General features: G+C 68.1%; 100 protein-coding genes, 1 tRNA gene, 1 other RNA gene, 1 pseudogene and 2 riboswitches (1 of these 105 cut by a window edge). Of the genes and pseudogenes, 52 read left to right on the plus strand and 51 right to left on the minus strand.

Features of this window, described 5'->3' with window-relative positions; genetic code table 11:
• Both ACFXKA_RS14145 and rnpB read right to left on the minus strand, forming a co-directional pair.
• A protein-coding gene (locus tag ACFXKA_RS14145) for an SPFH domain-containing protein (protein ID WP_379427517.1) crosses the window boundary here: on the minus strand, nt 1–163 show its beginning. Its footprint begins 806 nt before the window's first position; 163 of the gene's 969 nt are visible here — the first part of the coding sequence; it begins with the start codon at nt 161–163; the stop codon falls past the left edge of the window.
• Between the two features lie 184 nt (nt 164–347).
• An RNA gene (rnpB, locus tag ACFXKA_RS14150) (RNase P RNA component class A) lies at nt 348–778 on the minus strand.
• Nucleotides 779–808: 30 nt separating this feature from the next.
• Here rnpB and ACFXKA_RS14155 point away from each other — a divergent pair.
• On the plus strand, nt 809–1696 hold the full coding sequence (locus ACFXKA_RS14155; RefSeq protein WP_354838321.1) for an alpha/beta fold hydrolase: 888 nt from the start codon (nt 809–811) through the stop codon (nt 1694–1696).
• Nucleotides 1697–1717: 21 nt separating this feature from the next.
• Here ACFXKA_RS14155 and ACFXKA_RS14160 read toward each other — a convergent pair whose 3' ends face one another.
• The 4 genes from ACFXKA_RS14160 to cobC form a co-directional block, all read right to left on the minus strand.
• Entirely contained in the window at nt 1718–2905 is a 1188-nt protein-coding gene (locus tag ACFXKA_RS14160) for a bifunctional RNase H/acid phosphatase (RefSeq protein ID WP_379427641.1), read from the minus strand.
• 147 nt (nt 2906–3052) lie between these two features.
• Entirely contained in the window at nt 3053–3790 is a 738-nt protein-coding gene (locus ACFXKA_RS14165) for a zinc ribbon domain-containing protein (protein WP_379427642.1), read from the minus strand.
• Nucleotides 3791–3976: 186 nt separating this feature from the next.
• On the minus strand, nt 3977–5107 hold the full coding sequence (locus tag ACFXKA_RS14170) for a Nif3-like dinuclear metal center hexameric protein (RefSeq protein ID WP_379427643.1): 1131 nt from the start codon (nt 5105–5107) through the stop codon (nt 3977–3979).
• 63 nt (nt 5108–5170) lie between these two features.
• On the minus strand, nt 5171–6220 hold the full coding sequence (gene cobC, locus ACFXKA_RS14175) for an Rv2231c family pyridoxal phosphate-dependent protein CobC (protein ID WP_379427518.1): 1050 nt from the start codon (nt 6218–6220) through the stop codon (nt 5171–5173).
• A 44-nt stretch (nt 6221–6264) separates the two neighbouring features.
• Between cobC and ACFXKA_RS14180 the strand changes: the two genes are divergently transcribed.
• The 4 genes from ACFXKA_RS14180 to sigJ all read left to right on the plus strand — a co-directional run bounded on the left by ACFXKA_RS14180 (nt 6265) and on the right by sigJ (nt 9979).
• Nucleotides 6265–6750, plus strand: coding sequence for a low molecular weight protein-tyrosine-phosphatase (locus ACFXKA_RS14180; RefSeq protein ID WP_379427519.1), 486 nt, complete (start codon nt 6265–6267; stop codon nt 6748–6750).
• Between the two features lie 17 nt (nt 6751–6767).
• Nucleotides 6768–7727 carry an SURF1 family protein gene (locus ACFXKA_RS14185; RefSeq protein WP_379427644.1) on the plus strand — a complete coding sequence of 320 codons (960 nt, stop codon included), beginning with the start codon at nt 6768–6770 and terminating at the stop codon, nt 7725–7727.
• Between the two features lie 203 nt (nt 7728–7930).
• Entirely contained in the window at nt 7931–8872 is a 942-nt protein-coding gene (locus ACFXKA_RS14190; protein WP_379427520.1) for a cobalamin biosynthesis protein, read from the plus strand.
• Nucleotides 8873–9013: 141 nt separating this feature from the next.
• Nucleotides 9014–9979: an RNA polymerase sigma factor SigJ gene (sigJ, locus tag ACFXKA_RS14195; protein ID WP_379427521.1), complete on the plus strand. Its 966-nt coding sequence runs from the start codon at nt 9014–9016 to the stop codon at nt 9977–9979.
• Between the two features lie 59 nt (nt 9980–10038).
• Here the strand turns inward: sigJ and ald are convergent, their stop codons facing one another.
• Nucleotides 10039–11148: an alanine dehydrogenase gene (gene ald / locus ACFXKA_RS14200; protein WP_354838304.1), complete on the minus strand. Its 1110-nt coding sequence runs from the start codon at nt 11146–11148 to the stop codon at nt 10039–10041.
• Nucleotides 11149–11219: 71 nt separating this feature from the next.
• A complete protein-coding gene (locus ACFXKA_RS14205; RefSeq protein ID WP_379427522.1) occupies nt 11220–12005 on the minus strand; it encodes an MBL fold metallo-hydrolase in 786 nt (261 codons plus the stop codon).
• Between the two features lie 71 nt (nt 12006–12076).
• Between ACFXKA_RS14205 and ACFXKA_RS14210 the strand changes: the two genes are divergently transcribed.
• The 6 genes from ACFXKA_RS14210 (at nt 12077) to ACFXKA_RS14235 (ending at nt 18043) form a co-directional block, all read left to right on the plus strand.
• Entirely contained in the window at nt 12077–13066 is a 990-nt protein-coding gene (locus tag ACFXKA_RS14210) for a GlxA family transcriptional regulator (protein WP_379427523.1), read from the plus strand.
• A gap of 68 nt (nt 13067–13134) precedes the next feature.
• Entirely contained in the window at nt 13135–13650 is a 516-nt protein-coding gene (locus tag ACFXKA_RS14215) for a gamma carbonic anhydrase family protein (RefSeq protein WP_379427524.1), read from the plus strand.
• A 141-nt stretch (nt 13651–13791) separates the two neighbouring features.
• Nucleotides 13792–13965: a hypothetical protein gene (locus tag ACFXKA_RS14220; RefSeq protein ID WP_354838293.1), complete on the plus strand. Its 174-nt coding sequence runs from the start codon at nt 13792–13794 to the stop codon at nt 13963–13965.
• 142 nt (nt 13966–14107) lie between these two features.
• Nucleotides 14108–14740 carry a TetR/AcrR family transcriptional regulator gene (locus tag ACFXKA_RS14225; RefSeq protein ID WP_379427525.1) on the plus strand — a complete coding sequence of 211 codons (633 nt, stop codon included), beginning with the start codon at nt 14108–14110 and terminating at the stop codon, nt 14738–14740.
• 688 nt (nt 14741–15428) lie between these two features.
• A complete protein-coding gene (locus tag ACFXKA_RS14230) occupies nt 15429–17063 on the plus strand; it encodes a CocE/NonD family hydrolase (protein WP_379427526.1) in 1635 nt (544 codons plus the stop codon).
• Between the two features lie 242 nt (nt 17064–17305).
• Nucleotides 17306–18043 (plus strand): helix-turn-helix domain-containing protein, encoded by a 738-nt coding sequence (locus ACFXKA_RS14235; protein WP_379427527.1) that lies wholly within the window; start codon nt 17306–17308, stop codon nt 18041–18043.
• 83 nt (nt 18044–18126) lie between these two features.
• Here the strand turns inward: ACFXKA_RS14235 and gndA are convergent, their stop codons facing one another.
• Nucleotides 18127–19569 carry an NADP-dependent phosphogluconate dehydrogenase gene (gene gndA / locus ACFXKA_RS14240; RefSeq protein ID WP_354838282.1) on the minus strand — a complete coding sequence of 481 codons (1443 nt, stop codon included), beginning with the start codon at nt 19567–19569 and terminating at the stop codon, nt 18127–18129.
• Nucleotides 19570–19713: 144 nt separating this feature from the next.
• Nucleotides 19714–20658: a LysR family transcriptional regulator gene (locus ACFXKA_RS14245; RefSeq protein WP_379427528.1), complete on the minus strand. Its 945-nt coding sequence runs from the start codon at nt 20656–20658 to the stop codon at nt 19714–19716.
• Between the two features lie 272 nt (nt 20659–20930).
• Between ACFXKA_RS14245 and ACFXKA_RS14250 the strand changes: the two genes are divergently transcribed.
• Nucleotides 20931–21707, plus strand: coding sequence for a C1 family peptidase (locus ACFXKA_RS14250; protein ID WP_354838276.1), 777 nt, complete (start codon nt 20931–20933; stop codon nt 21705–21707).
• Between the two features lie 106 nt (nt 21708–21813).
• Nucleotides 21814–22545, plus strand: a complete 732-nt coding sequence (locus ACFXKA_RS14255) for a hypothetical protein (protein WP_354838273.1) — start codon at nt 21814–21816, stop codon at nt 22543–22545.
• Between the two features lie 24 nt (nt 22546–22569).
• On the opposite strand, the gene ACFXKA_RS14260 is transcribed toward ACFXKA_RS14255, so the two are convergent.
• The 3 genes from ACFXKA_RS14260 to ACFXKA_RS14270 all read right to left on the minus strand — a co-directional run bounded on the left by ACFXKA_RS14260 (nt 22570) and on the right by ACFXKA_RS14270 (nt 26027).
• Nucleotides 22570–24255, minus strand: a complete 1686-nt coding sequence (locus ACFXKA_RS14260) for an alpha/beta fold hydrolase (RefSeq protein ID WP_379427529.1) — start codon at nt 24253–24255, stop codon at nt 22570–22572.
• Between the two features lie 71 nt (nt 24256–24326).
• Nucleotides 24327–24884, minus strand: coding sequence for a TetR/AcrR family transcriptional regulator (locus ACFXKA_RS14265; protein WP_379427530.1), 558 nt, complete (start codon nt 24882–24884; stop codon nt 24327–24329).
• 537 nt (nt 24885–25421) lie between these two features.
• Nucleotides 25422–26027: a TetR/AcrR family transcriptional regulator gene (locus ACFXKA_RS14270; protein WP_354838518.1), complete on the minus strand. Its 606-nt coding sequence runs from the start codon at nt 26025–26027 to the stop codon at nt 25422–25424.
• 106 nt (nt 26028–26133) lie between these two features.
• Here ACFXKA_RS14270 and ACFXKA_RS14275 point away from each other — a divergent pair, with 106 nt between their 5' ends.
• Nucleotides 26134–26619, plus strand: a complete 486-nt coding sequence (locus tag ACFXKA_RS14275; RefSeq protein WP_379427531.1) for a nitroreductase family deazaflavin-dependent oxidoreductase — start codon at nt 26134–26136, stop codon at nt 26617–26619.
• A 13-nt stretch (nt 26620–26632) separates the two neighbouring features.
• Here ACFXKA_RS14275 and ACFXKA_RS14280 read toward each other — a convergent pair whose 3' ends face one another.
• On the minus strand, nt 26633–27415 hold the full coding sequence (locus ACFXKA_RS14280) for a helix-turn-helix domain-containing protein (protein WP_379427532.1): 783 nt from the start codon (nt 27413–27415) through the stop codon (nt 26633–26635).
• Between the two features lie 453 nt (nt 27416–27868).
• On the opposite strand from ACFXKA_RS14280, the gene ACFXKA_RS14285 reads away from it, so the two are divergent.
• Both ACFXKA_RS14285 and ACFXKA_RS14290 read left to right on the plus strand, forming a co-directional pair.
• Nucleotides 27869–28807 (plus strand): cutinase family protein, encoded by a 939-nt coding sequence (locus ACFXKA_RS14285; RefSeq protein WP_379427533.1) that lies wholly within the window; start codon nt 27869–27871, stop codon nt 28805–28807.
• A gap of 238 nt (nt 28808–29045) precedes the next feature.
• Nucleotides 29046–29756 (plus strand): hypothetical protein, encoded by a 711-nt coding sequence (locus ACFXKA_RS14290; RefSeq protein WP_379427534.1) that lies wholly within the window; start codon nt 29046–29048, stop codon nt 29754–29756.
• A 65-nt stretch (nt 29757–29821) separates the two neighbouring features.
• On the opposite strand, the gene ACFXKA_RS14295 is transcribed toward ACFXKA_RS14290, so the two are convergent.
• The 3 genes from ACFXKA_RS14295 to ACFXKA_RS14305 form a co-directional block, all read right to left on the minus strand.
• A complete protein-coding gene (locus tag ACFXKA_RS14295; RefSeq protein WP_379427535.1) occupies nt 29822–31303 on the minus strand; it encodes a glyceraldehyde-3-phosphate dehydrogenase in 1482 nt (493 codons plus the stop codon).
• Nucleotides 31304–31419: 116 nt separating this feature from the next.
• On the minus strand, nt 31420–32232 hold the full coding sequence (locus ACFXKA_RS14300) for a DUF4253 domain-containing protein (protein ID WP_379427536.1): 813 nt from the start codon (nt 32230–32232) through the stop codon (nt 31420–31422).
• A 111-nt stretch (nt 32233–32343) separates the two neighbouring features.
• Complete coding sequence (locus ACFXKA_RS14305; protein WP_354838247.1) at nt 32344–32586, minus strand: hypothetical protein; 243 nt, start codon at nt 32584–32586, stop codon at nt 32344–32346.
• 366 nt (nt 32587–32952) lie between these two features.
• Here ACFXKA_RS14305 and ACFXKA_RS14310 point away from each other — a divergent pair, with 366 nt between their 5' ends.
• Entirely contained in the window at nt 32953–33564 is a 612-nt protein-coding gene (locus ACFXKA_RS14310; protein WP_379427537.1) for a hypothetical protein, read from the plus strand.
• Between the two features lie 39 nt (nt 33565–33603).
• On the opposite strand, the gene ACFXKA_RS14315 is transcribed toward ACFXKA_RS14310, so the two are convergent.
• Both ACFXKA_RS14315 and ACFXKA_RS14320 read right to left on the minus strand, forming a co-directional pair.
• Complete coding sequence (locus ACFXKA_RS14315; RefSeq protein ID WP_354838241.1) at nt 33604–34020, minus strand: VOC family protein; 417 nt, start codon at nt 34018–34020, stop codon at nt 33604–33606.
• A 75-nt stretch (nt 34021–34095) separates the two neighbouring features.
• On the minus strand, nt 34096–35175 hold the full coding sequence (locus ACFXKA_RS14320) for a Gfo/Idh/MocA family protein (protein ID WP_379427538.1): 1080 nt from the start codon (nt 35173–35175) through the stop codon (nt 34096–34098).
• Nucleotides 35176–35288: 113 nt separating this feature from the next.
• Between ACFXKA_RS14320 and ACFXKA_RS14325 the strand changes: the two genes are divergently transcribed.
• On the plus strand, nt 35289–35876 hold the full coding sequence (locus ACFXKA_RS14325) for a TetR/AcrR family transcriptional regulator (protein ID WP_379427539.1): 588 nt from the start codon (nt 35289–35291) through the stop codon (nt 35874–35876).
• Nucleotides 35877–36621: 745 nt separating this feature from the next.
• On the opposite strand, the gene ACFXKA_RS14330 is transcribed toward ACFXKA_RS14325, so the two are convergent.
• Nucleotides 36622–37824: a lipid-transfer protein gene (locus tag ACFXKA_RS14330; RefSeq protein WP_364615718.1), complete on the minus strand. Its 1203-nt coding sequence runs from the start codon at nt 37822–37824 to the stop codon at nt 36622–36624.
• A complete protein-coding gene (locus ACFXKA_RS14335; RefSeq protein ID WP_354838229.1) occupies nt 37817–38263 on the minus strand; it encodes an OB-fold domain-containing protein in 447 nt (148 codons plus the stop codon). Before ACFXKA_RS14335 ends, ACFXKA_RS14330 begins: the two co-directional genes overlap by 8 nt.
• A gap of 132 nt (nt 38264–38395) precedes the next feature.
• On the opposite strand from ACFXKA_RS14335, the gene ACFXKA_RS14340 reads away from it, so the two are divergent.
• Nucleotides 38396–39172 (plus strand): GTP-binding protein, encoded by a 777-nt coding sequence (locus ACFXKA_RS14340; RefSeq protein WP_379427540.1) that lies wholly within the window; start codon nt 38396–38398, stop codon nt 39170–39172.
• A 92-nt stretch (nt 39173–39264) separates the two neighbouring features.
• On the opposite strand, the pseudogene ACFXKA_RS14345 reads toward ACFXKA_RS14340, so the two are convergent.
• Nucleotides 39265–40127, minus strand: a pseudogene (locus tag ACFXKA_RS14345) (SDR family NAD(P)-dependent oxidoreductase).
• The gene (locus ACFXKA_RS14350; RefSeq protein WP_379427541.1) at nt 40124–40582 is read right to left on the minus strand and encodes a hypothetical protein; all 459 of its coding nucleotides are present in this window, start codon (nt 40580–40582) and stop codon (nt 40124–40126) included. The pseudogene ACFXKA_RS14345 and the gene ACFXKA_RS14350 overlap by 4 nt, the downstream one beginning before the upstream one ends.
• A gap of 122 nt (nt 40583–40704) precedes the next feature.
• On the opposite strand from ACFXKA_RS14350, the gene ACFXKA_RS14355 reads away from it, so the two are divergent.
• Nucleotides 40705–40830 carry a hypothetical protein gene (locus ACFXKA_RS14355; protein WP_379427645.1) on the plus strand — a complete coding sequence of 42 codons (126 nt, stop codon included), beginning with the start codon at nt 40705–40707 and terminating at the stop codon, nt 40828–40830.
• A gap of 407 nt (nt 40831–41237) precedes the next feature.
• On the plus strand, nt 41238–41846 hold the full coding sequence (locus tag ACFXKA_RS14360) for a hypothetical protein (RefSeq protein WP_379427542.1): 609 nt from the start codon (nt 41238–41240) through the stop codon (nt 41844–41846).
• Between the two features lie 796 nt (nt 41847–42642).
• Here the strand turns inward: ACFXKA_RS14360 and ACFXKA_RS14365 are convergent.
• On the minus strand, nt 42643–42906 hold the full coding sequence (locus ACFXKA_RS14365; protein WP_379427543.1) for a hypothetical protein: 264 nt from the start codon (nt 42904–42906) through the stop codon (nt 42643–42645).
• A 291-nt stretch (nt 42907–43197) separates the two neighbouring features.
• Complete coding sequence (locus ACFXKA_RS14370) at nt 43198–44418, minus strand: PucR family transcriptional regulator (RefSeq protein ID WP_379427544.1); 1221 nt, start codon at nt 44416–44418, stop codon at nt 43198–43200.
• Between the two features lie 519 nt (nt 44419–44937).
• On the opposite strand from ACFXKA_RS14370, the gene ACFXKA_RS14375 reads away from it, so the two are divergent.
• Entirely contained in the window at nt 44938–45477 is a 540-nt protein-coding gene (locus ACFXKA_RS14375; protein WP_379427545.1) for a hypothetical protein, read from the plus strand.
• Between the two features lie 547 nt (nt 45478–46024).
• Entirely contained in the window at nt 46025–46297 is a 273-nt protein-coding gene (locus ACFXKA_RS14380) for a tyrosine-type recombinase/integrase (RefSeq protein ID WP_379427646.1), read from the plus strand.
• Here the strand turns inward: ACFXKA_RS14380 and ACFXKA_RS14385 are convergent.
• From ACFXKA_RS14385 to ACFXKA_RS14400, 4 genes are all read right to left on the minus strand, one after another.
• Nucleotides 46257–46328, minus strand: a tRNA-Val gene (locus tag ACFXKA_RS14385). The two genes, ACFXKA_RS14380 and ACFXKA_RS14385, sit on opposite strands and share 41 nt — an antisense overlap.
• Before the next feature lie 63 nt (nt 46329–46391).
• The gene (locus ACFXKA_RS14390) at nt 46392–46856 is read right to left on the minus strand and encodes a peroxiredoxin (RefSeq protein ID WP_354838203.1); all 465 of its coding nucleotides are present in this window, start codon (nt 46854–46856) and stop codon (nt 46392–46394) included.
• A gap of 108 nt (nt 46857–46964) precedes the next feature.
• Entirely contained in the window at nt 46965–47387 is a 423-nt protein-coding gene (locus ACFXKA_RS14395; protein ID WP_354838512.1) for a DUF3052 domain-containing protein, read from the minus strand.
• A 160-nt stretch (nt 47388–47547) separates the two neighbouring features.
• Entirely contained in the window at nt 47548–48105 is a 558-nt protein-coding gene (locus ACFXKA_RS14400) for a hypothetical protein (RefSeq protein ID WP_354838201.1), read from the minus strand.
• A gap of 243 nt (nt 48106–48348) precedes the next feature.
• Here ACFXKA_RS14400 and aceE point away from each other — a divergent pair, with 243 nt between their 5' ends.
• From aceE to ACFXKA_RS14430, 6 genes are all read left to right on the plus strand, one after another.
• Nucleotides 48349–51216 carry a pyruvate dehydrogenase (acetyl-transferring), homodimeric type gene (gene aceE, locus ACFXKA_RS14405; protein WP_379427647.1) on the plus strand — a complete coding sequence of 956 codons (2868 nt, stop codon included), beginning with the start codon at nt 48349–48351 and terminating at the stop codon, nt 51214–51216.
• A 45-nt stretch (nt 51217–51261) separates the two neighbouring features.
• Nucleotides 51262–52563, plus strand: a complete 1302-nt coding sequence (locus tag ACFXKA_RS14410; RefSeq protein WP_379427648.1) for a PucR family transcriptional regulator — start codon at nt 51262–51264, stop codon at nt 52561–52563.
• Between the two features lie 127 nt (nt 52564–52690).
• Entirely contained in the window at nt 52691–53605 is a 915-nt protein-coding gene (locus tag ACFXKA_RS14415) for an ACP S-malonyltransferase (protein WP_354838197.1), read from the plus strand.
• 100 nt (nt 53606–53705) lie between these two features.
• Nucleotides 53706–54011, plus strand: coding sequence for a meromycolate extension acyl carrier protein AcpM (gene acpM, locus ACFXKA_RS14420; protein ID WP_033086997.1), 306 nt, complete (start codon nt 53706–53708; stop codon nt 54009–54011).
• Between the two features lie 11 nt (nt 54012–54022).
• Nucleotides 54023–55273, plus strand: a complete 1251-nt coding sequence (locus ACFXKA_RS14425) for a KasA/KasB family beta-ketoacyl-ACP synthase (protein WP_354838194.1) — start codon at nt 54023–54025, stop codon at nt 55271–55273.
• A gap of 172 nt (nt 55274–55445) precedes the next feature.
• Nucleotides 55446–56876 carry an acyl-CoA carboxylase subunit beta gene (locus tag ACFXKA_RS14430; RefSeq protein ID WP_379427546.1) on the plus strand — a complete coding sequence of 477 codons (1431 nt, stop codon included), beginning with the start codon at nt 55446–55448 and terminating at the stop codon, nt 56874–56876.
• A 79-nt stretch (nt 56877–56955) separates the two neighbouring features.
• On the opposite strand, the gene ACFXKA_RS14435 is transcribed toward ACFXKA_RS14430, so the two are convergent.
• The 5 genes from ACFXKA_RS14435 to ACFXKA_RS14455 form a co-directional block, all read right to left on the minus strand.
• Nucleotides 56956–58347, minus strand: coding sequence for an FAD-binding oxidoreductase (locus ACFXKA_RS14435; RefSeq protein WP_379427547.1), 1392 nt, complete (start codon nt 58345–58347; stop codon nt 56956–56958).
• Between the two features lie 163 nt (nt 58348–58510).
• Complete coding sequence (locus tag ACFXKA_RS14440; RefSeq protein WP_379427548.1) at nt 58511–58915, minus strand: hypothetical protein; 405 nt, start codon at nt 58913–58915, stop codon at nt 58511–58513.
• A 14-nt stretch (nt 58916–58929) separates the two neighbouring features.
• Nucleotides 58930–59463, minus strand: coding sequence for a DUF3145 domain-containing protein (locus tag ACFXKA_RS14445; protein ID WP_354838186.1), 534 nt, complete (start codon nt 59461–59463; stop codon nt 58930–58932).
• Between the two features lie 120 nt (nt 59464–59583).
• Nucleotides 59584–60396, minus strand: a complete 813-nt coding sequence (locus ACFXKA_RS14450) for a serine hydrolase domain-containing protein (RefSeq protein ID WP_379427549.1) — start codon at nt 60394–60396, stop codon at nt 59584–59586.
• A gap of 74 nt (nt 60397–60470) precedes the next feature.
• Complete coding sequence (locus ACFXKA_RS14455; protein ID WP_379427550.1) at nt 60471–61898, minus strand: amino acid permease; 1428 nt, start codon at nt 61896–61898, stop codon at nt 60471–60473.
• A 163-nt stretch (nt 61899–62061) separates the two neighbouring features.
• On the opposite strand from ACFXKA_RS14455, the gene ACFXKA_RS14460 reads away from it, so the two are divergent.
• Nucleotides 62062–63252 (plus strand): serine hydrolase domain-containing protein, encoded by a 1191-nt coding sequence (locus tag ACFXKA_RS14460; protein ID WP_379427551.1) that lies wholly within the window; start codon nt 62062–62064, stop codon nt 63250–63252.
• Nucleotides 63243–63464, plus strand: a complete 222-nt coding sequence (locus tag ACFXKA_RS14465) for an agmatine deiminase family protein (protein ID WP_379427649.1) — start codon at nt 63243–63245, stop codon at nt 63462–63464. The genes ACFXKA_RS14460 and ACFXKA_RS14465 overlap by 10 nt, the downstream gene beginning before the upstream one ends.
• Nucleotides 63465–63467: 3 nt before the next feature.
• Here the strand turns inward: ACFXKA_RS14465 and ACFXKA_RS14470 are convergent, their stop codons facing one another.
• Nucleotides 63468–64049: a DinB family protein gene (locus ACFXKA_RS14470; protein WP_379427552.1), complete on the minus strand. Its 582-nt coding sequence runs from the start codon at nt 64047–64049 to the stop codon at nt 63468–63470.
• Nucleotides 64050–64070: 21 nt separating this feature from the next.
• A complete protein-coding gene (locus ACFXKA_RS14475; protein ID WP_364615571.1) occupies nt 64071–65126 on the minus strand; it encodes a phosphotransferase family protein in 1056 nt (351 codons plus the stop codon).
• A gap of 88 nt (nt 65127–65214) precedes the next feature.
• Between ACFXKA_RS14475 and pabB the strand changes: the two genes are divergently transcribed.
• On the plus strand, nt 65215–67347 hold the full coding sequence (gene pabB / locus ACFXKA_RS14480; RefSeq protein WP_379427553.1) for an aminodeoxychorismate synthase: 2133 nt from the start codon (nt 65215–65217) through the stop codon (nt 67345–67347).
• A gap of 26 nt (nt 67348–67373) precedes the next feature.
• Here the strand turns inward: pabB and ACFXKA_RS14485 are convergent, their stop codons facing one another.
• Nucleotides 67374–67862 (minus strand): hypothetical protein, encoded by a 489-nt coding sequence (locus ACFXKA_RS14485; protein ID WP_379427554.1) that lies wholly within the window; start codon nt 67860–67862, stop codon nt 67374–67376.
• Nucleotides 67863–67949: 87 nt separating this feature from the next.
• Between ACFXKA_RS14485 and ACFXKA_RS14490 the strand changes: the two genes are divergently transcribed.
• Complete coding sequence (locus ACFXKA_RS14490) at nt 67950–69560, plus strand: HNH endonuclease (protein WP_379427555.1); 1611 nt, start codon at nt 67950–67952, stop codon at nt 69558–69560.
• A gap of 212 nt (nt 69561–69772) precedes the next feature.
• Nucleotides 69773–70555 (plus strand): SDR family oxidoreductase, encoded by a 783-nt coding sequence (locus ACFXKA_RS14495; RefSeq protein WP_379427556.1) that lies wholly within the window; start codon nt 69773–69775, stop codon nt 70553–70555.
• Nucleotides 70556–70561: 6 nt separating this feature from the next.
• Here ACFXKA_RS14495 and ACFXKA_RS14500 read toward each other — a convergent pair whose 3' ends face one another.
• Nucleotides 70562–71320 carry a hypothetical protein gene (locus ACFXKA_RS14500; RefSeq protein WP_379427557.1) on the minus strand — a complete coding sequence of 253 codons (759 nt, stop codon included), beginning with the start codon at nt 71318–71320 and terminating at the stop codon, nt 70562–70564.
• A 109-nt stretch (nt 71321–71429) separates the two neighbouring features.
• Between ACFXKA_RS14500 and ACFXKA_RS14505 the strand changes: the two genes are divergently transcribed.
• The 3 genes from ACFXKA_RS14505 to ACFXKA_RS14515 all read left to right on the plus strand — a co-directional run bounded on the left by ACFXKA_RS14505 (nt 71430) and on the right by ACFXKA_RS14515 (nt 74767).
• On the plus strand, nt 71430–72671 hold the full coding sequence (locus ACFXKA_RS14505) for an MFS transporter (protein ID WP_379427558.1): 1242 nt from the start codon (nt 71430–71432) through the stop codon (nt 72669–72671).
• A 4-nt stretch (nt 72672–72675) separates the two neighbouring features.
• Nucleotides 72676–73041: an ArsR/SmtB family transcription factor gene (locus tag ACFXKA_RS14510; protein WP_379378476.1), complete on the plus strand. Its 366-nt coding sequence runs from the start codon at nt 72676–72678 to the stop codon at nt 73039–73041.
• Between the two features lie 118 nt (nt 73042–73159).
• Entirely contained in the window at nt 73160–74767 is a 1608-nt protein-coding gene (locus ACFXKA_RS14515; protein ID WP_379427559.1) for a flavin-containing monooxygenase, read from the plus strand.
• A gap of 65 nt (nt 74768–74832) precedes the next feature.
• Here the strand turns inward: ACFXKA_RS14515 and ACFXKA_RS14520 are convergent, their stop codons facing one another.
• Together ACFXKA_RS14520 and ACFXKA_RS14525 are read right to left on the minus strand one after the other, a co-directional pair.
• Nucleotides 74833–75855 carry an alpha/beta hydrolase gene (locus ACFXKA_RS14520; RefSeq protein ID WP_379427650.1) on the minus strand — a complete coding sequence of 341 codons (1023 nt, stop codon included), beginning with the start codon at nt 75853–75855 and terminating at the stop codon, nt 74833–74835.
• A 227-nt stretch (nt 75856–76082) separates the two neighbouring features.
• Nucleotides 76083–77120, minus strand: a complete 1038-nt coding sequence (locus ACFXKA_RS14525) for an alpha/beta hydrolase (protein WP_379427560.1) — start codon at nt 77118–77120, stop codon at nt 76083–76085.
• Nucleotides 77121–77451: 331 nt separating this feature from the next.
• Here ACFXKA_RS14525 and ACFXKA_RS14530 point away from each other — a divergent pair, with 331 nt between their 5' ends.
• A complete protein-coding gene (locus ACFXKA_RS14530; RefSeq protein ID WP_379427561.1) occupies nt 77452–78837 on the plus strand; it encodes a serine hydrolase domain-containing protein in 1386 nt (461 codons plus the stop codon).
• Nucleotides 78838–78934: 97 nt separating this feature from the next.
• Here the strand turns inward: ACFXKA_RS14530 and ACFXKA_RS14535 are convergent, their stop codons facing one another.
• The 4 genes from ACFXKA_RS14535 to ACFXKA_RS14550 form a co-directional block, all read right to left on the minus strand.
• The gene (locus ACFXKA_RS14535) at nt 78935–81499 is read right to left on the minus strand and encodes an FHA domain-containing protein (RefSeq protein WP_379427562.1); all 2565 of its coding nucleotides are present in this window, start codon (nt 81497–81499) and stop codon (nt 78935–78937) included.
• A 42-nt stretch (nt 81500–81541) separates the two neighbouring features.
• A complete protein-coding gene (locus tag ACFXKA_RS14540) occupies nt 81542–82438 on the minus strand; it encodes a class I SAM-dependent methyltransferase (protein WP_379427651.1) in 897 nt (298 codons plus the stop codon).
• 148 nt (nt 82439–82586) lie between these two features.
• Nucleotides 82587–83204, minus strand: a complete 618-nt coding sequence (locus tag ACFXKA_RS14545; RefSeq protein ID WP_379427563.1) for an NADPH-dependent F420 reductase — start codon at nt 83202–83204, stop codon at nt 82587–82589.
• Between the two features lie 458 nt (nt 83205–83662).
• Nucleotides 83663–86800: an ATP-binding protein gene (locus tag ACFXKA_RS14550; RefSeq protein ID WP_379427564.1), complete on the minus strand. Its 3138-nt coding sequence runs from the start codon at nt 86798–86800 to the stop codon at nt 83663–83665.
• A gap of 218 nt (nt 86801–87018) precedes the next feature.
• On the opposite strand from ACFXKA_RS14550, the gene ACFXKA_RS14555 reads away from it, so the two are divergent.
• Nucleotides 87019–87435: a PaaI family thioesterase gene (locus ACFXKA_RS14555; protein ID WP_379427565.1), complete on the plus strand. Its 417-nt coding sequence runs from the start codon at nt 87019–87021 to the stop codon at nt 87433–87435.
• Between the two features lie 12 nt (nt 87436–87447).
• Here ACFXKA_RS14555 and ACFXKA_RS14560 read toward each other — a convergent pair whose 3' ends face one another.
• A complete protein-coding gene (locus tag ACFXKA_RS14560; protein ID WP_354838144.1) occupies nt 87448–88062 on the minus strand; it encodes a helix-turn-helix domain-containing protein in 615 nt (204 codons plus the stop codon).
• Nucleotides 88063–88160: 98 nt separating this feature from the next.
• On the opposite strand from ACFXKA_RS14560, the gene ACFXKA_RS14565 reads away from it, so the two are divergent.
• The 6 genes from ACFXKA_RS14565 to ACFXKA_RS14590 all read left to right on the plus strand — a co-directional run bounded on the left by ACFXKA_RS14565 (nt 88161) and on the right by ACFXKA_RS14590 (nt 93782).
• Nucleotides 88161–89054 (plus strand): metal-dependent hydrolase, encoded by an 894-nt coding sequence (locus ACFXKA_RS14565; protein ID WP_354838142.1) that lies wholly within the window; start codon nt 88161–88163, stop codon nt 89052–89054.
• Nucleotides 89055–89209: 155 nt separating this feature from the next.
• On the plus strand, nt 89210–90229 hold the full coding sequence (locus ACFXKA_RS14570) for a PDR/VanB family oxidoreductase (RefSeq protein WP_379427652.1): 1020 nt from the start codon (nt 89210–89212) through the stop codon (nt 90227–90229).
• 38 nt (nt 90230–90267) lie between these two features.
• Nucleotides 90268–91743 carry a flavin-containing monooxygenase gene (locus tag ACFXKA_RS14575; RefSeq protein ID WP_379427566.1) on the plus strand — a complete coding sequence of 492 codons (1476 nt, stop codon included), beginning with the start codon at nt 90268–90270 and terminating at the stop codon, nt 91741–91743.
• Nucleotides 91743–92711 carry a short-chain dehydrogenase/reductase gene (locus ACFXKA_RS14580; RefSeq protein ID WP_379427567.1) on the plus strand — a complete coding sequence of 323 codons (969 nt, stop codon included), beginning with the start codon at nt 91743–91745 and terminating at the stop codon, nt 92709–92711. Before ACFXKA_RS14575 ends, ACFXKA_RS14580 begins: the two co-directional genes overlap by 1 nt.
• Nucleotides 92712–92794: 83 nt before the next feature.
• Nucleotides 92795–93184 (plus strand): peptidase inhibitor family I36 protein, encoded by a 390-nt coding sequence (locus tag ACFXKA_RS14585; RefSeq protein WP_379427568.1) that lies wholly within the window; start codon nt 92795–92797, stop codon nt 93182–93184.
• 154 nt (nt 93185–93338) lie between these two features.
• Nucleotides 93339–93782 carry a hypothetical protein gene (locus tag ACFXKA_RS14590; RefSeq protein ID WP_379427569.1) on the plus strand — a complete coding sequence of 148 codons (444 nt, stop codon included), beginning with the start codon at nt 93339–93341 and terminating at the stop codon, nt 93780–93782.
• A 274-nt stretch (nt 93783–94056) separates the two neighbouring features.
• Here ACFXKA_RS14590 and ACFXKA_RS14595 read toward each other — a convergent pair whose 3' ends face one another.
• Together ACFXKA_RS14595 and ACFXKA_RS14600 are read right to left on the minus strand one after the other, a co-directional pair.
• Complete coding sequence (locus ACFXKA_RS14595; RefSeq protein ID WP_379427570.1) at nt 94057–94269, minus strand: DUF397 domain-containing protein; 213 nt, start codon at nt 94267–94269, stop codon at nt 94057–94059.
• Nucleotides 94256–95173, minus strand: coding sequence for a helix-turn-helix domain-containing protein (locus tag ACFXKA_RS14600; protein ID WP_379427571.1), 918 nt, complete (start codon nt 95171–95173; stop codon nt 94256–94258). Before ACFXKA_RS14600 ends, ACFXKA_RS14595 begins: the two co-directional genes overlap by 14 nt.
• 182 nt (nt 95174–95355) lie before the next feature.
• Here ACFXKA_RS14600 and ACFXKA_RS14605 point away from each other — a divergent pair, with 182 nt between their 5' ends.
• Nucleotides 95356–95739 (plus strand): hypothetical protein, encoded by a 384-nt coding sequence (locus ACFXKA_RS14605; RefSeq protein WP_379427572.1) that lies wholly within the window; start codon nt 95356–95358, stop codon nt 95737–95739.
• Between the two features lie 258 nt (nt 95740–95997).
• Here ACFXKA_RS14605 and ACFXKA_RS14610 read toward each other — a convergent pair whose 3' ends face one another.
• Nucleotides 95998–96564, minus strand: a complete 567-nt coding sequence (locus tag ACFXKA_RS14610; protein ID WP_379427573.1) for a Fur family transcriptional regulator — start codon at nt 96562–96564, stop codon at nt 95998–96000.
• Nucleotides 96565–96686: 122 nt separating this feature from the next.
• Here ACFXKA_RS14610 and ACFXKA_RS14615 point away from each other — a divergent pair, with 122 nt between their 5' ends.
• Nucleotides 96687–97808: a HoxN/HupN/NixA family nickel/cobalt transporter gene (locus ACFXKA_RS14615; RefSeq protein WP_379427574.1), complete on the plus strand. Its 1122-nt coding sequence runs from the start codon at nt 96687–96689 to the stop codon at nt 97806–97808.
• A gap of 772 nt (nt 97809–98580) precedes the next feature.
• Here ACFXKA_RS14615 and ACFXKA_RS14620 read toward each other — a convergent pair.
• The 3 genes from ACFXKA_RS14620 to ACFXKA_RS14630 are packed head-to-tail and all read right to left on the minus strand — an operon-like array spanning nt 98581 to nt 100227.
• Nucleotides 98581–99153, minus strand: a complete 573-nt coding sequence (locus ACFXKA_RS14620) for a histidine phosphatase family protein (RefSeq protein ID WP_379427575.1) — start codon at nt 99151–99153, stop codon at nt 98581–98583.
• Complete coding sequence (locus ACFXKA_RS14625; RefSeq protein ID WP_379427576.1) at nt 99150–99989, minus strand: CbtA family protein; 840 nt, start codon at nt 99987–99989, stop codon at nt 99150–99152. Before ACFXKA_RS14625 ends, ACFXKA_RS14620 begins: the two co-directional genes overlap by 4 nt.
• Before the next feature lie 22 nt (nt 99990–100011).
• Entirely contained in the window at nt 100012–100227 is a 216-nt protein-coding gene (locus ACFXKA_RS14630; RefSeq protein WP_354838114.1) for a CbtB-domain containing protein, read from the minus strand.
• Nucleotides 100228–100265: 38 nt separating this feature from the next.
• A riboswitch (cobalamin riboswitch) is annotated at nt 100266–100382 on the minus strand.
• Between the two features lie 173 nt (nt 100383–100555).
• Nucleotides 100556–100773, plus strand: a riboswitch (cobalamin riboswitch).
• Nucleotides 100774–100910: 137 nt separating this feature from the next.
• Between ACFXKA_RS14630 and metE the strand changes: the two genes are divergently transcribed.
• The 5 genes from metE to ACFXKA_RS14655 all read left to right on the plus strand — a co-directional run bounded on the left by metE (nt 100911) and on the right by ACFXKA_RS14655 (nt 107876).
• On the plus strand, nt 100911–103169 hold the full coding sequence (gene metE / locus ACFXKA_RS14635) for a 5-methyltetrahydropteroyltriglutamate--homocysteine S-methyltransferase (RefSeq protein ID WP_379427577.1): 2259 nt from the start codon (nt 100911–100913) through the stop codon (nt 103167–103169).
• Nucleotides 103170–103381: 212 nt separating this feature from the next.
• Nucleotides 103382–104884 carry a 2-methylcitrate dehydratase PrpD gene (gene prpD, locus ACFXKA_RS14640; RefSeq protein ID WP_379427578.1) on the plus strand — a complete coding sequence of 501 codons (1503 nt, stop codon included), beginning with the start codon at nt 103382–103384 and terminating at the stop codon, nt 104882–104884.
• Nucleotides 104884–105798, plus strand: a complete 915-nt coding sequence (gene prpB, locus ACFXKA_RS14645; protein WP_379427579.1) for a methylisocitrate lyase — start codon at nt 104884–104886, stop codon at nt 105796–105798. The genes prpD and prpB overlap by 1 nt, the downstream gene beginning before the upstream one ends.
• The gene (locus ACFXKA_RS14650) at nt 105798–106922 is read left to right on the plus strand and encodes a bifunctional 2-methylcitrate synthase/citrate synthase (protein ID WP_379427580.1); all 1125 of its coding nucleotides are present in this window, start codon (nt 105798–105800) and stop codon (nt 106920–106922) included. The genes prpB and ACFXKA_RS14650 overlap by 1 nt, the downstream gene beginning before the upstream one ends.
• A gap of 81 nt (nt 106923–107003) precedes the next feature.
• Nucleotides 107004–107876 (plus strand): alpha/beta hydrolase, encoded by an 873-nt coding sequence (locus tag ACFXKA_RS14655; protein ID WP_354838104.1) that lies wholly within the window; start codon nt 107004–107006, stop codon nt 107874–107876.
• The last annotated feature ends 96 nt before the right edge of the window (nt 107877–107972 follow it).

A 107972-nucleotide genomic window follows, 5' to 3' on the forward strand; every position in this document is an offset into this window, starting at 1 on the left:
TCAGCAGCCGCATGCCCGGCTCCCGCACCGCTCGCACGCGCCCCAGCCGGAATACCACCCCTTTTTCGTACTGCGTGACCACCCGGACCCCGGCCGCGAGTCCGATACCGGCGATCACCGCAAAGGCGGCGAGCCAACCCACCAACAGATACAGAACATCCATTGTTCGCTCCGCGAAACTATTTCCGCTCCACCGGAAATCCGATGGCGTGCCTCCATCATTGCACCGGAAGATCGCCCCTGCGACGAGATAACAACCCCGCAACATCGGGACATCCGCCATCACGTTCGCGCGTCGATTTTCGAGGGATGCCCACCCCCGGCCCTGGGCACGGGGGTTTCGGAGGCGGACGAGTCGGTCTGTAAGCCGGATCCTGTCCCCGGTGGTTACCCACCGGGTGGCGACCATCCATCTGGACACACCGTTGCCGGGTGCCTCGAGCGGTCCACCCGCAGGCTCGGGCGAGCAGCCCTCGAACACCTGCGCAGCCGCACTCTCGCGAGTGCGGCCTTCGACCTTGCTCCGGGCGGGGTTTACCTAGCCGCGCCGGTCACCCGGCGCGCTGGTGCGCTCTTACCGCACCGTTTCACCCTTACCGGCGGTGCACTTCTCGCGAAGTGCGGCCCACCGGCGGTTTGTTTTCTGTGGCACTGTCCCGCGGGTTGCCCCGGGTTGCCGTTAACAACCGCCCTGCTCTCCGGAGTCCGGACTTTCCTCGGCGAAGGGCGGCGGCACATGCGTGCCCGTTCCCTTCGCCGCGGCCGCCCGACCGACTCGTCCGCGGCCACCAGGGTACGGTAGGGCCCCATGGAGCGTGTGGAGGTGGGGTTCCCTTCGGGTGGCGAGCAGTGCGCCGCATGGCTGTATCTCCCGGATGGACCGCCCAAGCCGCGCCCGCTGGTGGTCATGGGTCACGGGCTGGGGGCGGACCGGGAAATGGGGTTGGACCGATATGCCCGACGGTTCGCGTCGGCGGGAATCGCGGCCCTGGCCTTCGATTATCGGCATTTCGGGGCCAGCGGCGGTGAGCCCCGGCAGGTGATCAATATCGCCCGGCAGCGCGCGGACTGGCATGCGGCAATCGCCTTCGCGCGCACCGTCCGGGGGATCGACGCCACGCGAATCGCACTGTGGGGCAGTTCATTCGGTGGCGGTCACGTGCTGGCGGTCGCGCCCGACGATCACTACATCGCGGCCGTGGTGGCGCAGTGCCCGTTCACCAGCGGCCGGTCGTCGGCACTGGCGAAGGGGCCGATCAGCCTGATCAAGACCGGCACGCTGGCGGTCACGGATCAGGTTGTGGGACCGATCATCCGGCGCCCGATCAATGCCCGGCTGGCGGGCAAGAAGCATTCCGCGGCGCTGATGAGCGCCGCCGACGTGCCGGCCGGTTTCGGCCGCCTGGCCGAGGAGAGCGGGCAGTACCGGCCGAAGGTGGCGGCCCGCGTCGCCCTGTCGACGCTGTTCGACAATCCCACCCGGCACGTCAAGGACATCAAAGCGCCGGTACTGTACGCGGTCTGCGACAACGACTCGGTGGCCCCGGCCGGCCCGACACTCAAGGCCGCGGAGCGCACCAAGCACGCCACCGTGAAGCGTTACCCCATCGGGCATTTCGAGATCTACTTCGACGACTGGTTCGAGAAGGCCGTCTACGATCAGACCGAGTTCCTGATGGCCACACTGCGTCCCTGAACCCCGGTGGGGCGCAGGGGTTCAGAGGTACGAGGTGTCGTTGGCCAGGCGCACCGACGAACCGCCGTCCGGATAGAACTCGGCGATGGACAGCGACGCCAGATCCAGGTGCAGCCGGTACAGCAGCGAGGGCCCCACCCCGAGCGCCAGCTGCAGCAGCGTCTTGATCGGCGTGACATGGCTGACCACAAGCACATTCGCGCCCGGATACAACGCCACCAGATCCCGTCGCACCGCCTCGACCCGTTCCCGCACTTGGTCGAAGCTCTCGCCGCCGGGCGCCGGAACCGACGGATCCCCCAGCCAGCGGCCATGCAGCTCCGGATCCCGCTCGCGGGCCTCCCGGAAGGTCATCCCTTCCCACGCACCGAAATCCGTCTCGGTCAACCCGTCCAGCACCCGCACCGGCAGTCCGAGCGCCCGGCCCGCCGCCTCGGCGGTCTCCTTGGCCCGCCCCAGCGGGGAGCACACGATCGCCTCGATCCCGCCCTTGCGCGCCAGCATGGCCGCCGCGTTCGCCGCCTGCTCCTGGCCGAGCTCGGTCAGTGGCGGATTCCCCCGCCCCGAATACCGCCGCTGCACAGAGAGTTCCGTCTGCCCATGCCGGAGCAGCAACAGCCGCGTCGGCCGTCCCACGGCACCGGTCCATCCGGGCGAGTGCGCGGTGCTCCCGGCGGTTTCGGGTACTTCGACGACACCGCCCGCGACCGCTGCGGCGATTTCCCCTACCGCCGAAACACTTTCGACCGCCGCGCTCCCGGCGGCCCGATCGTTCGCCAGCGCGGTGCGGACTTCGGCGACCGTATCGGCGCCGTCCATCGCCGCATTGGCCAGGCGGTCGGCGTGCGAGTTCTCCTTGCGCGGAATCCAGGCGAAGCTCACCCGATCGAACCCGGCGACCAGCCGCCGCGCCCGATCGGCCAGCGGAATCATGGCCTCGTGCTTGACCTTCCACCGCCCGGACATCTGCTCCACGACCAGCTTGGAGTCCATCCGCACGGAAACCTCACGCGCACCGAGTTCGGCCGCCGCCTCCAAACCCGCGATGAGCCCACGGTATTCGGCGACATTATTGGTGGTGACGCCGAGGAACTCCATGCGCTCGGCCAGCACGCGCGCGCGATCGGCATCCCACACCACCGCGCCGTAACCGGCAGGCCCGGGATTCCCGCGCGAACCGCCGTCGGCCTCGACGATCACCAAGTCCACCAACGCTTCTCACCCTTCATGTCGTCCGTCATCGCGCTTGCGGCGTGCTCGCGGTCGCCGACCAAGCTCATCACATCAGGCCGGCGGAACGCCCTCGAGGCATTCCGGCACTGCCGCGCGCGGCGATCACCGGCGCGCGGCGGATTGTCACAGACCGGACTGCTTGGTGCGCACCAGGATCGCGCCGCATTCGGGGCAGCGGACCACCACGTCGGGGGCGGTCTGGGAGATGCGGGAGATCTCGCCGCGGTCGAGTTCGATGCGGCAGGCGCCACAGCGGCGGGCCTGGAGCAGGGCGGCGCCGACGCCGTAGGCGGTGCGCTGCTTGTCGTAGGCGGTGAGCAGCTCGGCGGGGAAGGAGTTGGCGAGGGCGGCGCGGTCGGAGTCGCAGCGCTGCTGGGCGACGTCCAGGTCGGCGACCGCGTCGTCGCGACGGCGCTCGGCATCGACCAGGTCGGCCTCGGCCTGGTCCAGGTTGGCGCCGGCGTGGTCGTGGTCGGCGGCGGCGGCCTCGCGGCGCTCCATCACCTCGATGAGGTCGTCCTCGAGGACCGTGCGGCGGCGTTCCAAGCTGCCCAGTTCGTGTTGCAGTTCGGAGAGCTGCTTGGCCCCGACCGACCCGGCGGTGAGCATGCCGCGGTCACGGTCCTCGCGCTTGCGGACGGCCTCGATCTCGCCCTCCAGCTTGCGGATGTCGCGGTCCAGGTCGTCGATGAGAATCTCGACCTTCACCGCCGCGTCCTTGCGGGTGGTGCGCTCCCCTTCCAGCCGCGCCACCTCCTGCTGCTCGGGCAGCACCTTGCGGCGATGCTCGATCCGTGTCAGCTCGGCATCGACAGCGGCGAGGTCGAGCAGCTTGGCCTGGATCGATGGTTCGGCATTCAACGCGAAGGTCTCCTGGACGCTATGGACGAGTAAGACTCCCACCGTACCGTGTCCAATTTGCCCTACGCTTCGCTCCGGGCTGGTTCGCGGCCCCGAAGTCTCGATTCTTCCCTCCTCCGCTCCTCCGCTGCGCTCCCCCGCTACGTCAGTCCAGAATCGAGACGGCCGCGAACCCAAAATGCCTGGTCAGCAGTCGGCCGCGCCGAGGGTCCACGGGTCGGTGCGCAGCGTCGAGACGCGGGTCTCGAGGGCGGGCAGTGCGGCGCGCACCACACCTTCCGCCTGCGCGCACCAGGGGAACTCGGTGGCCCAGTGGGCGGCGTCGATCAGGGCCGGGCCGCCCGCGCGCAGGTGCTCGTCGGCCGGGTGGTGGCGCAGGTCGGAGGTCACATAGGCGTCGACGCCGAGGCGAGAAACCTTGCCCAGGAACGAATCTCCCGCGCCGCCGCACACCGCGACGGTGCGGATGACGCGGTCCGGGTCCCCCGCGGCCCGCACACCCCAGGTGGTGGCGGGCAGGCCGGCGCGGACGCGAGCGGTGAACTCGCGCAGGGTTTCGGGGGCGGGCAGCTCGCCGACGCGGCCGATGCCCAGGCCGGAGGGCAGCGCGGCGCGTTCGGTCACGTGATAGAAGGGTTCCTCGTACGGATGCGCGGCCCGGAGAGCGGCCAGCATGGCGGCGCGACGGGACGGCGGGGCGACCACCTCGAGGCGGTCCTCGGTGACCTCGTGCAGCTCACCGACGGCGCCCAGGGCCGGATTCGCGCCGTCGAGGGGCCGGAACTGTCCGGTGCCCGAGACCGTCCACGCCGCGTCGGAGTAGGTTCCGCTGCTGCCCGCGCCCGCGGCGAACAGGGCGTCGAGCACTTCGTCGCGATGCGTGACGGGCACCGCCACCACCCATTTGTCCAGGGCGGTCCAGGGTTTCGGATCCAACGGCCCGGTCACGGTCAGCCCGATGGCGTGCGCCAGCGCGTCCGAGACCCCGGGGTCGGCGGAGTCGGCATTGGTGTGGGCGGTGAACAGCGCGCATCCGGAGCGGATGAGCCGGTGCAGCAGCGCGCCTTTCGGCGTACTGGCCGCGACGGTGTCCACGCCGCGCAGCAGCAGCGGATGGTGCACGACCAGCGCCTGCGCACCCCACTCGATCGCCTCGTCCACGACCGCGCCGGTGGCGTCGACCGCGAACAGCACGCGCGACACCGGCTCGTCCGGATCACCGGCCACCAGCCCCACCGAATCCCAGGATTCGGCCAGCCCGGGCGGGTACGCCGCATCCAGCGCCGCCATGAGATCCGCCAGCCGCACCGTCGTCACCACAACCGAACCTCCTCGTCGCTCACCAACCTGCGCCTCACTCACAAACCCACTGCGTCCTGCTCACAGACCCACGTCACGAATGGCCGCGACCAGCCGATCCACCTCGGCGGCGGGCCGCACCGCGACGCGCAGGAAAGCTGTTTCCAGCCCCGGGAACGTATCACCACGGCGCACCGCGATTCCCTTGTCCGCGAGCTTCTTTCGCAACAGTTCCGCATCCGGCACCCGGAGCAGCAGGAACGGCCCGTGCGCGGGCTCGTGCACCTCGACGCCGAGTTCCCGCAACCGCGGAATCATGGCGGCCCGATCGGCCGCGACGATCCCGGCCCGGCGCTGCGCCTCGGCCACCGCGGCCGGTTCGCTCACCGCCGCAATGGCTTCCAGCTGCAGGGTGCCCAGCGGCCAGTGCGGGCGCCCGTGATTCAGCCGCGCCAGCACCGGCGGCGCACCGAGCACATAGCCGCAGCGCAGCCCGGCCAGCGCCCAGGTCTTGGTGAGGCTCCGGAATACGAGCACATCCGGATGGCTCTCGCCGGCAAGCGATTCCGGCTCCCCCGGCACCGCGTCGGCGAATGCCTCGTCCACCACCACGATGCGGCCCGGACGCCGCAGCGCGCGGATACTGTCCGCCGGATGCAGCACCGAGGTCGGATTGGTGGGGTTGCCCACCACCACCAGATCCGCGTCCTCCGGCACCGCGGCGCCGTCGAGGGTGTACGGCGGCGCGAGCATCACCCGTGCGACCGATACCCCCGCCTCCCGCAGCGCCAGCTCCGGTTCGGTGAACGACGGATGGATCACCGCCGCCAGCCGCGGCCCCAGCCGCGGCAGCATGGTGAACCCTTCGGCCACCCCCGCCAGCAGCAGCACCTCGTCGATCGCCCGCCCGTGCCGGGCGGCCACCGCGGCGCGCGCCGCCCGCTCGTCCGCCTCGCCCGGATACCGCCCGAGCTCTCCCAGCCGTCCCACCAGCCGCTCACGCAACCATTCCGGCGGCGCGCTCCCCTGGACGTTCACCGCGAAATCGACCATGCCCGGCCGCGCATCCACGTCCCCGTGGTGCCGCAGCCTGGCATGGTCGAAATCGGGAAACTCCGTGTCGTCCGGCACAGCCGTCCACCCTACGTGGCCGCCTCCCACGCCCACCGGACAGAATGGCTGTCGTGGGCGAGCTGCATGTGACCTTCATCTGCACCGGCAATATCTGCCGGTCCCCGATGGCCGAGAAGATTTTCGCCGCGCACCTGGAACGTGCGGGGTTGGCGGATCGGGTGCGGGTGAGCAGTGCCGGGACCGGCAGCTGGCATGTGGGGGACGAAGCCGATTACCGGACGAATCGGGAGCTGGAGACGCACGGGTATCCGATCGGGCATCGGGCCGCGCTGATCGGGCCGGATCATCGGGCGGCCGATCTGCTGGTGGCGCTCGATACCGGGCATGAGCGGGAGCTGGCCCGGTTGGGGGTGCCGTCGGATCAGCGGCGGCTGCTGCGGAGTTTCGATCCGCACGCGGACGGGCGATCGGTGCCGGATCCGTACTATGGCGATCAGGCCGATTTCGCGCTGGTCCGCGAACAGATCGAGGCGGCGGTGCCGGGCCTGCTGGACTGGGTACGCGAACAGTTGGGTGAGGTCGCATGAGCTCGGTAACCTCGCTGCTGCGGCGCTTCACCTTCCTGCTGCGGCCCAGCTGGCTGATTCTCGCCGTGGTGGTCGCCGGTTTCGCCTACCTGTGCTTCACCGTGCTGGCCCCCTGGCAGCTGGGCAAGAACACCCGCACCTCCGAACGCAACGACCGCATCGCGAATTCGGTGCACGCCGACCCGGTCGACATCACCGGCATGCTGTCGGGCAGCGGCAAGGACACCGAGTGGCGGCGGGTCACCGCGAACGGCGTCTACGTTCCGGATTCGACCGTGCTGGTGCGGCTGCGCCATCTCGACGGCCAGCCCGCCTACACGGTCCTGGCCGCCTTCCGCCTCGACGACGGCCGCACCCTGCTGGTCGACCGCGGCCAGGTGGCGGCGGCCCAGGGCGGCACCCATCCGCCGGTCGTCGCCGCCCCGCCCGCCGGCACCCAGCAGCTGGCGGCCCGCATCCGCGCCTCCGAGGGCGTGATCGAGAAGAAGCCCCCGACCACCGAGGACGGCTACCGCCAGGTCTATACGACCGACACCCAGCAGGAAGCTACGGTCCTCGGCATCCCCCTGACCCCCATTCCCACCGACGGCCTGGGCGGCTACCTCCAGCTCGAGTCCGGCCAGCCCGGCGCCTTCACCCCCGACCCGCTCCCCCAGCTGGACTCGGGCCCCTACCTCTCCTACGGCCTGCAGTGGCTGGCCTTCGGCGTCATGGCTCCCCTCGGCCTCGGCTACTTCGTCTGGGCCGAGATCCGCGCCCGCCGCCGCGAAAAGTTCGAACTCGCAGCCCAACCGACCACCACCGGCGAGCCCGCCACCCCTGCCATGCCGACCGACACCCCTGAGCCGACCGGTGCGGCCGCACCCGAATCGACCACTGCCGCACGCGCGGCGAAACCCAACGACCCGGCCCTCGAGCCGAAACCCACGACCAACGAAGCTCGCCTCGCCGACCGCTACGGCGGCACGCGCCGGTAGACCCTGACTACACCGTCGCGGCGCATTCCGCATGCGCACAGCCTCGCTCCGCGCCGGGGCGATGAAGGCCGACAGGCACGCGGGTGTGCACTTCTCATCATCGGGATACGCGACCTGGCCGCGCAGCATCGGACAGCAGCTCGGCCGTTCTCCGCGCCGCGGCTGAAGTCGGCCGAGCCTGTCGCCTCCGCTAACCTCGCCGGGTGCGAACGGGAATTGCCACTGCGGCGGGACTGCTGCTCGGGTTCGGGTTGGACCGGGCGCTGGGGGATCCGCGGCGCGGGCATCCGGTGGCCGGATTCGGTTCGGCCGCAATGAAGGTGGAACGGCTCACCTATCGGGACAGCCGTGTGGCGGGGGTTGTGCACGAGATCGTGCTGGTCGGTGCGGTTTCGGGGCTGGGGATCGGATTGCGGCGGGCCGTGGCCGGACGGGCGCTCGGTGAGGCGGTGCTGACGGCTGCCGCGACCTGGACGGTGCTGGGCGGGACGAGCTTGGCACGGACCGGGCGGGAGATGGCGGATCGGCTCGAATCCGGCGATATCGACGGGGCGCGAGCACTGCTGCCGTCGCTGTGCGGGCGGGATCCCGAGGTGCTCGACGCGGACGGGCTGGCCCGGGCGGCGCTCGAATCCATCGCCGAGAACACCTCCGATGCGACTGTGGCGCCGCTGTTCTGGGGTGCGGTGGCGGGTGTTCCCGGCTTGCTGGCGTATCGGGCCATCAACACTCTCGACGCCATGGTCGGCTACCGCAATGACCGCTACCGCAACTTCGGCTGGGCTGGCGCCCGCGCGGACGATGTCGCGAATCTCGCGCCCGCTCGCGTCAGCGGTCTCATCACCACCGCGCTGGCCCCGGTCGTCGGCGGTCGCCCGGCCGATGCGTGGCGGGCATGGCGACGCGATGCGGCCAAGCATCCGAGCCCGAATGCCGGTGTGGCGGAGGCGTCCATGGCGGGCGCACTGAACGTAACCCTCGGCGGCCGCACCGAATATCGGCACGGCACCGAGCTGCGGCCGACGCTCGGTGACGGTCCGATCCCCCGGGTGCGTGATCTACGCCGGGCGGTGCGGCTCTCGGAAGCGGTGCAGGTGGCCGCCGTGGTCGCCGCCGCGACGGCCGCCTACCTGTGGCGACGCTGATCCGGCCGCGCGAATTCACGAACCGTTCGGTCGTCTTCGCTAGATTTTCCGGAAGGAATGTCACAGTCCGCCGACCTGTTTCGTCGATGCTGTGGACGGTTCGCCCCACCGGGGCGGACGTGAGTGAAGGGCGAGGGTGCGATGAGTGACGGACGGCCGTACGGGCCCGATCAGGTCGAGCTGGCGCGACGGTTCGAGGAGCATCGGGGCTATCTGCGGCGGGTCGCGTACAGCACGCTCGGCAGTCTCAGCGACGCCGACGATGTGGTGCAGGAGGCGTGGCTGCGGCTGGTGCGCTACTACGAGACCAGTCCCGAGGGCGCGGATATCGAAAACCTGCGCGCCTGGCTGACCACGGTCACCGGCCGCCTGGCCCTCGACCACCTGGGTTCGGCGCGGTCGCGGCGCGAACAGTATGTGGGCGAATGGCTTCCGGAGCCGGAGATCACCACCTGGGACGATCCGGCCGACCGCATCTCGCAGGACGAGCGCGTCACCACCGCCCTGCTGGTGGTGCTGGAATCCCTCTCCCCCGCCGAGCGCACCGCCTTCGTCCTGCAGGACGTCTTCGGCATGTCCGGCCCCGAGGTGGCCGAGGTGGTCGGCCGCACCCCCGCCGCCGTGCGCCAATTGGCCTCGCGCGCCCGCAAACACGTGGAGGACGGCACGCCCCGCTTCCCCGCCAGCGCGGACGAGCACGAGAAGGTGGTCTCGGCGTTCGCGGTGGCCTGGCGTTCCGGTGATCTGAGCGCCCTGCTCGGCGTGCTGGATTCCAATGTCACCTTCACCTCCGACGGCGGCGGCAAGGTGCAGGCGTTCCTGCACCCCATGCACGGTGCGGAGAAGGTCGCCAAGACGCTGCTCGGCTTCCTCGATGTCGCCTCGAAGGTCGGTGGCGCGTGGGGCCGTTCTGTGCTGGTCAACGGCCGCCCGGGCCTGGTGGTGTTCGACGGCAAGTACACCGGCGTCTTCGCGTTCACCATCGACGACGGCCGGATCACCAAGATCGATGTGGTCCGCAACCCGGACAAGCTGCGCGGCATCCCGGCCGAAGGCGCGGAGCCCGACTGGCCGCTCGGCGACACCGCCGGAGACAGCGACGCCTGAACCGCGGAAACCGCGGGCCCGCAACCGGATTCATCCGGCGGCGGGCCCGTCGTCGTCCGTCAGGACGCGACCCGCGTCACCGGCCCGAGCCCGTGCGCGGCGGCCACCTCCGGCGAGTAGAGCCGGCCGGCGTCGGCCGTGAGCCCCTGGGCCAGGCCGGGATCGGTGGCGCAGGCGCCGGACCAGCCGAGATTCGCGATGGCGCCGACATACGGCAGGGTGACATTGGTGAGCGCCACGGTGGAGGTGTGCGGAACCGCGCCCGGCATATTGGCCACGCAGTAGAACAGCGAATCCGCCACCTGGAACGTCGGTTTCGCGTGCGTGGTGGGGTGCGAGCTCTGGAAGCACCCGCCCTGGTCGATGGCGATATCGACCAGCACCGAGCCCGGGCGCATGTGGGCGACCAAGCTGTCGGGCACCAGTTCCGGAGCCCGCGCCCCCGGAACCAGGACCGAGCCGATCACCAGGTCCGCCGCCAGCACCGCCTTCTCGACCTCGGCCGCATTGGAGCCGATCGTGGTGACGCGCCCGCCGAACCGGGCGTCGAGTTCCCGCAGTCGCGCGATATTGGTGTCCAGCACGGTGACTCGCGCCCCCATCCCGACCGCGACAGCCGCCGCGTTGCTGCCGGCCACCCCGCCCCCGAGGACCGTCACGTCCGCCGGCACCACCCCGGGCACTCCGCCGAGCAGCAAGCCTGCCCCGCCCTGCGGCGACATGAGGTGATAGGCCCCGACCTGACTGGCCAGCTTGCCCGCCACCTCGCTCATGGGCGAGAGCAGCGGCAGCGACCCGTCGGCGGCCCGGACGGTCTCGTAGGCGATGGCGGTGATGCCGGAGCGCAGAATCGCGTCCGTGCAGTCGCGTGAAGCGGCGAGGTGCAGGAAGGTGAACAGCACCTGCCCCTCCCGCATGCGCGAATATTCCTCGGCGATGGGCTCTTTCACCTTGAGCACCAGTTCCGCCCCGCCCCAGACCTCGTCCGGGTCCGGCAGGACCCGCGCGCCCGCCGCGATGTAGTCGGCGTCGGCGAACCCGGACCCCACCCCCGCCCCGACCTCGACCAGCGCCTCGTGCCCGTGCCGCACCAGTTCCCCGGCGCCGGCCGGGGTGAGGGCGACACGATACTCCTGCTCCTTGACCTCCCGCGGTACCCCGATTCTCATACCGCCATCGTTCACCCGACGGGGCCGCGCCGCCATGAGCGCCACGGCCCGATTTCAGGAGGCGATCGCGTTCAGGAGGCGACGGCCAAGACCTCGCCGGGGGTCGGAATACGCAGCCGGTCCGCGCGGCCGGCGACGGTGAAGCGGTGGGTCAGGTAGTCGAGGTGTTCGGAGAAGTGCGCCCAGCCCTCGGCGTGGACCGGCACGATCACCGCGTCACCCAGCGCCTCCGAGGCGTGGACCGCGGTGCGGCCGTTGAGGGTCAGGTCGAGATCGCCGAAGCGGTCGGTATTGGCCGCGCCCACATTGAGGATGGCGATATCGATGCGTCCGAAGCGTTCCGCGATCCGCCGCACATAGTCGACCGAGGCGTTGTCCCCGGAGACGTAGACGGTCGGCAGCCCGTCGGCCTGCAGCACGAACCCGGTGACCACTCCGGTGAACGGCTCACAACCCTCGGGTCCGTGCAGCGCGGGCACCGCGGTGACGGTCACCGCCCCGATCTGCACCGACTCCCACTCTGCCAGTCCCCGAACACCTTCCATGCGCCCGCCGGCGTCCGGTGTGGACAGCACGGTCTCGACCCCCGCCAGGAATTCCCGGCCGGACCGGTCGAGATTGTCCGCGTGCTGATCGTGCGAGAGCAGCACCACATCGACCCGCCCGATCTCGGCGGCGGGCACGGCCGGCCCGCTCAGCTTGTAGAGCGTGACACCACCCGGGTACTCACCCGGCTCGTCGAAGGTGGGGTCGGTCAGCCAGACCAGGTCGCCGTAGCCGAATCGCACTGTGGGGCCGCCGATGTGGAGGAGCTCGAGGGTGGAAGTGGCCGCTGCGGTGTCGATCGTGTTCGTCATGCCGACAAGTCTCGTCGCGGACCGTGGGTCGTGACAGTGGCCCGAAGGCCGCGCCTCGATAAGATCGGGCCATGATTGCTGGATCCCGCGAAGCCGACGCCGCCGAGTCCCTGCACACCGTGGCCATCGTGGTGTACGACGGGATCAGCCCGTTCCACCTGGCGGTGCCGACCCTGGTGTTCGGCCGCATCGGCGCGGGCGGTCCCGCCGGCAGCCCCTATCGCGTGGTGGTGTGCGCCGAACGCCCCGGAACCATCACCACCCCAGCGGGTTTCGATATCGTCGTCGCCCACGGCCTGGAGGCGACCGAGGCCGCCGACACCCTGGTCATCCCCAGCTGGGAGCGCGATCTCCCACTCCCCGAACCCATCCGGGACGCCCTGCACCGTGCCCACGCCCGCGGCGCCCGCATTGTCGGCCTGTGCCTGGGCGCGTGGGCGGTGGCGGCGAGCGGCCTGGCCGACGGACGGGAGATCACCACGCACTGGTCGGCGGCGGTCGAGCTGGCCCGCGCGTATCCGGCGGTCCGGGTGCGCGCGGACACCCTGTGGTCCGACGACGGCGACCTCATCACCTCCGCCGGCACCGCCGCGGCCCTCGACTGCTGTCTGCACCTGGTGCGCACCGACCACGGCAGCCGCGTCGCCGCCGAGCTGGCCCGCCGGCTGGTGCTGGCCCCGCACCGCAGCGGCTCACAGGCCCAGTACATCCCGGTCGCCGTGCCCGAGACAGCCGACCAGGACCCGATCGAGCATGCGATGGTCTGGGCCAGAACCCATCTCGATCAGCCGGTGGATCTGGACGGCTGGGCCCGGACCGCTGTCATGTCGCGGCGCACGTTCACCCGCCGCTTCCGCGATCGCACCGGCACCAGCCCGCAGCAGTGGCTGCTGCAGCAGCGCGTGGACCACGCCCGGCTGCTGCTGGAATCCACCGACGACACCATGGACCGCGTGGCCGCCGATTCCGGGCTGGGCACCGGCGTCAATCTCCGCCATCACTTCCACCGATTGCTCGGCACCACGCCCGCCGCCCATCGGGCCCTCTTCCGCCGGGTTTGACCGAGCCGAGTCCGCCGCAGCGGCTCCCCACGGCGGCCCGGCACCCGGCGGGGGCTAAGTTCGGGGCTATGAGGATTCAGCTGGGTGAGCACGTGCCGCAGATCGACGAGAGCGCGTGGGTCGCGGCGAACGCCACCGTGGCCGGGCGGGTACGGCTGGAAGCCGAAGTGAGCGTCTGGTATTCGGCGGTGCTGCGCGGTGACATGGATCAGATCACCGTCGGTGCGCGCAGCAATATTCAGGACGGCTGTGTGCTGCACGCCGATCCGGGCTTCCCGTGCACGGTGGGCGAGGGAGTCTCGGTGGGGCACAACGCGATTCTGCACGGCTGCACGGTCGGCGACGATGTGCTGATCGGCATGGGCGCGACGGTGCTGAACGGCGCGGTCATCGGGGCGGGCAGCCTGATCGCGGCCAACGCGCTGGTTCCCGAGGGCGCCCAGATTCCGCCGGGCTCGCTGGTCGCGGGGGTGCCGGGCAAGATGCGCCGGGAGCTGAGCGAGGCCGAGCGTGATCACATTCGCCTGAATGCGACCGCCTACCTGCACAACACGGCCGTGCACCGCCAGGGTCAAGAGGCGTGACTGAAGGGGGCATGTGAGAATCCCCACACTGAACAAGTGACCATAAAGGCCGCTGTTAGCATCGTTCGAAGCGTTCCCGGCGGCCCGGGCTGTGCCGTCGCCAGCCGGGTCCGCGCTCGGGGCTAGCAGGAGGTTTCAACGGTGTCGTACGAGCACGACGGTATGCACCGACAGCGCATCAGCGTGGCCGATATCGCCGCGCAGCCAGGGGGAATCGAGGCACTCCAGCGCCGGGTGCACGAACTGCGTTCCAATGGCATCGATTTCGCCGCCAATGCGATAGAGAGCGAAATGGCCGCGCTCGACGTCCGCTGATCGGGCGCGGCGTTCGCTGATCGGACGTGGTTGCGACCGCAACCCTCCGGCGATGCGATAATGCGGCTCGACCTGTGCGCCACTGCGCGCCTTGGCCGTTCACCGCAATGTCGCGGTCGCCAACCGATCGACTGGAGACTCGATGCCGTCCGTGCCCACCATCCTGCAACGCATCCTGGAGAAGCCGCGGGCCGAAGGCGAACAGCTGCTGGAGAGCGCGCTGTCGGCATTCCTCGACTTCGGGATCAAGCGAACCAGCATGGGGGAGATCGCGCGTCGCGCCGGCATCAGCCCGGCCACCCTGTACCGGCGCTTCGAATCCAAGAACGATCTGGTCGAAGCGGTGGGCGTACGCGAGGCGCAGCTGTTCATCGCCGAGATCGACAAGCGGGTACAGGAGGCCACGGCCACCGGCGAATCCGGAGACGATCAGCTGGTCGAGGTCTTCGTCGCGTTCATCACCCAGCTGGCGAGCAACAAACTGCTGCAACGGCTGCTGCGCACCGAGCCCGACACCATCCTGCCGCGCCTGACCACCGAGGCCGGGCCCATTCTCGCACTCGGGCGCACCTACCTGGCCGAGAAACTGCGTGTACTGCAGGCGTCCGCCGATGTGGCCGCCTTCGATGCCGACCTGGTCGCGGAAGTGCTTGCCCGCCTGGGCCAGTCGCTGGTGCTGACCCCGGACGGCCTGATCCCGCTGACCGACGAGACGGCCGCACGCGAGTTCGCCCGCCGCACCGTGCTGCCCATGATCGGCGTGCAGCCGGCCTGACCCGCCCCGGAAACTCACGCCGCGCACCGTCGCCCTGTAGCCCGGATACGCCGGAACCCCCTGCCCCGTTCCCGGGGCAGGGGGTTCCGGCGGTCGTATCCGGTCGGCCGCACGCTCTCTGTGCCCGACTATCCTCGCGGGCCTAGATATTTCCGGCGAACGCGCCCGCACTACCCGCCGCGCCCGCGGCGACCGCGCTGCCCGACATGAGACCGACGGCGGCAAGGATCAGAGCAACCATTTCATGACCTTTCGACTGTGTACTTCGAAGACGCATGGAAAGTTACTGCCGCTCAATACCCCTGGACGAGACCCGAACTCGAACTCTGGGCGGACTCCATGGCGATACCCAGCACCCTCACAGTTCACTATCCGGTTGCGGTGTGATAGGCCGGGCGCGAACCCGCGGCCTGGCGACGGACCACTCGATACCGACGAGTCGTTATTCCAAATCTACTGGTACACAATGGAACTCACGATTTCCGAATCGTTCACAGCACCTCTGCGACCGGCGTAGCATCGACGGTATTCGGGATTGGCAAAGGCCTTCCAGCCCTGAATGATTCGCGAATTCCCTGGACCGTTTGCACGGCGACGACTCGCAGCCGGCCGAATTTCCACTCCGGGAGGTCTATCGCACGCTGCCCTCGAAAGTTGTTCGGAATACCGAGGATCGAAGGGATTTGTCATGTCGCAAGCTCACCCGGGTCAACTGCGCCTCTTGGCCCCGAACCAGGAATCCGATGTTCTCGCGGTCGTCGACGACCTGCTCACCGGCAATGCCACCGGAGTGCCCGAATACCTCGCCGAGGACATCGCGGCCGTGCGCAACCGGTGCGGCATCCGCCAGGTGCAGATTCCCGGTGCGGGCGGCGTCGAGCTCGACGCGCTCATCGCCTGGCCGCGCGCGGAGGGGCCGCACCCGCTCATCGTCCTGCCGGCGGGCCTCGACAAGGCCGGCTGGAAGATGTACTCCGGCGCGGTCGTCCGGCTGCTCTTGCGCGGTTACGCCGTGGTCGCCTACACCGAGCGCGGGCTGCCCGGATCCGGGGGCGAGCTGACCGTCGCCGGTCCCGAGGACGTGGCCGACGGATGCGCGGTGATCGAGTGGGCGTTGAACCACGCTGAGCTGCACGCCGATCGGGAGAAGGTCGGGATGGCGGGCATCTCCTACGGCTCGGGCATCAGCCAGCTGGTCGCCAATGCCCACCCGGCGGTCAAGGCCGTGGTCGCGCTGAGCACCTGGGCGGATCTGGGTAAGGCCCTCTACGACAACGGAACCCGGCACATCATGGCCGCCGAAGCCCTCGCCGGTATCAGCGACCGTCCCAGCGAGGACCTGCAGAAAGTGCTCGAATCCTTCCGGGCCAATACGGATATCGACAAGGTGCTCGACTACGCGCGACCCCGCTCCCCCGCCGCGGCCGACCAGATTCGCCCGGTGCCAACGTTCTTCACCAGCTTCTGGCACGAGACCATCTTCCCGCAGAATCAGCTGATCGATTACTTCGACCGCTTCCCCGGGCCGAAGCGACTGGATCTGGCGATCGGCGACCATGGCGCGGTGGAGATTCCCGGCTTGTTGCTGGGCGTGTACACCCGGACCACCGAGGCGGCCTACGACTGGTTCGACCACTATCTGCTCGGTGTCGACAACGGCATCGACAGCGACGGGGTCGTACACACCGAGACCATGTACAGCTTCACGATGGCCTCGTCGAACGACTTGTCCGCGTGGTCGAATCCCGTGCGCCGCTACCATCTCGCCGCGCCCTCCGGCGCGTCCCCCGACGGCACCCTGGTCACCGATCAGCCGGCGAACATGAGCCAGAGCTTCCAGGCCGGAACCGAACAGGTCCGGGTGGCCACCGAACTGGTGATGGACGGCTTCCGCGAACGCCTCCTGATGCCCAACCGCCAGCCGCTGGCCGAGGTGGACCGCACGCGGGCGGCGGTCTGGCACACGCGGGTCTTCCTCCGGCCCCGCCACATCGCGGGCATTCCCGAGATCGCGCTGACCGTCACCCCGTCCAGCACGACGGCCACGCTGATCACGTATCTGTTCGACCACAACCCGGTGACCGGGGCGCTGCGGATCATCACCCATGCCGCGGCGACCATCGCCAACCGCGGCCCGGAGCAGACCACGACCATACGAGTTCCCCTGCAGGCCACCGACTATCGGGTCCCCGGCGGCCATCGGGTCGTACTGATCGTCGACACGAACGACCACTTCTACGGTGACGAGACCGAACCCGGGAGCGTCATCACCCTGTCCAGCGATCACGGGCCCTGCTACATCGATCTCCCGATGGCGCCCTGACCGGACCGGCTCGCGGGCGGCCGTTGCATGGCGATAGCACGGCCGCACCGCGGTCACAATGCCTGGAACCAACACAAACGGGATATTCCGACCGGTTCCTCGGCATCGCACCCATGTGGCAGCATCCGTAATCGGGTTGCTCGTCGGTGACTGCGAGCGGGAACGGCGACGAGCGGGTGTTGGGAAGGCGGTCTTCGGTGTCCGGAGACGGGGAAAGCGGTTGGTTTGCTGAGGATATCGCGGTGCCGACCTTCGGCCAGGCGCTACGGCGGCTGCGCGACGAACGCGGCTTCTCCCGCGAGCACCTGGCCTACACGGCGGGCGTGAGCGCCAGCTACATCACCGCCCTGGAGAAGGGCGAACGGGGAAACCCGACGCGATCGGTGGTCGATTCCCTGATGCGCTGCCTGAACCTGATGTCCCCGCTGACCCCCACCGACCGCCGGCATCTGAACGAACTGGCCGGGCTGCGCATACCCGAAACCGCCGACCCGGAGGAACTGCACGCCGCCATCACCCCGGACCAGCAGCGCGCCCTGGCCCTGTTGGAACCGGCCCTCGCCGCCTACCTGGACCCGTGCGGAAACATCCTCGACTCCAACGACTCCTGGAACGCGGCCCTGCCCGGGCTCCGCGAGGAGGGCAATGTCTTCCGCTGGATGTTCGGCAGCGAACAGGCGAAAGTCATCGAGGTGGACTGGGAATCCGAAGCCCGCCAATACGTCCAATGGCTGCGCATGACCGTCGGCCGCGCCCCCGGCGACCCCGTCTTCACCACCTTCGTCGCCGACCTGGCCCGCTTCCCCGACTTCCGCCGCTTCTGGTCCGAGGGCCGCGTCGACTTCACCCCACCCGTCCGCACCCAACGCCTCCGCAACCCCGGCTCCGGCGAAATCCGCGAATACAGCGTCCAGGCCGGCCCGGTCCACAACGAAACGTACCCCGACCGAATAACCCTGTTGCTGTGCCTGCCACTTTGATTCGATTCGATCCTGGAACAGCAGCGGAGTTCGTGCCGCTCCGGCACGAACTCCGCTCGTAGAACTTCTTGTCCTACCGGAAATTACGCGGGGACTTCGCTGCGGTCGCCGCTCCACAGGGTGTGGTACTTGCCTTCGGCGTCGATGCGCTCGTAGGTGTGGGCGCCGAAGAAGTCGCGCTGGCCCTGGGTGAGAGCGGCCGGGAGACGCTCGGCGCGCAGGGCGTCGTAGTAGGAGAGCGAGGAGGCGAAGGCCGGGACCGGGATGCCGAGCTGGGTGGCGGTCACGACGACCCGACGCCAGCTGTCGACGGCGTTCTCGATGGCCTCGCGGAAGTACGGGGCGAGGATCAGGCTCGGCAGGGCCGGGTCCGCTTCGTACGCCTCCTTGATGCGGTTGAGGAAGCGGGCACGGATGATGCAGCCGCCGCGCCAGATGGTGGCCAGGTCGCCGGGGTGCAGGTCCCAGTCGTATTCGGCGGAGCCCGCGGCGATCTGGTCGAAGCCCTGAGCGTAGGCGACGATCTTGGAGGCGTAGAGGGCCTGGCGGATGTCCTCGGTGAATTGGGCGACATCCGTGGGCTTTTCGCCGAGGGCGCCGGAGGCGAGGCCCTTGGCGGCGGCGCGCTGGGCGCGGGAGCCGGACAGGGCGCGGGCGAAGACGGCCTCGGCGATACCCGTCACCGGGATGCCCAGATCGAGGGCGGACTTGACCGTCCAGCGGCCGGTGCCCTTCTGCTCCGCGGCGTCCACGATCACGTCGACGAGCGGCTTGCCGGTCTTGGCATCGACCTGGTTCAGCACCTCGGCGGTGATCTCCACCAGGTAGCTCTCCAGCTCACCGGAGTTCCACTGGGTGAACACGTCCGCGATCTGCTTGGCATCGAAGCCCAGCGCGTCCCGGAACAGGTTGTAGGCCTCGCCGATGAGCTGCATGTCGGCGTATTCGATGCCGTTGTGCACCATCTTCACGAAGTGGCCGGACCCGTCGGGGCCGATGTGGGTGCAGCAGGGGGTGCCGTCGACCTGCGCCGCAATGGATTCCAGCAGCGGACCCAGCGACTCGTAGGACTCCTTCGGGCCGCCCGGCATGATGGCGGGCCCGTTCAGCGCGCCCTCCTCGCCGCCGGAGATGCCCGCGCCGACGAAGTTCAGGCCGCGCGCCTTCATGGCCGCCTCGCGGCGGATGGTGTCGGTGTAGAGGGCGTTGCCACCGTCGATGATGATGTCGCCGGGCTCCATGGCCGCGGCCAGCTCCTCGATCACGGCGTCGGTGGCGTCACCGGCCTTGACCATGATGAGCACGCGACGCGGCTTCTCCAGCGCGGCCACGAACTCCTCGACGGTCTCGGTGCGCACGAAATCACCCTCGCCGCCGTGCGCCTCGAGCAGTGCGTCGGTCTTGCCGATGCTGCGGTTGTGCAGGGCCACGGTGTACCCGTGCCGTGCGAAGTTGCGGGCGATATTGCTACCCATGACCGCCAGGCCGGTCACGCCGATCTGAGCGCGCGCTTCCGAGGTCGCCATGAAACAGCCTCTCCGTTCGAAGATTGTGATGACCGCACGAAGTCTCCTCGGCGGCGGCATCGACGGATGCGCTCCACGACGCCATACCTTTTCTACCCGGTCCGGCCTCCGCCGCACCGAGGGACCCCGGCCACGTGGCCGGGCTCAGCCCGCCAGGCGGCCGGTGACGGGTGCGATCGCGACCGCCTCGGGTTCGCGGCGGGACGTCCAGCCGAGCCGCTCGCCCAGTACCCGCGCACAGCAGCGGAGGGCGCGCACGGCCTCGGTCTCGCCGTTCGCGCGCCACAGCAGCGACCACGGATAGTAGGCGGGCTCGGCGATCGCGATCCAGCGCAGGCCCGGCAGCGGCGCACAGGACCGCGGCACGCACACCAGCGCGTGACCGTCGCGGACCAGCCGGCCCGCGCCCAGCACGCTGTGCACCGTGCCCGGGTAGGGCGTGGCCGCGAATCCCGCTGTGCGGCACAGCTCCCGGATGTACTCGTTGAATTCCGGCGCGCGGGATTCGTCGGCGAACACCAGCGTCTCCCCGGCCAGTTCGGTGAGCGGCACCGCGTGCCGGTGCGCCCAGGGATGCTCCGCGGCGACCAGCACACCCAGCCGATCCAACCGGATGACCTCCGACGCCACCCCGTCCGGCAGCTGTGACGCGCGCCCGATGCCGACATCGAGCCGCCCCTGGGCGAGCAACCGGCACTGCTCGGGCACCCCGGCCTCGACCTGATGCACCTCGACCAGTTCCGGATGATGATGCCGGACCGCGGCCAGCACCACCGGCATGGTGTCGAAACTGGCGTCCCCCTGCGCAACCCGCAGGACGGCATCGGTCCCGGTCATGGTGCGCGCCGCGGCCGCGGCCCGGTCGACGTGGCTGAGGATCAGCCGGGCCTCGCCCAGCAGCAGCGTGCCCGCGGCGGTGAGGCGCACATGGTGGGTGCTGCGCTCCACCAGCGGGACCCGTAGTTCGCGTTCCAGCCGCTGAATCTGCTGACTCAGCGCGGACTGGACGATGTGCTCGCGCGCCGCGGCGCGCCCGAAGTGCAGTTCCTCCGACAGCGTCACGAAGTAACGCAGTTGCCGCAGCTCCACGACCGACCCCCTCGCACCGTTCGGCACCGGTGGTCGATGACCGGTTGCCGTCGGCAGTTTCTCCTTCTCGTGCCCATCGAATATCGCTCGCACGGACGTCCGGGTAACGAGTGGTGGGCTACCCGATTTTCGGGGGCATACCGCGATCAGTTCGAGTGAAGATGTTTTCGGACTTCGCTGGTTTCCGATCGCGGCGGCCCGGGCTGCACTGGAGGGCATCAGAACTCGCCCCGCCGGGCGGATTCACCGTTTCCATCGAAGGACCGCCCGTCATGAAAGCAATCAGCATCAAGCAGAACAAAGGGCTCGGCTGGATTCCGGACCTGCCCGACCAGCGCGATCACCTCTACGCCGCGCCGGCCGCGACGATCGCCCAATTACCGCCGTCCGTGGATCTGACCTCGAAGTTCGCCCCCGTCTACGACCAGGGCAAGCTCGGCTCCTGCACTGGCAACGGCATTGCGGGGGCACTGCAGTTCGACGCCATGAAAGAGCAACTGGCCGACGTATCCGTGCCGTCCCGGCTGTTCATCTACTACAACGAGCGCGTCATGGAGGGCACGGTCGGTCAGGACGCGGGCGCGATGATCCGCGACGGCATCAAGAGCGTGGCCACCGTGGGCGCCTGCCCGGAATCCGAATGGCCCTATGATATTTCGGAATTCGCGACCGAACCGCCGCAGAAGTGCTTCACCGATGCGGCCGAGCATCGGGCCATCCAGTATTCCCGGGTGGCGCGCACGCTCTCCCAGATGCAGGGGTGCCTGGCCGACGGATATCCGTTCGTCTTCGGCTTCACCGTCTACGAGAGCATCTTCAGCCCGGAGGTCGACAAGACCGGCGACATCCCCCTGCCCGCCGCCAATGAACAGGTGGTGGGCGGACATTGCGTGGTCGCGGTCGGATACGACGATTCCAGGTCGGTATTCCGGATCCGCAATTCCTGGGGCACCGCCTGGGGCCGGAACGGATACGGCACCCTGCCCTACGCGTACATGCTCTCGGTCAACGCGTCCGACCTCTGGACCATCCGCACCGTCACCGGCTAACCGCCACGGACAAGCCGAAACCGCTTGTCCGCCAAGCCGGATACCCATGGCAGCGACCGCCGAAAACCGGTGGTCGCTGCCGCGTGCGCACCGATACAGTGCCGGAATGACACGTTTGAATCAGATTGTCGCCGTCGAGAAAGGGATCAAGTCCCGGACCTTCTCCGACCTCACCGAGGCTCATCACAAGCTGGCCAAGAACCCGCTGCTGAGCGGTATTTCGCGCACCTACCGTCCCAAGGACGAGGAGGGCGAGCAGCTGCCGCCCGAGTCGACGCGCGTCCAGGTGAGATCCGAGGAGGTCCTGCAGACCACGGCGGAGATCCTGACCAAACTGTTCGACGTGGTGGCCACCAAGGACTGGGCGAACTGCACCGCCACCGCCGATGTGGTGGTGGACGGCCGCACCCTGGTGCAGGGCGCGCCCATCACCTACCTGCTGTTCCTGGAGAAGCAGCTGGTGGACCTGCACACCTTCGTCCGCAAACTGCCGGTGCTGGATGCCGCGGAGTCGTGGGAATACGATGCCGCCGCGGACTGCTACGCCACCGAGCCGGTACAGACGGTGCGCACCAAGAAGATTCCGCGCAACCACGTGAAAGCCGAAGCGACGGAGAAGCATCCGGCGCAGGTCGAGGTGTATCACGAGGATGTGGTGGTCGGCTACTGGCGCACCATCAGGTTCTCCGGCGCGCTGCCCGCCAAGCGCGTCAACGAACTCACCGAGCGCGTCGAAAAGCTCCAGCACGCAGTCAAGTTCGCGCGCGAGGAGGCCAACAATGCCGAGATCACCCAGCGCAAGCTGGGCGGTGAGATCTTCGGATATCTGTTCGGCTGATCCCCGCGCCGTCCACGGCCGCAGTCACCGGCGGAGCGGGCCGGGGACCGGTTCGAGATGGCCGGCAAGCTGGGCCGGGTGGGTGAGCTGCGGATAGTGTCCGGCGCCGGGCAGTTCGGTGACCGGATGGCCGACGGGCACGACCAGCGGATCGGCCGACCCGACGATGATCTCGACCGGGACACTCACCCGGTCCAGCAGTTCGCGGGACCGCGCCCGCTCGGCGTGCACGGTCCGCAATGCCTCGACTACCCGCCGCGCGACTCCCGGTCGGCGCAAATCCGCTGCGGCACTGTCGATCTCGGGACCAGGGGGAATCCCCAACATCTCGGCGAGCCGGTCGGTGGACATGCGCCGCAGGACCGACGCCGCCAGCGGTGAGCGGGCCGATTTCGGACCGGGGGCCTGCAGGAACGGCGGGGAGATCAGAACAAGCCTGCTGATGCGGTCCGGATGCTCGACGGCATAGCGCAGTGCGGGCCCACACGCCAGCGAGTGCGCGACGAGCACCGGCCGCGTCCGGACCTGGCTCAGCACCTCCCCCAGCCACGCCTCCACCGGCTGGCCGGAGGCGGCCGAGCGGCCCAGACCCGGCAGGTCAGGCGCGAGGACCGAACCGTGCAGCCGAGCGGCGAGCGGAGCCCACAGATCGGCATTCATCGGAAGCCCGTGCAGCAGCACGTGATCGGGGGTGTGCCTGTCTCCGGCGATCCACGTCCGGCTGCCCGCCACGGTATGGAAACCGTAGGGGCGCACCCAGGGCGACGCGGCGCCGAAGCGCTCGGCGACCAGGTCGTCGGCCCACGTCCGCAGCGCATCGTCCGCGGAGGGCATCTCCAGACCCGTTGCGGCGGCGAAGGATCGAGCGGAAGCCGTCGGATAACGCTCGGTCGAGAGGAAGGACAGCGTCTCGGGATCGGCTCCGGTGATCCTGCGCGGCAGGCGCCGGAGCAGACCGACGGGAACGCTGCGCCGCGGCGCCCGCACCCCCATCTGGTCGGCGACCCTCCGCACTAGTTCGGGCAGTCGCGGCGTGGCGTCGTCGAGCACCCAATAGTGTTCGCCCGCAGGAGATTCGGGGATAGACGCCAAGAAACGAACGAAGTAGTCGATGGTGACGATCGGCACGAAAACCTCCGGACCGCCCGGGACCGCGGGCAGCCGCCCCTCCCACAGATCGCGGACCAGACCGGCCAGCCCGAGATACTGCCCCGGCCCGATCACAGTGCTCGGGTTGGCAATGGTCAGCGGCACGCCGCGCTCGCGTGCCCGGTTCCGCACCGCGAGATCGCCCTCGAATTTCGATGCCTCGTACGCCCCCAGCCGGGCGTAGTCGGGCTCGCCGTCCGGCGCGCTCACCCGGTACCCGCTCACGTGCACCACCCGCCGCAGCCCGGGCAGGGTCGCGGCCCAGTCGAGCACGTTGATCGCCCCGATCACATTGGTAGCCCGCGCCTCTCGTACGTCGAGCCCGAACGCGTACCGCGCCGCGGCGTTGTACACGTCGCGCACCTCGGGCAACCCCTCGAGCGGTGCGGTGATGTCGGCGGTGACGACCGTCAGCCCACCGATGTCGACCCCCTTCGCGACGAGCCACGGGGTGAGGGTGTCGTTCCGCACCGCCGCCGCCACCCGTTGCCCCCTGCCGAGCAACTCGGCGACCAGCGAACGGCCGATGAATCCGGTTGCGCCGAAGACGATTGCATCCATGTCCACTCCTAATAGACCGGTCTATATATTTTCGAGACAAAAAGAGAGCCGGCGATCACGCCGGCCCGCATTCACCGCAGCCAGACGGCGATCTGCCTGCCGACCCGATCCAGCGGCTCCCTGCTGCGATGCGTCCTGGCCAGCAGCAGCGCACCCTCGATCAGGGCGAGGATCGCGGTGGCGAGGTCGTCGGCCCCGGGCTGCCCGGCCAGCCGCGCACGCAGGGTCTCCTCCCACGAGGAGTAGACCTCCGAGCACGCCTGCTGCATCGAGTCATTGGCGGCGGCCGTCTCGAGCGCCACGGTGGCGACCGGACACCCCTTCCGCCACTCCGACGTTTCCAGCCTGTCGCCCAGTTGCTGTAGCACCAGGTCGACGAAGTCGGCCACCGGCAACTCGGAATCGGCAAGCGCACCAAGGGAATCGCCGATCACCGCGCCGGCCCGTCGCACGGACTCCCCCACCAGCTGGTCCTTACCGCCGGGGAAGTGGAAGTACAGCGAACCGCGCGGCGCACCACTGAGCGCGATCACCTGGTTGAGCCCCGCGCCGAAGTACCCTCCGGCCTCGACCAGCTCCTGCGTAGCGTCCAGCAGCCGGTCTCGCGTCTCGGCACCCTTCTGACCCATGCGGAAAAACTAGACCGGTCTACATATTCCTGTCAACCCCGCCCGCTCGGCGATCCGGATAATCGCTTGGCCGACCGCCGCGGCGCCGTCTACAGTCGGCGGTGCGCAAGGAGCGCAAGCTGAAACCGAAGTTCCCTGTGACGGGCACAGCGGCCCAGTGGAGGTTCGAATCCTCCTCCCGCCATCCACGGCGGGATAGCCCAATTGGCAGAGGCACCGCGCCCTCAAACTCACACTCTCGCTCCAGTTTCAGCATTCGCCGCCGAACGCCGAATCGAGGGAACGGATTGTCAGCGTGAAGGTTGCGGGTTCAACTCCCGCCGGCTCAGCCACCAATGGGCCGTAGCTCAATCGCAGAGCGTCACGTTAACTTCAGACTCAACCCGTTCTTAAACGTGTCGGCGTGCCGCAAATGGGCGGACACCGAAACCCCGGGGCAGGCTAGGCCCCGGGGTTTCCCATCCCGCATACCATTGGTCGCACAATTACGGCTTCACGCACGTCAGGAATGGTGCGCGGGGCTTCGCATGCGGCGATTCAGGTGACCTCACGTGAGACCAGCGCGGGCGCAACCCATCTCGAGAGATAGCTGCGAATCTCCTTGCCCCGCCGCGGTGGTCGGCCCGGATCGATGATGAAGGACTGCACGATCCGCAGCATGTGCTCGACGAGTTCGTCCAGATCGGCGCCGGAGATTCCGGCCGCGGCCCAATCCACCGAGAAACGTTCCAGTATCGAACGCCCGAAAGACCGTGCGGTATCGGAGGTTACGCCGGCCGAGAAAGCGCCGGCCCGCCCGGATCGCAACAGCAGGCCGAGGTATTTCTCCTCCGGCAGGCGCTCGAGCGTATAGGCGATACCCTCCACCACGGCGGTCGCCGGATCGCGGATATCCCCGAGCCGCTCCGCCAGCACATCCAGGAAATGTTCCGTCTGCGCCAGGGCGGTGGCCGTCAAAAGTGCTTCGGCACTGGGGAAGTAGCGATACACCGTCTGACGTGTGACACCGAGATCGCGGGCCACCTCGGCAATGCTGAACTCGGCACCGGAACGATCGATGGCCCGCCGCGCGGCGGTCACGATGCGCTCGACGGCCTCCGTGTCATCGGCCGGCGCCGCCCCCGACCATCCATGCGTGCGCACCGGATCGCCATCCCTTCGCTCGCGATTGTCCTGGCCGAGGTTACCGTCCGGCCTTGACCATACACATGGCCATGACTGTATGGTCAGTGGACGCGAAAGGAAGCCCATGACCACCACCCCGCCCCGGCCCCCGCAGCTCGACTCCCCCGTCCTGCCCAAGATCTTCAAGCGTGTCGGCCGGGCCCAGGTCTGGATCTACCGGCGCACCGGCGGCCGTATCGGCGGAAAGTGGCGCATCGGAGCGGGTTTCCGCAAACCGGTGCCGACCCTGCTGCTCGAACACCGCGGGCGCAAGACGGGCGCCGTCTACACCGTCCCGCTGCTCTACATCACCGACGGGCCCGACACCATCGTGGTGGCCTCGCAGGGCGGGCTCCCCGAACACCCGCAGTGGTACCGCAATCTGTGCGCCGATCCGGACACCCACATCCAGATCCGCGCCGACCGGTTCCCGGTGCACGCCGTCACCGCCGATCCGCAACGGCGCGCCCGGCTGTGGCCCCGGCTCGTCGAGGCGTACGCCGACTTCGACACCTATCAGGCCTGGACCGAACGGGAGATTCCGGTCGTGATCCTGCGGCCGGCCGGCTAGTCGCCGCGCCGCCTCAGACGGCCAGCGCGACCAAAGCGACGATGTGGCCCGGATAGAGCTCGGTGTTCAGCACGCCGATCTGCACCCGGAAGCTCCGCACCGCGCCCGTGCTCCGATCGCGCAGCCGCATGGTGTGCACGGGCGGCGCGAAACCTACATCGCCCGCGGCCCAGAATCGCCGGAAATCCGGAAAGGCGCCGAGCTCCCGCAGGATCCCGGCAAATCCGCCGGGATCCGCGGCCGACCCCGCGGTCCCGCGCAGCCAGCCGACCGACTGGCGGACATCGGATTCCCAATCGGCCATCACCTCCCGGGCCATGGGATCGGCGAACATCCACCGGTAGAGATTCCCGGCTTCGCGCAATCCGGGAAACGCCTGCGCCCACTCTTCGTTCCCGGCCAGCACATTCCCGCGGGTGTCGTAGAGCGCGGCCAGGTTCGGCCGATGCATCGCGAGCACCCGCAGGACGTCGGCATCGATCGACTTCCGCAGCTCCGCGACCGTCGGATGGCCACCGATGTCCAGTCCCGCCAGATCGTGCAGATAACGAAGCTCCGTGGCCGACAATGGATTCCACGACTCCAGGCACCGCACCAACGCGTCGACCACCGCCCGGGTCGGCTTGGCTTTCCCGCCCTTCTCCAGCTGCGTGATATAGCTGGCGCTCACTCCGGCCGCGAATGCCAGGCGTTCCCGGGAAACGCCCCGATCGTCGCGCAACCGGCGCAGCAGTTCGCCGAACGAGGGAAGCGCGAGCGCCTGCCTCTCGTCGATACTTCCTACACGGCCCGTCATAGCCGCCCGGCTTCCTTCCCGCCCCCGCCGTATCGTCGGACAACACTCCGAGATCGCGGCCGGGGCAACGCCCAGCACGGAATGCTGCCACAATTTCCACCGTCGTGTCCCGCAACAACACCGGCAATCCGCAGCGGGCAAGGCACGAATCGGCAAACCCACGGCATTTCGAGATCGACGTGTCACACCGACAGGGTTTCGATATCAGTGCGGCCGGTCTCCGCAATTCCAGGGGATTGCCGTCATCGAACTCGGTACGGCGCAATCGAATTCGGATGGAACAACGCCGAACCGCGCTTCCCCGAAGGCAAGTCCGGGATATCCGATCCGTCCGGTTACCGGCGTTTCCCGCGCGATCAGCGGCTGGGCAAACCAGTTCCTTTGGTATGTTGCACCGAGCACGACCCTGCGGTGGAAAAGTCGTCCGAACGATTCGAACAAAGGGTGTGGGCCTTGTCCTTTCGAGCACTGCGAACATTCCGGGTGGCCGGCGGCGCGCTCGCGGCCGTCGTGGCGGCCGCGACCGGAATCCTGGCGGTCACCGGCGCGCCCAGCGGGCAGGCCGCGCCCGCCGACTGCCCGGGCCTGTCTGTCATAGCCGTCCCCGGCACCTGGGAGACCTCCGTCGAGAACCCGAAGCAGGGCATGCTCTCGCAGGTCACCCGCGGGCTGCCCAGCACGGTGCACACCGACTACGTCAGTTATCCCGCCACCGCCTTCCCCTGGGACGGCGAGGTCTACGGCAGCTCCAAACGCGACGCCGTGAATGCCGCGCGGGCGCTGGTCGCCGGGACCGCGGCACGCTGCGCCGCAACGCGTTTCGCGCTCATCGGCTACAGCCAGGGCGCCGACGCCGCGGGCGACCTGGCCGCGGAGATCGGCACCGGGCTGGGAGTGGTCCCGCCCGATCGGGTGGCCGCGGTCGGGCTGATCTCCGACCCGCGCCGCTCCCCCACCGATGCGCTGATCGGCCCGCAGGTCCCCGGCACCGGCGCGGGCGGCGCGCGCGCCGGCGGGTTCGGCTGGCTCAGCCCGAAGGTCCGCACCTTCTGCGCCGCGGGCGATCTCTACTGCTCGGTCCCCAACGACGATCTGGCCGGGCGCTCGGCCGGCCTGCTCACGCAGCTGACATCGCAGGATCCGGTCCAGATCCCGAGTTACGCGATGACCCTGCAATCCATCCTGAACGAGGCCCTCTGGCAGGGCGGCGCCGCCATTCTGTCCGCCCCGGCCGACGACCCCGCGAGCGAGCAGTGGCTCCGCCAGGTCCAGGATTTCCTGGCCTCCGGCGTCCACCAGTCCTACCCGCACTATGTCGTCGACGCCGACGGCACCACGGCCACCATCTGGCTCCACAACTGGCTCGCCGACACCGCCGACCAGAAGCCCTGACGACACGAAACCCACACACGGGCCGCGTCACCCCGACCTACCGGGTGACGCGGCCCGTGTCGTCACGCCCCCATCGAGTTCGTCCGGCGGGCGGCCTACGCAAGCACGACTGCAACTCGTAGCCCGGCGCGTCCGCAAATTTCCGGAACGAGTTCATTTCAAAACAGCCCGACCGGCCCTCGACTCGGGGTACCTTCCTGCCCGTGTCCGTCAGCGGACCGGAAGGAATTGAAAGACAGTGTTCATTGGTCAAATCGGGTCGACCGCGATCCTTGCGGCCGACTCGGCCGACTCCTCCGGCGTCTCCGCCGGCACCCTGCTGATCCCGGCGGCCGGCGTGGCCCTGCTGGTGGTGGGCCTCGTCCTGCGCAATCGGTCGAAGCGGCCCGCGGCCGACGCGGCCGACGAGGCCGGGCTGCCCAAACACACCGGCACCGTCGTCGCCGTCGCGGGCGTGCTGATCCTGGCGCTCGGCATCCTCGCCACCGTCACCAAGGGCACCAGCACGACCGCCAGCCACGATCCCGAACTCGCCGTGGGCAACTGCGTGACCGCCAGCGACTACCGCGGCGCCCAGATCGGCAAGATCCACGCCACCCCGTGTGACGACCACACCGCCGTCTACGAACTGGCCGCCTCGGTCACCAATGGCGCCACCTGCCCGGACGGCAAACTCCGGGACGCGGGCTACTTCGTGCTGACCGACGGCAACCACTCGCTGTGCTTCGCCCCGAATGTCAAGGTGGGCGACTGCTATTCGATGCAGGCCGATGTCAACCAGATCACGCCGGTCGACTGTGCCGGCAAGGCCGGGCCCGGCGTCACGGTCCAGATCGGCGGCCGCTTCGACGGCACCACCGACCCCAACCAGTGCGCCATCCCCGCCGGGGCGACCGTCACGCCGCAACCCGCTCGCGTGGTGTGCTGGCAGCCGGTCAAATCCAGCTAGACCCGACATATGAACGGGGCCGGGCAGTGTGACTGCCCGGCCCCGTTCACATGGTCAACCGGGAATTACACCGCCGCGGCCACAGCGGGCACACCCTCGGCGAGGTCCTGCTCGCCCAGCCGCGGGTACGTCGGATACTCGATGCCCGAGATGTACTGCACCGTCCGCACGACCTGGCACGAATAGCCGAATTCGTTGTCGTACCAGAGGTAGAGGATCGCGGTGTCACCATCCACGATGGCGGCATTGGCGTCCACGATCGACGCCGCCCGCGACCCGATGAAGTCACTCGACACCACATCGGTGGCCGCGGTGAAATCGAGATTGCGGCTCAGCGGACCCGACAGCGACACCTGCCGCAGGTACTCGAGCACCTCGGTCTTCGTGGTCTCCCGCTTCAGCTGCAGGTTCAGGATCGCGACCGAAACATCCGGCGTGGGAACGCGAATCGAGCTGCCGGTGATCTTGGCCTGGAAGTCCGGCATGGCCTTCTTCACCGCCGACTGCGCGCCGGTCTCGGTCAGCACCAGGTTGAACGGCGCGGACCGGCCACGGCGATCCGACTTGTGGAAGTTGTCCAGCAGGTTCTGGTCGTTGGTGAACGAGTGCACCGTCTCCACATGCCCGCGCACGATGCCGAACTCGTCGTCCATCGCCTTCAGCGGCGGCACGATCGCGTTCGTGGTGCAGGAGGCGCAGGAGAAGATCTGCTGCGACACGTCCTGGTCGCGGTGGTTGACGCCGTGCACGATGTTCGGCACGTCGCCCTTGCCGGGCGCGGTCAGCACGACCTTCGCGATACCGGGACGCAGGTGCTGCTCGAGGCCCGCGCGGTCGCGCCACTTGCCGGTGTTGTCGATCAGGATCGCGTCGTTGATCCCGTACTCGGTGTAGTCGATCTGCGCCGGGGAGTCGCTGTAGATGAACCGAATCACGTTGCCGTTGGCGATGATCGTGTTGTTCTCGGCATCGACCTTGATGGTGCCGTTGAACTGCCCGTGCACCGAGTCCCGGCGCAGCAGCGACGCGCGCTTGACCAGGTCCTCCTCGCCACCCTTGCGCACCACCACGGCCCGCAGGTTCAGCCCGTTTCCGGAGCCGGCCTTCTCGATGAGCAACCGGGCCACCAGGCGGCCGATCCGGCCGAAGCCGTACAGCACCACGTCCCGCGGGCCAGGCGCCACGGCCTTGTTCCCGTCGAGCACCTCCGCCAGCACCGTCGCGGTGAACTCGGGAATCGGCAGCCCGCGATCGTCGGCGCGGTAGGCGTGGACCAGGCGGCCGAGGTCGATCTTGCTCGGTCCCAGATCCAGCTCGCTGAGCACCTCGAGGAATGGCAGCGTCTCGTCGATCGACAGTTCCTCGCCCTCGATCTGCCGCGCGAACCGGTGCGTCCGCAGGATGCTGATCACCGATTTGTTCACCAGCGACCGGCTGTGCAGGAGGATCGTCACCCCCTTGTCGCGATACAGCCTGCCGATAATCGGAATCATCGCCTCCGCCGCAGCCTCGTGAGCGTTCCAGCGGTCAAGATGGTCGGTAGTCAACACAAATCCTCGGGGTTGCCTCGATGCGTACGTGCACCGATGCTATCCAGCCCCGCGGTATCACAAACCGCGGCTACCCGCATGTGAGATCCAGGTCGCGCCGGAGGCCCGCGAGGTCAGTCCCACCAGAACCACCACAGTGGCGCGGCCGCGTGCGGCTTCAGTTCGTCCAGCGTCCCCACGCCCTGATGCACCTGATCCGAGCAGTACAGGAACCGTTCGAGCGAAACAGCAAGCGCCTCTTCATCATTCTGCGGCGGATTGCCCACCCGCAGCGCGATGGTGCCCAGCCCCATCCCCATCAGCTCCGCACCCCAGTGCCCCGCCCAGCGGCGCAGCATCGCGGCGTGATCGCTGCCGTCGAGGTCGTAGTTGCAGGCTCCCCACCAGTTCAGCAGGTGCGGCACCAGCCACGGCTGCGGCGCCGGGACGAGCGCCAGATACTCGGTGTCGTCGTCGAGAACGGCCCAGGCGTCGGCCCAGCCGAATCCGTCGTGATCCAGATCCGCGGCGGTCAGCACGCGCGGGCTCCGTGGAATCGAGTCGACGCCCTCGGTGACCACCTGCGCCCAGGCCCGCTCCAGCCAGGCCCGGCCATCCGGTTCGGCGAGCTCGATACCCCGGTCGTCCGGATCGAAATTCTCGAGCCCCTCGAGCGTGCGTTCCTCGATGAGCACCGGCCACAGCCCGGTCCGTGAATACGCGCCGCGCACCCGCTCCCACGCATCGGCCGCCGGGTACCCCGTTTCGACCTCTCCCACCCAGATCGCCCGGCCCGCAACCGTTCTACCCGCGGGAGTCAGCGGCGGGACCTGCACGCCCAGCGCGGCCAGCAACCCGGTCGGGTCCTCCTCCCCGACCAGCATGGCAACCGCGTCGGCAGCATCCCCATCCGCCCGGAACGGCGGTACACCAATCGAATTCAGCACCCCCGGATCCAATCAGCCCGGACCGACAATCCGCCGCTGCCGGGTTCCGGGCCGGAGGCGGTCGCCGCGACGACGACCGCCCGCTACCGATTCGCCGCTGCGCCGGGCGCCTCAGCGCTGTGCGGAGAGGCTGCTGAGCACCCCGCCCGCGTAGCCGCCGCCGAAGGCGCTGCCGAGCCCCGCCGCCGCACTACCGACATCGACCGACCCGGCGCCGACGGCATTGCCCAGATCGGCTGCCGAGCCCGGCGTGATGTCGACATCCGTCAGCGGAAGCCCGTCCGCCGCGGCCGTCCCGATGCCCGCTCCGAACAGAGCGCAGGCCACCGCACTCACAAGAATGGTTCGTTTCATGAAGCTGTTCCTCTTATCCACGTCGCGAAGCAGGTGCAGTCTTCCCCTGCTCCGCGCGCCAGAGCATATGAAATATTGGTAATTCAGATGAGCGTTTTGGACCGTTTGGTACGCCGACCTCGCCCGACGCTCGATCGGCTCGCGTGGATAACACTGATTTGCGAATAGATCGCCGAGGCGCGTGCCCTGCGATTCCGAAACGTGAAGACCGTGGTTCCGGCGGCACGCCCCTGACGCGGAGTCGTTGCCCTCGGCGAATACCCATAGCCGGCAGCGCATTTTGGGAAGCCGGTCACATTCGTGTTGTGCCGCGCCGGCCGCCGACGATGGGGGTGTGACAGCAGACGCGTGGAAAGGCGGATGGACATGGCAGGTCGGCATCGTGCGGTGAACAAGCCCAGCAGAGTGCTGCGCGGACTTCCGGTAGCCGTGGTCGTCCCCGCCGCGGTCGGCGTCGCCGGAATGGGGACGGCCGCGGCCGAGCCCGCCACACCTCGGGTCATCGAGCCCACCGCGATGGTCAACAACGTCGCGGACGTGGCGACCGACAGCCCGGTCGCCGAACCGATCGCGCTCGCCGCCGCCACCCAGCCGTCCACGCTGGTGGCCTTCGTCCCCGACGCCGCCGCCTCCGCGCCGGCCGCCGATACCCTCGAACCCGTTGCACCCCAGCCCATTCCGTCCGCCGCCCCGATCGCCACGGCGGCTCCGATCGCGAGCCCCATCGAGAACGGCACCTATATCGGCCAGACAGCGGGCCAGATCCTCGGCGGCATCTCCGGCGCGATCCTCGGCGGCGCCGCGGGCAGCGCCCTCGCCACCGCCCTCACCGCCGGCGCGGCCCTGCCCATCGGTGCGATCGGCGGCGGCATCATCGGCGGCGTGGCGGGCACCTACATCGGCTACTACGCAGGCTCTTTCATCGGATCCTGGGTGGCCGAGCAGGCCCCGCAGCTGATCCCGAACGTCCTCCCCTGACGCGGTCCGCCATCCCTGCGGCACCGGATAGTCACCTGCTCAGCCGCGGCCCGCGCGGTCGGGTTCGGGTGGCCCGAGCAGGTCCCACCGGTTTCCGGAGATGTCGAGGAAGACGGCAACCCGACCGTAGGGTTCGGTGCGGGGCTCGGTCACGAACTTCACACCGGCACCGACCATCCGGCGATATGTCCCCGCGAAGTCGACGACCCGGAGAAAGAACCCGACTCGCCCAGCGACCTGATCTCCGACAGCACCGCGCTGCCTGTCCCCGTCCGCTTGCGCAAGCAGGATCCCGGTAGTCGCGGCGGGCGGGCGAACGACGACCCACCGTTTGGGACGTCCATCATTGGTGAGCGACGGGGAATCCTCGATCAGATCGAAACCGAGTGTCTCAACGAAGAACTCGATGGCGGAGTCGTACTCGTCGACGATGATCGTGATCAGCTCCAGATGCACTCCGTGAGCCTAGGGCCTCCCCAGCCGGGCGTTCGCGTGAAATGCGCCAGCGGAAGTACTCGAACGGCGTGTCGGCTACGAGATGTGCCGGACGATTCCATCGGCCGCGGACTGTTCGATGGCGGCGAGGAGCCGGTGGTGGCGCAGGGCTGACTCGAAGCTGGGATGTGGTTGGCGGGCTTCGGCTATGGCTCGGGCGACTTCCTGGTAGAGGGCCGCGATGTTGGCCGGTGGGCCGGACCGGACGCTTCCGGGGACGGTGCGATAGGCGTCGGGCACGGGCAAGGCTTCGTCGTCGATCCGGATGTTCCAGTCGCCCCAGTGGATGAATGTCCCGGGCTGGGCTGGGGTGGCGGTCAACGTGGCGTCACTGCCAACGAGCTCGAGGTGGAACCCTTCTCGGGCGGGCCCGTTGCCGCCGTGCACGACGACGGAGGCGGTGGCGCCGCCGGCCAACAGTCCGTGTAGCAGGACGTGGCTGGGCGTGGCGTTGGGTACGGTCCGATCCGTCCCCGCGATGAGAACACGGTCGTGCGTGCGAGGGAGTCGTGCGTTGACCTCGGTCAGCGGGCCCGCGACCCGTTCGAGTGCGGCCAGGAAATGACCGGCCATGATGGTCAGGATGTTGGTTCCCGTCGAAGGATCAAGGCTGAAAACGAGATTCGGCCAAATTCGACTGCCGCCGAAGGGAGCCCCTTCCGCCACCAGCGCGACCGATTCGAGTGTGCCGATCCGGCCGTCTGCCAACAGGCCTGCGGCGAAGCGGGCACTCGGGGAATGGTGGCCCTGCAGCACGACCGCATGAACGACGCCCGCGGCGGTGGCGGCCTCGGTCAACTCGCGCGCTTCATCGGCGTCGACGCCCAATGGCCACTCGGACACAACGTGCTTGCCCGCGGCGAGTGCCGCCCTGATCACGGCGGCGTGGCCGGGGGTCTTCACGGAGACGACGACCAGGTCGACCTCGGGGTGCGCGGCGAGTTCACGTGCGTCGGCGAAGGCGTGCCGTGCGCCGTGGGCGGCAGCCGCCCGGTCCGCGCTGGCCTGGTTGGTGGTCGCGACCGCAGTCACATCGAACTCCTCGAGCGCTGCGAGCGCGGGTAGGTGTGAGCTGTCCGCCCACCCGCTGGCCCCCACAACTCCGACTCGGATCATGTGCCACTCCTTAGTTATGTACCTTTCGGTAAGAAACTAAGTGGCGCGGCACGCACGCGCAAGCGGTAATGTACCGATAGGTAAAAAACACGGGAGAGAGCACGGAGAACGGCATGCCCGGCGGACGCCCACGCGCATTCGACGCAGACACCGCACTCGACCGCGCGCTGGACGTGTTCTGGCGGAACGGTTACGAGGGCACCTCGCTGGCCGATCTGACCGCCGCGATGGGCATCAACAAGCCCAGCCTCTATGCCACCTTCGGCAACAAGGAAGAACTGTTCGGCAAGGTTCTCGCCCGCTACCTCGACGGCCCCGGCGCCTACGCCGCCGACGCGCTGGACGCGCCCACCGGCCGCGAGGTGGTCGAACAACTGATCCACGGGGCCGTCGACCTGACCGCAGGCAAGAACACACCCTCGGGTTGCCTGTGCGTCAAGACCGTTCAAGCCTCAGGACCCGACGCACACGCGGTACGCCAGGAAGCCACCAAAGCACGAAAGGCCGGCGAGGCCGCGCTGCGCAGGCGGCTCGAGCAGGCCACCGACCTACCGTCGAGCCACGAACCGGCCGCCCTGGCCGCACTCGTCCACACGATCTCCGACGGCATCGCCGTCCAGGCCGCAGCCGGGCGCGGCCACGACCAGCTGCGACAGATCGCCGACTCGGCACTGCGCGCACTGATGGACGAATCCACCTAGACCGTCCCGTCGAAAGTTCCGCGCCCCACAATGTTTCAGCCGAGCAACTTGCGATGTGTTGTCGGGCTCGACCAGATCCGGCGCGGCCGAGGGAATCACACACGCTGAAGGCCAGGTGCCGGCCCGAGAGTCACGGCACGCGAGCGATAGAGCTGCGGGCATCGCCCCCGGGATGGGCGCCGTCAATTGACGCCCTCCCACTCCTTCGCACGCGTGCCGCCAGGCATCCGCCTATGTCGCGACCCGCGTGGTCCGAGGCGGCCGGCGCGACGTATCTGGCGGCGAGACCCACTGCGGCCCAGGATATTCGCATTGCGGACTTCGTGTGATGTCGGATGCTCGCAGGTGGAGTCTTGCCGTTGCCGAATATCCTTCGGCAACAGCGCATCCCGGCCGCGATCGATGACACTCCGCGGGGAGGTGATCATGATTGTCTGTGGGCGGCTTGCGGAGGCGGGGGACAATGCTCAAGTCCGGCACCTCCCAGATCACCGCCCTCGCAACCGTCAGCAACGACCACCGGTTGATGCCCCCGTCCGGGAGGTGCCGGGAGATGCTGTTCCAGCTGCACCGCGAGAACCTGCACACCGTCGCGGTCCTCGACAGCGCGCTCGGCATCGGTTGCCAGCAATGGACGCACACATCACGACCCAAGCGGCGACCATCGAACGAGAAACCGGCAGATACCGTGCGGTACCTGCCGGTTCAGCGTCGGTGCGACGAGTGGACTCGGGCGCCTCCGAGGTCAGCGAGTGGCGATGATCGCCGAGCCGTGACCGAAGAGACCCTGGTTCACCGCGATACCCGCGCGCGCGTTCTCCACCTGGCGACCGTCGGCCTGGCCGCGCAACTGCCAGGTGAGCTCGCAGATCTGAGCGATGGCCTGTGCGGGGATGGCCTCACCGAAACAGGCCAGGCCGCCACTGGGGTTCACCGGGACACGTCCGCCCAATGTGGTTGCGCCGCTGCGCAACAGCGCCTCAGCGCCGCCCGTCTCGCAGAGCCCGATGTCCTCGTACCAGTCCAGCTCCAGCGCGGTGGACAGGTCGTAGACCTCCGCGAACGACAGCTCGTCCGGCCCGAGCCCGGCCTCCTCGTACGCGGCCTGCGCGATGGCGGAGCGGAACGCGTGCGGCGGGGCCTCGACGGCCACCGCGGAATCGGTGGCGAAATCCGGCAGATCGATGACGGTCTTCGGGAACGTCGGCGTGACCGTCGACAGCGCCCGGATGCGGACCGGGTCGGCGATGCCGTGCCGGCGCGCGTAGTCCATCGACGTCAGCACCAGCGCGGCGCCACCGTCACTGGTCGCGCAAATGTCGAGCAGCCGTAGGGGATCCGACACGATCGCCGAGGCCGCGACCTCCTCGGCCGCCACCTCCTTGCGATACCGGGCATACGGGTTGTTCAGGCCGTGGCGGGCGTTCTTCACCTTGACCGCGGCGAAATCCTCGAGCGTGGCACCGTGCAGCGCCATCCGGCGGCGGGCGTAGAGCGCGAAGTAGATCGGGTTGGTCGCGCCGAGCAGGTGGAAGCGCAGCCAGTCGGGATCATCGCGGCGTTCACCGCCGACCGGCTGGAAGAAGCCCTTCGGGGTGGTGTCGGCGCCGATCACCAGCGCCACATCGGTCAATCCGGCCAGGATCTGCGCACGCGCATTGGCAATGGCCTGCGCACCCGAGGCGCAGGCGGCGTAACTGCTCGAGATCCGCGCACCCGACCAGCCCAGCGCCTGAGCGAAAGTCGCGCCCGCGACGAAGCCGGGGTACCCGTTGCGGATGGTGTCCGCGCCGGCGATGTACCCGACATCGAGGTGGTCGACCCCGGCATCGGCCAGCGCCGCACGCGCCGCGACCAGCCCGTACTCGACGAAGTTCCGCCCCCACTTGCCCCACGGGTGCATGCCCGCGCCGAGGACGGCGATGTCCCGATCGTTCGTGTCAGTCATTGACCGGCCTCCACATCCACACCGTGTGCTCTGCCTCGTCGTCCTCGTACAGCGTGCCCACGGCCAATTCCACCGGCATGCCCACGGCCAGATCGTCCACGGTGAACCCGCGCACCACCTGTCCGAGAATCACCATCTGCTCGACCTCGAGCTCCACCGCCGCAACGACGTACGGCTCGAACGGATCGGCCGAGACATAGGGCGCGGGCGGCTTGTACCGGGCGTCCGCGTACGACCAGATCCGGCCACGCGTGGAAAACAGGTATTCGGCCAGCTCGGAGCCGTCCTTCGCACCGGCACAGCGCGGGTTGCGACAGGCCAGCGTGTTCCGCGGGAAATACGGTGTGCCGCAATCCTTGCACCGGCTCCCCTTGAGCCGCACCACACCGTCGTCCGCAGTGAACCAGTCAGCCACAGCGGGGCGTTGTTCTTTCTGCACAACCCCGACGGTATAGGAACACGTTCTACTTTGGGGCCGAATTCCACTCCGCGAATCCGCGCCCGGAGGTACCGTGACTCCGGATGGAGGATGCCCCGACACCCTCGAGTCGATCTGGAGTACCACAACGCGATGGGCACCAAAGCCATTGACCCGCAGTCGATCCGCAACGTCACCCTCCTCGGAGACCCCGCCGACACCGCCCGACTGGCCCACCACCTGCGCTGCGGTTCCGGCAACCGCACCTCCAGCCCCGCGACCACGCTCCACTGGGCAACAGACGGCGTCGAGCACACGATCCGCCTCGCCGAACTGTCCACCCGAGCCCCCATCGCCGCCCTGCAGCGCTCCATCCGAGTAGCCGACGGCGTGATCGCAGTGGTCGATGCGTCCACAAGCCTCGCCCCCCGCCTCGAAACCATGCTCCGCGTAGCCGACGACCACCAGGTCGCCCGTCTCTGCCTCATCATCGGCCCCGACCACCCCGACGCCGACTTCGACCGCTGCGTCCGCACCATCGCCGACACCCGCGGCGCAGCCCCCCTCCCCCTCCAGATCCCCATCACCCCCGGCCCCGACCGCGAGGGCCTCATCGACCTGATCGCCCTCTGGTCCCTCGAGCCCCTGGCCGCCGAAATCTATGCCAACCACTGGAAACTCGCCGAACCCTGGCACCGCCATCTCGCGACAACGGTGACAGCCCAACGCCCCAGTTCCGCGACCCCCATCACCCATCCAGAACTCCCCCGCGACCAGCTACATCACCGAATCCGCCACGCCACCCGCATAGGCGACACAATCCCCATCCTCTGCCACTCCGACACCCTCACCCCACTCCTGGACGCCATAGTCCGCTACCTCCCATCCCCATTGGACGTCTGCCAACCAGAACACGCCCTCGACTACTGACCGACGCCGCGCCCTCGCCGCGAATCAGCGCAGTTCATGAACAATCTTCACCGCTGCGGACTCCATCGATTCGGTGGGGATGCGGTGCGCTGTCATGCGCCGAACACGCGGCGGTCGAGGGCGGCCACGACCCTCGGATAGAGCTCCGGGAAGAGCCGGACCGCGTAGTCGAGCACCTGTGCGTCGCGGCCCACCCGGATGCGCGGCGAGCCGGCGGCGACGCCGTCGAGGATGATGTTCGCGGCATCGGAAGGCAGCATCCGCAGCAGTCTCCGGTTGTAGAAATCCACCCGCTTACGTTGGGCGGCAGTGAGATCGACCCCGCGGGCCGACGCGTCGGCGAGGTTGCCGGAGGCGATGCCGGTCTTCACGCGCACGGGGTGAACCGTGGTCACCTTGACCGGGTGGCGGGGAGCTCGATGCGCAGGGCCTCGGTGAAGCCGCGGACGCCGAACTTGCTGGCGCAGTACGCGGTCAGCGTCGGCTGCGCCAGATAGCCGTTGAGGCTGGAGATATTGATGACGTGCCCGTCGCCGGACGCGATCAGGTGGGGAAGAAATGCCTTGGTGCCGTTGATGACTCCGCAGAGATTGATCGCGATGACCCGGTCGTAGTGGTCCCAGTCGCTGTCGAGCGTGGTGCTTCCGGCGCCGGCGATACCGGCATTGTTGTAAATCTGGTGGACGGCGCCGAAGTGTCCGCTGACGTCGTCGGCGTAGGCGAGCACCGCGTCGCGGTCGGCCACATCGACTGTCGCGCAGTGCACTTCGGCTCCGACCGCGGTCACCAGGTCGCGGGTGTGAGCCAGGCCCGGCTCGTTGACGTCCGAGGCGGCGATGGCGGCGCCGCGGCGCGCGAGCTCGAGCGTCAGGGCGCGGCCGATCCCGGAACCGGCGCCGGTGACGACGGCAGCCTTGCCCCTGAACCCGTCACCTGCGGACAGCCCGGCGCTCATGCGGGCACTGACACGGCGGGCTGGGCCGGACGGGTCGCGACCGGGGTTTCGAAGTGCAGCTCGGGATCGAGGATGCTGCCTTTCCGCAGGATGTGCACGTCGTCCTGGTAGTTCATCGACGTCCGCCACGGCATCCGATCGCCCTGGGTGGGCAGCTGGTCGAGGACGCGCTGGATGTAGCCCGCGGCGAAGTCGAGGAACGGCCGGGTCGGCATGGTCTTGTCGGCGACCTCGGCGCGCGCGATCCGGTAGCCGTGCTCGTCCATGTGGGCCAGCAGGCGACAGAAGTGCTCACACAGCAGGCCGATCTTCAAGGTCCACGACGAGTTGGTGTAGCCGATGGCGTAGGCCAGATTCGGCACTCCCGACAGCATCAAACCCTTGTACGCCATGGTGTTCGGCAGCTCGATCGAGCGGCCGTCCACGGTCACCGGGATACCGCCGAACGCCTGCACGTTCAGGCCCGTGGCCGTGACGATGATGTCGGCGCGACCTGGCCGGCGCCGACCCCGAGATAGTCGAAGCGCTCACCACCTACATCGAAGAACAGTGCAGCATCGCCCGCACCGCGGACCGCCTGTACACCCACCGCAGCACCGTGGTCCGCCGCCTGGCCCGAGCCGGGGAACTCCTGCCCCGCCCCCTCGGAACCAACACCATCGCCGTCGGCGCAGCCCTCGACGTCCTCCGCTGGACGCGCTGACTGCCCCGCGAAGATCGCCTCACGAAAAACCGTGGCAGACAGGCATATTCAAGAGACACCCCAACAGAATTCGGCCCCGATCCCGCCGTCGAGATCGGGATCGCCCACGCAGCCATCGAACGCAAACATTTCGCCGACTACCGGGTAGGTGCTCGACAAATACCCAATCGGCTGAAACCCGATTTCGCGTAAGCTGAAAGCGGAACGCGCCGCACTGGTCACGCGGCGACCGGAAACTACTCGCATCGAGGTGAAAGAAACATGGCCTCCGATGTTTCGCTACAGCCCAGGTGAACCGGGCCCAGGTAATTCGTTTCGCCAGCAGACGAGAACGCCAGTAGTTTCTGGTTACATCCTGCTCGGGCCGGGCCGCACCCGGAAGTAAGAACAAAGAAGAAAGTACGATCATGCGTAGAGCAACGGCGCTCTTCGCCGCATTACTGTTGGCCATCCTCTTTTCCATCACCTACGCGACGAGCCCGACGGCTCGGGCCGTCGGCTGCGTCGGCGACTGGGCCATCGGAATCGGCGGCTCAGGCGACCCATCGGTGTTCGCTCCGTACGTCGATCAGTCCGTCGGCTACAACGCCGCCGACCCGATGTCGGCGTTGAACGAAATCGATCGGCTCTTTTGGTCCCACCGCACTGAATGTCCGCGCGATCACATCCGTTTGATCGGGCACAGCGAGGGCGCGGGCATACTCCACGCCTGGGTCACCGCCCACCAAGATGCCGGCAATGCGAACGCCATCCTGCTATCGGATCCCAAACGCGCTCCGGGACCCGGTTCAGGTGGACTGTCCTCGACTCCCGGTAATTGGCTCATCGGCTATCCACTGGCCGGCGTCGACGATTGGTTCGGCAACATCCCGGTACTCACCGTATGCAACCACGACGACGAAATCTGTGACACATCGGCTGGTTGGTTGGGCTACGTGTTCGCGGGTGCGCACGATCGCTACGATTTCAACGTCTGGGACTACGGCGATTGGAATTCCGGCATCTGGTACCGGTAATCGACGATTTGAGGTATCAGAATCGGCGTCGACGACCGAAATACCCACCGGCAGAGGGATTCCCGCGTGTTCGGACAGAACGTGGATCTTCGAGCCGGATTTGCCAGGGTCCAAGGGAGACTATGCCTGGGGCCCGTTTCGAGGCCCACGCCATTGTGGACCGTCATCGGCGTCGTTGCCGGACGGCGGGGTGTCGAGCACCCACACCTGAAACGGGCAGTCGGGAAGAACTGGATCGGCGTGCAATTCTGATCGGTCCGTCGCTTGCTCGCCGTGGCCGCGGTGGTCCGTGCATCCTGAGGTACTTTCGGTCACTGTCCGGCGAACAATCGTTCACATGGCAGGCGAGGCAGCAGCCGACGGTCATCTATGGCGTCACACATCAATTCGATTGTGCACCAATGCTGGTGCCTCCAATCGTTGATCAAGTTGCGTACCGCTGCTGCGGTGGCCATGTAGTCGAAGATCGAACCAGCCAGCCAAATCCGCACGTGGACATCACTTTTAGGTGGAAGCCATCCTTCGGCGGTCATAGCCGATCGCCTTCCTCAGGCATTACCGTGTCCACCTTTCCGGACGAGGCACAGTTCGTTGTGCCAGGCGAACGAGTCCCGGAGCGGGCCGGGCCAAAACGGACTCGGTATCTGCACTCGCGGAATCAGCGGGCGTGCTGACTAGATCCTCAGCGTCGGTTTGCTGAAAGCCCTTGGTTCTTCAGCTGCGCCGCGTCGAACCACATGGTGGTGGTTGGTTGACAGCCCGATGCGCACGCAGCAATGGGAGCGGGGTTTCAAAATCAGGTCCATCGCGACGGTCGACACTGCGGTTGCGGCGGAATGAGTTTGGTCCAGAAGTCATGGCGCACTGCGTCCCATAACTTGTTCATTTCCGGAAGGAGTTCTCGTACTTGTGCGAGATCGGGAAAGTCCTCGGGGCCGAAGGATACGATCGGCGTGGCACGGGATACCTCGTGGACGGCGACGATAGAGATCAGGTGATCCTGAAACAGCCGCCATGTCGCACGTAATCCTTCGACTTCGGTTCGCCGCATATCATCCATGTTTTGCTTCCAACTCGTCGATTTTGTTCCAGTGCGTTTTCGACCATTGCCAATGTGAACCTCCTGCTGATTCTGATTTCAGGAATACTATCGGCCGGGTCGAGTCCCGGCATAAACGAGAAAAGGCAACATTCCCTTATATTCGCAACTCATAGGCATACCGGGATCGAGCGAAGTCTGCGATTGGAACTACCCGATGGCGCTCGCCAGCGCTGGCGCCACCTGCTGCGGGCGGGAACGGCGGCCGCTGATCGTCTGGAGTAATTCCGCACGCGCTCGACCACACTCCGATCACCTGCGGTATGTGTGGGCAACCAACGCCGAACGCAGGTGCCACAGCCCGCCCGCCTGGGTGGGATCGAACCCTGTGAGCTGACCGATCCGCTTGAGCCGGTAGTCCACGGTGTTGGCGTGTACGTGCAGTAGCCGCGCGGTGCGCTGGCGGTTCAGGTCGTGCGCGATATGGACCTGCAGGGTCTCCAGCAGTTCCGGATACTCGTCCAGTGGATCGAGCAGCGACCCGAGATGTTCGCGGGCGGGGCCGGGGCGGGTGAGCTGGTATTCCAGCGCTAGATCGTCGAAGTGATACAGGCCGGGCGCCGACCCCAGCCGGGTGACCATGTCCAGCAGTTCGTGGGCTTGATCTGCCGCGGTGGGCACGGTGCCGGTAGAGGCGGTGACCTCGGTGGCGGTGATGTGCACGCGGGCCGCCCGCGACAGCTGCCCGATCAGCTCCTTCAGAGCGCCCTTGGTGATGTGATCGGCGGGTATGAGCAACGTGCCGCCGTCGATCGACAGCAGCGACAGCACGGTGTCGTCGCAGCGCGTGGCCAGTTCCGCCTGCACACGCCGGAGTTTGCGGCGGGCAACGACTTTCGCGTCCAGCATCGGGTTGGACTCGTCCGGATGAGCCGGAATGGCCAGGGCTATCACGCGATAGCGGTCGGAGATGTCGATGCCACACTCGCGGGCCATAGTAGAGGTGGGGTGCCCCCCGAGCAGCGCCGAGGTGAGCGTGTGCACCGCGGTGTGGTGCTCCGACACGACCGCGCGCAGTTCGCGCACATAGGCCGCCGAGACCGCCGTGGTCATGGTGTCGAGCATTTCGACGACAAGTTTGGCGCCGTCGAGGATGCTTTGGTAGTCGGCCGTGCTGAGGGTGAGCATCGGCTCGGTGTCAGCTGAGCCGGAGGCACGCTGCTCGGCCAATGCGGTGGATACCACCAGGTCGAAGCCGATCTTGAAGCCCTCGTGGATAGCGTGGTGAATGGTGCCGATGGGCACGCCTTCGCGAGCCCATTGTGCCGCAGCGTTCTGGAGCTGCCCGGTCTTCTCCGGAATGTTGCTACCGTCCAGCATGCTGACTGCCAGTTCCAAGCACACGCGGGTGATGACGGTGATGTCGCCATGGATCGCGTCACCAGGCAGGGTGCCGCAGGGGGCGACGGTTTCGACGAAATGCCCGACCATCTGCCGCGACAAGGCCCGCACGTCCTTCAATGGCAACGACATGGGCCGGCCGGATACAGTGAGTCCTTGCCGTCGGGCGAAGGTGACAGACATGGTCGAACTTCCTTCCATCCCCCGTTAACTGCACTATTGCACCAGCGTAACCAGCACAGGATTCGAGAGAACGGTTTACTCCGGGTAACGTGATATTTCGGTAAGAGCGGTTAGTAAGGGATAGTGATAGTTCACAATCGGCCGGCTGAACCGCGACCGAATGGCAACCGGCGAGATCGACGGCATGGATCCACATCTCTCACGTACGGCAGCAGGTACGGTGTGACCTGCACCGTGCGGAGCTGGTCGACCATGCGATCAATGTAAGGTTTGTTTCCCTAATCAACGTCCAGCTGGTCTGCCGCTTTGCATCTCGCTTACAGGTCGATTGAGGCCGCCCGAATGTCGTGCGTCAGTCCATCACGGAATGGCCCCGCACGTCGGGCTGAAGCCCCCGGAAGCGCTGCCCAAGAAACAGGGGGCGCTCAATCTCGTTTAAAGCAAATACATTTCACATATCTTCGGCCCGTGAACACCGAGAACCCCACGGTCCGGACCGGACTGACAGCCCACGCACCATTCCTGAACGTCAAGGCGCTGTCCCGCAAAGGACTCAGCACCATCGCCGTAGCGGCCGCCGCAGCAGCCGCGCTCGTTACGGGAGCAGCCCCAGCATCGGCCGACATCGTCTCCGTCCAGGCGGGTAGCCGCACCACCGAGGGCGGGTTCCAGGCGGCATACATCGGTGTGGGAGCGACGACCTCGACTCCGGTGACGATTGTGGTCAACGGAGTCACGCTGGGGGGCAGCCCATTTGCGCTGAAACCAGCCAACGGCGCCAATGGCGTCAATTACGTCGTCACCATCGAACTCAGCCTGGCAGCCGGCGACCAGCACATCGTCGCCTCGCAGAAGAATGCCGATGGCACGACCAGCCAGCAGTCCACCGACTTCAGGTCCAACGGCACCACCGGAAGCTCCGTCATCCCGAACCCGATCGAAACGATCCTGAACGGCTTTCAGACCGGCAGCACCGGCGGCCACGTCGTGGTGTTCGGCATGCAGTAGCTAGGTGATGGACTCGCGAACGACGAATCCCCGGCCATCCCGCAACCCCCGCGCCGAAGACGAGTACGAGCTGTAAGAACCGTACTGCCGAGGAGTTCGGGACACGCCGACGATCCGCAGTCCCGTTCAGCCCCAACGAGATCCGCACGTCAACACTGACCACGACTCCGAACAACGAAACCGGTGTGACGCCATGCCGTCCGAGATTTCTGGAGCGGCTGCGTTTGGCGTCGAAACCTCTACGGCGGTAGATGTCGTTTGCAAACGCACTGTCATGGCTCCCCTTTGGTCAAGACGTCGATGTGGGTGCGGAGTTACGTTGTTTGGTGAGTCCGGGATGTGGCTTGTCCGAAGGATCGGTGTGCGGGTTCGAGCCGGTCGCGCTGGAGTCAGCAGTTGTTCCCAATTGCCTTCCCGGGCCTGCTGATTCGCTTCTGTCTTGGTCAGCGACCGTGCAGGCGAAGACGGCGTTCGACAGCCGCCGCTTCAAAGCCCGCACTGCTTCCATCGAGGTCTTCCCGGCCAGACGTTTGCGGTCCCGGTGAGCATGCCCGGCATCGGGGTGCCGGGTCGCCTCGTCCGCGCAGGGGCGCCGCTACAGCAGGTTCAGAAGCTCCTCGGGCATGCGTCAATCCGCACAACACAGCGGTACGCGAGCTCGCGGACAGCGAGTGGGAAAACCTCCGGGGCATCCTCGGCTGAGCCGAGAGCCCCCACGTTTGCCCCACGCATTCGATCATGGGGGGAGTCAGCAGGTCGATTGACCTGCACAAACAGAGTGGGCGCAGAGGGGATCGAACCCCCGACCGCTGGTGTGTAAAACCAGTGCTCTACCGCTGAGCTATACGCCCCAACTGCCCGGGCGGGGCCCGGGGTCGGATCGGTGCGCCGGATGTGGATGTCCGGGCAACGGGTTATGAATCTAGTGTGGCGAGGGCTTTTTCCCAAGCGTGCTGGTCACGGGGCTCGCCGGGGCCGTTCATCTCGGCGAAGCGGACGATGCCGTCCTTGTCGACGACGAAGGTGCCGCGGTTGGGGTAGCCGGATTTTTCGTTGAAGACGCCGTAGGTCTGGGCTACGGCGCCGTGCGGCCAGAAGTCGGAGAGGAGGGGGAAGGTGTAGCCCTGTTCGGCTGCCCAGATCTTGTGGGTGGGCGGCGGGCCCACGGAGATGGCGAGGATCTCGGCGTTGTCGTTCTGGAACTTGGGGAGTTCGTCCCGGACCTTGCAGAGTTCGCCCTGGCAGATACCGGTGAAGGCCAGGGGGTAGAAGACGATCAGGACGTTCTTCTCGCCGCGGAAGCTCGACAGCGTGACTTCCTGATTGTTCTGGTCCTTCAGCGTGAAGTCCGGTGCGACCGAACCGACCTCGAGCGGCATACCTTCCCCTCCATCCTCATGTCCTGAGCGCAGCACCGAGCGACGCGGCGTGGAGACACGCGGAATCCACCGTTGTCACTCGGCTTACCTGAAACCTTAGTGGAGGCCTCAGCGCTGCTTGGAAGGTGTCTTGGGCTGGGTGAGTTTGGTGCCCGTCCAGGTGCCCAGGGAGACCGGGGTGGTCGCGGTGAGGCCGGCGGGGGTCGCCGACTCGCCGATTTCGCTCGGATCGACATGGCCGGGTTGACCGGTCTTGGGGGTGAGCACCCAGACGACGCCGTCGTCGGCGAGCGGGGTGATCACGTTGAGCAGCTCGTCCACCAGGTCACCGTCACCCTCACGCCACCACAGCAGCACGACGTCGACCACCTCGTCGGTGTCTTCGTCGAGCAGCTCGGAACCGGTGGCTTCCTCGATCTCGGCGCGAAGCGCGTCGTCGGTATCTTCGTCCCAGCCCAGTTCCTGAACCACCATGTCGTGTGAAATGCCAAGCTTCTGAGCGTAGTTCTGCGCGTCCGCCGCGGCGACCACGGTGGTGTCCTCCTCAACTCCCGACAATAGGTAGTTGCAAGCGAACATGGTAAAAGCCCCCAGCGCAAGCCGATCGGCCGAAATCGCACCCTAAATGTCGTATGTGAGACCGTTGAGATCCATTGGACAGCCCGGTTTCACACCGTGTGAACGGTCCGATTCACTTGGCCGGGCAGGCGTTCCGGACCGCGGTCAGAGCATCGTTGACCTTGCGACTCGCGTCGTTGAGCGGCGCCACCGACGAGCTGGTCGTCATCTTCCGCACCTCCGCGGCCAGCGACCGCGCCGCGCTCACATAGTCGGTGAACTTCTGCCCCAGATCCGCCTGCAGGTCGGCGCCCGACGCACCCACCTGAGTCTCGACCGTCTTCGCGGCGTCCTCGAGCGCGGACGCCGCCGTGTCGCGTTTGGCGATCTGGTCGGCCGCGCTCCCGTCGTGCGCGTCGACGAATTCGTTGTAGCGATCGACAGCGGTCCCGGTGATCTTGCGGAACGGATCGCAGTTGTCGGCGGTCGCCTTGGCGGTCGCAGCGGCCGCCTTCGAGGAGGCGGCGGCCGCCGAGGACGACGCGGCCGCGGCCTTGTACGACGTCACCTCAACCTGATTCGCGGTCGGAGTACCCTCGACCGTGTTCGCGCACCCGGCCAGTACCAATCCCCCCGCCACCGCCGCGGACGCGCACACCAGTCCGAACCCCCGAGGGTTCAGCAGCTTCACTTGGTTCCTCCCCGATCCAGCCCGGCGGTGTTGGATGGCGTCGCGAGCGGCGCGATTCCCTGCGCAACCGTACTGGATTTCCGGCTGACATGATGACCTGGGCCGCATCATCGGCAAGGATGTGAGATGCGCCCCAGACCAATCGTTACGGGTATGCCGCCCACCAGCGGATATCCGGGGTATTGACGCCACACCAGATGTCCCACCCCATGTGTACGAGGAGCAAACGTCTTGACCGACTTGATGCACCCGACTTCGTCGAATTCCACCAATGGATCGACACGCAAATCCCCGGCGGGAGGCCGGGTTCGAGTGATTCGCGAGGGGGTGGCGTCATACCTGCCGGACATCGACCCGGAGGAGACCAGTGAATGGCTCGACTCCTTCGACGAAATGCTCACCCGCGAGGGCCCCGGCCGCGCCCGCTACCTCATGCTGCGCCTGCTCGAACGCGCCGGTGAGCGCCATGTCGCCATCCCCGCGCTGACCTCCACCGACTACGTCAACACCATCCCCACCGAGAACGAGCCGTGGTTCCCCGGCGACGAGGAGGTGGAGCGCCGCTTCCGCGCCTACATCCGCTGGAACGCCGCGGTCATGGTGCACCGCGCCCAGCGGCCGGGAATCGGTGTGGGCGGCCACATTTCGACCTACGCGTCCTCGGCGGCGCTCTACGAGGTCGGTTTCAACCACTTCTTCCGCGGCAAGGACCACGCGGGCGGCGGCGACCAGGTGTTCATCCAGGGCCACGCCTCCCCCGGCATCTATGCCCGCGCCTTCCTCGAGGGCCGCCTCACCACGGACCAGATGGACGGCTTCCGCCAGGAGTACAGCCACGGCGGTCCGGGCCACGGCCTGTCGTCCTATCCGCACCCGCGCCTGATGCCGGACTTCTGGGAATTCCCCACGGTGTCAATGGGTCTGGGCCCGATGAACGCCATCTACCAGGCCCGCTTCAACCACTACCTGCACGACCGCGGCCTCAAGGACACCTCGGATCAGCACGTCTGGGCGTTCCTCGGCGACGGCGAGATGGACGAGCCGGAGTCGCGCGGCCTGATCCAGGTGGCGGCCAACGAGGGCCTGGACAACCTGACCTTCGTCATCAACTGCAACCTGCAGCGCCTCGACGGCCCGGTTCGCGGCAACGGCAAGATCATTCAGGAGCTGGAGTCGTTCTTCCGCGGCGCCGGCTGGAACGTCATCAAGGTGGTCTGGGGCCGGGAGTGGGACGCCCTGCTGCAGGCCGACCGCGACGGCGCGCTGGTGAACCTGATGAACAGCACGCCCGACGGCGACTACCAGACCTACAAGGCCAATGACGGCGCCTACGTGCGCGAGCACTTCTTCGGCCGCGACCCGCGCACCAAGGAACTGGTCAAGGGCCTGTCGGACGCCGAGGTCTGGAACCTCAAGCGCGGAGGCCACGACTACCGCAAGATCTACGCCGCCTACGCCGCGGCCATGGCGCACAAGGGTCAGCCGACGGTCATCCTGGCCAAGACCATCAAGGGCTACGGCCTGGGCAAGCACTTCGAGGCCCGCAATGCCACGCACCAGATGAAGAAGATGACCCTCGACGATCTGAAGGCGTTCCGCGACGTGCAGCGCATTCCGATCACCGACGCCGAGCTCGAGGCCAACCCGTACCTGCCGCCGTACTACCACCCCGGCCAGGACGCGCCCGAGATCCAGTACATGATGGATCGCCGCAAGCAGCTGGGCGGCTTCGTCCCCGAGCGCCGCACGCTGGCAAAGCCGCTGCAACTGCCCGGAGACGAGGCCTACCGTTCGGTCCGCAAGGGTTCGGGCAAGCAGTCGGTGGCCACCACCATGGCCTTCGTGCGCCTGATGAAAGAGCTGTTGCGCGACAAGGAGATCGGCAAGCGCATCGTCCCGATCATCCCCGACGAGGCCCGCACCTTCGGTATGGACTCGTGGTTCCCCTCGTTGAAGATCTACAACCGCAACGGCCAGTTGTACACATCGGTCGACGCGGATTTGATGCTTGCCTACAAAGAGTCGAGCATCGGCCAAATCCTGCACGAGGGCATCAACGAGGCCGGTTCCACCGCGAGCTTCACCGCGGTCGGCACCTCCTACGCCACCCACGGCGAGCCGATGATCCCGCTCTACATCTTCTATTCGATGTTCGGCTTCCAGCGCACCGGTGACGGCCTGTGGGCGGCAGCGGATCAGATGGCGCGCGGTTTCGTGCTCGGAGCTACCGCCGGGCGAACCACGCTCACCGGTGAGGGCCTGCAGCACAACGACGGTCACTCGCTGTTGCTGGCGTCCACCAATCCGGCCTGTGTCGCCTACGATCCGGCCTTCTCCTTCGAGATCGCCCACATCGTGCGCGACGGCATGCGCCGCATGTACGGCGGCGGCGCGGTCGAGGGCTATCAGGAGGCGCTGCCCGGCACCGACCCCGAATCGCGTTCGGTGCACCACGAATTCGGCGGCGAGGACATCTTCTACTACATCACCCTCTACAACGAGCCCTACGTCCAGCCGGCCGAGCCGGAGAACCTGGACGTGGCGGGCCTGCTCAAGGGCATCTACCTGTACCGGCCCGGCGGTGCCGGCGACCTGCGCGCCAACATCCTGGTCGCGGGCGTCACCATGCCCGACGGCATGCGCGCACAGGAGATGCTGGCCCAGGAGTGGGGTGTGCAGGCCGATGTCTACTCGGTGACCTCGTGGGGTGAGCTGCGCAAGGAGGCCCTCGCGAAGGAGATCGCCAAACTCCGTCACCCCGACCAGGATCCGGGCCTGCCCTACATCACCGAGGTGCTGTCCAAGGCGCAGGGCCCGGTCGTCGCCGCCTCCGACTGGATGCGCGCGGTGCCCGACCAGATCCGCCAGTGGGTGCCGACCGAATACATCACCCTCGGTACGGATGGTTTCGGATTCTCCGACACCCGCCCGGCCGCGCGCCGCGTCTTCAACGTGGATGCCGCGTCCATCGTGGTCGCCGCGCTGCAGGGTCTCGCTGCTCAGGGCCGGATTTCACCCGCCACGGTGGCCGAGGCGGCACGCCGCTACGCCATCGACGACGTGAACGCCGCGCCCAAGGCGGCACCCGGTACCGAAGGCGGCGACGCATAACCGAACATAAATACCGTGGAACGTAAACCGCCGAGGCCGCGCCGGATCAACGAAGAGGGCACCTCCTCCCACGAGGTCTATCTCCCGACCGGCGCGCTCTCCCCGAATCGGCAGACGCGCGACCCGCTTCCGGACACCCTCCTGAAACGGGTCAAGCAGTTCTCCGGTCGCCTGTCCACCGAGGCCGTGGCCTCGATGCAGGATCGGTTGCCGTTCTTCGCCAATCTGGACGCCGCCCAGCGGGCCGGCGTCCAGATGCTGGTGCAGACGGCGGTGGTGAACTTCCTGGAGTGGCTGCAGGACCCGGAGTCGGATATCCGCTTCAGTCTCGATGCCTTCCAAGTGATTCCGGACGATCTGGCGCGGCGGCTGACGCTGCGCCAGACCGTCGACATGGTCCGGGTGGCCATGGAGTTCTTCGAGCAGTGGCTGCCGGCCCTGGCGCGCAACGACCGTCAGCTGGTGGCGCTCACCGAGGCGGTGCTGCGGTACGGGCGGGAGCTCGGCTTCGCCGCCGCCTCGGTGTACGCCTCGGCCGCGGAGTCGCGCGGCGCATGGGACACCCGATTGGAGGCCCTGGTCGTCGATGCCGTGGTGCGCGGCGACACCGGCCCCGAGATGCTCTCCCGTGCGGCCACTCTCAATTGGGACGCGACCGCCCCCGCGACGGTCCTTGTGGGCACACCGCCCAAGGATCAGGTGGCTGTTGTCAGTTCCGTACATAGTGTGGCCGGCCGGCACGGCCGCAACGCGCTCGCCGTGGTGCAGGGTTCGCGGCTGGTGATGGTAGTCAGTGGACATCTCGGCGACCCGATGTATCCGTCGCAGTTCCTGGCGGATCTGCTCGCCGAGGCCTTCTCCGAGGGCCCGGTGGTGATCGGCCCGACCATGCGGGCGCTGTCCGCCGCGCACGTCAGCTCGGTGGAGGCGATGGCCGGCATGGAGGCCGTGGTGGGCTGGCGGGGTGCACCACGCCCGGTGCACGCCTCCGAACTCCTGCCCGAACGCGCCCTGCTCGGCGACCGCGCGGCCATAGACGCCCTGAACGAGCACCTCGTGCTACCGTTGGCCGCCGCCAGCGCCGATCTATCGGACACGCTGGACGCCTATCTGGATTGCGGTGGAGCCGTCGAGACCTGCGCCCGCCAGCTGTTCGTTCATCCAAATACGGTGCGCTATCGACTCAAGCGAATCGCCGACATCACGGGCCGGGATCCGATGAACCCGCGTGATGCCTATGTGTTACGTATCGCGGCCACAGTAGGTCGGCTGACACGAACCCGTAACGAATCACCCACTCCTGCCACCGATATGACTCCCGTCACAGATCCTAAGGATGGGGTGTAACGAGATTCGGGCATCGGGCGATCCGGACAGCCCACGTGGTCTTTTGTGGACTCCTCACAAAACTGCCAAGCAAGCTTCATTCGCGCCGACATCTCGTGAGAGCGGCCTCACAGTGTTTTCTTGAGTCGTGATCGCATTGCTCGCCCCTGGACAGGGCTCTCAGACTCCCGGCATGCTCACCCCTTGGCTCGAACTTCCCGGCGCTGCGGACCGCATCGCGCTGTGGTCGAAGGCCTCGGGGCTGGACCTGCTGCGGCTGGGCACGACTGCGACCGCCGATGAAATCGTCGACACGGCCGTCACCCAGCCGCTCGTCGTCGCGGCTGCCCTCATGGCTTTCGCGGAAATCCCGCAGGATTCGCTTCCCGCGGATACAGTCGTCGCCGGACACTCGGTCGGCGAATTCGCCGCCGCTGCCGTCGCCGGAGTCATCTCCGCCGATGACGCGGTGGTCCTGGCCGCCATCCGCGGAGCGGAAATGGCCAAAGCTTGCGCACTCGAGCCGACCGGTATGTCCGCGGTGCTCGGTGGTGACGAAGCGGAGGTACTCGCTCGTCTCGATGATCTCGGTCTGATTCCGGCCAATCGCAATGCGGTGGGTCAGATCGTGGCCGCGGGTAAGCTCGAGGCGCTCGAAGCCCTTGCCGCGAACCCGCCCGAAAAGGCCCGCGTCCGTGCACTTCCGGTCGCCGGCGCCTTCCACACCGCGTTCATGGCTCCCGCCCAGGACGCGGTCGCGGAGGCCATCGCCAAGATCGCGCCCAGCGCGCCGGTCCGGACCCTGCTGTCGAACTTCGACGGGCAGCCGGTCAGCTCCGGCCAGGACGCGGTCGACAAGCTCGCTGCCCAGGTCACACGCCCCGTGCGCTGGGATCTGTGCACTGAAACGATCCGTGCGGCAGGGGTTTCCGCGGTGGCAGAGTTGCCGCCGGCGGGCACCCTGGTCGGCATCGCCAAGCGGGAGCTCAAGGGCACCCCGAATCTGGCGCTGAAGACACCCGCGGACCTCCCCGCGCTCGCCGAACTCACCGCGGCAAGCTAGCTTGGCTCGCGGCCCGCTCCTATCAACGGCGATGGAGCAACCGGGTCGCAAACAATTGAAGAATCCACCCTCTACAGGAAATAAGAAGGGAGCCACCACAGTGGCCGCTCTGACCCAGGAACAGATCGTCGAAGAGCTCGGGAAGATCATCGAAGAGGTGACCGGTATCGAGCCCTCCGAGGTGACCATCGAGAAGTCCTTCGTCGACGACCTGGACATCGACTCGCTGTCGATGGTCGAGATCGCCGTCCAGACCGAGGACAAGTACGGCGTCAAGATCCCCGACGAGGACCTGGCGAGCCTGAAGACCGTTGGCGACGCGGTGGCGTACATCCAGAAGCTCGAGGCCGAGAACTCCGACGCGGCCGCTGAGCTGAAGGCCAAGTTCGGCGCCGAGGGCGAGTAGGAACCGACACCGTGACCACTCCTTCCACCTTGAACGGGAACTTTCCCAACGTCGTCGTAACGAGCATGGCGGCGACCACGTCGATCGCCGGTGACGTCGATGCGACGTGGAAGGGCCTCCTCAATGGCGAGAGCGGCATCGACACTCTCGAGGACGACTTCATTGCGGAGTACGACCTTCCAGTTCGAATCGGCGGCCACCTGAAGGTGTCGCCGGACACGCTGCTCGATCGGGTCGAGATCCGTCGCATGGCGTACGTCGAGCGACTGGCGACCGTGCTCGGTCGCGAGGTGTGGAAGAACGCCGGCTCTCCCGAGGTCGACCCGCTGCGGCTCGCCGTGGCCATCGGCACCGGTCTCGGCGGCGGCGACGCGCTGATCGATTCGGTGGACAAGCTGAAGAACGGCGGCTATCGCAAGATCTCGCCGCTCGCTGTTCAGATGGTCATGCCGAACGGCCCGTCCGCCGTGGTCGGACTCGAGCTCAAGGCCCGGGCGGGAGTGGTCACTCCGGTCTCGGCATGCTCGTCGGGTTCGGAGGCCATCGCCAACGCGTGGCGAATGATCGTCATGGGTGACGCCGACATGGTCGTCACCGGCGGTGTCGAGGGCTTCATCGACTCGGTGCCGATCGCCGCGTTCTCCATGATGCGGGCCATGTCGACCCGCAACGACGATCCGAAGGCGGCCTCGCGCCCCTTCGACAAGGATCGCGACGGCTTCGTCTTCGGCGAAGCGGGCGCGCTCATGGTCATCGAGACCGAGGAGCACGCCAAGGCTCGTGGCGCCACCATCCACGCCCGGCTCATGGGCGCGGGTATCACCTCCGACGGGTTCCACCTGGTGGCCCCCGATCCGGAGGGCAGTGGTGCGGCTCGCGCCATGCAGCGCGCGATGCAGACTGCCGGGTTGTCCCCCCAGGACATCACCCACATCAACGCCCACGCGACTGCCACCCCCGTCGGTGACACCGCGGAGGCCAACGCGATTCACAAGGCCGGCGTCAAGCATGCCTCGGTCTACGCACCCAAGTCGGCCCTGGGCCACTCGATCGGTGCCGTCGGCGCCCTCGAGTCGGTACTCACGGTGCTCAGCATCCGGGACGGCATCGTCCCCCCGACGCTGAACCTCGAGAACCAGGATCCGGCGATCGACCTGGATGTCGTGCATGGCGCGGCGCGCCAGCAGGACATCCAGTACGCGATCAACAACTCCTTCGGTTTCGGTGGGCACAATGTCGCGCTCGCCTTCGGCCGGTACTGACACGGATTCATCCCGGTAAACCGGAAATCCGGCTCAGCTTTACCGGTCAGTAAGACAAGCGGTCCCGGCGGGGGTTTTCGGATGGACGATCCCGCACCCGAAAATCCCCCCGGGACTTAGACATTCGCAGCCGCTCTCAGCGACCGCCTTTCCCCCATGAGGAGAGTTTGCGATGACCATAATGGCCCCCGCTCACGCCGACACCGCTACCGATCCCCGTGACCCGCTGGGTCGGTTGCAGCGCTTCTTCGATCCCGGAACCGTTCTCCCGCTCCACCCGCGCGACAAATCCGGTGTGCTCGCCGCCATCGGTGAGGTCGACGGCGTCCGCACCGTCGCCTACTGCTCCGACGCCACCGTGATGGGCGGCGCCATGGGCGTGGAGGGGTGCAAGCACATCGTCGACGCGATCGACACCGCCATCGATTCCAAGGTTCCCGTTGTGGGCCTGTGGCATTCGGGTGGCGCCCGGCTGGCGGAGGGCGTCGAGGCCCTGCACGCCGTCGGCCTGGTCTTCGAGGCCATGGTCCGCGCGTCCGGCCAGGTCCCCCAGATTTCCGTGGTGCTCGGCTTCGCCGCCGGCGGCGCCGCCTACGGCCCCGCGCTGACCGACATCGTCATCATGGCTCCGGAAGGCCGCGTCTTCGTGACCGGCCCGGACATCGTGAAGACGGTGACCGGTGAGAGCGTGGACATGGCGACCCTCGGTGGCCCGATCACCCACGGCAAGAAGTCCGGCGTCTGCCACATCGTCGCCGACGACGAGTCCGATGCCATGCACCGCGCCCGCCGCCTGGTCTCGATGTTCGCCGAGCAGGGCGAGTTCGACCTGGCCGCGGCCGCACACGGCGACGTCGACCTCAAGGCCATGATGCCGGAGTCGGCCAAGCGCGCCTACGACGTCAAGCCGATCATCCACGAGCTGCTCGACAACGTCGACGGCGAGAGCACCTTCGAGGAGCTGCAGGGCGGCTACGCCCGCTCCATGGTGGTCGGTCTGGGCCGGCTCGGCGGCCGCACCGTCGGTGTGCTGGCCAACAACCCGATCCGCCTGGGTGGCTGCCTCAACTCCGAAAGTGCCGAGAAGGCTTCGCGTTTCGTCCGCCTGTGCAACGCCTTCGGTATCCCGCTGATCGTCGTCACCGACGTGCCGGGCTACCTGCCGGGCGTCTCGCAGGAGTTCGAGGGCGTGGTGCGCCGCGGCGCCAAGCTGCTGCACGCCTTCGCCGAGGCCCGTGTCCCCCGCGTCACCCTGGTCACCCGCAAGATCTACGGCGGCGCCTACATCGCGATGAACGCCCGCTCGCTGGGCGCCACCGCCGTGTACGCCTGGCCGGGTTCCGAGGTCGCCGTCATGGGCGCCAAGGCCGCGGTCGGCATCCTGCACAAGAAGGCTCTCGCGGCCGCCCCGGAGGACGAGCGCGAGGCCCTGCTGGAGCGTCTGACCGAGGAGCACGAGCGCATCGCCGGTGGCGTCCAGCGCGCCATCTCGATCGGTGTCGTGGACGAGGTCATCGAGCCCGCCAAGACCCGCTCCACCATCGCCGCCGCCCTGGCCGCCGCCCCGGCGCGGCCGCAGCACAACAAGAACATTCCGCTGTAATCGGTTACACGGCAACGCGATAGCGGGCGGTCTCCTCGGAGACCGCCCGCTTTTCGTTGGCCGGGAACAGGTTTCGCTGTCAGGCGGGGGGAATGTTGGCGTTGTGGTGGAAGACGTTGTCGGGGTCCCAGGCGGACTTGAGGGCGACCAGGCGAGAGTACTTGTCGCCGTAGGATTCCCGGATACGGTGCTCGTCGTGGTCGACGAGGAAGTTGACGTATCCGGCGCTGGAGCGCGCGTGGGGGCGCAGGGCGGCCCAGAAGTCACGGGCCCACTCACGTTCGGCCGGGAAGTCGTCGGGCTCGGTGCTGAGGGCGTTGATGTTGATCGCCCAGCACGGTTGGCGGGAGCCGCCGAATGCGGTGTTGGCGTTGGGGATCCCGCAGTAGGCACCGCGGAGCGGGAAGATCGGGACCAGGGAGTCGACGAGGCTGCGCCGCGGGAAATGGTCGACGAGGGTGGCGAGCACCTCGTCGGTGAGTTCGTCCACGTAGAGCGACTTCTCGTAGGCGAACAGGCCCGGCGGGGAGGATTCGTCGAACATCTGCTGCAGGGCGGTGTACGGGATCGGTGTGACGAGTTCCCAGGCCGGAGTGGGAGCCACGGCTCGCAGGGGTGCGACAACGGCCTCCAATTCCTGTGGCTCCCCGAATCCGATCACGACAACCACGAATCCGGGGCGGCCCTGGTGCTCTTCGGGCACGAAGGGCTCGGGCGGGCCGCTGACCGCCAGGATCGCGGCGCAGTAGCCGGTGGGGAGGGACGCGATCAGATCGCGTCCGGTGGCGAGCCCGGCGACGGCGTCGGCGGGCGTCCAGCAGAGCATGGCCAGTTGCCCGATCGGCGGCAGGTCGTGCAGTGCGAAGGTGAAGGCGGTGACGATGCCGAAGTTTCCGCCGCCGCCGCGCAGCGCCCAGTACAGATCGGGATTCTCGTCCGGAGCGGCGGTCACGACACAGCCGTCGGCGGTGACCACCTCGGCGGAAGCCACACTGTCGCAGGTCAATCCGGCGCGCATGGTGAGCCAGCCCATGCCACCGCCGAGGGTCAGCCCGCCGATGCCGGTGCTGCTGATGAACCCGCCCGTGACCGCGAGCGCGTGCTCGGTGGTGGCGGCGTCGACCTGCGCCCAGGTGCAGCCGCCGCCGCAGCGGGCGAGCTTGGTGACCGGGTCCACCGCGACCGAATCCAGTGCGCGCAGGTCGATCATCATGGCGCCGTCGGCCACCGCGTGCCCCGCGTAATTGTGGCCGCCGCCGCGCACCGTCAGATCCAGGTTGCCCGTGCGCGCGGCCAGCACCGCGGCCGCCGCTCCGGCCGGACTGGCCGGCCGGACGATCACCGCCGGCCTGCGATCGAAGCATCCGTTCCAAACCTGCCGCGCCACATCGTATTCCGGCTCTCCCGGGGCGATGACCTCGCCGTCGACGCTCGTCCGCAAGCCTTCGATATCGATCCCGACAATGGTCATGGTCCCGCTCCTCCGATGGTTTCCGCCGCCACGGCGAACCTTGGGCCATGTCCCGTGACGGCACCGGACCATCGGCGCCGCACCGTATCGACAGCCATCGGTGTCCTGCCGCTACCCCGGCGTTACGCACGGGAGACGCCGGGGGTTCATCGCGGATCCCGCGTCAGGACTGGAGGCGGATCTTCTCGGCGGACTCGTTCTGGCTGGCGCATTCCTGATAGGGATTGGGGTTGGCGGGGCGTTCGCCGCAGACCCAGCGGACGGTGCCGACGGTGACGGCGATGTCGCCGGTGGATTGTTTCGCGCGCTGGTCGGCGTAGGCGGTGACGACGGAGAGCGCGGTGGGGCAGAAGCCGGCGCCCTTGGCGGTGGAGACCACGACCGCCAGGCCCCAGGGGCCGGCGCCGCACTGCACGGCCTCGTGGCCCGCGGCCGGGAAGGCGGCGGCGGAGCTGGCGGGCTGGGACGAGGGGCCGGAGGCGACGGTGGGGCTGTTGTCGTTGCAGGCGGTGAGGGCGAAGGCCGCCGCCATGGCCAGGGCAGTACCCGCGGTCGCTGTGGTCCGCACGAATCCTCCTCGTATCAGCCGACGTCGCGGCGCAGCCAGGTGACTTCCGCGCCCTCGCCGCCGAGGCGGTAGGGCTCGAGGATATCGTCCCAGGCGGTGCCGAGGGCGCGGTCGATCTCCGCGGCGATCTCGGCGGCGGAGCCGCGGCCATGGGCGCGGACCTCGGCGACGATGGCGCGCAGGCGCATCTCACCGACCATGACGTCGCCGCAGGCGCCGGTGGCGCCGCTCCAGAGGCCGAGGCCGGGGACGAAGCTGAAGCGGGCGCCGTCGACGCCCTCGCTGGGATCCTCGGTGACTTCGAAATACAGCACGGGCCAATCTCGCAACGCTCTGGCTAATTTCGCTCCGGTACCGACCGGGCCGCACCAATCGGTGGTGGCGCGCAGCTGTCCGGGATCGGCCGGCTGCGCGGTCCAGCGCAGTTTCGCGGGGGCCTTGAGAGTGGAGGTGAGAGCCCATTCGACATGCGGGCACAGCGCCGCCGGCGACGAATGGATATAGACGACTCCAGACGTCGCCTCCGCGAACTGACTAGACGCGTGCACCACTGACACCTCCGGCTCGACGAGGGACGTCTTCCCCAACGGCCCCTTCTGAGCTCGGCGTTGCCCGAGTTTACTGGAGTGCCCGGTGTTGCGTGTGTTACTTGAAGCCTGTGTCGGCCGCTACGCGAACTCCGCGATGACGGCGTCGCTGAGAGGCGGCCACGCCGCTCGGGCCCAGTCCCCGAAATTTTCGTCCGCCAGCGCGAGACACGCCATGCCGACTTCCGGATCCACCCAGAGAAATGTGCCGGACTGCCCGAAGTGCCCGAAGGTCCGCGGCGAGTTCGCACCACCGGTCCAGTGCGGCGATTTGTGGTCGCGGATTTCGAAACCCAATCCCCAGTCGTTGGGGCGCTGCGACCCGTAACCGGGAAGGACACCATTGCATCCCGGGAATTGCACTGTGCTTGCTTCGGAAACCAATTCGGCACTCACGACAGCAGGTTCCAGCAATTCCTCGGCGAATCGCAAGAGATCTGCGACCGAGGAGCGGCCGGCATGTCCGGCCGAACCGACCAGCGCCGAGGAGTTCATGCCCAGCGGCTCGAAGACGGCCTCGCGCAGGTACTGGTCGAACGGGATACCGGTCTGCGCCGCAACGAAATCCGCGAGCACCTCGAACCCGGCGCTGGAGTAGATCCGCTTCACGCCGGGCCGGGCCAGCACCACGGTGGTGTCGAAGGCCAGGCCGGAGGTATGGGCGAGCAGGTGCCGCACCGTCGATCCCGGCGGCCCGGCCGGCTGGTCCAGCTCGATCGCACCCTCCTCGACGGCCACCAGAACCCCGTATGCCACAAGGGGTTTGGTCACCGAGGCGAGCGGGAAGACGTGCGCGGTGTCACCCTCGGCGTCCGCCACACCCTTGCCGCGGACGACGACGCCCGCCGCCGCGTTCCGGACCGGCCACTGTCGAATCTGCTCCAGCGCTCGCACACATCGAGGGTACGAGCCCGTGCCGGACGCGTCCGATCGGGGCTACATCACCAACCGGTTGGTTCGAAAAATGGCTAGGGCGAGACGGTTTCGACCGCCGCCGCCCGGTTCAACGCCGAACGCCGCCGCCCGTAGCCGAAGTACACCACCAGCCCGACCGCCGACCACAGTGTGAACGCCAGCCAGGTCACGCCTGGCAGGTGGATCAGCAGCCATACGCACATGGCCACGCCGATGACCGGTACCAGCGGCACCAGGGTCCGGAACGACCGCGGCAGCTCGGGTTTGGTGCGGCGCAGCACCAGCACGCCGATGTTCACCAGCCCGAAGGACACCAGCGTGCCGATATTGGTGGCGTTCACCAGTTCGCCCAGCGGCACCAGCGCCGACAGCACCGCCACCACGCCGCCCACGATGAGCGTGTTGACCGTCGGCACGCGCTTCTCCCCGACCCGCGACAGCACGGCGGGCATGAGCCCGTCACGGGACATGGAGACCAGGATGCGGGTCTGCCCGTAGAGCACGGTCAGCACCACCGAGGCGATGGCGATGACCGCGCCGCCCGCGAGGATGGTGGCGGGCCAGCCGCGCCCGGTGACCTGTTCCAGCACGGTGGCCAGCGACGCGCCCGAGCTGCTGACGGCGTCCACGCCGACCGCGCCGACGGCGGTCAGCGCCACCAGCACGTAGACCAGCGTCACGATGCCGAGCGAAATGATGATGGCGCGCGGCAGATCTCGCTGCGGATTCCTGGCCTCCTCGCCGGCGGTGGAGGCGGCGTCGAAGCCGATGAAGGAGAAGAACACCATCGAGGCCGCCGCCCCGATGCCCGAGACGCCGGCCGGCGCGAAGGGGTGCAGGTTCGAGGAGTGGAAGGCGGTGACCGCCACGGCCACGAAGAACACCAGCACCGCGATCTTGATCATGGTGGTGACGGTGGTGACCCGCGCGCTCTCCCGGATGCCGCCGAGCAGCACCACGGTGGCCAGCACCACCACGATGGCGGCGGGCAGGTTGATCACCCCGCCGTCGCCCGGCGGCTGTGCCAGCGCGTCCGGAATCCGCCAGCCGATGGTCGATCCCAGGAACTCGTTGAGGTACGCGCCCCAGCCGACCGCGACCGCCGCCACCGACACGCCGTACTCCAGCAGCAGGCACCACCCGCAGATCCAGGCGATGATCTCGCCCAGCGTCGCATAGGTGTACGAGTAGGCCGATCCGGACACCGGCACCGCGCCGGCCAGTTCCGCGTAGGACAGGGCCGAGAACAGCGCGGCCAGCGCGGCGATGACGAAGGAGACGACGACGGCGGGCCCGGCCAGCGGCGCGGCCTCGCCCAGCACCACGAAGATGCCGGTGCCGAGGGTGGCGCCGACCGACAGTGCGATCAGCGAGATCAGGCCCATGCTGCGCCGCAGCGTGGTGTGTTCTCCATCGGAGGTGAGCTGTTCGACGGGCTTGGTCCGCAGCAATGATGCGGTAATCCGAGGGAGTCCGGGCATGTGCGGCCACGCTACCGGGTCGGACCGGTCGAAATGGCATCAGGGTGGCGCGCCCGCCGGGGGATCCGCACTGCTCACAGCTATGTACTGGCGTCGCAGTGGTGTTCACCATCGTCACTGCGACCCAGCGCAGACCGTATGCCCGGTTACGATCGGACCCATCATGAGTGAGCAGGTCACGATCCATGGCGAGGTGGACGCGGGTTTCGGCCCGGTCGCCGACGCGTTCCGCCGCAACTTCGACCGGCACGGGGAGATCGGTGCGGCGGTGGCGGTCTACGACGGGGATCGGCCGGTGGTGGATCTGTGGGCGGGGCATCGCGATCGCAAGCGCCGGGTGAGATGGGAGCGCGACACCATGGCCCCGGTGTGGTCCTCGACCAAGGGCATGACCGCGTTCGCGGTGGCGTCGGTGGTGTCGCGGGGACTGCTGGACTACGAGGATCCGGTGGCGCTGCACTGGCCGGAGTTCGCCGCGCACGGCAAGGAGTCCATCACCGTGCGGCAGCTGCTGGACCATCAGGCCGGGCTGGCGGCGCTGGATCGGCCGTTCCGGCTCGCGGATATGGCCGATCTGGATCGGATGGCGATGGTGCTGGCCGAGCAGAAACCACTGTGGCGGCCGGGAACCCGGCACGGCTATCACCCGATCACGGCCGGGCTGTATCAGGGCGAGCTGCTGCGGCGGGTCGATCCGGAGCATCGCACGCTGGGCCGCATCTTCGCCGAGGACATTGCCGGCCCGCTGGGCGCGGAGTTCTATATCGGCCTGCCGGACGAGGTTTCGCTGGATCGGGTGGCCGCGCTGTCGGCGACCGCGGGCCTCGACATTCTGCGCTATGAGCGAGATCTGCCGGTGCGCATCGGCATTCAGCTCTACAGCAAGCGCGGCCTGTCCTTCCGCGCGCTGAACAGCCCGCAGGTCGGTGCGCCCGCCCGGGCCGCCCGGCGCGAATTCCTCGCGGTGGAGAGCCCGGCCGCCGGTGGTGTCGGCACCGCGCGGGCACTCGCGCGGGTGTACGGCGCGGCGGCGGGGCGGACCGGTGAGCTGCCCATCGAGCCGAGCCTGCTGGACCGCCTGGGCTCCCCCGACACCGCCGACGACGTCCCGGCCGAGGACCTGGTGCTGCTCACGCCGAGCCGCTACCACCTGGGCTTCCGCCGGTCGCGCGGCGGTTTCCGGTTCGGCTCCGACAAGCGCGCCTACGGCACCACCGGCTATGGCGGCTCGTTCGGATTCGCCGATCCGGCAACGGGTCTGGGGTTCGGCTATGTGATGAACCGCCTGGGTATGGCGGTGCTCGACGATGTCCGTTCGCGCAATCTCCGTGAGGCCCTGCTCCGCTGTCGCTGACCGAAAGGAATAGGTCCGAGTTCGCGGCCGGTTACATGAACTTCTCTGTCGGCAACGGCGCGGTCATGGCCCCCGAGTTCGGGGATCCGGAGGCCGACGCCTTGGCCGAAGCCACGCTGGCGCGGCTGTTTCCGGGCCGCCGGGTGGCGCAGATCGATATCGACGCGGGCTGTGGCGGCATCCACTGCACGACCCAGCAGGAGCCGGCGTAGACCTCAGCCGTGTTCCACGTCGTGCACGTGGTGCACGAGGTCGTGCAGGAAGTACCGCGCCATGGCGTCGATGGTGAAGGCGGAACCGTTGCTGCGCAGTGCGGCCCGGTCGAGTTCGGTGACCGGCACGGCTTCGAAGGCGCGGGCGGCGGTCTCGGCGGCGGCCGTGAGTTCGACTGCGACGGTGGCCGTTTCGGCGGCGGTGTAGTCCGCGGCGATGGCGGTGGCATCCTGGTCCCAGTTGGCGAACATGGGAATGCCGTTGTCCCCCACGGTGACCGCGGTGTCGTAGGCGGGGATCACCGGGCCCGGGCGGGGCCCGCCGGTGCGGGCGATGTCGAGGCGGTGGGTGAAGATGAGGCACACGTCGCGGACGTGGGCCGCGTACTCGAGCGGCGACCAGGTCGATTCATCGGGCCGTTGCCGGGCGCCGGGTCGCTCCAGGGCGGCGGCGAGGCGGGCGGCACTGGCGCGGGCCGACCCCGGCACCGCCGCGAAGGCGGTGGCGGCGGGGTCGAACCCGCACTCGGCGCAGGCGCGTTCGAGCACCCACGTCCAGTCCTTGGCATCGGGAACGATCGGCATGACGACCAACTTATGGTGCCGTCACTCCATCAGCTGGTGTGCCTTCTCGAACAGTTCGAGGGTGATGGCGTGCAGGAAGTCGCCGACCTGCTTGGGGGCCTTGCCGGCACAGGCCCGGGCGTGCGTGCCCTCGAGCACGATGCCGAGCTTGAAGCAGGCCAGCACCGTGTACCAGGTGACGTGGGTCAGGTCGCGGTCGGAGAACTTCGCGTAGTGGGCGATCATCTCCTCGGGTGTGGGCAGGCCGCCGACCGCGCCGAGGGAACCGACCAGCGCCGCGCCGGTGGTGCCGGGGACCGGGCGGGTGGCGATCTGCCAGCCCAGGTCCAGCAGCGGGTCGCCGATGGTGGACATCTCCCAGTCGACCATGGCCACCACCTCGGGGCCGTCGTAGGAGAACATCATGTTGGCGAGGTGGCAGTCGCCGTGCAGGATGCCGGCTTTCGGCTGGGCGGGGCGGTTGCGGTCGAGCCAGTCGCCGACCTGGGCGACGCCGGGGATCTCCGGGCCGGGGTAGCCGTCGTTGACGCTGTAGGAGTCGAGTTCCTTGAGCCAGCGCGGCACCTGGCGTTCCAGGAAGCCCTCCGGCTTGCCGTAGTCGGCCAGGCCGAGCGCCTCGTGGTCGAGCGAGCCGAGGCGGGCGATGGCCTCGACCGCGGACAGGCCCATCTGCCGGCGCACCTCGGGGTCGGAGGCGTGCGGTTCGGGCAGTTCGTTCTGCGGGTTGAAGCCGACGATCGGTTCCATCAGGTAGAAGGACGCACCGAGCACGGATTCGTCGGGGCAGGCGGCGATCACCTTGGGGGCGCGGATCTCGGTGTCACCGAGGGCGCCGAGGATGCGGGATTCGCGCTGGATGACGGTATTGCTGGCGGACCGCAGATGCTTGGGCCCGCGGCGCAGCACGTACTCGCGGCCGCCGCGGCGGAAGCGGAGCATGATGTTCTGGGTGCCGCCGCCGAGCGGCTTCACCTCCTCGAACTCCCCGCCGGGCAGGCCCTGCTCTTCCATCCACTTTCCGACGATGGCGAAATCGACGACGTCACGATCCACTTCGACCGGCTGCGCAACAGACATGCCGCCTATTCTGCCGTAGCGGTCCACACGAACTGAAGGCAGTCGCCAGCAGTAACCGTGATGGGCAGAGCGTAATGTGCGTGGTCAAATGCGCACCCTGTTGATCGATAACTACGACTCGTTCACCTACAACCTGTATCAGCTGATCAGCGAGGTGAACGGGGTCGAACCCGTGGTCGTGCGCAATGACGAGGCGGCCTCGATCGAGGAGCTCGGGCTCGGGGAGTTCGACAACATCGTCATCTCCCCCGGGCCCGGACGGCCGGATGTCCCGCGCGATTTCGGCATCTCGGCGGCCCTGATCGCCGGAGCCGAGCTGCCGGTGCTGGGAGTGTGCCTGGGGCATCAGGGCATCGTGATCGCGGCGGGTGGGCAGGTGGTCACGGCGGCGCAGGCCCGGCACGGGTACCCGGATCTGATCAGCCATGACGGGCGGGACCTGTTCGCCGGTGTGCCGCAGGGCTTCTCGGCGGTGCGCTATCACTCGCTGTGTGCGGCTCGACCATTGCCGGAGGACCTCGAGGTCACGGCGACCACGCCGGACGGGGTGATCATGGGCGTGCGGCATCGCACCCGGCCGCAGTGGGGCGTGCAGTTCCATCCCGAGTCGATCTCCAGCGAGCACGGGGAACTGCTGCTGCGCAATTTCGCGGCGTTGACCACCGACTATCAACGGCGGCAGGACATTTCCCGAATGACCACACGAACGACGCCGGCGCGCACCCGGATCGGAGCCGAGATTTCGACACCGCCCGCCGTCGGCGCGCCCGTCCGCTATCGGGTCGAGCAGACGGTCGTGGAGCGGGCCGTCGATGCCGAGGCGGCCTTCGACGCGCTGTATGCCGGTTCCCCGCATGCCTTCTGGCTCGACAGCGAGCATGTGGAGCCGGGGCTGGATCGCTTCTCGTTCCTGGGTGACGCGTCCGGGCCGCTGGCGGAGGTGGTGCGGTATCGGGTCGGCAGCGGCCGGGTCGAGATCGAGTCGGCGGCCGGGCCGCGCACGGTGCCGGGCGGGGTGCTCGATTATCTATCCGCCGAGCTACGCCGCCGGGCGATCGAATTCCCGGATGTGCCTTTCGATTTCGCCGGTGGCTATGTCGGCTATCTCGGCTACGAGATGAAGGCCGACTGCGGTGCCGAGGCCGTGCATCGCGCGGCCACGCCCGACGCCCAGTGGATCTTCGCGGACCGGCTGATCGTGGTCGATCACGAGGCGGGCCACACCCATCTGCTGGCGCTGGCCGAGCCGGATGCCGCTGCCGCCGCACAGGATTGGCTGGCCGCCACCCGGGCCGTGGTGGAAACCCTTCCGACCTGGGAGAATCCGCCGGACCTCGAGCTGCGCGCCGACGAGGGCACGGTCGCGCCGTTCCTCACGCGCGGCCGGGAGCGCTATCTCGCCGATGTGGCGGCCTGCCGGGAGCAGCTGCTCGCCGGCGAGTCGTACGAAATCTGCATCACCGACAGCGCGCATCCTCCGGGCGGCGCCGACGGCCTCTCCGTGTATCGCACGCTGCGCCGGTGCAATCCGGCCCCCTATGCGGCCTTCCTGCGCTTCGCCGGGCTGGAGGTGGCGTGTTCCTCGCCGGAGCGCTTCCTCAAGGTGGATCGCTCCCGCACGGTGGAGAGCAAGCCGATCAAGGGCACCGCCCCCCGCGGTGGCACCGCCGCCGAGGATGAAGAGCTGAGAGCCGAGCTGGCCCGCAGCCCCAAGACCCGCGCCGAGAACCTCATGATCGTGGATCTGCTCCGCAACGACCTGGGCCGGGTCTGCGAGATCGGCTCGGTGCACGTCCCCAAGCTCATGGCCGTCGAGACCTACACGACCCTGCACCAGCTGGTCTCCACCGTGCGCGGCACCCTCCGCGCCGACCTGGACGTCATCGACTGTCTCCGAGCCTGTTTCCCCGGCGGTTCCATGACCGGCGCCCCCAAACTCCGCACCCTCGAAATCATCGACTCCCTCGAAACCGAGGCCCGGGGCATCTATTCCGGCACCATCGGCTTCCTCGGCCTCGGCGGCACCGCCGACCTGAACATCGTCATCCGTACCGCCGTCCGCCACGACAATCGCTGGCGAGTCGGCGCGGGCGGCGCGGTCGTCCTCGACTCCGACCCGGCCGACGAGTATCTCGAAATGGTCTGGAAGGCCGCCGCCGCGCTGCGCGCTCTCCCCGGATTGGGCGTCCCGCCCCGCGCCCGCATTCCCTCGGCCAGATAGATCCGGCGCGATGGCGTCCTGCGGTGTCACCTGCGGCGGGAGCGGCGGGACTTGTCTTCGGGCGGTTCGGGTTCCGGGTTCTCGCGGGTTCCGGTGAGACGGCCGAGCAGGGAGACGCCGGGGAGCCTGTCGAGGCGGGTGAAGACCTCCTCGCCGAGGGCGGTGACCGCCTCGAGCCGGGTGAGGATCTTGTCGTAGGCGACGAAGGCGGGCTCGGCCAGGGCGAGGGTGCGATCGAGGCGGTCGATGGTGGAGTTGAGGCGCTCGACGGCGATGGTGAGGCTCTGGATCAGGTCGGGCAGCTGGGCGGCGAGCTGAATGGAGGCGGGCGGGAGGCGGACAGCGGTGTCGAAGGCGGTCGACGCGGTCACCTGGGCGGAATCCAGGGCCTGACCGGCCGCGCTCTGGGCGGCTTCGACCGCGGCCTGGGCCGCCGCCAGGATGTCCCCGGCGGTGGGGACACGCGAGGTCGAGGGTTTGGCGGGCTGACGGTCGCTCCCCTTGGGGTTGGTCATACCTCTACTGTGCCGCACGGTTTTCAGATTTGCCGGGAGGGCCGGGCATGCGGTTTTGTCGGAGGGTCGTGGCATAGTTCGACGACGATGAAACTGACCATGGGTGGCCATACGACGGTCCCGACATCGCTTCTGACGCTTGTGCTTTCGTGGCGGTCGCAGCATGCGGTGCGGGCGCAGGCCGTGCTGGTGGCCGAGCACGGGCGGGCGCGGTCGGACCGGGACTTCGTCTGGTTCGACGCGCCCCGGCACGTCTCGCAGGCGGTGACGCTGGATCGGGAGCCCGCGCCGGGGACGGCACGGCTGTCGGTCTCGCTCCCGCGCACCGGGCCGGAGGTGGCGGGGATCGTGGTCATCGGTTCGGTGCCAGGCGGTTTCGCCGATGTCGCGGGCCTGCGGCTGACCGTGTTCGACCACGACCATCCGGTCGCTTGGTACGACATCGACACGCCGGACCCGGCACCGGCCCTGGTGCTGGGCGAGTTCACGCGCGCCGAGGAGGGCTGGGAGTTCCGGGCGCTGGCCGACGCCGGCGTCAGCCTGGCCGGTCTGGTGCGCGAGTTCGGGGTGCGGATCGATCCCGCGCACGGCTTCGACCCCGAGCCGCGCCGCACGCCGCCGCCCCCGGATCCCGAACGGGCGGAATGGCATCCGGATCCCCGCGATCCGGCTCGCCTGCGCTGGTGGGACGGCACGACCTGGACGGCGTCGGCCCGCCCCGCGCCGCCGCAGGATGCCCGCCACTGCCCGCGCTGCGGGGCGCCGCGCCGCCGCCTGTTCGGCGCGGCGCTGTTCGGCGCCACGCCGCTGTGCCGCGAATGCGCCACCGAGACAGCCGAATACCTGCGCACCTGGCGGCCCCGCGCCGAGCGCACCCTGCGTGGCCTTTCCCCGCACGACGACTGGGAGACGCTCTGGGCCGCGCTGCGCTTCCAGCGCGTCGACCGCGCCGCCGCCCTGGATCTGCTGCGCCCGCTCGCCCTCGATCAGCTGGAACGCCTCGTCGCCTTCACCTTCGCCGACGGCGTGGTGGACGAGTCCGACGTGGACGACTTCGAGGACACCGTCGCGGAGCTGTCCCTGTCGGGCCCGGCCATCGAGGACCTGCGCCGCCGCCTGCACCGCGGCCGCCTGCTCACCCGGCTGCGGTCCGGCGAGCTGCCGCAGCAGTCTGCCACGGGCCTGCACCTGGATCCCGGCGAGCGAGTCCACCTGAACCTCCCCGCCGTGCACATCCGGCAGCTGGCCCGCGGCCCCAAGCGCACCGAGGGCCGGCTGATCGTCAGCAACCGCAAGCTGCGCTTCACGGGCGCGGACACCGGCACCGAAATGCCTTGGGCCCGCGTGGTTTCGGTGACCGCGGCCGATGGCCTGGTCGAGGTGTCGGCCACCTCCTCGCGCGGCGGCGCGATCCTCGAGGTCGCCGATCCCGACTTCGTGGCCGCCGCCATGGAGGGCGCACTGCGCATCGCCAAGCGCCTGGCCCTGACCCCGGGCCGCCGCGACACCCGTTCCATCCCACCGGATGTCAAGGCCGTGGTGTGGCAGCGCGACGGCGGCAAATGCGTCGAATGCGGCGACAGCCACTACCTGGAGTTCGATCACATCATCCCGATCAGCCGCGGCGGCGCGACCAGCCCCGCCAACCTGCAGATCCTCTGCCGCGCCTGCAACCGCACCAAGGGCGCGCACATCTGACCGGAGCCGTCGGTCGAACCGTCCGGATTCCGGCCCGTGACAGACTCGTTCGACCTCGGTGACGTGACCCCACCCTGCCACGCGGCCGGCCGCATCAACACGCGGCGCAGGCTCGAATGTGGGCAATCCGACGCCGTGCGATGAATCATGTTGAGCGGCACACGGTGTGGCTCTAGCGTCCGAGGAAGGCCGGTCGAGGAAAGGGATCCGACATGCAGGTGGCGGTTGTGGGCGGTACCGGGACGCTGGGTGCGCCGGTGGTGCGGGATCTGGTGGCACGCGGGCATACGGTGCGGGTGCTGAGCCGGTCCGCGCCCGCCGAGCCGGTGCCGGGGACCACGCATCACGCGGTGGATCTGGTCACCGGGGCGGGGATGGACGCGGCGCTGGAGGGTGTGTACGCGGTGGTGGACGCGGCCTCCCATCGCGGCCTGCGCAGCGCGCGGGTGATGGTCGACGGTGTGCGCACCCTGCTGGCCGCCGAGCAGCGCGCCCGGGTCGGCCACCATGTGGAGATCTCGATCGTCGGCTGCGAGCGGGTGCCGTTCAGCTACTACCGCACCAAGGTCGCGCAGGAACGGGTGGTCACCCAGGGCCCGGTGCCGTGGACCCTGTTGCGCGCCACGCAGTTCCACGAACTCATCGACGAATTGCTCGGCGGGGCCTCGAAGTTCCGCATCGCGCCGCGCACCGGCATGCGGTTCCAACCGGTCGACGTGGTCGCGGTGGCGGGCCGGCTGGCCGACGCGGTCGAGGCGGGCCCATCGGGCAGGGTCCGCGATCTGGGCGGTCCGGTCGTGCAGACCCTCGGCGAGCTGGCCGAGCTCCGCCGCCACGCTCTCGGTCAGGCGCTGCTGCCGCTGCCGGTGCCGCCGGTCGGCCGGATCGTGCGACGGTTGCGCGACGCGGCATTGTGTCTCGACGCCGATGGCGAGACCGTGTCGTACGACTACGCCGAGTGGCTGCGCCGCCGGTATTCGAAGCCGGTGAGCTGACCTGCGTCAGCGCCTCACCCGCAGCACACTCGGTTCGGCGCAGAACTGCCCGGTGGCCTGATCCAGGGTGAGACCGATACGGTTCAGCCCGCCGCTGTCGATCACCGTGCACTCGCTGCCGCCGACGCGCCCGGTCCCGTCGTCGAGGAGCCGGACCTCGGCGGTGACCAGAGGTTGCAGCTTCTCGGCATCGAAGGTCCAGAATTCGATGTTCCAGAGTTCGTAGCTGTCGCGCGCGGTGACCACGATGTAGCCGGCCGCGGAAGTGTCGATGCCGATGCCCGCGAGTTCGCCCGCGCGCTGGAGCTGCCCGTCGCCGGCCGCGTGGTAGATGACGTAGCGAGTGTTGGCGCTGGCCAGCATGATCGGGATGATCAGCTCGTCGCGGCCGTCGTTGTCGAGGTCGCGCAGTCGTGGCTCGGTGGTGCCGACGGCCTGTTCGGTGAGGGTCTGCAGCTGTGCGCCGACGGGGTCCAGCACGGTGATGGCGACCGACCCCTGCTGTCCCGTACCGCGGTGCCGCACTTCGAACGTCAGCCCGGCGGCGTCGTGGGATTGCAGGTAGCAGTCGGGAGGCGTGGCGGCCGAGGCGATATCGCCGCAGGGCGGGAGGGCGGAGACGGGGGTGACCGGACCGGGGACGACGTGATCGCTGGTGTGCGGGGAGAGGTTGCCGGCCATGGGTGCGGTGGCGGGATGTTGTGCGCACGCGGCCAGCGTGAGTGTGGCGGCAGCCAGCACCGCGGCCACGAGATTCCTCCCCATGGAAGCGAGGATAGCGACGATTGCGCGGCAACCGGACCGAGCGAGGCCGACCGCACATCTATCCGACATCATGTGCACAACTGCGCACATATGGGCTTATAGTAACTGTGTGCTCGACGTGCTCCGCGATCCCCGGTTCCGCAAGCTGTTCACCGCCCAGGTGGTCGCCCTGATCGGCACCGGACTGCTCACCGTGGCCCTGGGCCTGCTCGCCTACGAGGTGGCCGGGGGCCAGGCGGGTGCGGTGCTGGGCACCGCCCTGGCCATCAAGATGGTGGCGTATGTGGCTGTCGCGCCGGTGATCTCGGCGCTCACCCTGCGGCTGCCCCGGAAGCTGGTACTGGTGTCGGCGGACGCGGTGCGCGCGGGGATCGCGCTCATGCTGCCGTTCGTCACGCACACCTGGCAGATCTATGTGCTGATCGCGCTGCTGCAGTCGGCCTCGGCCACCTTCACGCCGGCGTTCCAGTCGCTGATCCCCTCGATCCTGGTCGACGAGGAGGACTACACCCGCGGGCTGTCGCTGTCGCGGCTGGCCTACGACATGGAGTCGCTGCTGAGCCCGGTGCTGGCGGCCGCGCTGCTGACGATCATCAGCTATCACTCGCTGTTCGTGGGCACCGCGGCCGGTTTCGTGGCCTCGGCGCTGCTGGTGGTGACCACCCGGCTGCCCCGGCTCGCCGCGCCGGAGCGGTCCGCCCCGCTGCTGTGGCGCATCACCGAGGGCGCCCGGATCATGATGAACCGGCCGGTGCTGCGCGGGCTGCTGGCCATGAACATGGTGGTGGCCGCGGCCACGGCGCTGGTGATCGTGAATACCGTTGTGTACGTGCGGGATCAGCTGGGCGGCTCCAATACCGCGGTGGCACTGGCGCTGGGTTGCTTCGGATTCGGCTCCATGGCGGTCGCGCTGTCGACCCCGCGATTGCTGGCGCGGGTGCCGGACCGCAGCTTCATGATGACCGGCTGCGTACTGCTGCCACTGGGCCTGATCGCGGCGTCGCTGCCGACCCTGCTCCCCCGCGGGGCCGGCGCGCTCGTGCTGGCGGTGACCTGGGTGCTGCTGGGCGCGGGCACCTCGATGATCAACACCCCGTCCGCCCGCCTGCTGCGCGCCCAGTCCGAACCCGACACCCGCACAGCCGTTTTCACCGCGCAGTTCTCCCTCTCGCACGCGTGCTTCCTGGTGACCTACCCGGTCGCGGGCAAGCTGGGCGCGCTGGCGGGCCTGCCGACCACGGCGATCGTGCTGGCCGCCGTCGCTACACTGGCAGCTACGACGGCGGCCCGCGCCTGGCCCGCACACGTGCCCACGGGCCCCGAGGCGGTGACGGCGGCGGCAGGAAGGTGAACTGGTGAGCGAGGAGACCGAACCGGCGCCTGCCGCACCCAGCCTCATCCACCCGGTCCGTCCGGATCAGCCCCATCTCGACGTGGCCACCGCCACCTTCCGCATGCTGTCGGATCCGACCCGGCTGCACATCCTCTGGATCCTCGCCTCCGACGAGGCCGATGTCACCGCCCTCACCGAGGCCTGCGGCGCCTCCCGCACCGCGGTCAGCCAGCATCTGGCCAAACTCCGCTTCAGCGGCCTGGTCGACACCCGCCGCGAGGGCCGCCGCATCATCTACCGCATCCGCGACGGCCACCTGGCCCGCCTGGTCCGCGAGGGCTTGAACCACGCCGATCACATCGTGACCGGCGAACCATCGCACGAATAGCGAGCATTTCCCGGGACTCGGCTCCTGGTCAGTGGGACGTGGTATCGCCGAGTGCCCGCATGCGCCGTGACGATATGCCTATTCGAAATATCTCGAGACGAATAGTGAGAGGTCGCGCATGCATCCCGAGCAGGGCAGCCCATTCGATGTGATCATCATCGGTGCCGGATTCGCCGGACTCTATGGCGTCCACCAGGCGGCGAAGGCCGGATTGAACGTGCTCGGCCTGGAGGCGGGCGAGGGTGTCGGCGGCACCTGGTTCTGGAACCGCTACCCGGGTGCGCGCTGCGACGTGGAGAGCGTCGACTACTCCTATTCGTTCGACGAGGACCTGGAGCAGAGCTGGACCTGGACCGAGCGTTTCGCCGCCCAGCCGGAGATCCTCGCCTACATCAACCATGTGGCGGACCGCTTCGAGCTGAAGCAGCGCTACCGGTTCGGTCAGCGCGTCGTCGGCGCCCGCTTCGACGACGAGGCGGCCGTCTGGACGCTGCGCACCGAGGCCGGCGACGAATTCCGCTCGCAGTTCGTGGTTTTCGCCACCGGCTGCCTGTCGGCGCCGATCAAGCCGAACATCCCCGGCATCGAAACCTTCGCGGGCGAGGAGCTTTTCACCGCGCAGTGGCCGGAGCAGGGCGTGTCCTTCGAGGGCAAGCGGGTCGGCGTCATCGGCACCGGCTCCTCGGGCATCCAGGTCGCGCCGATCATCGCGCGGGAGGCCGAGGCGCTCACCGTCTTCCAGCGTTCGGCCAACTTCAGCGTCCCGGTGCCCAACCGGCCGTGGACCGACGAGGAGCAGGACGAGATCCGCGCCACCTACCGGCAGCGGCGCGAGAACTCCTACTACGCACCGGCCGCCACCCCGCACCGCTCGCTGGAGACCAAGGCCCTGGACCTGACCGCCGCGGAGCGCGAGCAGGCCATGCAGGACCGCTGGGACGGCGGCGGCGTGCTGTTCAACAAGGTCTTCCCCGACCAGAACAGCGATCTGGCCGCCAATGAGCTGGTGCGCGAGTTCGCGGTCGCCAAGATCCGCGCCAAGGTGGACGACCAGGCGGTGGCCGACGACCTCATCCCCTCCGACCACCCCATCGGCACCAAGCGCATCTGCACCGACTCCGGCTACTACGAGATGTTCAACCGGCCGAACGTCTCGCTGGTGAACCTGCGCCGCGAGGCCATCGAGGAGGTCACCCCGACCGGCATCCGGACCACCGACAAGTTCATCGAACTCGACGCCCTGGTCTACGCAACGGGTTTCGACGCCATGACCGGTGCGCTGCTGCGCATCGACATGCACGGTGCGCGGGATGCCCGCCTCGGGGAGCTGTGGGCCGACGGGCCGGTCACCTACCTGGGCTTCGGCATCCCCGGCTTCCCGAACATGTTCAGCATCAACAGTGTCGGCACCCCGTCGGTGATGGCGAACATGGTGCTGCACTCCGAGCAGCAGCTGGACTGGGTGCTGGCGCTGGTGGAGCACTGCCGCGCCAACGGGATCCGCAAGGCCGAGGCCCGCGCGGAGGCGGCGGTCAAATGGACCGATCACCTGCTCGAGGTCGCCGAGGGCACGCTGTTCGTGAAGGCCAATTCCTGGTACATGGGCGCGAACATCGAGGGCAAGAAGCGCGTATTCATGCCCTACATCGGCGGTTTCGGCAACTACCGCCGCTACTGCGACGACGAGCGCGACAACGGGTACCCGAACTTCGAGCTCACCGCATAGCCAGCCTGGACCCGGCGAAACCGGTTCGCTTCCTCTTGGCGGCGAGCCGGTTTCGTCGTCCGCGGTCAGGCGGGCAGGCCCAGACCGGCAGCCAGGACGGGCCACGACCGCTTCAACGCGTCCTCCCAATAGCCCCACGAGTGGGTGCCGGTCGGCGTGAAGTCATAGGTGGCCGCGATGCCGAGGCCGTCGAGCTTGGCCTTCAGATTGTGGCTGCAGAAGTCGGTCGCGGCCTCGATCCCGCCACCGATGGTCAACTGCTGGAGCCAGCCGTCCGTGCCCGGCAGGGTGTGCGGACCGCCGGGGGCGTCCCACCGGCCCGGCAGCCCGGAGCCACTGGAGATGAACAGATTCAGGCCGCGCAGCTGGTCGGCGTGCACATAGGGATCGTTGACGGCCCACTCGGGATCACCCTCGGGGCCATACATGTTCGCGCTGTCGCCGCCGCCCTTCGTGACCACGTCATTGGCGAAGTGGTGCCCGATGGGGTCACTGATCTGGGCACAGCCGCTGTAGACCGCAACCGACCGATACAACCCGGGCGCGGCGATGGCCAGCTGCAACGCCGAGGTACCCGCCATCGACAGACCCGCGATCGCGTTGCGCCCGTTGGCATTCAGCGCCCCGTCGATGAGCGGTGGCAATTCCTCGGTCAGGAAGGTCTTCCACTTGTTCACGCCCAGGGCGGGATCCGGGGCGCGCCAATCGGTGTAGTAGGTGAAATCTCCGCCGATCGGCTGCACCACATCGACGTTCTTCTCGGCCAGAAAGTCCAGCACATCGGTCTGCGTCTGCCACGTCACGGCGTCGGCGGCGCCCGCGCCACCGAGCAGGTACAGCACCGGGGCGGGCTGGGAGGTGCCGGCCGGACGGTGCACATCGACCTGAATGCTCTTGTCCATGGCGGCCGAATAGACCCGCAGAGTCACGAGACGGGTGTCGGTGGTCGTGCTGGAGACGATGCGCGAGCCGTCGGCGGAAGTGCCGGTGTAGGTCACCGGGGTGTCCGGTTGGGCGGAGGCCGTGCCCGCGGCCATCGACACCAGAATGGTTGCGGTCAAGGCCGATACCGCGCTGCCCAAGGTCATTGTGGAACGCACGCTGTCTCCTCCGGCAGGTCCCCGGTTGTCACGAGTCAGCACTTCAGCGTTGCCGAGCGGCTTCGGAAAATGCTGGCCCGGAACTGAACTGACTCCGAGAGGACGTTTCCGGCCGTAGGGTCAGGGCGCGATTCCCGCCCTCGTTACCACACGTGTACACAAGACGAAACCGGCTCGCTTCCCCTGAAGGCGTGCCGGTTTCGTCGATGTACCGGTCAGGCCGGCAGGCCCAGACCGGTAGCCAGGACGGGCCACGACTTCTTCAGCGCGTCCTGCCAGTACCCCCACGAGTGGGTGCCGGTGGGCGTGAGGTCGTAGGTGGCCGGAATGCCGAGGCCGTCGAGCTTGGCCTTCAGGTTGTGGGTGCAGTAGTTGGTGGCGGCCTCGAGCGTGCCGCCCAGGGCCACCTGGTTCGCCCAGCCACCCGCGCCGGGCAGGGTGTGCGTGCCGCCGAGGGTGTCCCACTCGCCCGGCAGGCCGGAACCGCTGGAAATGAACATGTTCAGGCCGCGCAGCTGGTCGGCGTGCACGTAGGGATCGTTGGCGGCCCACATGGGATCGGCGTGCGGGCCGTACATGTTCGCGCTGTCGCCGCCGCCCGCGGCGACCACGGTATTGACCATGCTGTAGCCGAGCAGATCGCTGATCTGGGCGCAGCCGCTGTAGGCGGCCACCGACTGGTAGAGGCCGGGCGCGGCGATGGGCAGCTGCAGCACCGAGGTGCCCGCCATGGAAAGACCGGCAATGGCATTGCGGCCGTTGGTGTTCAGCGCCCGGTCGATGAGCGGCGGCAGTTCCTCGGTGAGGAAGGTCTTCCACTTGTTCACGCCCAGTGTGGGATCCGGCTCGCGCCAGTCGGTGTAGTAGCTGAAGCCGCCGCCGATCGGCTGCACCACGTTGACGTTCTTGTCGGACAGGAAGTTCAGGACGTCGGTCTGCTTCTGCCAGGTCGCGGAGTCGGTGCCGCCACCCGCGCCGTTGAGCAGGTACAGCACCGGGGTGGGCGCCGAGGTATCGGCGGCACGCTGCACATCGACCTCGATGTTCTTGTCCATGGCGGCCGAATAGACCTGCAGGTTCAGGGTGCGTGCGTCGGTGGCCTTGCTGGAGGCGATGCGAGAGCCGTCGGCGGAGGTGCCCGCGGAGTTCAGCGAGGCTCCCGGGTCGGCGGAGGCGACACTCGCGGCCACCGGTAGCAGAACGGTTGCGGTCAAGGCCAATACCGCGCTGCCCCAGGTCTTCGTTGAACGCACGCTTTCTCCTTCGGCAGTTTTCTCTGGCGTGACGAGTCGTTTGTGCAGGTGTCACGAATCAGTCCCCCACGGTGCCCACAGCCTCTTAGCAATTGCTGACTCGAAGCTGAGCTGCGCCTGAGAGGGTGGCGAGACCCCGGTCGGAGCCGGAAATCGGCGCGGGTGACTTCACTCACATCCACCGCTGACCGGGATCCACGCCACTGACGGGCGGCGGTCAGCGCACTGTCGGTGGGCTGTCAGCGCGGGTCGGCATCGTCATGGACACACCGGAGGCACCGGCCGGAACACCCGAGCCGGGCACGAACAGCCATCACCGAAAGGCAACACCATGTCCGAGAACGCGCACACCGATTCCGCCCTGACCGATTTCGTCGCGGCCACCGCCGCCGAGTACGGGATGCCCGGCATCGCCGTCGGCGTCCGGGTCGACGGGCGGGAGATCCACGCCAATGTCGGTGTGACCAGCACCGAGAACCCGGTGCCGATCACCGAGCATACGATCTTCGCGATCGGCTCGACCAGCAAGACCTTCACCGCCACCGCCCTGATGCGGCTGGTCGCGGCGGGCCGGGTGGATCTGGACGCGCCGGTGCGCACCTATGTGCCGGAGCTGGAGCTGATCGACGAGAAGTCCGCGGCGACGATCACCGTGCGGCAGCTGCTCAACCACACCGCCGGGCTGGAGTGGAACATCATCAACGACACCGGCGACGGTGCGGACGGGCTGGCCGCCTTCGTGGCCACGCTGGCCGAGCTGCCGCTGATCGGCGCGCCCGGCGAGCGGGCGTCCTACAGCCAGGCGGGGTTCAACCTGCTGGGCCGTCTCATCGAGAAGGTGACCGGGGAGTCGTTCGAAAAGATCGTCGCCGACACGGTGCTGGAGCCGGTGGGGCTGGCCGAGAGCTTCTACTTCGAGGGCGATGTCATGACCCGCCGCTTCGCCGTCGGGCACGAGCGGCAGCAGGACGGCGAGCTCGAGGTGTCGCGGGCCTGGAAGGGCAGCCGTGCCAACAACCCCGGTGGCGGGCTCGGATCCACGGTGTCGGATCTGTTGCGCTGGGGCCGATTCCACCTCGGTGACGGCCGCACCGACAGCGGCGCGCCGGTGCTGCCGGCCGAGCTGATGCGCCGGATGCAGCAGCCGACCGTCGAGCTGCGGGCCAGCACCCTCGCCGACGCCTTCGGCCTGTGCTGGATGCTGCGCGATGTGGACGGGGTCCGCACGGTCGGCCACGACGGTTCCGGCTTCGGCCAGTTCGCCAATTTCCAGCTGGTGCCCGAACGCGATTTCGCGGTGGTCGTGCTCTCGAACGCCAGCCCCGACGGCATCCCCGCCAACCAGGCCATCATCCGCTGGGCCCTGGAGCACTACCTGGGCGTCGTCGACCAGGACCCCAAGCCGGCCCCCTTCGACGCCGCGCGCGCCCCGGAACTGTTCGGCGTCTACGACATCGACGCCATGACCATGACCTGCTACGCCGACGGCGACCAGCTCTACCTCGACTGCAGGGTCAAGCCCGAAATCCGTGCCGCCGCCGGCGCCGAGATACCCCAGGACCACCCGCCCTTCCCCTTCGGCCTCCTTCCCGGCAGCGACGAATACGTCATCACCGACGGCTCTTTCAAGGGCCAGCGCGGCTACTTCACCCGCGACACCAACGGCGACATCACCGCCATCGACCTCGCGGGCCGCGTCTTCACCCGGGTCTCCTGACACCTCCGCACGAGAGGGCGCCCCCGATACCGGGCAGGCGTCCTCTCATTGGCGTGTCGAGAGCCGGCGGACAGCCGGTCGCCGAGTGCGTCCCGGCTCAAATCCGGGCGGGGCGGGCGCCGCGGCGGCGTGGCCGCATCTGGTGCAGGCGATACCAGGCCAGCGCGAGGAAGATCGCCGCCAGGCCGGCGACGACTCCCATATCGAGCAGCCACGTGCCGATGGTGTGTTTCCACAGCGGGTCGGGCCCGCCATTGTGCGGCGAGAGGGTGTCGAGGTCGATGCTGGCCGCCGCAGCGCCGTAGCCCCAACGGGATGGCGACAGGAAGGACAGCTGTTGCAGGACGGGCGTGCCGGGCAGCCGCACGAGCCCGCCGGTGAGCACCAGTTGCGCCATCGACAGCACGATCAGCAGCGGCAGTGTCTTTTCCGAGGTGTCCACCGCGGCCGACACCAGCAAGCCCAACGTCAGCGACGCGATGCCCAGCATCGCCATCGCCATGATCAACTCCAGCTGGACCGAGGTGAATATCCCCGTCGGCGGGAAAGTCTCACCGATGGTGCCGATCAGGAACAGCACCGCCGTCTGCAGGACGGTGATCACGCCCAAGACCAGCAGTTTCGACATCAAATAGACTCCGGCCGACAGTCCTGCCGCGCGTTCTCTGCGATAGATCGTCTGTTCCTTGACGATCTCGCGAATCGCGTTGCCGGTACCGATGAAGCAGGCACCGAATATCAAGATCATGAGCTTGGTCGAGGCATCGGTGTTGGTTCCCGGCGCCCCGGTGAAACCGGCGCCCGACGGCACCGCGGCGATCAGGCCGCCCAGCAGCAGCGGCATCGCGCAGAGCAACGCCAGATAACTGCGGTCCGAGGCGATCACCGCCAGATACCGCCGGCACAGCGTGCTGAGCTGGCTGAGCTTGGACTGCGGCGCGGGCGGCGGCGCCGGTGTGTGCACCTCCGCCGGTTCGATGTCGTCGGTCTCCCCGACAGCGACGTAGTTCTCGAAGCGCGGGGAGTTCCGGAACTCACCGGCCCAGTCGCGGTCCTCCTCCCGGTCGAATGCCTGGAACACCTCGGCCCAGGTGCGCTGCCCGAACTCCTGCAAGCCCTCTGCGGGCGGCCCGTAATAAGCAAGCTTGCCGCCGGGCACCAGCACCAGCAGGCGGTCACAGGAATCGAGATTCGCCACGCTGTGGGTGACGACGATGACGGTCCGCCCGTCGTGGGCGAGTTCGGACAGCATTTCCATGACCGTCTTGTCCAGGCCGGGATCCAGGCCGGAGGTCGGTTCGTCGAGGAACAACAGCGACGGTTTGGTCAGCAGTTCCAATGCGACGCTCACCCGTTTGCGTTGCCCGCCGGAGAGCCGATCGATGCGGGTGTCGGCGTGCCGCGACAAGCCGAGTTCGTCGAGGACTTCGTCGACTCGCTGCTCGCGCTCCTCGCTCTGCGTGTCACCGGGGAAGCGCAGCTCGGCCGCGTAGAGCAGGGCGCGTCGCGTCGCGAGCTCTTTGTGCAGGATGTCCTCCTGCGGAACCAACCCGATCCGGTGTCTCAGCTCGTCGTAATCGGTGTACAGGTCCCGTCCGTCGTAGCGGACGGTCCCCTCGGTCGCCGGCCGCAGCCCGGTGACCGCGCCCAACAGCGTCGACTTGCCCGCTCCGCTGGGTCCGATGACCCCGACGAGGGAGCGCTGCCCGATGGGGAAGGTCACGTCATCGAGCAGCACTTTGCCTTCCGGTGTCCGCACGATGAGGTTCTGGACACAGACCGAGATGTCACCGGTGTCGACGGACTCGCGCAGCTCATCGCCGACGAGCCGGTAGGTGGTGTGCCCCATGCCGATCAGGTCGGATTCGGACAGATCCGCGGTCTCGATCCGGTGGCCGTTGACGTAGGTGCCGTTGTGGCTGTCGAGGTCGACGACTCGATATTTGCCTTCGGCGATCACCTGTAGTTCGGCGTGGTGGCGAGAGACCATGAGGTCGGGCACGACGATGTCGTTGTCGGCGGCGCGCCCGATCCGGAGCGTGCCCGAGCCGATCCGTACCACCACGGTGGGCTGGGTAGCCCGAGGCGACGACCGTGACACTCGCCGGGGCAGGCCCGGCTCGAACTTGGTGACCGTGGTTTCATCGTCCAGGTCATAGCCAGGATTCGGGACGACCATCGTGTCCCCACCGAAATCGTCATCCGGCTCGGGCTCTGGCTCGGGTGATGCTTCCAGCGAGCAGGACAGCCGCGCACCATCTTTGGCATGCCCCAGCTTGAAGGTCTCGTCGTGGTCTATCAGCATCCGTTCGACGCGCTGACCGTCGAAGAAGGTGCCGTTCAGGCTGTGCGCATCCTCGATTTCCCAACCGTCCGATCCGCGCTCCAACACAGCATGCAGGGCCGAAACACGCGGATCGGTGACGACAATATCGGCGGTCGGATCACGGCCGATGTTGTATGCACCCCCGGCGCGTAGCCGATAGACGTGTTCTCGCGTCTGCACCACGAGAACGGACGACTCGGGGAATTCCGTGGAGGACCGCTCATCCGCCATAACGGGAGTATACGACCATGCCGAACTGTCGCGGTGAATGCTGATGGGTTTCGAGATACTAATCCGACAGAACCTGACACAAGATCGAAGCCGAATATTTCTCAATTTGTTTCATGTATTGAATTTTGTTATATCCCAGATGCGAGTTCACCGGCGCTTTTCGGCGCTCACATAGTGCGCCTGCTGCAAGAGGTCGAGCAATTCGGCGGGCATGTCGGTGATCGGGTGGCCGTATTCGGCGGCGAGGTCGACAGGGGCGGTGCTCTGGACCGACCAGCCGTGCCGTGCCAGCCAGTCGCCGGGAACAGCGCGGGCGTCGTCGTACCAGAGGTCGCTCACGTCCAGGTTCCCGAAGGGGTTGCTGCCGAAGAACTTCTCCTCCGTGTCTTCGAAGCGTTGCGGGTCCAAGCCGCGGCCGAAGTCGTCGGTGGCCACGCTGCTGCCGGGCGCGGACAGGGCGTCGATGCGTTCGAACAGGGCGTCGTGTGCCGAACCCGGCAGGAACGGCAACAGCCCCTCGGCCGACCATGCCGTCGGCCGCTCCGGATCGAATCCCGCGGCGGTGAGCGCAGCGGGCCAGTCGTCGCGCAGATCGACCGCCACCACGCGCCGATCGGCCTTGGCCACGGCACCGTGGTCGGCGAGAACCTGGTCCTTGAATTCCAGCACCCGGGGCTGATCGATCTCGAAGACGACCGTGCCCGCGGGCCAATCCAGCCGGTACGCGCGCACATCCAGACCCGATGCCAGGATCACCGCCTGCCGCACACCCTGCTGCCACGCCGTGGCGAAGAACTCGTCGAAGAACCTCGTCCGGACACCCATGAACCGCCCGAAGCGCGTCATGTTGCCCACCGACGCCGGGTCCTCCAGCATCTGGGTGAAGTGCGGTTCACCCGCCGCCTCGACGAACCACGCCGCGTAGTCGTCGCGGATCATCGGCTCGGGATCGATCGTCTCGAGTGCGCGAAACGTGGCGACGCCCAAGGCGGTCAGGCCCACGCTCGTCACGATGTCCCAGCTATCCCCGTCCATTCGCATCAAGGTCACCTCGTGGTGTCATCGATCGCCTGAACTATCTCGACCGGAGCCGACGCCCCGTTCCACCCGCTCGATTCTGCTCCCATACAGAACCTTTCGGCAACTAACTGGTTATCACGCTCTGGCCGAGTCGGTCGGGATGACCCGGGCATCAGCCGACGTCCTGAAGCAGCAGGTGCCGGGCGTTGAGCGGACCGTCCAGCTGCATCAGCTGTCCGCCCGCACGTAGACCACCGAGGTCCAGCCCGGCGAATCCGAACTCGTCCAGCAATCCGGCCACGGCGGCTTTCGCATCGGCATCGTCGCCCGCGTAGAAGATCACCTGCCGGCCTTCGGCATGCTGCGGGTCCGCGGCGATGAATGCGGCGAACAGGGTGTTGAACGCCTTCACGATCCGCGCGCCGGGAAGGCGCTCGGCGACCCACTCGCTGCCCGTGAGGTCACCGACGTCGTAGCGACCCCGCCAGGGGTTCGCCGCGGCGAACTGATTCGTGGTGTCGACGACGATCTTCCCGGACCAGTCGGTGAGCCCGGTCAGATCCGGCACGGCGAAGAACGGCACCGCGAGGAACACGAGTTCCGGCTGTGCCGCCTCCCCGGCTGTCACCGCGTGGGCCTTCGGCCCCAACTGCTCCACGACGGCCCGGAGCGTCTCCGTGCCCCGGCTGTTGCCGATGAGTACCTCATGGCCATGACGGACGGCCTTGTCGGCGACCGCCTGGCCGATATTTCCTGCTCCGAGAATGCCGATGGTGCTGTACGTGGTCATGGCGCTCATCCTCGATTGATGGTCAGCATCGCAGCCTGGTCGAGGCTGATGGACCGGTCGACGGCGGTCAGCTTCGCGGCTTCGGCCAGGACCGGTTCGGACCAGAAAAAGGTGCCGAGGGGAAGCAGGACCGTGCCGCCCGGACGGATGTGCGTGACGTCCGGCCCGACGGCCAGGACCGTGCCGGCTCCCCGAATTGGGTGAGTTGAACAGCGAGCATGGAAGTCAACTCCTCTGTCGTACGCGATGAAGAATGAGCTTGACTTTTGTAATGGACGGAGGATCGCTCCAGGGCCCCGGCGTCAATCGATCGGCGCCACCCGGATGGAGATTATCAGTTACGTCTCTACCAATTTCCTGATGCCGCAAGACGTAATTCACCGAGGGGCGGCGAGCTCTGGTGATCAGAATACAGCGTCCAGCGTTTGGAGAGTCGCGGGCCGACTTCTTGGTTTCGGTTACGGGGCAGGGGCGGCCTCTGTCGCGAGGCGGGCCAGGGCCTCTGGTCGAGGGAGGTCTGCGCCGAGGTGGTAGGCGTGGTGGTATTCGGTGTCGCCCAGCCGGTTTGTGAGGGTGGCGGTCAGGGCGGTGAGTTCGGGCTCGCCGTGGTCTGCGGTGCCGCGGATGACTTGGCCGAGGCCGAGGGCGGTGGCGGCGGCGGACGGGTTGTCTTCCAGGAGAAGGAGTTTCGCGAGGAGTTCGGCGGCGTGGGCTTGGGCCTGCGCGGTGGCGGCGGAATCGCCGTAGGTGAAGGCGCCTTCGATGGCGCGGGGCAGCAGGGCGCGGGCTGCGACGGGCGATCCCTCGGTGAGGCGGTTGCGAAGGCGGGCGACCGTTATGTGGTTGGCGGCCATGGCTTCCGGATAGGGCAGGTGGCGGAAGCGATGCTCGAGTTGGTCGAGTTCTCGGTCGGAGCGGGTGATATCGCCGGTGCGGCGGTGTAATTCGGCGCTGGTGAGGAGGATGACGGCGGCGAGGCGGGGGAAGCCCTGGTCGGCGGCGAGGCGCTGGGCGGCGTCGATGTCGCGGGCGGCTTCGGCGAGTTCGCCGGCGCGCATGCGTTCGTCGGCGAGGGCGGTGCGGGCGGCGACGATGTCGTCCTCGGTGCCGAGTTCGGAGGCGAGGGTGACGGCGCGGGCGTAGGCGGCGCGGGCCTGGTCGTGGTCGCCCCGCAGCGAATGGGCGCGGCCGACCGCGAGCAGCGCCATGCCCAGACCCCAGCGGTCGCCGACGATTTCGAAGCCGCGCAAGGCTTCCCGTCGCGCGACGGCCCCCTCGTGCAGGCGCCCCTGCCCTGTCAGGGCGATGTCGCGGGCGAGCTGCGCGCTGGCCCGCACCCACGGGTCCGGCCAGGTCAGCGCCTGTTCGAGCTGCCGCTCGGCCAGCTTCTCGTCGTCGGCGCGCGCCGCCAGGAGCGCCGTCCACAGTGGTACGGCCGCATGGAATTCCAGCCCGCCGGCCTGCACGCAGTCCTCGATGAGCGCGGTCAGCGAGCTCCCGGCGGGCGGCGAACCGGCCATCAGCGCGATCACTCGGAAGGCGGCCCGCGCGGCCGCCGGGAGCTCGTCCCCGAACCGCAGCACCGCATCGAGCGAGCTCTCGAACTGGCTGCTCATTCCCCGGATTCCCCAGTACCAGAACATCGCCCGCACGAGCCGCATCGCCGTCTCGGGGTCGGGGCTGGTACCGAGGGCGGTACGAAGTGCCGCAGCGAGGTTGGCGTGTTCGGCGTCTAAAAGGGCGATGGCTGTGAGCTGTTCGGTGCCGCGAAGGTGGGGTTCGGCGTGTTCGGCGAGGGTGAGGTAGTAGTCGGTGAAGGGCGGGATCAGGTCGTCGGGTGAGCGGGTGAGCTGGTCGGCGGCGTAGGCGCGGATGGTTTCGAGCATGCGGTAGCGCGGCGGGTCGTCGGGGGTGACGGTGACGAGGGATTTCTCGACCAGGGCGTCGAGGAGGTAGACGACGTCCTCGATGGGGAGGTCGCCGTCGGCGCAGATGGCTTCGACGGCCTCGGTGGTGGCGCCGCCGGGGAAGGCGGAAAGCCTTCGGGCCAGGATCTTTTCGGGTTCGTCGAGGAGGTCCCAGCTCCATTCGACCAGGGCGAGCAGGGTGCGCTGCCGGGGCAGGGCGGTGCGGCTGCCGGAGGTGAGCAGCCGGAAGCGGTCGCCGAGCCGCCGGGCGACCTGGTCGACACTCATGGCGCGCAGTTTGGCGGCGGCGAGTTCCAGCGCCAGTGGGAGACCGTCGAGTCGGCGGCAGATCTCCACCACGGGGGCGACGGTGGCGTCGTCGAGGGTGAAGCCGGGGCGGATGGCGGCGGCGCGGTCCGTGAACAGCCGCACGGCCGGTGCACTCCGGGCCACAACGGGATCCGCTGTCTCGGCCGGAACGCCGAGCGGTCCCAGGTGGCACAGCGCCTCGCCGGTGATGGCCAGGGGTTCCCGGCTGGTGGCCAGCACGCACAGCTGCGGCAGCCGATCCAGCAGCTGTTCGGCGAGGGCCGCGGCGGCCGCGATGACGTGCTCGCAGTTGTCGAGCACCAGCACCGCGGGCCCGACGTCCAGTAGTTCGGTCAGCCGGGCGGCCTTGTCCGGCCGCTCGGCGGAGTCGCTGTCGAGCGCCCCGGCCACCGCGTCCGCGAGCTGGTCGGGCGCGCCCAGTTCGGCCAGCGGTACGAAGAACACCGCCCCGGTGGCCCGCCGGTCCATGGCTTCCAGCGCGAGCCGGGTCTTGCCCGCTCCGCCGGGTCCGACAATGGTGACCAGCCGCGAATCCGCCAGCAGCCCGGCCAGTTCCGTGAGTTCCGCCTCGCGGCCGATGAATCCGGTCAGCCGTACCGGCAGCGTCCGCGTCACGGGTTCCCAACGCGGAGCGGGGATTTCGAGTTCGCCCCGGAGCAGCGCGAGGTGCGTGTCCCGCAGGGTGGCCCCCGGGTCGATGCCGAGTTCCTCGTCCAGCCGCTCCCGCATCTCCTCGTATACGGCCAGTGCGTCCGACTGCCGCCCCGCCGCCGCCAGCGCCCGCATGCGCAGCGCGGCCAGCCGCTCGCTGAGCGGATTGTCCGCTCCGGCGATCTCGAGATCGGTGAGCACATCGGCGTACCGGCCCAGCCGCAACTCGGCCTCGAACCGGTCTTCGGCCGCCGCGGCCCGCAGATCATCCAGCCTGGTCGCGGCGGCTTGGGCGAACGGTGCGTCCTGCACATCGCCGAGCGCGGGTCCGCGCCACAGTGCGAGGGCCTCGCCCAGCCGGCGGGTGGCGGCCTCCGCCCGCCCGGCGGCCAGGTCCTGACGGCCCTGCCGCACCAGGTCCTCGAACCGATCGGCGTCCAGCGTCACCCTGGGCAGCCGGTAGCCGCCGGTCCCGAATTCGACCGTGCCCACGCCGCGCAATGCCTTCCGCAGCCGGGACACCGCGGCCTGCAGCGCTCCGGCCGCCTCGGCGGGCGGCTCCTCACCCCAGAGCCCGTCGATGAGCGCGGTCACCGGCACGTCCCGCCCCGATTCCAGCGCCAGCCGCGCCAGCAGCATCCGCACCCGCACGCCGGGGATCTCCACCGGCGTCCCATCCTCCGCATGGACCCGAACGGGCCCGAGCACACCAACCTCCACTCCTCCGCCTCTCCGCGCCTTCAGCGGACAGCTGAGAGCCGCTATCTGTCGCGCACCCGTGCCGGCGGTTCGGCGCCGAACCACTTCTGGACGTGCCCGGTGAGTTACCCCGACCGGCACGAAATCAGCGGTCACGCTGGCATACGCAAATCCGATTACCCGTAAGGTAATCGACTCACGGCTCATCGTCGGGCACAGTCGATCTCATGACCGATACCGAGATCGCCACCGCTCCGACTGGCGCGCAGCTGTTCGCCACCATGCCGTTCACCGAGGGTCTGGGCGTCCAGGTCCTCGAATGCGGCCCGGAGCTGGTGCGCAGCCGCCTGGAGTGGCGCGAGAACCTGTGCACCCTGGGCGGATCGATGCACGGCGGCGCGCTCATGTCGCTCGCCGACGCCACCGCCGCGGTGTGCGCTTTCCTGAATCTGCCGGCGGGCAAGCAGGGCACGACCACGGTGGAGTCGAAGACGAACTTCCTGCGGGCCCTGCGCTCGGGTCACGCCACCGCCACGGCCCGTCCGCTGCACGCCGGGCGCAGCTTCATCGTGGTGGAGACCGAAATCCGGGACGACGCGGGCAAACTCGTCGCCAAGGTGACCCAGACCCAGGCGGTGCTGTAGTCGGGCATCCGCCTATCCGACGAGGATCGGCACCAGATACGTGCGCGCGAATTCCCCCAGCTCGTCCGGGGTTTCGAGGGTGGCCGCGCCGCCGCCGACGAGAATCAGCGAATGCACTATGCGGCAGCCGATTTCGGTGCGCGCGGCCAGATCGTCCGGGGCCTCGAACAGGCCCTGGGCGGCGGCCCGCTCCAGGATCTGGATGGTGGCCGCGACCGACATGGCGAAGGTGGTCGCGCCTTCGACGGTGAGTTTCACCAGGATTCGGTCCGGCTCGACCGCGAGCAGCCGCTCCACCAGCGGATGGGCCCGCCAGCGGGTGATGACGGTGACGAAGATGTCGGCAACCAGTCCGGGTAGGTCGTCGTGCCGGTCCGGCATGCTCGACAGTTCGGCCAGCAGGTTGCCGACCTCGCGGCTGACGACGGCCTGCACCAGGTCGTCGCGGGAGCCGAGCCGGCGGTAGACGGTCACCCGGTCGACGCCGGCCTGCTTGGCGACGTCCTCGATCGTCGTCTTCTTGACCCCGACCTTCTGGAACTGCACGAGTGCCGCGTCGAGAATGCGCGTCTCGATGTCATCGGCGGCATCCGTGCGGGTCAGCGGGTTTTTCGACGCGGTCGTCACCGGATCCACGCTAGCAGGCGCCACCCCCTATGCAACAATCTTGGACAATTTGTAGCTGCAACATTGCAATAGGATTTGTTGCGCTGTACGGTTCGATCATGGCTGACAAGGCTGGCGCGGCGCAGCGCCACTACCGCGACGAGGCGCACGCCATCTCCGCCCGCGATGTGCGGTTCGATTTCGATTCCGTTCCGCTGCACTACATTCCGGGCGAAGTCCTGGCAACCCACATTGTCGATGTCATGCACCTGGTGCTGCCGGAGGGCGAACGGGCCATGGCGCAGACGCTGGCGGAGGCCCTCCCCCACATCCACGACGAGCGGCTGCGGGAGGAGGTGACCGGGTTCATCGGGCAGGAGTCCATGCACGCCAGCAGTCACGAGGCGGCGCGCCGGCACCTGCAGTCCCTCGGGCTGGACGTCGACTCCTATGTCGATGCCATTGCCTGGCTCGTCGACCGGATTCTCGGCGATCACGGACTGAGCGGCCGGGCGCGGGAAGAGTGGCTCAAGGAGCGGCTGGGCCTGTTCGCCGGGATGGAGCACTACACGGCCGTCATCGGCGAATGGCTGCTCAATGCCGACATTCTGGAGGCCGAGGGCATGCATCCGGCCATGCTGGACCTGGTGCGCTGGCACGGGGCCGAGGAGGTCGAGCACCGCAGCGTGGTCTACGACGCGTACATGTACCTCGACGGCGGGTATCTGCGGAAGGCGCGCACCGCGGTACTGGCCAGCGCGACGCTGCTGCCGTTGTTCATCATTTCGGCCGGGTATCTGTACCGGAAGGATCCGTCGCCGCGGAAGGGCCGCTTCTGGGCGCGGCAGTTCCTGAGCGCGACGCGGCGCGGCGTGATTCCCAGCTGGACGGTGTTCTTCACCGAGATTCCGCGGTATCTGCGGCCGGGTTTCCACCCCTCGCAGCTGGGACCGATGGATGTGGCGTTGCGCTATCTCGCGCACTCTCCAGCGGCGCGGGCGGCTGCCGAGTGAGCCCGGAGGACAGCGTGAGCACGCGAATCCAATTGGGCGCCAGGAGCCGAACGGCCGCCCCGGCACGGGTCGGCCCGGCGCACCGGTCCGGCAGCCCGGACCAGGCGAGCGCGACCGGTCGGGCGCATGCGGTCGACCCCGTGGATGCGGGGACGATGCCCGCGAGCCTGCGGATGCTCGGCGGGATGATGGACGCCTACAAGCAGCTGTTCGTGAGCGGCCGCGCGGCACGGCTGCTGTCGCCGTCGAATCCGGTGCGCCGCAGTGGTTTCGAGTTGGCCACCGTCGTGGAGCGGCTGGAGCGGCCCGCGCCCGATGTGCTCGCGGTGGCGCTGCGGGCCCCGGACGGGCGGGACCTGCCGAGCTGGCGGCCCGGGGCGCACGTGGACGTGTTCCTGCCCTCGGGGCGGCAACGGCAGTACTCGCTGTGCGGAGATCCACGGGATCGGACGCGGTACCGGATCGCGGTGCGGCTGATCCCGGACGGCGAGGGCGGGTCGCGCGAGCTGCACGAGTCGCTGCGGGTCGGGGACCGCATGCGAATTCGCGGGCCGCGCAATGCTTTCACGCTGGTGGACGCGCCGTCGTATCTGTTCCTGGCGGGCGGGATCGGCATCACCCCGATCCTGCCGATGGTGCGGGCCGCCGGGTCGCGCGGGCGACTGGTGTACGCGGGGCGGTCGCGGGCGACGATGCCGTTCCTGGACGAGCTGCCCGACGCGGAGATACGGCCCGACGACGAGCTCGGACCACCCGACGTCGCCGCGATCATCGCGAGCGCGGCACCCGGTGCGGCCGTGTACGTGTGCGGTCCGCCCGCCATGCTGGCGGCGGCGCAGCGCTGCCGGTTCACGCTGGATCCGACGGGATCGCTGCACACGGAACGCTTTTCGGCGCCGCCCGTGGTCGACGGTCGAGCCTTCGACCTCACCCTGGCGCGCAGCGGCCGGACGGTCCGGGTCGGCGCGGAGGAGACGGCGCTCACGGCGGTGCGGCGGGTGCTGCCCGATGTGAACTACTCCTGCCGCCAGGGCTTCTGCGGCACCTGCAAGGTCGGGGTCCGCGCGGGCGACGTGGACCACCGCGACCGGCTGCTCACCGCGGCCGAGCGGGAGAACCGGATGTTGCTCTGCGTGTCCCGCGCCTGCGGTGACGCGCTCGTGCTCGATCTCTGAACGCGGGAACACTCATGTCGATTGATACGGAAACAGCTGTGGCCGAACCTGATTCGGCACCGGCCGAGCATGTCGGGATCGCTGTCGTCGGGGCGGGATTCGGGGGCATCGGCCTGGCGATCAAACTGCGCGAGGCCGGTTTCGAGGACCTGGTGATCCTCGAGCGCGCCGAGGATCTGGGCGGGACCTGGCGGGCCAATACCTATCCCGGCTGCGCCTGCGATGTCCCCTCACAGCTCTACAGCTATTCGTTCGCCCCGAATCCGGACTGGTCGCGAACCTATGGGCGGCAGGCCGAGATCCTGGAGTATCTGCGCCGGGTCGCCGCGGACCACGATGTGGTGCGGCACATCCGATTCGGCGCCGAGCTGCTGGACGCCCGCTGGGACGAGGCGCACTCGCGGTGGCGGGTGGAGACCAGCCGGGGTGCGCTCACCGCCGATGTCCTGATCTCCGCGGCGGGTATCTTCGCGGAGGCCAAGTATCCCGAGCTGCCGGGGCTGGATCGGTTCGCGGGCAAGGCCTTCCACTCGCTGCATTGGGATCACGACCATGACCTGACCGGCGAACGCGTGGCCGTGATCGGCACGGGCGCGTCGGCGGTGCAGTTCGTGCCGGAGATCCAGCCGGTGGTCGACCGGCTGCTGCTGTTCCAGCGCTCCGCGCCGTGGATCGTGCCGCGAATGGACCGGCGCACGCTGGGGTTGGAACGAACACTGCTGCGGCGGATTCCTCTCGCCCAGAGGGCGATCCGTGGTGGCTGGTACGCCGCCATCGAGGGATTCGGCCTGATCTCGCTGGTGGACAGGCGTTTCCGGCATCCATACGAGGCGCTGGGCCGATTGCAGCTGCTACGGCAGGTGCGCGATCCCGCGCTGCGCAAGACCCTGACCCCGGACTATGTCATCGGATGCAAACGCGCCATCTTCTCCGATGCCTATCTGCCCGCGCTGGATCAGCCGAATGTCGAGGTCGTCACCGACGGCATCGCCGAGGTGCGCCCGCATTCGATCGTGCTGCGCGACGGCACCGAGCACGCGGTCGACACCATCATCTTCGGCACCGGCTTCACCTCGATTCCGTCGGCGTATCACCGCTATATCGGACGGCACGGGCAGTCCATCGCGGACCTGTATCACCATGAGCCGCAGAGCTATCTGGGCGCGGCCGTCGCAGGATTCCCCAACTTCTTCTGCACGCTGGGCCCGTTCGGCGCGGCCGGGAACCAATCGGCCGTCTACATGATCGAATCCCAGATCGCCTACATCGTGGATGCGGTGAAGACCATGCGCGACAGGGGAATCGACCGTATCGAGCTGCGTCCCGAGGTGCAGGACGATTTCCTCGACGAGATGGAGCGCCGCAGCGCCGGCACCGTGTGGCTGACCGGCGGCTGCCAGAGCTACTACACCACCGCCGATGGCCGCAATGCCGGCCTGTACCCCAACTGGAGCTTCGAATACCGCCGGCGCACCCGGCGTTTCGACTCCGACTCCTACGAAATGAGCCGCTGATGTCCACTCCGCGCTGTCTCCCCGGTCCCGGCCCCTTCCGTCCCGAAGGGCGGGTCGCCCTCATCACCGGGGCCGGTCAGGGTATCGGCCGCGAACTCGCCGGGGTGCTGTACCGGCGGGGCGCGTCGGTGGCCATCGTCGATGTCGATGCCCGGGCGGCCACCTCGCTGGCCGCCGCCCTGGGTGATCGGGCGCTGCCGGTGATCGCGGATGTCTCCGACCGGGCCGCCATGGCCGAGGCGATTCCGCAGGTGGTCGCCTACTTCGGGCATCTCGACATCGTGGTGGCGAACGCGGGCGTGGTGCCGCCGCCGGCGACGCTGCGGACCATGGAGCCCGCCGAGTTCGACCGGGTCATCGGCATCAACCTCACCGGTGTGTTCAACACCGTGCACCCGGCGCTGGACCACATCATCGCCGCAGGCGGGCATGTCGAGGTCGTATCCTCATGCGCCGCTTTCGCTCCGGGGATGGGCGGCGCCCCGTACATGATCAGCAAGGCGGCGGTGGAGCAGCTCGGCCGGGCGCTGCGGGTCGAGCTGGCGCCGCACGGGGCGTCCGCGGGCGTCGCCTATTTCGGGATCGTCGACACCGAGATGACCCACTCGACCCTCGACCGGGACGAACTCGGCCGCCGCATCGAGGCGCTGCTGCCGTGGCCGCTGAGCACCCGCATCACCGCCGAGCACGCCGCGCGCACCATTGCCGACGCCATCGAGCACCGCGCACCGCAGGCCATTTCACCGCTGGCCTGGATGCCCTACTCGCTGCTGCGCGGCGTGATCAATACCGTGCTCGATTCCCGCCTCGCCCGTGACCCGCGGGTGCACGCGCTGCTGCGGGAGGTCGAGCGCCGCGGTATCGAGAACCGGCTGACATCGCCGAGTTCAATTCCATTGCAGGTCCGGCGAATACAGGTCCAGCCAGGTGCCGGCCGCCCGCTTCGAATGAGTAGGCGCGGTGAGTAGTTCGGCGGACGTCCGGAACCGGCAGCTGTCCATACGCTTCTCGGCAGCACCCGCGGTTGGGTGTCCCGCCAGAGGAGGAAACAGTGTCCCGCTCGAACACCGCGCGTCTCGCGCCCCTCGCCGCTGTCGCCTCGACATTCGGCGCGCTCACCGCCACATCCCTGGTCGCCGCCACCCCCGCGCACGCCTACGCCTACGACTGCCCCGGTGGCCGGTTCTGCGGATGGGAGGGTCGCGACGGCACCGGAAACCTCGTTGTCCAGGCCAACTCCGACTGCTTCCTCCACGACATCGGGAATGCCGGCAAGGGCGATCTGCTCACCTCGTACTGGAACCGGACCGGCCAGCAGGTCACCCTCCTCAACTGGATGGGCGACCACTGGGAAACCCTCGCGGTCATTCAGGACGACGAGCGTGGCACTCTCTCGCGCTATGCCGACAAGAAGACCGACGCGGTTCAGCTCTGCGACTGACCGGGAGCTTCGCGCAGCCGGTCGGCTGCCGGTCCGGCTGCCGCGAATCGGGCTCGATCAATTTTGAAGCATGTTAATTTCACTATCTCGGCGTGGTCGCGGATCGCGTCGGATGTTCGTGACCGCGCGGACATCTCGTAGTGAAAGGGACGTCATGACAACACCCTGGGTGCGCCACGCGAAACTCGCCGTGACGGCGGTCGCGGGCACGGGCGCGCTGCTGCTGGCCGCGGCTCCGGACGCCGCGGCCGCCGGCATCGGCGAGGTGACACTGAAGGGCTCGAACCCGCAGGCCGGGTGCAGCTACACGCTGACCAGCGGCGACCTGGTCGGCGGCGGCAGCAGCGCGTTCAACGAGATGCCCGTCACCTTCTACGACAACGGAGCCACCATCGGCACCGGCAAGGTCGGCACCAGCCTGCTCGGCAACCCGGCCGAAGTCTCGTGGACACCGGCCACCCCGGGCCAGCACGTCCTCACCGCCACAGCCGGTTTCAGCTTCAACAGCCCCATGCCATTGACACCGCTGACCGTCCAGGTCGGCGCAGCCAGCTCCACCGGCAGCTTCGGCTGCCCGCTCCCCAGCATCTCCGGCTAGCCGAAGGTTCGGCCGCCCCGGAACCCTCGGTCCGGCAGGAAGAATCGGCGGACGCCCGCTCCCTCGTTTCCGACAGGGAGCGGGCCGAGCCTTCGAACGCGCCTCGGACCATCAACGAAACCGGCTCCGCCACGCCATGATCCGCACCACCGAGATCACGCACGGCCACGCACCCACATCGGTGTCACTGCGGTGCCGACCCCTCGGAAGTTGCGCGTCAGGCGAAACCCGATGATCTACTCGACCAGTCACCGCAGCATCAGGGCGAACCAGGTCAGGCCGGATGACCGAACTTCCCGCCGACCACACCGGACGTGAAGGCATCCCACTCCCCCGGCCCGAAGACCAGAGCCGGACCGGTCGGATTCTTGGAGTCCCGGACACCGACCATGCCACCGTCCAGATGCGCGACCTCGACGCAATCACCTTGACTGCCGCTGTAGCTGCTTTTGAACCACGTGGGCTCGGAGGGATCAATGCTGCTCACGCTCATACTCCTTCGTCACCCGGCGTACCAAATCCCGGGTGGGTCCACCGTCCAGTGCCGAGCTTCGAATCGCTGACGCAAGCTCACTATAGAGTCGCACTTCGTCGGGTTTTTCCAGGTACACGTCCTGGGTCGGCCCGCCCTCGATATACACGATGGGCGGTTCTACTGGTTCATGCCCGGGGTCGACGTCGAACTCCAAGACCGTGAACGACCCTCGTGGCATTCCCCAGGTCATCCCCGCCGCGAACGGGTGAATGCGCACCGAGAGGTTGTCCAGCTTCGATACTTCGGCCAGGTGGCGCAACTGGGCGGCCATGGTCTGCCGGTTGCCGATCATCCGGTGCAATGCCGACTCGTGCAGCAACACCTCCAGGACAACAGGATTGGTCTTGCGAGTAACGATCGCCTGTCGCCTCAGCCGATGTTCGACTCGGCGGTCGACGTCGGTGGAATCGGCGAATCCCGGATACGCGCCGATGATGGCGCGGGCGTAGTCAGCCGTCTGCAGCAGTCCGGGAATGTGCTCGTGGTAGGTGGTCAGTCGCCGCGCAGCTGCTTCGAGTCCCACATACATGTTGAACGCATCCGAATACAGTCCGCCATACGCGTGATACCAGCCTTGCGTTCTGGCCACGGCCGCCAAATCGGCTGCGGCAGCGGCATCACCGGAGCCGACCCCGTAGATCTCACACAGTGCACGCACGTCTTGCTTGCGCACCTTCTGGGTCTGGCCCGCCTCGATCCGCTGCAGAGCCGACGCGGACAAATCGACCAGTTTCGCGGCGGTCGCGATGGTAAAGCCATTGGCTTCGCGCCATTCGCGTAGGAACCGACCTAATTGCCGCCTCGGCAGAGTCGAACTCGGAGTGTTCTCGGTGTCGTCGTCGTACGCATTGGTCATGTCGACGTCCCATCACTACGTGAAATCGGGTCGATCGGAGCACGAAATCGGGTGCGGTCCACAGGATTTACGGGTCGGCTCATAGAGCTTTGGACGACTTCGGGCCGGGTACCCAATATCACTGTATCCCCTGTATCGCTGGTGGTGTGCTGGAACCACAACGACAGCAGGGAGGCAGCGAGATGTCGAGCGACAACCAATGGTCGGTGCAGGCCATCATCGACCGCATCGAAGGCGAGCGGAAGGTTGCCGGCTCCAACCGTATGAATGCCGAGCTCATTCGCGGCGGGTATGCGATCCGTGGGTTGTGGTCGTGTTATTCGGACCCCGGTGAACTCACTGCCGCGCAAGCGCATACGGCTATGCAGCTGCATCTCGGGTGCGGGGTGGATACCTGCCGGATGCGGCGGCGGGCACGGACCGAGCTGGTCGCGGCCGGACGGATGGTGCTGGACCCGCGTGCTACGCGAACCCGAGCAGCCCGGAGACCGCCGCTCGCCGTGCTACGCGACGCGCTCTCCGGTTGGGGCGCAGTGTTTCTCGGCGGTCGCCATGCCCTGCGATGACTGCGACCGGGATGACTACGACCGAGTCGAGATTCAGGTGATCAAGGATGTTCTCGATATCGTCGAGGTCCGCTTGCGCGAGCGTGAGAGGTGCGGGTGGCGACCGACCGTGCCCCGCTCCCAGATCTATGCAACGGTGTTGCACGCGGTCATTGTCAGCGCGCGTGAATCACACCGAGTCCCGGCGACTCTCGACCGGGCCGCCATTCTCGACTCCATTCTCGACGGCGCCGATCCCCCGGATTCCGGCCCGACTCGTCACGCGGTCGACGACGTCATCCGGCACCACATCGCGAACATGAATTGACCCCGCAAAACCATCGAGCAGTCGACCGCGACTCTTGCGTGGTCAATTCTCGGTGTCCTGCTGGCAGGCTGGGCACAGTCCGTGCAGGGTGAGTCCGCCGGTGTCGGGCAGGGCGAGCGGCTGCCGTTGCGTGCTTCGGCCAGGGCCACGGTGAGATGTGCCGAGGGGACCTCGTCGAGCACGCCACACCGGGTGCACACCGCATGATGGTGCGGGATGTCGGTGAGTCCGTAACTGGTGATCCGTTCGTCGATGACCAAGGCGTGCAGCACTTCCGCGTCGACCAGGGTCGCGACGGTCCGGTAGACGGTGGTGAGGTCGACCTCGTGGCCGGCCGAAGCGAGGCCCTGCTGGATCTGGGCCACGGTCAGGTGTCCCTGCTCGCGCGAGCCGTCCAGGATCGACAGCACAGCCAGTCGCGGTGTGGTGCACCGCAGTCCGTGGCTGCGCAGCAAATGACGAGCGTTGTGCTCACCGGCCGGCGCCGGGGCGTGAGTGAGGTGCGAAACGCGCGCCATGGCCCCCAGTCTGCCGTTTCGACCCGCTCAACCGCCAACCCCCGTCTTGCCAATCAGTTGCAACAAGCCGGGATGCGTTCTACCTTCGATGAATTCGGCTCGTGCGGAGAGGGCATATCGTGATGTCTGCAATCCTGAGACCCTTTCGCGCGGTCACCGATCGGCTGGCGTTGACCCGTCCGGAATGGCTGCGGCTGGCCGCGATGGCCGGGGTCATCATCGGCTTGCACGTGCTGGGGTGGTTCACCCTGGTCGCGTTCGTCGCTCCGCAGCATTTCAGTCTGGGCGACCGGACCCTGGGTGTCGGCGTCGGCTTGACCGCCTACACACTGGGCATGCGGCATGCCTTCGACGCCGACCACATCGCCGCGATCGACAACACCACCCGCAAACTCATGCACGACGGGCAACGACCGCTGTCGGTCGGATTCTTCTTCTCCCTCGGCCACTCCAGCGTCGTCTTCGGTCTGGCGCTGCTGCTCTCGATCGGCGTGCAGGCCATCGTCGGGCCGGTCGAGGACGACTCCTCGGCGCTGCACCATTACACCGGACTGATCGGAACGACCATCTCGGGGACGTTCCTCTACATCATCGCGATCATCAATATCGCTGTGCTGGTGGGCATCCTGCGTGTGTTCCGGCGCATGCGCGGCGGCGAGTTCGACGAGGCGGAGCTGGAAAACCAACTCGCACAACGTGGTTTGGTGAACCGACTGCTGGGTCCGGTGATGAAGTCGGTGACCAAGCCCTGGCAGATGTACCCGATCGGGCTGCTGTTCGGCCTCGGGTTCGACACCGCCACCGAAGTCGCGCTGCTGTTCCTGGCCGGCACCAGCGCGGCGGCGGGCCTGCCCTGGTACGCGATCCTGTGCCTGCCGATCCTGTTCGCCGCCGGCATGAGCCTGCTCGACACCATCGACGGCAGCTTCATGAACTTCGCCTACGGCTGGGCCTTCGCCAAACCGGTACGCAAGGTCTACTACAACATCACCATCACCGCGCTCTCGGTCGCGGTCGCCCTCATCATCGGCACCATCGAACTTCTCGGCCTGCTCGCCGACCAATTCGACTGGACCGGGGGCTTCTTCGACTGGATCAGCGCCCTGGACCTCAACCTGATCGGCTATCTCATCGTCGGGCTGTTCGTCGCGACCTGGGCCATCGCCATCCTCGCCTGGCGCTATGGACGCATCGAAGAGAAATGGACTGCCGGACTCCAGCCCGGAACCGACCACCACGACTGACCGGCTGACGCTCGGCCACACCGCAGCGGTGTTCCCGTGCGGTTCGGCTCAGTCGTGGGTGTGCGAGTGATCGTCGAGTAGATCACTTTGATGTACATGGCGATGCGAATGCACGGTCCCGTCCTCGTGTGTATGGGTGTGTTCGTGTTCGCTGTGGTCATGCTCGTGCGTGCTGTGTGCATGAGTATGGGTCTGGGCGCCGTGACTGTGTGGGTGGGTATGGGGCTCGACGTGGGAGTGTTCGTCGGTCATATCCCGGTTCCTTTTCTGTATCGGGTGAGTTTTACGGCAATGCATGCATACCAGCACGCCGCGGTGATATTCGGGATGCCCGGACCATCGGCGGGTGCGCACGAGTTGTGCCCTCATATCCGGCTCTGTCCGTAAGCGGCCGCAGAAGTCTTTTCGCCCCGAACCGGACCGATTGGTCTTGTATTGGGTTCGACACACTTATGCTGGAGCGTCGGAGCGCGTCGACCGGGAAAAGCACGGTTGTCGCGGAACGCGCGAAATTCCTTACCTGCGAGGAGGATTCGACGACCAGCAAACTCGGTATGTCGCGGGCGCGGTACCGGGTCGGCCGAATGGGATCGTCAGCAGGAGCACTACATGCCCGATCGCGAACAGCGGTTCGAGGTGATCGGTGACGTCCGCGAGGCGGGCTTCGCCGAATCCGGAATCGTGTGGCAGTACGGCGACGACCGCGTGATCGTCGGGATCCGATAACCCGCGTGAGCGACGGCCGCTGGAGGTCCGCACTCGCCACCGACGATCAAACGACGAGGTCGTGGGCGGTGGTCCGCAGGGTCCAGGCGGGGGTGCGATGGTGGAGCGTGGTGGCCGTCAACGGCGGGATGTCGATGCGCCAGAAGGACTCCGCGGGGGCGTTCAAGGCGAACAGCACCGCGGCTCGGACCACGGCGGGGTGGGTGATCGCGACGATGCGGTCACCGCGGCCGGCCAGCGAGGTCAGCCAGGCGCCGACGCGGTCGAGGAGTCCGATGATGGACTCGCCGCCGTGGGCGCGATAGGCGGGATCGGTGAGCCAGGCCATCAGCTGGTCGGGCGGGAGTGCGTCCATCGACCGGCCGCTCCAGGTGCCGTGGTCGATATCCCGGAGGGCCGGCTCGGAAATTCCGGTCAAGCCCAGACCGTGAGTGGTTTGGGCCGTACGGATTTCCGGAGCGTGGTAGACGACGGCGGGTTCGGGGCCGGGGAGGCCGCCCGCTTTCTCGGCCGACCGCGACCCGAGCGGGTTGAGCGGTTCGTCGGCCGGGTAGCGGGCGGCCTGCACGGCGTCGGTGATCGCGTGCGTCACCAGCGTGAGGCGGGTGACCGCGCTCATGCGGCCAGTTCGGTGGTGGTCGAGCGGTCGCCGAGCAGGCGCGGAGCGAGCCAGGCGAAGCCGACGCCGATGACCGCCCACAGGATCAGCTGGGCGGCGAAGGAATACAGCCGGAAGTGATAGAGATCGTCGGCGGGGAAGCCGGGGTACACGATCGTTCCGGACGGATCCTTCAGCGGCTGCGGGGTTTCGGTGGCGAAGTCGCCGTACTCCTCATTGGCCGAGAGCTTCCCGAGGGAGGGGAGCAATGCCATGACCCCGCCCATGACCACCACGAAGGCTGCCGAAGCCGCGATGGTGGCGGTCCAGTTACCCAGCCGTGCCGCCAGTTTGCGGCCCAGCCAGATCGCGGCGAGCAGGACGACCGCACTGATCGCGATCATGCCCACGAACAGCGCCGTCCGTTCCTTGATGGTCTCCGAATGCCCGACCGAGGGCGGGTTGGCCGGGTATTTCAGGAACGGCACCGCGTACAGCACCAGGAACATGCCGCCCGACACCAGCAGCGCCAGATTGCGGGGGGCGATCTTGCCGGCCCTGCGCAGCGCCAGGAAGTAGACGACCGCGAACAGCGCACCCAGCGCCGCGCCGAACACGATCACGCCGAAGCCCAGCCCGATGTTCTCCTGCTGGGAGCGGGTGAAGAGTTCGGCGCCCATGTCGCCCATGGGTTTTCCGGCGGCCTTGTCGAGGGCCATCTGCGCGTCGTCGCGGCCGGATTCGTAGTCGATGGCCCGGTTGATGATGGGCTCGGCCAGGATCCGGGCGAAGACGAACGCCAGCAATCCGCCGAGTGCGCCCAGCAGGACTCCTCGGCCGATGATTCGCTTTTCCATTGTGGTGACTCGATTCCCGCGACTAGTGGCAGGGGAACCCGAGGAAATGCCGTCCGTCGTGCACGAACTCGTGGACGTGCATGTCACTGCCGAAGATCGACACCGCACCCTGGTCGATGCCGATGAAGTAGATCGCCAGCAGCGCGAGAAGGGTGGTACCGACCAGCCACAGGGCGGTGGTGGGGAGGGCGAGAGCGCCGGTGCCGAGACCGGAACGAGGAGCGTAGGACGTAGCCACGGTGACCCCTTTGAGTCAGGGGGATTTCGCGTCCCCACAGTCGATCGAATTCACGATGCGAGGGTCTGACTCACACCCTTACCGGGATGCTCACAGTGGCGCGACCGCTCCGGAATTGCACCGGATTCCTCGAGACATCGTCGAACAACCATACGAGGGCACATCCACGCTGGTCAATCCGGGTCTGCGTAACCGTCCAGCTGATGGGATCGCGCCGGCCGCGCAACGGGGTCGTGAGAACCTTCGCTATATTCGCGATCGCAGCTGGTTCGCCGGAGGTGGAGTCGAGGAGCCCCTGATCCATCCGATGGCGTCGAAGCCCGGCGGCGCGTTCACGTGCCGAGCGGGTGAGAGGGAACCCGGTGAGAATCCGGGACTGTCCCGCAGCGGTGAGTGGGAACGACAGCCGTCATTCGCACTGGGCGCATGAAGTGATGCCTGGGAAGCGACGGCCAGTAGGACCAGCTCCGGCCTCGAGCGCCGGGGCCGACCCTTCCGGGTCGATGCCCACGAGTCCGAAGACCTGCCCGTTGTGCCGGATACGCCGTATCCGGCGGTCGTCGCCTCGTGGATTGGGCGCTACGCCGAGTGGGACCTGGGCACGGGATCGATGCTTTGCGGGCTCCGTCAGCGTGCGTTCTTTGAGGGCGGCGGCCATCGGCTACTGACCAAGGAGTTCATCAATGCTGAACCCTGACAACACTTTCACCGCGACGGTGCTCGGATTGCCGCGCATCGGGCCCAACCGCGAGCTCAAGCGCGCGGTCGAGTCGTACTGGGCGGGGCGGATCGACGCCGCCACGCTGCACGATGTCGCGGCGGGGCTGCGCGCCGCACAGCTGCTGCGGATCCGCGACACCGGTCTGGATTCGGTTCCGGTGGGGACGTTCTCGTACTACGACCATGTGCTCGACACCGCGGTGCTGCTGGGCGCGCTGCCCGGCCGGGTGCGCGGCATCGAGGACGAGCTGGACCGGTACTTCGCCGCCGCGCGCGGCACCGCCGAGGTCGCGCCCTTGGAGATGACCAAGTGGTTCGACACCAACTACCACTACCTGGTGCCGGAGCTCTCGGCCGCGACGGAGTTCTCGTTGCATCCGGCCAAGCCGCTGGCCGAGCTGAAAGAGGCTCTGGCACTGGGCGTCCCGGCCCGTCCCGTGATCGTCGGACCGATCACGTTCCTGAAACTGGCGAAGTCGGTGGACGGCAGCGACCTGCTGGACCGGCTGCCGGATCTGCTGCCGCTGTACGAGCGGCTGCTGCGCCTGCTGGCGGAGGCGGGCGCGCGGTGGGTGCAGCTCGACGAACCGGTGCTGGTCACCGACCTGAGCGAGACCGAGCTGGCGCTGGTGCACACCGTCTATCGCAGGCTGGCCGAGGTATCCGCGCGGCCCGCGCTGCTGGTGGCCTCGTACTTCGGCCGTTTGGGTGAGGCACTGCCGGCGCTGGCGGCGACCGGTGTCGAGGGCATCGCCGTCGATCTGGTCACAGGCGGCGACGCCGATATGGCTGCGGCGCAGTCACTTCGGGACACGCTCGTCGTGGCCGGCATCGTCGACGGCTACAACGTGTGGCGCGTCGATCCCGATCGCGCCCTGCCCCGGCTGGCCGCCCTGCGCGAGGGCGGCGCCCAGGTCGCCGTGTCGAGCTCCTGCTCGCTGCTGCATGTTCCGTACAGCCTGGACGCCGAGACCGCACTGGAGCCGCGGCTGCGCTCGTGGCTGGCCTTCGGCGCGGAGAAGATCGCGGAGATCCGGATGCTCGCGAGCGCCCTGCATGAGGGGCAGGACGCGGTCGGCGAGCAGCTGGAGATCGCACGAACGGCCGTGCGGGACAGGCGATCCGACACCCGGTTGCACAACGCGACCGTGCGGGCCCGCCTGGACGGGGCGACCGATACCCGGCGCGCCCCGGCTGAAGAGCGCCGGACGCTCCAGCAGCAACGACTGAACCTGCCGCTGCTGCCGACCACGACGATCGGCTCGTTCCCGCAGACCGGCCGGATCCGGGTAGCGCGCGCGGAGCTCTCCCGCGGGGAGATCGATCAGCCCGAATACGACGCGCGGATGCGAGCAGAGATCGCCGAAGTCGTTGCGCTGCAGGAAGAAATCGGCCTGGACGTGTTGGTGCACGGTGAGCCGGAGCGCAATGACATGGTGCAGTACTTCGCCGAGCAGCTCGACGGATTCGCCGCCACCGCGAACGGCTGGGTCCAGTCCTACGGCACCCGATGCGTGCGGCCCCCGATCCTGTTCGGCGACGTGGTGCGCCCGGCGGCCATGACGGTCGGTTGGAGCACCTACACGCAGTCGCTGACCGCCAAGCCGGTCAAGGGCATGCTCACCGGGCCGGTCACCATCCTGGCGTGGTCCTACATTCGCGACGATCAGCCGCTCGCGGACACCGCACGCCAGATAGCGCTGGCGATCCGGGACGAGACGGTGGATCTCGAGGCCGCGGGTATCGGCATCATCCAGGTGGACGAGCCCGCGCTGCGGGAACTGCTGCCGCTGCGCCGCGCCGACCAGCCCGCCTATCTCGACTGGGCGGTGGAGGCGTTCCGGCTGGCGACCTCCGGCGTCGCGGACGCCACGCAGATCCACACGCACCTGTGCTACTCGGAGTTCGGCGAGATCATCGGCGCCATTGCGGAATTGGACGCCGACGTCACCTCGATCGAGGCCGCCCGCTCCCATATGGAGGTGCTCGACGACCTCACGGCCGCGGGCTTCGACCTGGGTGTGGGGCCGGGCGTGTACGACATCCACTCGCCGCGCGTGCCGAGCCCGGACGAGATCGAGCGGTCACTGAGCCTGGCACTGAAAGCCGTTCCGGCCGAACGGCTCTGGGTCAACCCCGACTGCGGTCTGAAGACGCGTCACACCGATGAGGTGACCGCCTCGCTACGCAACCTGGTCGCGGCGGCACAGGCGCTGCGCTGACCGCGCGCCGGGGCGCTCCGTGCCACGGGGCGCCCCGGCGTCGTTTCCCGGCCCAGCTGAAGACACGGCCGACACGCGGTGTCCCCGCAACTTTCACAGATTCGCAGGGTCGGGTCCGCAAAAGTAGGCAATTGCGAGGTATTCAGGCCGAATACAGCGCTCGGTAGCGTCCGGAATGTACCGGTGAAATCGACGTCTGGGAGGACCCGCCCGTGCAGCACCATCTCGTCCGCGCCCACCGCTCCGCCGAGCACTTCCCCCGAGAGGAACACCTCGCCTGGCGGATCGCCGAGGTTGCGGCGGATGCCGTGGAGGTCGCTCCGGAGGTGGAGGCGATGATCGTCAACCGGATCATCGACAATGCGGCGGTCGCGGCGGCCTCGATCGCCCGTCGCCCGGTCGCCAATGCCCGTGCGCAGGCGCTGGCCCATCCCTACCGGCCGGGCGCCACCGTGTTCGGGGTCGAGGGCTCGTACTCCCCGGAGTGGGCGGCGTGGGCCAATGGGGTTGCGGTGCGCGAACTCGACTTCCACGACACCTTCCTGGCCGCCGAGTACTCGCACCCGGGCGACAACATCCCGCCGATCCTGGCCGTCGCGCAGCACACCGGACGCACCGGCCGCGACCTGATCCGCGGTCTGGCAACGGGTTACGAGATCCAGGTCGACCTGGTGCGCGCGATCTGCCTGCACGAGCACAAGATCGACCATGTCGCCCACCTCGGCCCGTCGGTGGCCGCCGGCATCGGCACGCTCCTCGCCCTGGACACCGAGACCATCTACCAGGCTGTCGGTCAGGCGCTGCACACCACCACCGCGACGCGTCAGTCCCGCAAGGGTGAGATCTCGAGCTGGAAGGCCTACGCGCCGGCCTTCGCCGGGAAGATGGCCGTGGAGGCCGTGGATCGCGCCATGCGCGGCGAGGGCGCGCCCGCGCCGATCTGGGAGGGCGAGGACGGTGTGATCGCCTGGCTGCTGGGCGGCCCGAATGCGGAATACTCGGTGCCGCTGCCGGCTCCGGGTGAGCCCAAGCGCGGGATTCTCGACACCTACACCAAGGAGCACTCGGCCGAATACCAGAGCCAGGCCCCGATCGATCTGGCGCGGCGGATGCGGGGGCGGATCGGTGACCTCGATCAGATCGCGTCGATCGTGCTGCACACCAGCCATCACACCCACTCCGTGATCGGCACCGGGTCGAACGATCCGCAGAAGTTCGACCCCAAGGCTTCTCGCGAAACCCTCGACCACTCGGTCATGTACATCTTCGCGGTGGCGCTGCAGGACGGCACCTGGCATCACGAGCGCTCCTACGCGCCGGAGCGCGCGCAGCGTCCGGACACGATCGAGCTGTGGAACAAGATCTCCACCGCCGAGGACCCGGAGTGGACGCGGCGCTACCACTCGACAGACCCGGACGAGAAGGCGTTCGGCGCCCGCGCCGAGGTGACATTGAAGAGCGGTGAGGTGATCATCGACGAGTTGGCCGTCGCCGATGCGCATCCGCTCGGCGCGCGTCCCTTCGCCCGGGATCAATACCTCGCCAAGTTCCGCACTCTCGCCGAGGGTGTCATCGCGCCCGGCGAGCAGGATCGCTTCCTCGAGGTGGCCCAGCGCGCGGGCGAGCTGTCCGCGAACGAGCTGTCGGAGCTCACGTTCACCGTCTCGTCGGACGTGCTCGCCCGCGCGCCCCGGTTGCCGAAGGGGCTGTTCTGATGACCGGCCTGCTCGCCGCCGCCACCTCGGCCGCAGACAAGCGCGCAGCGTTCAGAGCGGGGCTGAGCTCGGGCACGATTCAGCGGTTCCCGGGCGCGTTCAATCCGTTGGTGGCCAAACTGATTCAGGAGATCGGCTTCGAGGGCGTCTATGTCTCGGGCGCGGTGCTCTCCGCTGATCTGGGCTTGCCCGATATCGGGCTCACCACGCTGACCGAGGTAGCCGGGCGCGGTCAGCAGATCGCCCGGGTCACCGACCTGCCCGTGCTCATCGACGCCGACACCGGATTCGGCGAACCCATGAGCGCCGCGCGCACCGTCACGGTCATGGAGGACGCCGGCATCGCCGGACTGCACCTCGAAGACCAGGTCAATCCCAAACGCTGCGGCCACCTCGACGGCAAGGCGGTGGTGCCCACCGCCGACATGGTGCGCCGCCTGCGGGCGGCCGTGGCTGCCCGCCGGGACCCGAACTTCGTGATCTGTGCGCGCACCGACGCCGCGGGCATCGAGGGCATGGACGCGGCCATCGACCGGGCCGAGGCCTACGCCGACGCCGGTGCCGACCTGATCTTCACCGAGGCGCTGCACACCGAGGCCGACTTCGAGAAGTTCCGGGCCGCGATCTCGATTCCCTTGCTGGCCAACATGACCGAGTTCGGCAAGTCCGAACTGATTCCGGCCCGGACGCTCGAATCGATCGGCTACAACGCCGTCATCTACCCGGTGACCACGCTGCGGCTGGCCATGTTCGCCGCCGAAACCGGATTGCGGGAGATCGCGGCGACCGGTACCCAGTCCGGGCTGCTGGATCGTATGCAACACCGCAGCCGGCTCTACGAGCTGCTGCAGTACGAGCGCTACAACGAATTCGATTCCGACATCTTCAATTTCACACTTGGAAGGAATCAGTAATGACGGAGACCGCGATACCGACCATTTACAAGGGTCTCGCAGGCGTCGTCGTCGACACCACCGCGATCTCCAAGGTGGTGCCGGAAACCAACTCTCTGACCTACCGCGGCTACGCGGTCCAGGATCTGGCCGCGCACTGCAGCTTCGAACAGGTCGCGTACCTGCTCTGGTACGGAGAACTCCCCAACGACACCCAGTTGGCCCAGTTCCTGCAGCAGGAGCGTGCCTCGCGGCGCGCGGACCGCTCGCTGCTGTCGCTGGTGGCCAAGCTGCCCGACAACTGCCACCCCATGGACGTGGTACGCACCGCCATCAGCTATCTCGGCGCCGAAGATCCCGCTGAGGACGACAACTCGACGAAAGCCAACCGCGCCAAGGCACTTCGCATGATGGCCGTGCTGCCGACCATCGTGGCCGCCGATCACCGCCGCCGCCACGGCCTGGATCCCATTGCGCCGCACTCACATCTGGGCTTCGCCGAGAACTTCCTGAACATGTGCTTCGGCAAGATCCCGGCACCCGGACTGGTGAAGGCCTTCAAGGTCTCGCTGATCCTGTACGCGGAGCACAGCTTCAACGCCTCCACCTTCGCCGCCCGTGTGGTCACCTCGACCCTCTCCGATATCTACAGCGCCGTCACCGCCGCCATCGGCGCGCTCAAGGGTCGGCTCCACGGCGGGGCGAACGAGGCGGTCATGCACGACATGCTGGAGATCGGCGATCCGGCACTGGCCGAGGAGTGGATGCGCACCAAGCTGTCCCGAAACGAAAAGGTCATGGGCTTCGGCCACCGGGTCTACAAGAACGGCGACTCCCGGGTGCCCACCATGCGAAAGGCCTTCCTCGACATCGCCGCCGCCACCGACGGCGGCACCTGGGTGCGGATGTACGACATCCTCGAACGCACCATGAACGAGGCCACCGGCATCAAGCCGAACCTCGACTTCCCCACCGGCCCGGCCTATTACCTACTCGGCTTCGACATCGAAGCCTTCACCCCCATCTTCGTCATGAGCCGCATCACCGGCTGGACCGCCCACATCATCGAACAGAGCGCCTCCAACGCTCTGATCCGCCCCCTGAGCCAATATATCGGCGTCCCACAACGTTCCGTCGTCGCCTGATACACCCCGCCGCGAGGCTCTTCCAGCGGGGCTGTAGCGAGGGCGTAGGGAGAGTGGACCCGGGGTTCGTAGGTTCGGGCTATGACTACTTCGACTCATGGCATCGCAGTGTCGTTCGATGGGGCCGAGCTGGCGTTCGAGGCGATCGGATCGGGGCCACCGTTGGTCGTGGTGCCGGGCGGACCGCGGGATTCGCGGTATCTCGAGGACCTCGGGGGGCTCGCCGCGAGCCGGACCCTGATCCGGTACGACGCGCGCGGCACGGGATCCACTGCGGCCCCGGATAATCCGGCCAAGTACGCCTATCCGTCGCTCGCCCGGGACGTGGACGCGCTGCGATCCCATCTCGGGGTGGAGACGATCGACGTGCTCGGCCACTCGTCGGGGGCGGTGGTCGCGGCCGTGTACGCCGGGCATCATCCGGATCGGGTGTCCCGCTTGGTGCTGGTCGTGCCGGGACCGGACTTCTTCGGCGGGGGTGGCGATATCGCGAGCCTGCTGAATGCCCGCGCGGACGAGCCGTGGTTCGACGAGGTGCTTACCGCTGCCGGGGAATTGGCGGCGGCCGGGCCGCAGGATCCGCCCGAGGCCGTGCTCGACCTCCTGGACCGCTACGTCCCGGCCGCGTACGGCGGGTGGGGTGAGAGGCAGCGCGCGCATGCCGCGACACAGCGCGAACAGTTCTCGCTCGAGGCGTGGAAGCACTTCCACGGCAATGGCGATCGCACCGAGCCCGAACGCTTCCTGCCGACGTTCGGGCAGGTCACCGCACCCGTCCTGGTCGTGACGGGCGCCGCGGACGCGCTGACCGGTGTGGAGGCCGGAAACGCCGCCGCCGCCCTGTTCCCGGTCGCGACGCACGTGTCGATCGCGGGGGCGGGCCACTATCCGTGGGTCGACAACGCGCCCGAGTTCAGCTCCGTCGTCGAGACGTTCCTGGCCCGCGGCCGCTAGCCGCATGCACGAGAGCGGGGTGGGGCGCGGGGGGGGGGCCCCCCCGGGGGGGCAGTACGTGTGCCGGGGGGGGGATGGGGCGGCCGAGGTCGCACC

This window comes from Nocardia sp. NPDC059228 (assembly GCF_042754245.1).
GTDB lineage: Bacteria > Actinomycetota > Actinomycetes > Mycobacteriales > Mycobacteriaceae > Nocardia.

Excerpts from the sequence above, each read along its gene's own strand:
- ACFXKA_RS14155 (WP_354838321.1), top strand. The coding sequence starts at position 809 with ATGGAGCGTGTGGAGGTGGGGTTCCCTTCGGGTGGCGAGCAGTGCGCC.
- ACFXKA_RS14180 (WP_379427519.1), top strand. The coding sequence starts at position 6,265 with ATGGCTGTCGTGGGCGAGCTGCATGTGACCTTCATCTGCACCGGCAAT.
- sigJ (WP_379427521.1), top strand. The coding sequence starts at position 9,014 with ATGAGTGACGGACGGCCGTACGGGCCCGATCAGGTCGAGCTGGCGCGA.
- ald (WP_354838304.1), bottom strand. The coding sequence starts at position 11,148 with ATGAGAATCGGGGTACCGCGGGAGGTCAAGGAGCAGGAGTATCGTGTC.
- ACFXKA_RS14205 (WP_379427522.1), bottom strand. The coding sequence starts at position 12,005 with ATGACGAACACGATCGACACCGCAGCGGCCACTTCCACCCTCGAGCTC.
- ACFXKA_RS14210 (WP_379427523.1), top strand. The coding sequence starts at position 12,077 with ATGATTGCTGGATCCCGCGAAGCCGACGCCGCCGAGTCCCTGCACACC.
- ACFXKA_RS14215 (WP_379427524.1), top strand. The coding sequence starts at position 13,135 with ATGAGGATTCAGCTGGGTGAGCACGTGCCGCAGATCGACGAGAGCGCG.
- ACFXKA_RS14225 (WP_379427525.1), top strand. The coding sequence starts at position 14,108 with ATGCCGTCCGTGCCCACCATCCTGCAACGCATCCTGGAGAAGCCGCGG.
- ACFXKA_RS14230 (WP_379427526.1), top strand. The coding sequence starts at position 15,429 with ATGTCGCAAGCTCACCCGGGTCAACTGCGCCTCTTGGCCCCGAACCAG.
- gndA (WP_354838282.1), bottom strand. The coding sequence starts at position 19,569 with ATGGCGACCTCGGAAGCGCGCGCTCAGATCGGCGTGACCGGCCTGGCG.
- ACFXKA_RS14250 (WP_354838276.1), top strand. The coding sequence starts at position 20,931 with ATGAAAGCAATCAGCATCAAGCAGAACAAAGGGCTCGGCTGGATTCCG.
- ACFXKA_RS14255 (WP_354838273.1), top strand. The coding sequence starts at position 21,814 with ATGACACGTTTGAATCAGATTGTCGCCGTCGAGAAAGGGATCAAGTCC.
- ACFXKA_RS14260 (WP_379427529.1), bottom strand. The coding sequence starts at position 24,255 with ATGGATGCAATCGTCTTCGGCGCAACCGGATTCATCGGCCGTTCGCTG.
- ACFXKA_RS14265 (WP_379427530.1), bottom strand. The coding sequence starts at position 24,884 with ATGGGTCAGAAGGGTGCCGAGACGCGAGACCGGCTGCTGGACGCTACG.
- ACFXKA_RS14275 (WP_379427531.1), top strand. The coding sequence starts at position 26,134 with ATGACCACCACCCCGCCCCGGCCCCCGCAGCTCGACTCCCCCGTCCTG.
- ACFXKA_RS14280 (WP_379427532.1), bottom strand. The coding sequence starts at position 27,415 with ATGACGGGCCGTGTAGGAAGTATCGACGAGAGGCAGGCGCTCGCGCTT.
- ACFXKA_RS14305 (WP_354838247.1), bottom strand. The coding sequence starts at position 32,586 with ATGAAACGAACCATTCTTGTGAGTGCGGTGGCCTGCGCTCTGTTCGGA.
- ACFXKA_RS14310 (WP_379427537.1), top strand. The coding sequence starts at position 32,953 with ATGGCAGGTCGGCATCGTGCGGTGAACAAGCCCAGCAGAGTGCTGCGC.
- ACFXKA_RS14320 (WP_379427538.1), bottom strand. The coding sequence starts at position 35,175 with ATGATCCGAGTCGGAGTTGTGGGGGCCAGCGGGTGGGCGGACAGCTCA.
- ACFXKA_RS14325 (WP_379427539.1), top strand. The coding sequence starts at position 35,289 with ATGCCCGGCGGACGCCCACGCGCATTCGACGCAGACACCGCACTCGAC.
- ACFXKA_RS14330 (WP_364615718.1), bottom strand. The coding sequence starts at position 37,824 with ATGACTGACACGAACGATCGGGACATCGCCGTCCTCGGCGCGGGCATG.
- ACFXKA_RS14340 (WP_379427540.1), top strand. The coding sequence starts at position 38,396 with ATGGGCACCAAAGCCATTGACCCGCAGTCGATCCGCAACGTCACCCTC.
- ACFXKA_RS14360 (WP_379427542.1), top strand. The coding sequence starts at position 41,238 with ATGCGTAGAGCAACGGCGCTCTTCGCCGCATTACTGTTGGCCATCCTC.
- ACFXKA_RS14365 (WP_379427543.1), bottom strand. The coding sequence starts at position 42,906 with ATGGATGATATGCGGCGAACCGAAGTCGAAGGATTACGTGCGACATGG.
- ACFXKA_RS14370 (WP_379427544.1), bottom strand. The coding sequence starts at position 44,418 with ATGTCGTTGCCATTGAAGGACGTGCGGGCCTTGTCGCGGCAGATGGTC.
- ACFXKA_RS14380 (WP_379427646.1), top strand. The coding sequence starts at position 46,025 with ATGCCCGGCATCGGGGTGCCGGGTCGCCTCGTCCGCGCAGGGGCGCCG.
- ACFXKA_RS14390 (WP_354838203.1), bottom strand. The coding sequence starts at position 46,856 with ATGCCGCTCGAGGTCGGTTCGGTCGCACCGGACTTCACGCTGAAGGAC.
- aceE (WP_379427647.1), top strand. The coding sequence starts at position 48,349 with ATGCACCCGACTTCGTCGAATTCCACCAATGGATCGACACGCAAATCC.
- ACFXKA_RS14430 (WP_379427546.1), top strand. The coding sequence starts at position 55,446 with ATGACCATAATGGCCCCCGCTCACGCCGACACCGCTACCGATCCCCGT.
- ACFXKA_RS14435 (WP_379427547.1), bottom strand. The coding sequence starts at position 58,347 with ATGACCATTGTCGGGATCGATATCGAAGGCTTGCGGACGAGCGTCGAC.
- ACFXKA_RS14455 (WP_379427550.1), bottom strand. The coding sequence starts at position 61,898 with ATGCCCGGACTCCCTCGGATTACCGCATCATTGCTGCGGACCAAGCCC.
- ACFXKA_RS14460 (WP_379427551.1), top strand. The coding sequence starts at position 62,062 with ATGAGTGAGCAGGTCACGATCCATGGCGAGGTGGACGCGGGTTTCGGC.
- ACFXKA_RS14470 (WP_379427552.1), bottom strand. The coding sequence starts at position 64,049 with ATGCCGATCGTTCCCGATGCCAAGGACTGGACGTGGGTGCTCGAACGC.
- ACFXKA_RS14475 (WP_364615571.1), bottom strand. The coding sequence starts at position 65,126 with ATGTCTGTTGCGCAGCCGGTCGAAGTGGATCGTGACGTCGTCGATTTC.
- pabB (WP_379427553.1), top strand. The coding sequence starts at position 65,215 with ATGCGCACCCTGTTGATCGATAACTACGACTCGTTCACCTACAACCTG.
- ACFXKA_RS14485 (WP_379427554.1), bottom strand. The coding sequence starts at position 67,862 with ATGACCAACCCCAAGGGGAGCGACCGTCAGCCCGCCAAACCCTCGACC.
- ACFXKA_RS14490 (WP_379427555.1), top strand. The coding sequence starts at position 67,950 with ATGAAACTGACCATGGGTGGCCATACGACGGTCCCGACATCGCTTCTG.
- ACFXKA_RS14495 (WP_379427556.1), top strand. The coding sequence starts at position 69,773 with ATGCAGGTGGCGGTTGTGGGCGGTACCGGGACGCTGGGTGCGCCGGTG.
- ACFXKA_RS14500 (WP_379427557.1), bottom strand. The coding sequence starts at position 71,320 with ATGGGGAGGAATCTCGTGGCCGCGGTGCTGGCTGCCGCCACACTCACG.
- ACFXKA_RS14515 (WP_379427559.1), top strand. The coding sequence starts at position 73,160 with ATGCATCCCGAGCAGGGCAGCCCATTCGATGTGATCATCATCGGTGCC.
- ACFXKA_RS14520 (WP_379427650.1), bottom strand. The coding sequence starts at position 75,855 with ATGACCTTGGGCAGCGCGGTATCGGCCTTGACCGCAACCATTCTGGTG.
- ACFXKA_RS14530 (WP_379427561.1), top strand. The coding sequence starts at position 77,452 with ATGTCCGAGAACGCGCACACCGATTCCGCCCTGACCGATTTCGTCGCG.
- ACFXKA_RS14545 (WP_379427563.1), bottom strand. The coding sequence starts at position 83,204 with ATGACCACGTACAGCACCATCGGCATTCTCGGAGCAGGAAATATCGGC.
- ACFXKA_RS14555 (WP_379427565.1), top strand. The coding sequence starts at position 87,019 with ATGACCGATACCGAGATCGCCACCGCTCCGACTGGCGCGCAGCTGTTC.
- ACFXKA_RS14565 (WP_354838142.1), top strand. The coding sequence starts at position 88,161 with ATGGCTGACAAGGCTGGCGCGGCGCAGCGCCACTACCGCGACGAGGCG.
- ACFXKA_RS14570 (WP_379427652.1), top strand. The coding sequence starts at position 89,210 with ATGCCCGCGAGCCTGCGGATGCTCGGCGGGATGATGGACGCCTACAAG.
- ACFXKA_RS14580 (WP_379427567.1), top strand. The coding sequence starts at position 91,743 with ATGTCCACTCCGCGCTGTCTCCCCGGTCCCGGCCCCTTCCGTCCCGAA.
- ACFXKA_RS14590 (WP_379427569.1), top strand. The coding sequence starts at position 93,339 with ATGACAACACCCTGGGTGCGCCACGCGAAACTCGCCGTGACGGCGGTC.
- ACFXKA_RS14600 (WP_379427571.1), bottom strand. The coding sequence starts at position 95,173 with ATGACCAATGCGTACGACGACGACACCGAGAACACTCCGAGTTCGACT.
- ACFXKA_RS14605 (WP_379427572.1), top strand. The coding sequence starts at position 95,356 with ATGTCGAGCGACAACCAATGGTCGGTGCAGGCCATCATCGACCGCATC.
- ACFXKA_RS14610 (WP_379427573.1), bottom strand. The coding sequence starts at position 96,564 with ATGGCGCGCGTTTCGCACCTCACTCACGCCCCGGCGCCGGCCGGTGAG.
- ACFXKA_RS14615 (WP_379427574.1), top strand. The coding sequence starts at position 96,687 with ATGTCTGCAATCCTGAGACCCTTTCGCGCGGTCACCGATCGGCTGGCG.
- ACFXKA_RS14620 (WP_379427575.1), bottom strand. The coding sequence starts at position 99,153 with ATGAGCGCGGTCACCCGCCTCACGCTGGTGACGCACGCGATCACCGAC.
- ACFXKA_RS14625 (WP_379427576.1), bottom strand. The coding sequence starts at position 99,989 with ATGGAAAAGCGAATCATCGGCCGAGGAGTCCTGCTGGGCGCACTCGGC.
- metE (WP_379427577.1), top strand. The coding sequence starts at position 100,911 with ATGCTGAACCCTGACAACACTTTCACCGCGACGGTGCTCGGATTGCCG.
- prpB (WP_379427579.1), top strand. The coding sequence starts at position 104,884 with ATGACCGGCCTGCTCGCCGCCGCCACCTCGGCCGCAGACAAGCGCGCA.
- ACFXKA_RS14650 (WP_379427580.1), top strand. The coding sequence starts at position 105,798 with ATGACGGAGACCGCGATACCGACCATTTACAAGGGTCTCGCAGGCGTC.
- ACFXKA_RS14655 (WP_354838104.1), top strand. The coding sequence starts at position 107,004 with ATGACTACTTCGACTCATGGCATCGCAGTGTCGTTCGATGGGGCCGAG.